The sequence below is a fragment of the Flavobacterium resistens genome, from assembly GCF_900182645.1.
Taxonomy (GTDB): Bacteria; Bacteroidota; Bacteroidia; order Flavobacteriales; family Flavobacteriaceae; genus Flavobacterium; species Flavobacterium resistens.
Genome location: NZ_FXTA01000002.1, coordinates 1,153,432 through 1,239,413, shown reverse-complemented (window position 1 = coordinate 1,239,413; position 85,982 = coordinate 1,153,432). Strand labels below are relative to the sequence as shown.

The following is an 85,982-nucleotide window of genomic DNA, read 5'->3' as shown; positions in this document are numbered from 1 at the left end:
AACGTCTCTCGTTGTTGCGGGTGCAAAAGTAGAACCTTTATTCAGTTATACAAGCTTTTTCGATGTGTTTTTTTTATCTTTTTTTGGATTATTTCCTAACTCACTGATAACACTTTATTTACAATTCAAACTTTTTTGATTCCTTGTGGCGTTTTTCTGAATTACACCGTGGTTTTCATCGTTTTCGGGGCTTTTCTGCTTTCCGTTTTGTTGATTTTTTAATCTTTCGTACACTTCTTTGACAAGAAAACAACCTTTTGAAGTAGAACATTTGGCCGTCTTGATCCCGGAAAGACAGCAAAGCATTAGATTTTCTCTATTCAAGGTCCTCTTTGGTCTTTTATTTCGGAGGATTTCTTCTGAAAACAACTGCCCTAGCCCCGATAGCAGCGGAAATCCTTTTGCTTTTTTCTTTAAAAAGCAAAAGATTGGAGCGGATAGCGGGGAATAGCTCCTTATACAAAATCAAAAATTCGGTTTTTTTACTCTTAATATAGTATAGCTTTCTATATACATATATATGTATATGTATAGAAAAAAACAAACCCGACAGGTTTTCAAAAACTGTCGGGTTGCGTGACTGAAATCTATTCTTATATAGTATGTATACTTATATATGTATACTTTCGTTTAGGCTATCTATTACTTCTTTTGTAATTTGAATGCTTTTTAATTTTGCCTGATGATCAAAAATAGGACTTGTTACCATCAATTCATCAATACTAGCGTAGTTGATAAACTTTTTTAGATCTGTGCTCAATTGTTCTTTGTTTCCTGTGAAGGTTCCCGCGGTCATTTGATTGACATGTAAACGTTCTTCTTCACTCATGATATCATCTAGCGACAGAACTGGTGGCTGTAATCCTTTGCGATCGTTCCTGATTAAGTTGAGAAACATTTGATATAAACTTGTCGATAATAATTCGGCTTCTTCATTTGTATCTGCAGCGATGATATTAACGCATGCCATTGTTTTGGGTTTATCTAAAAATTCTGATGCCTGAAAATTTGCACGATAAAACTCAAATGCCTGTATCATTAAACGCGGCGCAAAATGTCCGGCAAAGGCATAAGGCAAACCATAAGCGGCTGCTAAAGCTGCACTTTCCATACTTGAACCTAAAATCCAAATTGGGACATTAAGACCTTCTGCTGGAAAAGCACGAACTTTTCCTGTTGCATTTTCGCTAGAAAAATATTCTTGGAGTTTGCTTACATTTTGAGGAAATCGCTGCGCTTGTTCAAAAAAGTCTTTTCGAATAGCTTCGGCAGTTGGCTGATCTGTTCCTGGTGCTCTTCCTAAACCTAAATCAATTCTATTTGGATAAAGTGTTTCTAATGTTCCGAATTGTTCTGCCACTACTAAAGGAGAATGATTGGGCAACATAATTCCGCCTGAGCCTACACGAATATTCTCGGTTTGACTTGCTACATATCCAATTAAAACAACTGTTGCCGTACTTGCAACGTGTGCCATGTTGTGATGTTCTGCAAGCCAGATTCTTTTGTATCCTAATTTATCTGCTAATTGCGCAATGTCTTTTGTTTTTTGAAATGTTTTGGTCGCGTTGCTATCTTGATTGATAATTGCAAGCTCTAATATTGAAACTGAAATTGGTTTTTTCATATAAAATAATGCTAAGGTGCAAAATTAACTCATTTATATTGATGCACTTTGCTTTCTAATGTTAATTGAATTATAATATTTGTAGCTACAAATGTTTATTGTTTCAATTTCAGATGAATCAGCTTATGGTTTGTCTTACCATCATCTTTTATAATTAGATCTTTGCCAGATTCTATTTCGAATTTAGAAGAAGTTTCAAGCGCTAATGTAATTTCACGATATCTAAATGCTTCAGGAATTTCAGGAATTACAATTTTCACTTCTACATCTTTTCCTTTTTGCTTGTAATCAATTTTTATTCGGTCTCTTAACCAGATGTATTCATAAACTTCCTGCCAAGGCGCCATCCAGACTGAATCGTTTCCTTTTACACCATATTTATCAGCAAGCGCTGTCATATAATATTTGAAATCAGGAAAACGCATGCTTAAGTTCCACAAATTTGTATTTCCCGTTCCGTGTGTGAATTCGTTAAACCAAATTGGATTTGGCTGTTTTACAATCGAATCTAAAGTTTTTAAATAACGATCCATTATTTTAAAACTTGTCGTGTCTTTTGAACTCTGCACAAAAGTTCTGGCCGTAATCATTTTATCTAAATCCATTTTTGAATCGACTTTAAAAACTGGACCAACACCATAATAAGACGCTACCGAAAAATGCCCATTATTAAGTGCATCTTTTTCATATTCCAAATAATATTTCTCATCACCTTCTCCGCCCGGAACTACAAAATGTGACATTGTAAAACCTAGATTTTGTTTTATTGAAGTTGTATTTTCTGTGGCTTCTGTTAAATAATTTGTGCCGTGTTTTGTTGCATGATGAAAACCATGATTCAAAATATCCCAACCGGCATTATACATTTCTTTGATTTCCGGCCACGAAAGATGTCCGCGGTTTGCTGGTAAATCGCGAATTGAACCGCCGTTTATAGCCAATGCTAATTTAAACGGAATTTTATTTCCAAATCCGTCTGAATAAAAAAGCCCTTTTGAAATTGTTCCATCTCCACCTTGATCAATTTTCCATTCATTTTTATCAGAATTACTTATTTTTCCTCCATTCAATAATGGAAATGCTGTTAAATAAGCCGATCGATATCCATCATCAAGAGTAAAACTGTAAGCAAAATGCTTGTTATATTTTAAAGGAGCAGCTTTAATTTTGATCTTTTCTTCCGACTTCAATTTAATTTTAAATGAAATGGTCTTTGATTTTAAAGAATCTTTTTCAGCTACTTCATTTGAAAAACAAGTAAAACATCCGAAGAAGAATATACCGATAAGAAGAATACGTTTTAACATAAATTATATGGATTCAATTTTTGCTTAAAAGTACATTTCTTTTTGAAAAAAATATTTCAAAACCAATTACTCTTTTGAAAATAATTTCTGCTGAATCAAAAAAGAGAATTGATTTAAAACCTAAATTTGTACATCAAAATACCCATTCGGTTTTAGCTTATCTGCAAATGACACACAAAATTTTAATTATAGACGACGAAGAAAAACTGAGAAGTCTGCTGGCGCGTATTATAAAATCGGAAGGATTTGAAGTTTTTGAAGCCAAAGATTTAAAATCTGGTTTTAAGAAACTGGAACAAACGGATATTGATGTTGTTTTATGTGACGTAAAATTACCCGACGGAAATGGTGTTGATTTTCTTCAAAACATAAAAGGAAGTTTTCCTTTAACAGAAGTTATTCTACTAACCGCTTTTGGAAATATTCCAGACGGCGTTCAGGCGATGAAAAATGGTGCTTTCGATTATATTGTAAAAGGAGACGATAATGATAAAATTATTCCGCTTCTTTATAAAGCAGTTGAAAAAGTGCATTTGCAAAAGAAAGTACAACAACTTGAAAAACGCATCAACGACAAATATTCTTTCAGCACTATTATAGGAAAATCGAAAGGAATCGAACAGGTTATTGATCTCGCACAAAAAGTAGCCAAAACCGATTCGACTGTTTTATTAACTGGTGAAACCGGAACCGGAAAAGAAGTTTTTGCGCAGGCGATTCATGAAAACAGCAATCGTGTTGGAAAATCTTTTGTGGCCTTGAACTGTAGTACTTTCACAAAAGAAATTTTAGAAAGCGAACTTTTCGGTCATAAACAAGGCGCTTTTACCGGAGCTGTAAAAGATAAAAAAGGTTTTATTGAAGAAGCGAATGGCGGAACTTTATTTCTGGATGAAATTGGTGAAATGCCAATTGATCTTCAGGCAAAATTATTACGTGTTTTAGAAACTTCCGAATATATTCCCGTTGGAGACACAACTCCAAAAAAATCAAATTTCAGATTAATTGCGGCTACAAACCGAGATTTAAAAACAGAAAGTGACGAACATCGTTTTCGTTCTGATTTGTATTTTCGATTGAATATTTTCGAAATTAAATTGCCTTCTTTAAGAGAACGAATAAAAGATATTGCCGTTTTGACGCATCATTTCGTGAAGCAATTTTCTGAAAAAACGAACAAAAAAACATTACATATCTCTGATGATTTTCTGCAGAAATTAGAAAATTATTCCTGGCCAGGAAATATCCGCGAACTTAAAAACATCATCGAAAGATCCGTTATTTTGAGCAGTGGCGATATTTTGACTTCTGATGTTCTTCCTTACGAACTACAAAATCAAGCTGAAAAAAGCACCAAATCGATGTCGGCTTTCTCAATGCAGAGTGTTGAAAAACTGCATATACAAAAGGTTTTAAATTATACTAAAGGAAATAAAGCGGAAACCGCACGATTATTAGAAATTGGAATTGCAACTTTGTATAGAAAGTTGGAAGAATATGGGATAGAAAATTCGAAAATTTAAAAATTCCAATATCAAAGTAGGCTACATTTTACAATTCATAATTCATAATTAAAAGAACCTTATCATTTCAATAAAAGCTTATCATTTTGATAGGCTTTTTTTATGCCTAATTTTTGGCACAAAACTACATTCCTTTTATTGACAGCACTTTAGCTATAACTTTATTTTTTCGGAACATATTTTGGCATAAGGAGGGAGAACATTAAAAATTCATTCCAAATGAAAAACCAAGTCACCTCAATCTACAAACAAGCAGAACGCTTTGCCGAGATAACAAAAAAATCAATTATTTCTGGAAATATCGTTCGTGCAAAAAAATGTCTGGCTCTTGCAGAACGCCTATTTATTAGCGGAAGCATCGAAACTAAAAATGCCATTTCTAATGTGTATGTTTTTTCGGTTTCTTCTTTTATGGAAGTGCGCCACTGCAATATTTCACATCTATTTCCTCAAACACTTAAAGCAGAATATATCAAGCAGGTTAATGCTTCGGGAGTATAAATCTGTTGAATCGGTTAACTGTTTAATCGAAAATCTAAAGTCTACAATCTTAAATCTAAAATAATATTATGATCACTTTTCTTTTACTCGGGCTGGCCGTTGTGCTGTTTGCCATTTGCTTTCTCTCTGTTGAATTTTTTGAAAAAATCTAAATCATGACTGCACTCTTTATTATTTCAATCGCCGTTTTCGTGTATTTGGTATATGTATTAATCAAACCCGAAAAATTTTAAATCATGTAAAAAGTGAAATGCATTAAGTGAAATGTAAACACAAATTTTATTCATCAACTCATTTTACAAATCACCTCTCACCTTTCACTAAAAAATATAAAAATTATGAACACAGAATTATTAGGCGTCATTGGTATTTTTATCCTAACTATTGTTTTAGCGATTCCTTTAGGAAAATATATTGCTAAAGTTTTCTTGGGAGATAAAACACTTCTTGATCCGATTTTCAATCCAATTGAAAAATTTATTTTTAAAATCAGCGGTATTAATCCTGCTGAAGAAATGAACTGGAAACAACACTTAAAAGCACTTTTAAGTATCAATTTGGTTTGGTTCTTTCTTTGCTTTTTTGTCTTATTGTTTCAGGGTTCTTTGCCTTTAAATCCGGATAACAACCCCTCAATGACGCCAGATCTGGCATTTAACACTGCTATTTCATTTTTAGTCAATTGTAATTTACAGCATTATTCAGGAGAAAGCGGGGTTTCTTACCTTTCACAAATCGTCTTGATGTTCCTTCAATTTGTTTCTGCCGGTATCGGAATGGCTGCTGCCGCTATGATTTTTACAGCAATGAAAGAAAGAACAACAGAAAAATTAGGTAATTTTTACGATTATTTCATCAAAAGCTGTACTCGTATTTTATTACCGCTTTCAGCAATCGTGGCTGTTGCATTAGTATTTAGTGGAACTCCAATGACTTTTGAAGGTAAAGATGCTATTACAACGCTGCAAGGCGATCATGTCGAAGTTTCTCGCGGGCCAGCTGCAGCATTTATTGCGATTAAACATATTGGTACAAATGGTGGTGGATTTTTTGGAGCCAACTCAGCGCATCCATTAGAAAATCCGACTTATTTTACTAACCAAGTTGAACTTTGGGCGCAAATGATTATTCCGTTTGCGATGATTTTTGCTCTTGGATTTTACCTCAACAAAAGAAAATTATCGAATATTATTTTTGGTGTAATGACAGTTGGTTTCTTACTCTTGGTTGTTCCAACAGTTATGAGTGAAATCAACGGAAATCCTGCTATCGAAAAAATGGGCATCGCACAAGCAACCGGAGCGATGGAAGGAAAAGAAGTTCGGTTTGGCCCAGCAATTTCAGGTTTCTGGAGTATTGCAACAACGGTAATTTCTACAGGTTCTGTAAACAGTATGCACGATAGTTCTATGCCAATGTCTGGCACTATGCAACTATTATCTATGATGGTAAATGCCTTTTACGGCGGATGCGGTGTTGGTATTCTAAACTACTATATTTTTATAATTCTAGCCGTATTTATCTCCGGATTAATGGTTGGCCGAACTCCTGAATTTTTAGGTAAGAAAATCGAAGCGCGGGAAGTGAAAATTGCTGCTTTTATCGCCATTCTTCACCCATTATTGATTTTAGCCGGAACTGCTTTAGCTTCTTATTTTGCTGCGCACGATACTGCAATGGGCTATTGGTTTAACGGAAACGCGACAGGATGGTTAAATAATCCTGGTAATCACGGATTCTCAGAAATGTTATATGAATATACTTCAAGTGCTGCCAATAATGGTTCTGGTTTTGAAGGTTTAGGAGATAACAATCCGTTCTGGAATATCACAACAGGAATTGTATTACTATTAAGCCGTTTTATTCCAATTATTGGACCACTGGCAATTGCAGGTTTATTAGCAGGTAAAAAATACATTCCAGAGAGTGCAGGAACTTTAAAAACCGACACCTCGATTTTCGGAATCATGACTTTTGCCGTAATCGCAATTATCGCTGCTTTATCATTCTTCCCAGCGTTGGCTTTAGGTCCATTGGCAGAATATTTCGGAATGTAAAATGTGAAAAAGTAAAATGTGAGATGTAAAAATCGATACCTAAACAACATTTTACAACTTACAAATCACATTTTACTTTTTCACAAATAACAAATCATAAACGTGCTTCAAGATTCTTGATTAATCCATAAATAAGTTTTCCTATGATGTCTAATTTTTCAATCAATTGTTCGCATTCTTTTTCATTGAAAAAATCTAACTCCTTGCTCAATAAAATTAAAGTATCGAGTTCCGATAAAGAACCTAGAGAAATATGTAAAAAATGGATAAACTCTTTTATTCCTTTTCTTGCTGCTCCTTCTGCAATATTAACAGGTATAGAAACAGAAGCTCTGCGAATTTGCGAAGTAATGCCAAACCTTTCCTCAGAAGGAAATTGCCTTGTAGCTAAATAAATTTCTTTAACGAATTCAAAACTTTTAATCCATGAATTCAATTTCTTGTGTGGTTTCATATTTAAAATAATTATTTACAAAAGTAGGAAATTTCACATTTTACATTTAACATATTACACAAAGAAAAATGACAACTAATAAATCCACATCATTGTTTGAAAGTAAACAGGTAAAAGAAGCCTTAGCGCAGTCTTTTGTAAAGCTGAATCCAAAAATGATGATCAAAAATCCGGTAATGTTTACCGTAGAAATTGGAACCGCAATTATGTTTGCTGTCTGCATTTCGATATTAATGGGTGCAAACGATCAGGGAAGTTTTACTTATAACCTAATTGTGTTCTTGATTTTATTGGCAACGCTTTTATTTGCCAATTTCGCCGAAGCCATTGCTGAAGCAAGAGGAAAAGCACAAGCCGACAGTTTAAGAAAAACCCGCGAAGAAACTCCTGCAAGACAAATTCTACCTAATGGAGAAATAAAAAATATCAGTTCTTCTGCATTAAAAAAAGACGATATTTTCGTTTGTGAAGCGGGCGATTTAATTGCTGCCGACGGTGAAATTATTGAAGGTCTGGCTACTATCGATGAAAGTGCCATTACCGGAGAAAGTGCTCCTGTAATTAGAGAAGCTGGCGGAGACAAATCTTCGGTTACCGGAGGGACAAAAGTATTATCTGACAAAATTAAAGTAAAAGTAACTTCTGAACCTGGTGAAAGCTTTTTAGATAAAATGATTGCTTTAGTTGAAGGTGCAAGCCGTCAGAAAACACCAAACGAAATTGCCTTAACCATTTTATTAGCCGCATTTACTTTAATTTTCGTGATTGTGTGCGTTACGCTAAAACCGTTTGCCGACTATGCAAACGCACCCATCACGATCGCGGCTTTCATCGCTTTGTTTGTATGTTTAATTCCAACTACAATTGGAGGTTTACTTTCTGCAATTGGTATTGCGGGAATGGACAGAGCGTTGCGCGCCAACGTAATTACAAAATCGGGTAAAGCGGTGGAAACTGCCGGAGATATTGATGTTTTGCTTTTGGATAAAACCGGAACCATTACAATTGGAAACAGAAAAGCAACCAATTTTTATCCTGCAAAAGGAATCTCTTTTGATGATTTCGTTAAATCGGCTGTTTTGAGTTCGCTTGCTGATGATACTCCTGAGGGTAAAAGCATCTTGGAGTTGAGTGAAATGATAGATGTAAAAAATGAAACGAAAGCAAGTTTCTTAAAGACTACTTCTGATATTTCGCATACTATCAAATTTACTGCGGAAACCAGAACTTCTGGAGTCGTATTAAAAGACGGAACAAACATTCGTAAAGGAGCACAAGATGCTGCAAAGAATATTGCACAGCAAGCCGGAAAATCTTTTCCCGAAGATACTGCACAACAAGTTATTACAATTTCATCTAACGGTGGAACTCCATTAGTAGTAATTAAAAACAACGAAATTCAAGGTGTTATTGAACTTCAGGATATTATCAAAACTGGAATGAAAGAACGTTTTGAGCGCTTACGCAGAATGGGAATCAAAACGGTAATGGTTACAGGTGATAATCCGCTGACAGCTAAATTTATTGCCGAAGCTGCCGGTGTTGATGATTTTATTGCCGAGGCTAAGCCTGAAGACAAAATGAATTACATCAGAAAAGAACAGGCTGAAGGACGTCTAGTTGCCATGATGGGTGACGGAACAAATGATGCTCCTGCCCTTGCCCAAGCCAATGTTGGTGTTGCGATGAACAGCGGAACTCAAGCAGCAAAAGAAGCCGGAAACATGGTGGATCTTGACAATGATCCAACGAAACTAATTGAGATTGTTGAAATTGGAAAACAGCTTTTAATGACTCGAGGCACTTTAACTACTTTTTCTATTGCAAATGACGTTGCGAAATATTTTGCTATTGTTCCTGCTCTTTTTATTACTGCGATTCCTGCGCTTCAAGGTTTGAATATTATGCATTTGCATAGTCCTGAAAGTGCAATTTTATCGGCTGTGATTTTCAACGCGATTATCATTCCGATATTAATTCCACTTGCGCTGAAAGGTGTTGATTATCGCCCAATTGGAGCTAGTGCCATCTTAAAAAGAAACCTTTTGATTTATGGTCTTGGTGGTCTGATTGTCCCTTTTATCGGAATCAAAGTTATTGATTTATTGGTAGCACTTTTTATGTAAGGTTCTAAGATGCTAAGATTCTAAGGGGCTAAGGTTTTTCTCTTAGAATCGTAAAATTCAGGAATCTTTAAAAACTCAAATTAAAAACATGACTTTGGGTTACTAAGCTTCTAAGAAAAAACTTAGAATCTTAGAACCTTAGTCCCTTAGAATCTCAAAAAAATGAAAAATCTATTTTCTATAATAAAACTTACTGCGGTTACTCTAATCTTGTTCGCAGTTATTTATCCTTTAGCGATTTATGGAATTGCACAATTGGCTCCAAATCAAGGAAAAGGAGAAACTATTTCGGTTAACGGAAAAGTTGTTGGTTATCAAAAAATTGGTCAGAAATTCGATAAGTCGAATTATTTCTGGGGAAGACCTTCAGCTGTTGATTACAACGCGGCGGGAAGTGCAGGAAGCAACAAAGGCCCAAGCAATCCTGATTATTTGGCTTTGGTTCAAAAAAGAATTGATACCCTTTTATTGGTTCATCCGTACTTGAAAAAATCTGATATTCCTTCAGATATGGTTACGGCTTCTGGAAGTGGTTTAGATCCGAATATTTCTCCGCAAGGCGCTTTGATTCAGGTGAAACGAATTGCTAAAGAAAGAAAACTAGACGAAGCAAAAGTAAAATCTTTGGTGGAATCTAAAATTAATACTGCTGTTGTAGGACCTGAAACGGTTAATGTTTTGGAATTGAATGTGGCACTGGATCAGCTTCGCTAATTCCAGAGATGCTAAGTTGCCAAGGTTCTAAGATTCTAAGTTTTCTCTTTGCGCATTTTTGTCATTCCGAGGAACGAGGACACGAGCGATAGTGAACTGGCGAAGCAATCTCCATGAGTAGCTCGACAAAGATTGGCGAATTTCTAGACGGAGTTACTTACGAAGATTTCTCCTTCGTCGAAATGACAAACTTTGGCGAACTGGAATCGAAAACTGAATTCTTCAATAAATACCTAACAGGTTTTGGAAACCTGTTAGGATATGAAAACATTATAATACAAAAACGCCTTTTTACCCCAAATGCCCTAGCCCCGATAGTAGTGGAAATCCTTTTGTGTCTCGTTTCTTTAACGAGACACAAAAGATTGAAACGGATAGCGGGATTAGCTCCTAAAAAATCTACTAATAAATAATTGAATACCACAAAAATGAAAAAAATAATACTTACTGCTTTAATCGCTTTTGGTTATAGCAATTTACAAGCGCAAGAAGAATCTAAAAGTCCGTTTACGTTTTCAGGATATGTAGACGCTTATTATAGTTATGATTTCGGGAAACCTGAGAATCATACACGGCCAAACTTTTTTTACAGTTACAATAAAAGCAACGAGGTAAACCTGAATTTAGGAATGGCAAAAGTGAATTATTCGAAAGAAAATATTCGGGGGAATTTTGCCTTGATGGCGGGAACTTATGCCGAGTATAATATGTCTGCCGAGCAGGGTTTGTTGAAAAATGTTTATGAAGCAAATGTTGGCGTAAAAATTTCGAAAAACCATAATTTATGGGTTGATGCTGGAATCATGCCTTCGCATATTGGTTTTGAAAGTGCAATTGGAAAAGATTGCCAGACTTTAACGAGAAGTATTCTGGCTGAGAATTCTCCTTATTATGAAACGGGAGTTAAAATTGGTTATACATCTGAATCTGGAGAATGGTATTTGGCGGGAATGTACTTGAATGGCTGGCAGCGAATTGAAAAAGTAGAAGGCAATCAAACGCCTGCTTTTGGAACTCAGGTTACTTACAAACCGTCTGACCGGGTTGCGCTGAACTGGAGTACTTATGTTGGAAATGAACAGCCGGATATTGATAAAAAATGGCGTTATTTCAACAACTTTTATGGCCAATTTAAGGTAACGGAAAAGACAAATATTACGGCTGGTTTTGATATTGGATCTCAACAGTCGGCAAAAGGAAGTGATAAATATGATACTTGGTTCTCTCCTGTTTTGATTCTGCAATATAAACCAACAGATAAAATTCAGTTGGCAGCAAGAGGAGAATATTACAGCGACGAGAAAGGCGTGATCATTTTAACAGAAACGCCAAACGGTTTTAAAACTTACGGATTTTCGGCTAACTTTGATTACTTAGTTACTGATAATGTTATGTTTAGAATTGAAGCGAGAAATCTTTCAAGTAAAGACGAAATCTTCACAAATAAAGACAATCTTCCAACGGATACGAATACGTTTGTAACGACTTCGCTGGCGATTTCATTTTAGCTTTAGACTATAGGCTTTAAGCAGTAAGCTTTTAAAAGTTATACTGCCTAAAGCCTAAAGCTTATCGCTTAAAGCAAAAAATATGGAAAACGAAAATAATAACGCACAGCACTTTCTCGATTTAATTCAGAAATCACGAAAAGGAAAGTTTAAAATCTACATTGGGATGAGCGCCGGTGTGGGCAAAACTTTTCGTATGCTTCAGGAAGCGCATTCGTTATTGAAAAACGGAATCGATGTAAAAATTGGCTACATCGAAACGCACATGCGAAAGGAAACGCATGAATTATTAACCGGTTTGCCGATAATTCCGAGACGGACCATTTTTTATAAAGGAAAAGAACTCGAAGAATTGGATGTTCAGGCGATTATCAACCTTCGTCCAGAAGTGGTTATTGTTGATGAATTAGCACACACAAACGTTGAGGGAAGCAAAAACGAAAAACGCTGGCAAGATGTTTTAGAGATTCTGGAAGCTGGAATTAATGTGATTTCGGCGGTTAATATTCAGCATATTGAGAGTTTAAATGAAGATGTAAAACGTATTACAAACATTGATGTTCAGGAACGCATTCCGGATAATGTTTTGCGATTGGCGGATGAAGTCGTCAATATCGATTTAACATCTGAGGATTTGATTGCCCGTTTGAAAGAAGGAAAAATTTATACCCCGGATAAAATTCAGACGGCTTTAACGAACTTTTTTAAATCGGAACAGATTTTACAACTTCGGGAATTGGCTTTGAAAGAAGTAGCGAGTCAGGTCGTTCGAAAAGTTGAAAATGAAGTTCCGAATCTTCATGCTTTACGACATGAGAAACTTTTGGCCTGCATTAGTAGTAATGATAAAACGGCTAAAATTGTGATTAGAAAAACAGCAAGACTATCCAGTTATTATAACGGATTGTGGTATGTTTTGTATGTAGAAACTCCGCAGGAAAGCAGTAATAAAATTGCTTTAGACAAACAAAGGCATTTAATTAATAACTTTAAACTCGCCGTGCAATTAGGCGCAGAAGTAATTAAAGTGGAAAACAGTAATATTGCCGATGCGATTTTAGCAACCGTAGAAGAAAAACAAATTACAACTGTCTGCATTGGAAAACCGCATTTGAATTTATTTAAAGTAATTTTGTCTACAACAATTTTCAGGCGTTTGCTAAACAAACTGTCTTTATCAAATGTTGATCTTGTGATATTATCGTAAAATGTTTTATGTGAGATGTAAGATGTTGTTTTCATTTCACATTTTACAAACAACATTTCACACAAAAAATGAAATATGAGAATTAAAACCAAATTGAATCTGGGAGTTGGATTGTTATTTTTAATGATCATCATACTTTCGTTAGTGAGTGGTTATTCTGTTTTTTTGATAAAAGCAGATACTGAGAATATTCTGAAAGCGAATTATAATACGCTGGAATATTCGCGAAATATGATTTTGTCTTTGGATGAAATTAAAGCGAGTCCTGATAGCAAGATTCATGTTTTTAAGGAATATCTTGAAAAACAAACGCAAAATGTTACCGAACCCGGAGAAAAAGAAGCGACCGAAAACCTTGAAAAAAGTTTTACACTTTTAGAACAAAACGGAGCAAACGAAGTCATAAAAGCAAAAATCAGACAGGATATTTTTGCTATTATGAAACTGAATCTGGATGCTATAAAACAGAAAAGCGATATTGCCAAACATACCGCCGAAAATGCTAATCTATGGATTGCCATTGTTGGAAGTTTATGCTTCCTGATTGCTTTTAATTTACTGGTCAATCTTCCAAATAATATTGCAAATCCAATTAAGGAATTAACGCTGAGTATTAAGGAAATTGCGAATAAAAACTATTCTGAACGTGTTCATTTTACGAGTCATAGCGAATTTGGAGATTTGGCCAAATCGTTTAATACGATGGCGCAGAAACTTCAGGAATATAACGACAGTAATTTGTACAAACTCTTTTTCGAAAAGAAGCGACTGGAAACTTTAATCAATAACATGAACGATCCTATTATTGGTCTAGATCATGAAGGAATTGTTTTGTTTGCCAATGATGAAGCGCTGAAAATTATTGGTCTTAAACTGGAAGATGTTATTGGTAAATCGGCTTCTACTCTAGCCTTGTCGAATGATTTGATTCGTTCTTTGATTTTAAAAGAGGAATCAGATTCTCCTAAAAAACAACCTCTTAAAATTTATGCGCACGGAAAAGAAAGTTATTTCGAAAAAGAAATTCTGAATATTACCATAATTCCAACAGGCGAAGAAAAAGAAATCAATATTGGCGATGTAATTATTCTACGAAATATTACACTTTTTAAAGAATTGGATTTTGCGAAAACCAATTTTATTGCCACCGTTTCGCACGAATTAAAAACACCAATTGCTTCGATAAAATTAAGTCTGAAATTGCTTGAAAATGAAAAAACAGGCGGCATGAACGACGATCAGAAACAATTGGTAGAAAGTATAAAAGAGGATAGTCAGCGATTGTTGAAAATTACAGGTGAATTACTAAATCTATCTCAATTAGAAACGGGAAATATTCAGCTAAATATTGAAAAAAGCAATCCGCATGAAATTGTAAATTATGCTGTTGAAGCGGTAAAAGTTCAGGCAGAACAAAAACAGATTCAATTAATTGTTGATGCCGATGAAAACTTAAGCGAAGTAAAAGCCGACAGTGAAAAAACAGGCTGGGTTTTGATTAATTATTTGTCAAATGCGATTCGATATTCTTCTGAAAAAAGCACGATTCATATCAAATTAAAAAAAGAATTAAATCAAATCGTTTTTCAGGTTATCGATACTGGAAAAGGAATTGATACAAGATATAAAGACAAAGTTTTTGATAAATATTTTCAGGTTCCTGGAAGTCAAAAATCTGGAACTGGATTGGGATTAGCTATTAGTAAAGAATTTATTGAAGCTCAAAATGGAAATGTTGGTGTTGAGAGTAATTTGGGGTTGGGGAGCACGTTTTGGTTTTCATTGAAAGTTTAGCTAAATTCATTTTATTAGGTCTGTCAGTCTGAACGAAGTCGAAGATCTTTCGTACTTTAAAACCCTTCGACTTCGCTCAGACTGACACTTAAAATAATTTCAAAATTTAGCCAATCTTAATTCAACTACCTCATTTAAAACCAACAAATTAATATTCCCTTAAGGTTCAATTAAGAGAAAAATAGTTGGCAAAAACCTTCGTTAATATTGCAAAATATAACGACAACGAAAGATGTTTTACAAAGCCATTTCTCTGGTATTTCTATTTGGATTATTTTCTGCGAATGCACAGCAAAATGATTCGATTACTAAAATTGACAGCACTTCAAACCATTTAAAATTCAATTACAAACAACTAATTATTCCGAGTGTATTAATTGGTTATGGCGTAATTGGTTTAGAAAGTGATCAGCTACTAAGTTTCAATCATCAAATTAAGGATGAAGTTACCGAGGATATTGACGAGAAAATTACGATTGATGATTTCTCGCAATATGCGCCTGCGGCATCTGTTTATGCTCTGAATGCTTTTGGTGTAAAAGGCAAGAATAATATGCGCGATCGTTCGGTAATATTTGTGACTTCTTATGTTATAATGGCAACAACAGTTTTGAGCTTAAAGTCGATTGTACATGAAGAAAGACCTGATGGAAGTTCGAATAATTCTTTTCCTTCTGGACACACAGCAACTGCTTTTGCCGGAGCTGAATTTTTATGGCAAGAATACAAAGACAAATCGATTTGGTACGGAATTGCCGGTTATGCCGTTGCAACGGGAACGGGATTATTTAGAATTTACAACAATCGCCATTGGCTGACTGATGTCGCTGCAGGTGCCGGAATCGGGATTTTGAGTACCAAAATCGCCTATTGGATGAATCCGTATATTACAAAAAAGTTATTCAAATCTTCATCTGAAAGTAAATCAACTTCTATGATTGCTCCTTTTTATAACGGACAGCAATATGGTTTGAGTTTTGTGAAGGTTTTTTAGATTTTTTCGCCACGAATTCACGAATTTTGATTAAAATAATTCGTGAATTCGTGGCGAAAAAAATTATGCATTCGAAGTATTATTCTTAATCTCTCGAACTTCACGTTTCAATTCTAAAAGCAAATCCTTCATTGCTCCGGTTTCCGATATTTCTTGTTTCTTATCCGAACGGCCGATGTTGCATTCGTATTCCCAAATCTCCAAAATATCAGAAGCTTTTACTTCATAATTTGGGTAAAAACTATTATCCGATTCTAAAACCAAAGCGTTCTTTTTGTTTTTATTGAGACGCTTGTACACCATTCCTTCATTTTTGGTAATCAAAATATAGGTTTTTCCATCCATTACCTCTCCCAACTTTTCCACATAACGGCCAATAATAATAGAACCATCTTCGTGTGGAGGCATTGAATCACCTTCAACGGGAAATCCGCGGTGTTTTCCTGGTCCCAAAAAAGGAAGTGTAATCTGCTGTAAACTTTCAATATATTCTGGATCAGCATATCCATTTAGATAACCGGCTTTTGCTTTTTGAGATACAATTTCAATAAAATTTTCTCCAAAACTATCCACTTGGATTGGTAAAATAAGTCGATTGCCTTCTAGTTTTATCAAATTTTGCACATCAATTTTACGTATATCGACAGATAATATCAAGTCGATACTCATATGAAAATATAATGCAATCTTCTTTAAAATGTCATACGGTGCTTCCGAAGTTCCGTCTTCGTATTTCACGTATCTTCCTCTTGTAATACTTAGGTTTTCAGCTAATTTTTCTTGTGATATTTTATGCTTAACCCTTAGTGCTCTGATGTTGTCTGAAAATAAGGACATAATTAATTTGTTATAATTTGGAACAGCAAATATACAAAAAATTGTTATCACCTGTGCTAATTTTGTTCCATACAAAAACAAAGGAAAATGGCACGGGCAATTGTACATATGGATTTGGATACCTTTTTTGTATCCTGTGAAAGACGCACTAACTCAGAACTTAACGGAATTCCGCTTATTATAGGTGGAGGAGACCGCGGTGTTGTTGCTTCTTGTTCGTATGAAGCCCGTAAATTTGGCGTTCGTTCTGCCATGCCGATTCGTATGGCATTAAAGCTTTGCCCTGACGCAAAAGTGATGAAAGGCGACATGGAATTATATTCGCAACTTTCTCATGATGTTACCGAAATTCTTCAGGAAAAAGCGCCTGTTTTAGAAAAAGCAAGTGTCGATGAATTTTATCTGGATATTACTGGAATGGACAAATTTCACGGCAGTTATAAATGGACAAATGAACTGGCTCAAAAAGTCATTAAAGAAACCGGACTTCCGATTAGTTTTTCATTATCCATTAACAAAACGGTTTCTAAAATTGCGACTGGCGAAGGCAAACCTGTTGGGAATCTTCAAATTCCAGAACAAGAAGTACAAGACTTTTTAAATCCGCTTTCAATTCAGAAAATTCCAATGGTTGGAGCTGTTACTTTTCAGCTTTTATCTCGAATCGGCGTTCGAAAAATTCAGACTTTAGCTGAGATGCCTGCCGAAGTTTTACAACAGATGATAGGTAAAAATGGCTTGGAACTTTGGAAAAAAGCACACGGAATCGACCATACACCTGTTGAACCTTATACCGAACGAAAATCAATTTCTACTGAAACTACTTTTTCGCAGGATACTATTGATCTTGCAAAACTGAGAAGAATATTATTAGGAATGGTCGAAAAACTGGCCTTTCAGCTTCGTGCGGAACAATGGCTAACCTCAACTGTTACCGTTAAAATACGTTACGCCAATTTTGATACCGAAACCAAACAATCCCGAGTGGCTTATACCTCTGCCGATCATATTTTGACTAAAAATGTAATAGAACTTTTTGAGAAAGTGTATCAACGTCGTATGCGTCTGCGTTTGATTGGTATTCGCTTTAGCGGACTCGTGCGCGGAACCTATCAAATTGATCTTTTTGAGGATACTCAGGAAATGCTTTCACTTTACGAAGCGATGGACAAAATGAAAAGTCGTTATGGTTTTGATGCCGTAATGCGCTGTGCCGGAGCTCATTTTAAACCAAACACTAAAGACGAAATTTTAAAACGCAAGAAATAATGTATCTTAATTGTCATTCCTATCATTCATTACGTTACGGCACAATTCCGCTTAAGGAATTGATTGCTGAAGCGGTTTTGCATGATATTAAAGTAATGGCATTAACAGATATTAATACCGTTACCGGAATTTACGATTTTATAAAAGCGTGTCAGGAAAAAGAAATCAAACCTTTGGTTGGAATGGAATTTCGATGCAATCATCAATTCCTATATATTGGTCTAGCTAAAAATGCAGAAGGTTTAGCAGAAATGAACAGATTCTTAACGAAATATAATTTCAGCGGAGAAACTTTGCCTTTGCGTGCTCCAAAATTCGAGTCGGTTTTTGTGATTTATACTTTAGAAAATGCTCCTGAAACGCTTTTCGAAAATGAATTTATCGGAGTTCGTCCTGAAGAAGTTTCAGGTCTTCTGACTTCAAAACATAAAAATAAAATCTCCAAAATGGTGATTTTACAGCCTGTAACTTTTCGAAGTAAAAAAGAATACAATCTGCATAAAGTGCTTAGAGCTATTGACACCAATATTATTTTATCGAAACTTACAGAAGCAGATTATTGCAAAGTTTCTGATATGATGAAACCACTAGAATCGATTCTGCCATTCTATGAAAAATATCCTGAAATCATTTTAAACACACAGCGCATCATCGACGATTGTAATTTTCAATATGATTTTTCAGCTAAAAGAAATAAAAAATTCTATACTGAAAACCGTCAAAAAGATTTAGAAAAATTGACCGAATTGGCTTGGGAAGGATTTGAAAAACGTTACGGAAACGAAAATATTGAAGCAAAAGCTCGTGTGAAGAAAGAATTAAAAGTAATTGACGAATTAGAATTCAGCGGTTATTTTTTAATTACCTGGGATATTATTCAGTATAGCAACAGTCAAGGATTCATGCACATCGGACGCGGAAGCGGTGCCAACAGTATTATTGCCTATTGCCTCGGAATTACCGATATCTGTCCCATCGAATTAGATTTATATTTTGAACGTTTTTTAAACCTCAATCGTAAAACTCCTCCTGATTTTGATATCGACTGGAGCTGGCAGGAACGCAACACAATTTTAGAATATATCTTCAAAAAATACGGCAGAGATCATGTAGCTTTTTGCGGTACAAATGTTGAGTTTAAATACCGTTCTATTTTTAGGGAAGTTGGAAAAGTTTTCGGGCTTCCTAAAGAAGAATTAGATCTTTTGGCAAAAAATCCAGAAGAACTTCATCCAACCAATAAAATTGTAAAATTGGTTCAGGAATACGGACAAATGATGGGAAAATATCCCAATCAACGAAGCATGCACGCGTGTGGAATTCTAATTTCTGAAGAACCAATTACGAATTATACGCCATTGGAAATGCCACCAAAAGGTTTTCCAATCGTACTTTTTGATATGCATATTGCCGAAGAAATTGGTTTTGACAAATTTGATATTCTAAGTCAACGTGGTATCGGACATATTGACGACAGCGTAAAACTGATTGCCAAAAACCGAGGTATAAAAGTTAATATTCGTGATACTTCAATTTCTAAAGACGAGGCCGTTTGCAATTCTTATTTAGCAAAAGGACATACAATTGGCTGTTTTTATATCGAAAGTCCTGCTATGCGTGGTTTACTGCGTCGTTTAAATTGTGATAATTATAAAATTCTTGTCGCTGCGTCGTCTATTATTCGTCCCGGCGTTGCACAATCGGGAATGATGAAAGAGTATATTTTTCGTCATAATAACCCAACTCAGTTTGAGTATTTTCATGAGGTTTTCAGAGAACATCTTGGCGAAACTTACGGCATTATGGTCTATCAGGAAGATGTGATTAAAATCGCCCAGCATTACGGCGGACTTCCCGCTCCTGACGGTGATATTCTTCGTCGTGCCATGTCAGGAAAAGGAAGATCTTTGGAAGCGTTGCAGAAAGTAAAAGATAATTTCTTCGCGAGTTGTGCTCAAAAAGGACATCCATTACAATTAAGTCAGGAAATTTATCGCCAGATTGAATCTTTTGCGGGATATTCTTTCTGCAAAGCGCATTCGGCTTCTTATGCAGTTGAAAGTTATCAGAGTTTGTATCTGAAAGTCAATTATCCGGTCGAATTTATGACAGCGGTAATCAACAATCAGGGTGGATTTTACAGAACCGAAGTGTATGTACACGAAGCAAGAATGTCTGGCGGAACAATTCATAATCCGTGTGTGAATAAAAGCGAATATCAGACTACTTTATATGGTACCGATATTTATCTCGGTTTTATGCACATTCAGAGTTTGGAATCCAAAATCGCACATTTAATTGAAGAAGATCGAAATAAAAAAGGTGATTTTAATTCTCTGGAAGATTTTATCAATCGAATTCCAATTGGGATTGAAGGCATTAAAACTCTAATTTTTATTGATGCATTTCGTTTTACAGGGAAAACTAAAAATCAGCTTTTGGTAACTGCCAGTCTGCTGTTAAATAATTTTAAGCCCGAAAATAGAGATTTGAAATTACTACAGGAACCCGTTAAAGAATACAAACTCCCAAAATTAGAACGTTCCGTTTTTGAAGATGCTTTTGATGAAATTGAGCTTTTAAGTTTTCCTGTTTCATGCACTGTTTTTGACCTTCTCCAAACCAAACATCGAGGCGATATTATGGCTAAAGATTTAGTTCAGTATCATAAAAAACAAGTTAGAATGCTGGCGTATTTAATTTCGAGAAAACACGTTCCGACCAAAAAAGGCACTATGTATTTTGGAACCTGGATCGATCATGAAGGTACTTATTTTGATACGGCACATTTTCCGGATAGCTTAGAGAAATATCCTTTTCAGGGCGGAGGCTGTTATCTTTTGTTAGGAAATGTCGAAGTTGATTATCATTTTCCAACAATCACCATTACTAAAATGGCGAAAATGCCTTTCATTCCAGATCCGCGATATATGGATTCGAAAGATCAGTTTAGAACACAAAACCAAATTAAAGAAGATATAAGCCTAACACATCGAAAACCTTATCCGCAGGGGCATGAAATTAATCTGCCAAGACACCGAATGAAATTTTAAATGAGGATAATTTAACACATAGAAAAATAGTTTTTTAGCTTGTAGAGACGCCATTTTCAACTTTAATTCTATGTGTTAAATATTTAAATAACTAAAGAAAAACTTACGTTATATAAAAATGAAAAATCAGGAATATGCCATAGTCGATATCGAAACCACAGGCGGAAATGCCAGTGGTAGCCGTATTACAGAAATTGCCATTATTATTCATGATGGTACAAAAGTGTTGGATCGTTATGAAACTCTTGTAAATCCAGAACAGGATATTCCTCCTTCTATTTTTGGATTAACGGGAATTAATAATGAAATGGTTGCTAATGCTCCTATTTTCGATGATATTTCAGAGAAGGTTTTAGAAATGTTGACTGATCGTGTTTTCGTAGCGCATAATGTCAACTTCGATTATTCGTTTGTACATCATCAGTTGGAACAGTCGGGTTTTAAATGGTCGGCAAGAAAACTTTGTACCGTCCGTGCGGCTAGAAAAATCAAACCTGGTTTAGGCTCTTACAGTTTAGGAAATCTTTGTAATTCTTTAAATATATCTTTAGAAAACAGACACCGAGCTGGTGGAGATGCAGACGCCACTGCCCTATTATTTTCGCTTTTACTGGAATGGGACAATGAAGGAGAAATAGAAAAAATGATCAAAAAAACGGCGCAGGATCAGCGTTTACCTCCAAACCTTCCGCCAGATGACTTTAATAATTTACCAGAAAAACCAGGTGTCTATTATTTTTATAATCAGGCAAAGAAAGTGATTTATGTAGGTAAAGCCATCAATGTAAAGAAACGTGTGGCATCGCATTTTAGTGGCAATAATATCAATCCTCAGAGACAGCATTTCCTGAGAGACATTCATGCAATTTCCTTTGAAATCTGTGCCACCGAATTAATGGCGCTTTTATTAGAATGTACCGAAATAAAACAGCTTTGGCCAGCCTACAATAGAGCATTAAAACGTTTTGAAGCAAGATTTGGCATTTATCAATATGAGGCAAGAAACGGATATAAATATTTGGCTGTTGGAAAGCTAAGCAAATTTCAGACTTGTATTCATGAATTTAATAGTTTGTATAACGCTATAAATTTATTGAGAAGTCTGGCTGAACAATTTGAAATTGATCAAAGATTTTGCAAATATTCAAGACCTGAAGAAGCAGAGCTTCCGCAAAATAATGATGTAAAAAGCCTGCCTGATATTCTGCTTCACAACGAACAAGTTGACAATGCTATTGATTTTTTCTTAAATAACAGACCCACTTTTGCCATTATAGACAAAGGAAGATCTAAAGAGGAACGCAGCTGCATCTGGATTGAAAATGGCCATTTTCATGGAATGGGATATATTCCGAGAGATGTTGCCATTCATGATCCAGAAGATGTAAAAAGTTATGTTACGCTTTATAAAAGCAATCAATATATTGAGCAGTTAATTTTTACTTATGCCGAAAAACATCCTGGCAAAGTATTCTTCAACAAACATTTTTTAAGTAAAGCTTCCTAAACCAAATAAAACATAAAATAGAGCTGTAAAACTAAAATATGAATTATGACACTATTTAGCGACACCGAATTATTTACTACAGGCAGCAGTGGTAAAATTGTATACGATTTGCCGGATTGCGAATTAATTTTGATCGATAATTTTTTTAGTAAAGAAGAATCTGATCGTTTTTATGAAAGAATACTTCGCAAAACCAAATGGCGAGAATACGAAATGGAAATGTTTGATAAAATCGTTACAGCCCCAAGAATGATTTCCTGGTATGAAGACAAAGACAATCCGGGTGCCGATCAAAAAGGCCCCGACTGGACCTACGATTTACTGACTATCAGAGGCCGTGTTGAAAAAGAAACAGAACTAGATTTCAACAGTCTTCTTTTAAATTTATATCGAGATGGCAACGACAGCGTGGCGTGGCACAGCGACAAGGAACATAATACGGGACCAAATCCTGTTATAGCATCGGTAACTTTTGGCGAAACCAGAATGTTTAGATTGCGTCATAAATTTCGAAAAGATATTGATCAAGTTGAGATTCCTTTACATCATGGTTCTTTTTTATTAATGGCAGGAACGACCAATAGTTTTTGGCAACATCAGGTTCCGAAAACCGCACGAGATGTTTTACCGAGGATCAATCTTACCTTTAGAAGAACCAATCGAAATCTTTGATTTTTATAGAATTGAATGCTCTTAAAAAGTTTTTTCAGTCAAAAAAACAGTAAGATATTCCTTCTTTAAAAAGTTAAAACACACACTGTATGAACCTTTTATTAGGCAGACCCTTTCTTTTTTACTATTTTTGCAACCTTTTTCAAAATACAATACCATAATGGCTTATTCTAACAATGATTTATCGCGTTTCTTAGATGCGCAAAACAAACTTTATCTTACTGCTCTTTCTGAAATCAGCAAAGGGAAAAAAGAAACACACTGGATGTGGTTCATTTTTCCGCAAATAAAAGGTTTGGGCAAAAGCGATACAGCAAATCTTTATGCCATTAACGATTTAAAAGAAGCTTCTGATTATTTGGAACATCCTATTTTAGGAAAACATTTGATCGAAATTTCAGAACTTTTATTAAGTTTTAAAATGAAATCAGCTGATGGAATTTTTGGAGATTTAGATGCACGCAAATTGCGTTCGTCTATGACGCTTTTTTCTTTAGTTGAAAACACAAATCCGATATTTCAGGAAATTCTGGAAGCTTTCTTCTCAGGAGAATCTGATCCGCTTACTTTGTCTATTATTAATTCAACAATAAAATCTTCTGCTGAACCTGTTGCGTTATAAAACGGTTTTCAGATTATTTGCATCAAAGAGACACTGCCTAACCGCAGTGTTTTTTTTTATTTTTACTCATCCGTTTTGCAGGCAAATTTCATTTGTGGCAATAATTTTTTTTGCTTTTTCAAAAAACGATGAGTTTCCAAAGAAAACTCAAAAAACAACACTCTAATTACCTAAAACATTATTTTTCAAGTAATTAATCTTAACTTGCATATACAAACCACTTTATAATTTAAACCAAATCATGTCTGACAGAATTAAAACACTCCAAATTCTTCATCTTGCTATTTGCGCAGGAACAATTGTGGCTTATTATATTTTAGGTGATCTTTCAATTGAGAAATTACAAATTCCTGTTATTGATTCATCTTCTGTAATATATATTGTGATTCCTGTTTTAGCATTTGTTTTAAGCAGTTTTTTGTTCAAATCTCAATTAAAACAAATTAATCCAAAATTAAAATTGGAAGAAAAATTTCCAATCTACCAAACTGCATCTATCTTGCGTTGGGCAGTTCTTGAAGGAGCAGCATTTCTTATCTTAATTTTAAATCCCGATTTTATTTTATTTGGAATCCTTATTTTAATTTATCTGATTTTTTTAAGACCAACCGCAGAAAGAATTGATAATGATTTATCGGATACTAACAATTAAAAATAAAAAAAGCGTCCTGTAATAAACAAGACGCTTTTTTTATAATCAAAGTTTGAAACTTCAAACCTGACGCGAGGCTTTAGCCGAATCGGCGAAGCAAACAAATTTATTCCTCTTTTGGTTTTGTTAAATAGTAAACAGGAATTCCTGCCAGCATTATTAAAACTCCCCACCCACAAGTTGAAAATTTTGTAAATAATAATGAAATACAAATTGCGGTTGCAACGATGATATATAACATTGGTAAAAACGGATATCCAAAAGCTTTATAAGGTCTTTCAGCATCTGGCATTTTTTTTCTTAAAATAAAAATTCCGTAGATCGTCAGAATGTAAAAAATCAAAACGATGATGATTACGAAGTCCAATAAATCACCATATTTTCCCGTCAAACATAAAGCCGAAGCCCAAATACATTGCGCCCACAAAGCCCATGCAGGAACACTTGATTCATTTAAAACTGCAGCTTTTTTAAAGAATAACCCATCATTTGCCATTGTATAATAAACTCTGGCTCCTGCCATAATTAATCCGTTATTGCAGGCAAAAGTCGAAATCATAATCATGATTGCAATAATTAGCGTACCAATATCTCCAAAAATATATTGCGAGGCCACAACTGCTACTCTATCTGATTTTGCTGTCGCAATTTCCTGAAGTGGTACAACAGCCAAATACATCAAATTTGTCAAAACGTAAATTATTGTTACAATAAAGGTTCCTAAAAACAAACTTAAACCAACATTTCGTTTTGGGTTTTTAATTTCGCCGGCAATAAAAGTTACGCCATTCCATGCATCGCTTGAAAATAAAGAACCAACCATTGCAGCTGAAATTCCAGTAATTAAAGCTGTTCCGCTAATTGGAAGCCATGATTCACTTTTTGTATTATAACTACGTGTTGTCCAGGCGTCAGCCCAGTTGGCATCCCAAATTGAAGCTTTTGCAGCCAATGTTAATCCAAAAACGATTAACCCCAGCAAAGATAAAATTTTGATTATTGTTAAAACAGTTTGCAGAATTTTACCGTTTTTAACTCCACGACTATTAATGAAAGTCAGCACCACAATGGTAAAAATCGATACAAGCTGTGCTGCATTAAGTTTAAATGAACCTAATTCATATAAAATATTTTCATCACTAAACGGCTCATAAAGATAGGCCGCAAACTTTGAAAAAGCCACACCAACTGCAGCAATTGTCCCGGTTTGAATTACAGCAAAAAAGCTCCAGCCGTACAAAAAGGCAATTAATTTATTATAAGCTTCTTTTAGATATACGTATTGTCCTCCCGCTTTTGGGAACATCGCACTAAGTTCTCCATAACTTACAGCGGCAATAATGGTAATTAATCCTGAGATTAGCCAAATAAGCGTTAGCCAGCCGGCTGATCCAACTTGTCTGGCAATATCGGCACTTACGATAAATATCCCAGATCCAATCATAGAACCCACTACAAGCATGGTTCCGTCTAATAATCCGAGTTCTCTTTTAAAATGTTCCTGGTCTTGTTCGTTTTCTTGCATTTTTTTTTGGTTTTGGGTTGGTTAAAGATATACTTTTTTCTGAAATCCTAATATTCAAATTCCAAATTCGAGTTATTCTTTAAAAATAAAATCAGGATTTGCTCATGAAATTTCAATTATGCAAAAAGAGCCTCTTTACGTATTCCCGTAAGTTTATATTATTTCAACTATTTATATTTGAAAAACTATTCCAAAAAAAGAAGCAAAAACTCAATTGAAGAAAACAGAAAAAATAATCAACAAAATTGCGCAAGACAAACTCGAATTTAATGTTGGTTTAGCCCTTTTATTGGAAAATGACTATAATTTTAAAGAGTTATTTACAACTCTGCATAATTACATTATCAACTCTATTCCTGACAAAATTGATTATAACTCTGAGTCTTATCAAACTGCTTTAAATACTATTCCATTAAAGCCAACTTACACATCAGTAGTGCTTTTAAAAACCTTCCCAACAAAAATTGCTTTTCAAAAATTAGTTTCACTCCCGGAGAATGAAAATGAAAAAACAATAACCTCTTTGTTGTGGATTTTTAAAATAACCGATACAGAAAGACGAAACACCGAATGCAAAGACGGTTGTAGTCATTTTTGGCATCATCTTTTTTAAAATAAAATCTAAACTTTTTTTACTTAAAAATTCTCTTTTACGTCTTTACGTAACATAATCCTGTTACAACTATTTATATTTGAAAATCAATAAAATCAACCAACCAAAAACTAATTTATGGAAACTACTGTAATTGATAATCAAGAATTAATTAATCAGCATTACAATATAGCTGCTAATCTCATTTTAAATCAACGAAAATCAGGTTATGAAACTAAAAATATTCTAATTGAACAAGGATTAGATCCTGATGTTGCCGCTATGATTGTCGAAAAAATAGAAATGAAGATCAATGAAGCGCAACAAGAAGCAATTCATGCTCAGGCTAAAAAAGATATGCTGTATGGCGCTTTATGGTGCATTGGCGGAACCATATTAACATTGGCTCATATTGGTTTTATTTTCTGGGGCGCTATTGTATTTGGCGGTATTCAGTTTTTCAGAGGATTAATTAATTTAAGTTCTTAAAATGATCTTTTTCAAAGTGTAAGAACATTTATTAACAAATACCAAAAAGACAATGGGAATATTTGACAGATTTTTTGGTAAAACGGAAAAGGAAAAAAATTCCAGACCTATCAAAACAGATTTTATAATTTCAGAAAAACTGATGGAAGAGGAATTATTCTGGAAGATAATTCAAAAAACAAAAGACAGTTCTGGAGGCAATTTTGAAGAACAACAGGAAGAATTAGCAAATGAACTCAGAAAACTGACGGCAGATGAATTAATTTTATTTGGTAACAGTTTTAGAAATTTTAGAGGCGAAGCAAATACCTGGGAACTCTGGGGCGCGATATATATTATCCATGGAGGCTGTAGCGATGATAGTTTCAACGATTTCCGTGAATGGGTTATCGCACAGGGCAAAGATTTTTATTATAAAATTACTGCTAATCCTGAATTGCTCGTAGAAACTGAAACACATCTTATTGAAGAATTTGACTGGGAAGGTTTTGGATATTTACCCGGAATCGTTTTTGAAGAACTTACAGGTCAGGAAATGCCATATCCGTTTCAGGAAAAACATAATACAACCGGAAATGAATGGAATGAAAAGAGCGATGATCTACAAAAAATGTTCCCTAAACTTTATGCTAAGTATTCGGCTAATTTTCAATAAATTCTTTTGCGAATTTCATTAAAACTAAAATTACATTAAGTAGAACTTTATAGCTTAAAATAAAATGAAATAACTTTACTTAAAAAAAAGCTGCAGGTAAAACTTGCAGCTTTTTCTTTTCAAAAAAAAACCTAAAACACAGAAAATCAACACCATTAAATTCTTACATTTTGTTAAATTTTATTTTTTTCATTTTACTCAAAATAAAATAGTAAAACAAAGCGAAAAATTAAATTGAAAAAAAATTTCGGTCGTTAAACAAAAACACAACAGTAAATTATAAATTATTCCTAAAATGATTACTAAAAACATAAATTGAGTTTCACATTATAATATTATTTTATATTTTAATTACAACTCAAAACTCTATTAGTCAGTGTGTTATAATTTAAAAAATCAAAATAAGTAGAAAATAAAAATATGTTTGTCAAAGCAAAATATATTTTTATTAAATTTGGTAGAAAGGATTAAATTTATAAAATTTCTTCTTTTTTATTAACATTTGTTTATTTTTTAAACCCAAACTCTTTCTAATCCCCCAATAGAGAGTTGAGATAAAAAAACATCTATCACAAGCAAAATGAACTGATTAAAAGCAAATTATCAACCTACAAAATAAGAAATATGCTAAAAATTCAGCTTTTAAGGAAAATGCGTTTTCCAAATGTTTTTATTCTCCTCTTAATTGTATTTATCACATGCGCCTTATTAATTTGTGTAAACTTCTTTACAATCAAAATTTTATCTGCAAACCGGGCTTATGTGAATGGTGAATCTCATTACTCAAAAGGCCAAAAAGATGCAGCACGGCATCTTATAACTTATCTTTACACTAAAGACAGAAATCAGTGGAAATTATATAAGGAAGAATTAAGTGTTCCGCAAGGTGATGGGATTGCAAGAAAAACGCTTTTAAAAGCTGGAGACAATCAAGTTGCACGTGATGGCTTTATTAAAGGACGTAATCATAAAGACGACCTGGATGATCTCGTTTGGCTGTTTGTTTATTTTAAAAAAGTATCATTTTTAGCAAAAGCGATTCATGAATGGGAACAAGGCGATAATTTAATCTATGAATTGTTTACTATTGGAACAGAAATCGATGCAAAAATTAAACACAATGCATTAAATCCTGATGAACAAAGAAAGTTTCTTGAGCAAATTAGCGTTATAAGCGATCGCCTGACAATCAATGAACGTAATTTTTCAAACACTTTAGGAGAAGGAACACGCAAAATAAAAGATTTACTTATTATCACTAATATTGTTTTCATCCTCATCATCGTCTGCAGTATTTGTCTTTACTATTCTATAATGGTAAAACGTCTGCTAACTTCAAAAAAAGAAATTGAAGTAAAAAATGAAAATTTAATGCTGGTCAATCACGAACTGGATTGTTTTGTTTACAGCGCATCACACGATTTGAGATCTCCTATTACTTCATTGAAAGGCCTCATAAAAATCACTCAACTGGAAGATAGCGTTCTTCAGATAAAAGATTATTTGAACTTAATGGAACAAAGTCTCGCTAAGCAAGATCAATTTATAAGCGACATTATTGATTATTCTAAAAACAAACGAACTCAAATAATAATGGAACCTGTAAGCTTAAAAGAATTATTTGAAGAAGCAATTTCTCAATTAATGCACATAGAAAATGCGAATCAAATAATCTTTACAAAAGAGCTTTTAGTAGACCAAATTCACAGCGACAGTTTAAGACTAAAAATCATTATTTCAAATTTACTGTCAAATGCTATAAAATATGCTGACGCAAATAAACAAGAAATGTTTATTTCTATTAAAACTTCTTTTAATGATGGCTACAACAGAATTGAAGTTATAGACAACGGAATTGGAATTAAAGAAGAATATAAAGATAATATTTTTGAAATGTACTTTGGAACAAACAAAAACAAAGGCAGCGGATTAGGGCTTTATATTGTAAAAGAAGCCGTTGAAAACATAAAAGGAAATATTTCTGTAAGCTCAGAAAGTTCAGTAGGAAGCAAATTTACCGTAACAATACCAACTCTGTATGCTGTCTAAACCTGCGTTTTTATTAATAGAAGACAATTTGATCGATCAGCTTGTTATCAAACAATTATTAAAAAAAATATTGTCTGTAGATGAAATTTACATTGCCAACAATGGGCAGGAAGGACTTTATTGGCTAGAAAACAACAAAGGAATCAGCAAACCTTTATTTATTATTCTTGATATCCAAATGCCTTTTATGAATGGTTTTGATTTTTTGGATGCTTACGACAAACTTGATGAAGATATAAAAAAAGAAAATCAAATTTACGTACTTTCCTCAACACTTGATTCTGATGAAATCAGCCTAATCAATGAAAACAAATATGTAACCAAGATGCTAAACAAGCCTTTTCCTATTGAAGAATTTAAAAAGACTCTGTATCCGGAAGACGAAAACTAGTTTACATTTTTTTAGTTTCCTCTTCTAAAATACGATTCACCTGAGAAAAAGCTCTTTCGTAGTAAGGTTCTTTTGTTGAAGAAATCATAACTCCTCCATGAGTCGAAGAATGTACAAATTTAATTTCTCCCTCAGTAACCTCAACAACCATTCCTACGTGATTTATATGACGTCTACCATTAGTTTTAAAGAAAATCAAATCTCCTTTTTGCGCAGCATCCGAACTGACTTTGTTTCCTATTCGGGATTGCTCGATTGAGCTTCTTGGCAATTTAATATCAAAGTTTCCAAAAGTACAAAACATTAAACCTGAACAATCAAAACCAGCTTTTGTTGTTCCGCCAGATCGATAGCGGGTCCCAATATTTTGAGTAGCGTTTAGAATAAGTAAATCAATTAACTCTGAATGATTACTGATACGAACCATAGCTGAATCTGTTTTTACACTAGTTTTATCAGCTATTTGGATATTTTCTTCCAAGAGCGGTTTTTCTTCTGCAGAAGGCTGAACTGAATTTAATAATGCCACAGCATCTGCTTTTTCTTTAGAAGTTTTGATTTTCAAAACATAACCCACAGGAAGTTTTCCTTTTATAAATGGATTTTGTTTTTCTAATTCAGCAACTGTTATTCCATATTTCTTAGCAATGGCATACTTTGTTTCTTTTGGCTGTACTTCGACTACAACCTCAACATCTGATGAATTTTCATTAACTACAGCAGGTTTTTCAGCAATTGCAACATTCTTAGAAGGAATATTGATTCGTTGCCCAATTTTCAATCCATCAGTTTCAATCGACGGATTTGCGTTTTTTAATTCATCTACTGAAACATTATATTTCTTAGAAATTCCCCAAAGCGTTTCTTTTTGTTGAACTTCATGAAAATCAGCATTTGCAATTTCAATTTTATCAGCAGATTTTAAATCAGAAGCTTTATTATCATCAGGTTTTATAGTAACTGATTTGTTATTGTTTGGAATTAATAAAACCGAATTTAGTTTAAGGATTTTTGGTGCATTAGGATTTGCATCGATGATATCTTTTGGTTTTACACCGTATTTTTTAGCAATAACGGTAATATTTTCTCCTTTTGAAATTTTATGTTTAATGTATTTTTCCTGAGAAAAAACACCAACACTAAAAAAAAACATCAATATTATTAATCTGTAAACCATCATTTTCATTTTATCAAATCGCATTTTTTGAACTTATTCATATTATAGAACTCAAAAAAGACAATTTTGTTATTTGGGGCAAGGCGAATTTAACTTATTAAAGTAAAAAAAGCACATTTTTTAACACTTAATTTCATCCAAATTAACAACTTCGGCATAAATATTGAGCCAACTTTTTGAAATGCAGTTTTTTATATAATTCCATGATTTTAAATTTAATATTAACTTAACATTCAAAAACTTGAAAAAAAAACTACTCCTTATTCTTCTTTTGTTTCCGCTAATTTCGATTGGGCAAAATTTAGAAGGCATTGTTGTTTCGGCAAACGATGAGCCCATTGACGATGTAAATATTTTTGCTCCAAGCAGCAAAATTGGAACAATCACAAATAAAAATGGTAAATTTTCAATAAAATCTTTTTCAAATCTTGGTCCTGATGAAATACTAGAATTCTCCCACATTGGCTATACGACAACAAGATTCTCATTACGTTATTTAGCAAAACATCAATTTAAAGTCTACCTTGAAGAAAGTATTCAAAATTTATCGGGAGTAACAATTGCAAACGGTTTAAAATTAAAAACAAGTCTTTCTTTTAACCAATTATCTCCTTTAAAAAATCCTATATTCTCTTTTGGCTCACTTTTAAAAGAAGGCAAAATTTATGTCACTGGAGGGGATGCATATGCTGAAATTGATTATCTGGAAAAAAATCGCGCCGAAAGAGCCGCTTACAGCATAATGGATTATCTGGCAGATCCTTATAAAGTTCCTGCAAAAAGACATTATAAAAAATACTTTTCTATTTACGATATCAAAACGAATTCCTGGAAAGATTCAGATTTAAAACTGAAAGCCAGAGGATATCACAACTTACACTATTACAATGGATTATTATATATTTTAGGTGGCAAAAGAATTTCAGTAAATTCAATAAGTAGTTGGGAATATTTAGAGGATCAAATCGAAGTTATAGATCTTGACAAGCAAAGTATCAAATTAGATAATACCAATCCTCATCAGGCTGTCGATTTTGCTTCATTTACTTATAAAGACAATATTATTGTAATGGGCGGTTCTTTAAAAAGATCTGAAAAAGACATAAAAGTATTCACTAATAAAGTGCATCTCTACAATATTACCTCGGGAAATTGGTATGAACTTGCAGAAATGCCAACAGCAAAAGAAACGACCGGAGTTTTGATTGGTGATAAAATCTATCTCATTGGCGGTAATGATGGTAAACCTATAGGACAAATTGAAACTTTTGATTTAACAACTGAAAAATGGCAAATAGAAACTGAATTGTTTTCGGAATTTGAAAGACCTGCAATTACCTATCATGATACTATTATTTATTTTTTTGAAAATCAAAAAATGTGTACCTATAATATAAAGAACAAAGAATTAAAACAATATGATATTGATATCGAATCGAAATATGCTGCTATGTACTATTACGACAATAAATTATATCTTTTAGGTGGACGTATTGACAATTCCTATTCAAAAATTCCTTCTTCAAAAGTATTCAGTATTGATTTGGAAGAATTTAAAAAAACAAAACCTTTAAAAATCAAAACTTTACCAAAACAATCCGACATTGCCAAAACTATCGAATAAATCATATAAAATTTCCTGAAACAGAAATCTTCTTATGAAAACGAGTGCCCTAGCCCGGATGGGAGCGGCATCCTTTTTCTTGCTTCTTTAGCAAGGAAAAGATATAGCGGACAGCCGGAAACAGCTTCTAATAAAAAATGCCCTGTTTTCACAGAGCATTTTTCATATAATTGAATCTTAAAAAATTATGCTTTTCCAGCCGCTATTAAATTCAGAGCAGAACCTGCAACAAACCAACCAATCTGGCCTTCATTATAAGTATGATTTGCCAAAATAATATCTTTTGTTCCATCTGCATGAACAAACTCTAAAGTTAATGGTTTTCCTGGAACAAATTCAGTCAAATCTAAGAAGTTGATTGTATCATCTTCCTGTATTTTATCGTAATCTGCTTCGTTTGCAAAAGTCAATCCTAAAAGACCTTGTTTTTTAAGATTTGTTTCGTGGATACGAGCGAAAGATTTCACTAAAACCGCTTTAACTCCTAAGAAACGAGGTTCCATTGCAGCGTGTTCACGAGAAGAACCTTCTCCATAGTTGTGATCTCCAACCACAATAGAAGGAACGCCTGCTGCTTTGTATGCACGAGCAACAGCCGGCACAGCATCATATTCGCCAGTTAATTGATTTTTAACCGAATTTGTTTTTTGGTTGTATGCATTTACAGCACCAATCAACATATTGTTAGAAATATTATCCAAATGTCCACGGAAACGCAACCAAGGTCCAGCCATTGAAATATGGTCAGTAGTACATTTTCCGAATGCTTTAATTAATAATTTAGCACCTGTAATGTTTTTACCATCCCAAGCCACAAACGGAGCTAATAATTGCAAACGCTCTGAAGTTGGATTTACCACGACCTCAACTCCTGAACCATCTGCTGCCGGAGCTTGAAAACCTGGATCTTCAGCATAGAAACCTTTAGAAGGAAGTTCATCTCCCGTTGGCGCATCTAGTTTTACTTCTTCTCCATCTTCATTGATTAAAGTATCTGTTAAAGGATTAAAACTTAAATCACCCGCAATCGCCAAAGCTGTTACCAATTCTGGAGAACCTACGAAAGCTAATGTGTTTGGATTACCATCTGCACGTTTTGAAAAGTTACGATTGAAAGAGTGAACGATAGTATTTCTTTCTTCTTTTTCAGCTCCTTCTCTATCCCACATACCAATACATGGTCCGCAAGCGTTAGCGAAAACAGTTGCTCCAATTTTATGGAAAGTATCAATAAAACCGTCTCTTTCAATTGTTGAACGAACAACTTCAGAACCTGGAGTAATTGTAAATTGTGATTTTGTTTTTAAGTTTTTATCTGCAACTTGTCTTGCCAATGAAGCTGCGCGTGAGATATCTTCATAAGAAGAGTTTGTACAAGAACCAATTAAACCAACCTGAATTTGTAATGGCCAGTTATTTTTGATTGCTTCCTCTTTCATTTTAGAAATTGGAGTAGCTAAATCTGGAGTAAAAGGTCCGTTTAAGTGTGGCTCTAATGTAGATAAGTTAATTTCGATAACCTGATCAAAATATTGTTCTGGATTTGCGTAAACCTCTGGATCTCCAGTTAAGTAAGAAGCTACTTTATCAGCAGCATCGGCAACATCGGCTCTATTTGTCGAACGTAAGTAACGGCTCATAGAATCATCGTAACCAAAAGTTGAAGTTGTTGCTCCAATTTCGGCACCCATATTACAAATAGTTCCTTTACCTGTACAAGACATGGCTGTTGCACCTTCACCAAAATATTCAACAATAGCACCTGTTCCTCCTTTTACGGTAAGAATTCCTGCTACTTTAAGGATAACATCTTTAGGAGCTGTCCAGCCTGATAATTTACCAGTTAATTTAACTCCAATTAATTTCGGGAATTTTAATTCCCATGCCATACCAGACATTACGTCTACAGCATCTGCTCCACCAACACCAATTGCTACCATTCCTAAACCACCTGCGTTTACAGTGTGAGAATCGGTACCAATCATCATTCCACCTGGGAAAGCATAATTTTCGAGTACAACTTGGTGAATAATTCCGGCTCCCGGTTTCCAGAAACCGATTCCGTATTTATTAGAAACAGAAGACAAGAAATCAAAAACCTCATTACTTTGTGTTTTTGCTCTGGCCAAATCAGTTGCAGCGTCTATTTTTGCCTGAATCAAGTGGTCACAGTGTACTGTAGTAGGAACCGCTACTTTAGATTTACCGGCATGCATAAATTGTAATAATGCCATTTGCGCAGTTGCATCTTGACATGCTACACGATCCGGTGCAAAGTCAACATAGTCAATTCCTCTTCCAAATGCCTTTGTTGGATTTCCATCCCAAAGGTGATTGTATAAAATTTTCTCCGTCAAAGTAAGTGGACGACCAACAATTTCACGTGCTTTATCAACACGACCTGGCATGTTTTCATACACTTTTTTAATCATTTCAATATCAAAAGCCATAAGATTTACTTGTTTTTATTATTGTTTTTTGAACATGACAAGTTACAAAAAATAGAACAATTATTACAAAAAAAGCCCGAGTTTTATGACTCGGGCTTTTGAATTATAATTAAATAATCTTTTGATTACATTACTAATGATTTGTTTGAAGGTGCAAACTTTGTTAAGTTAATACCATCTACTGCAGCAGTATATTCTTCAATAGTTGGAGTTCTACCTAAAATTGTAGAAAGAACCACAACTGGTGTAGATGAAAGTAAAGATTCTCCTTTTTTACCTTCTTTGTCTTCAACAACTCTTCCTTGGAACAAACGAGTTGAAGTTGCCATTACTGTATCTCCTTTTGCCGCTTTTTCCTGGTTACCCATACAAAGGTTACATCCTGGACGCTCTAAGTACAACATGTTTTCGTATTCTGTACGTGCTGCACCTTTTGGAGCATTATCGTCGAATTCGAAACCAGAATATCTTTGTAAAACTTCCCAATCACCTTCTGCTTTCAATTCATCTACAATGTTGTAAGTTGGAGGAGCAACAACAAGAGGAGCGTTGAATTCAACTTTTCCTGTTTGTGCTTCTACGTTTTTCAACATTTGAGCAAGGATTTTCATATCGCCTTTGTGAACCATACAAGATCCAATAAATCCTAAATCAACTTTTTTCACTCCTCCGTAAAATGAAAGAGGTCTAATTGTATCGTGAGTATATCTTTTAGAAACATCAGCATTATTTACGTCTGGATCGGCAATCATTGGCTCAGCAATTTGATCCAAATCAACTACAACTTCAGCATAATATTTAGCATTTGCATCTGGCGTTAAAGCTGGTTTTTCAGCCGATTTAATTTCTGTAATTCTCTTATCTGCTTTGTTGATCAATCCTTGAAGAACGTGTTTGTCGTTATCCATTCCTTTATCGATCATGATTTGGATTCTGCCTTTTGCAATTTCCAATGATTCGATTAAAGTATCATCTTCAGAAATACAGATAGAAGCTTTTGCTTTCATTTCAGCAGTCCAGTCAGTAAATGTAAATGCCTGGTCAGCAGTTAATGTTCCAATGTGAACTTCGATAATTCTTCCTTGAAAAACATTTTCTCCTCCAAATTGATGAAGCATTTGAGCTTGAGTAGCATGAACCACATCACGGAAGTCCATGTATCCTTTCATATCTCCTTTGAAAGTAACTTTTACAGATTCTGGAATTGGCATAGAAGCTTCTCCGGTAGCCAATGCAAGAGCAACAGTTCCTGAGTCAGCACCAAAAGCAACACCTTTTGACATTCTTGTATGAGAGTCACCACCAATAATGATAGCCCACTCATCAATAGTAATATCATTAAGTACTTTGTGGATTACGTCTGTCATTGAATGATAAACACCTTTCGGGTCACGAGCTGTGATCAAACCGAAATCGTTCATGAATTTCATCAATTTAGGAATATTAGCCTGTGCTTTTTTATCCCAAACCGAAGCAGTATGACAACCTGATTGGTAAGCACCATCAACGATTGGTGAAATTACAGTAGCAGCCATAGACTCTAATTCCTGAGCAGTCATTAAACCTGTAGTATCTTGAGAACCTACAATATTAACTTCAACACGAACGTCAGAACCAGCGTGTAATACTTTACCTGGAGCGATACCAACAGCATTTTTGTTGAAGATTTTCTCTACAGCAGTAAGACCTTGTCCTTCATGAGAAATTTCTTTTGATGGAGCATATACAAGAGGTGCTTCAACATTTAAAACTTTTGCTGCTAATGTCTGTAGCTTTTTACCAAAAACAATAGCGTATGAACCACCAGCTTTAATAAATTCCATTTTCTGAGGCGTAAATGCCTTAGAAATATCGATTAATTCTTTATCGCCGTTATAAAGTTTTTTCTCTTTAATATTAATAGTCAAAACTGTACCAGTTTCAACAGAATAAGTTTGTTCTAAAATTGGCTCGTCATTTTCGTTACGAATAACATTTCCTTCAGCATCAACTTTTTTAACCCAGTTTTTAAGATCTAAACCAATACCACCAGTAACATCAACAGTTGTTAGGAAAATTGGAGAAATACCATTTGTTCCACCAACAATTGGAGCAATGTTCACGAATGGAATATATGGACTTGCTTGTTTTCCTGTCCAAAGTGCCACGTTATTTACACCTGACATTCTAGAAGAACCAACTCCCATAGTTCCTTTTTCAGCAATCAGCATTACACTTGCATCTGGATGCTGTGCTTGTAAAGCTTTAATTTCTTGCTGCGCTTGAGGTGTAATCATACATTGTCCGTGAAGTTCACGGTCTGAGCGCGAGTGCGCCTGGTTTCCTGGAGAAAGTAAATCTGTTGAAATATCTCCTTCACCTGCAATAAAAGTAACAACTTTAATTTCGTCAGCTACTTCTGGAAGTTTTGTAAAAAACTCAGCTTGAGCATAACTCTCAAGAATTTCTTTCGCAACTTCATTATTATTTTTGAATGCCTCTACTAAACGATCTGTATCTGCTTCGTAAAGGAAAACTTGTGTTTTAAGAACTTTTGCCGCTTCTTTTGCAATAGCAACGTCATTACCTAAAGCTAAATCAAGCAGAACTTTAATAGAAGGTCCACCTTTCATGTGTGATAATAATTCAAAAGCAAAGGCTGGAGTAATTTCTTTCACTACAGATTCACCTAGAATAATCTCTTTTAAAAATTTAGCTTTTTCGCCAGCAGCACTTGTAGTTCCTGGCAAAGTATTGTAGATAAAAAATTTAAGAGAATCTTCTCTATATTCATTATCAACATCTTTAATTTGCGAAATAATTTCGCTTAATAATTCTGCACCATCAATTGGCTTTGGGTGAAGTCCCTGACCTTTTCTTTCTTCGATTTCGTTAATGTAATCTTTGTAAGTATTCATAATATATTAGAAGTATTTTTTTTTGTACGCAAATTTAGAGATTAAAGGTGAGAATTAAAAAGAATATAATGAAAGTCGCCTTTTCAAAAATTATTATTGCTAAAAAACGATTTTCACTGCTTGTTTTTGCCAAAATATCAATTTTGTATTAAAAAAATGAATTTTTAATATTTTAAAATCTTTTCTTTAACAAAGTCGGAATTTGATGTTATAAAGTAAGTGAGATTTTACCTCTATTTTCGCAAAGAATAGTTCTAAATAAGAAATTATAACGTTATAGTTAACTTTTTTTCGTCTTAAAAAGGAGTTTTCAGAACTAAAATATTCATCCCTAATTTTCTTCAAAAAAATAAATTAAAAAAATCTGGTTTTTCAAATATTCTATTAACTTTGTAATTCAAAGTGCTTTTTAAAAAATATAACTATGAAATACAAAATTGAAATTTTAGATTATTATTCTCAAAAAGCAGGTACACAAACTAGCATCGTAGTGACATTATTTAGTACAATATTTATGATTTGTGCGCTCACTTCTAAAGAATTCTCATTCCACGAATTCGAATCTATTGGATCGATAAGTTTGATTATCGAATTTATTTATGGAACGGTGGTATCATTTCTTATTCTTAAAAACAGAGAAGACTATCTTCATCTTACTCCTTTTTTGATGCTCAATTGGCTTATTGGCTGTTTTAGTTTAAATGTTTTTATTCCTGTTTTTCAACATTTACCTGTTTGGGTTTATGTGACAACTTTTGTGTTTTGCATCACTAATTTTTTTCTTTACCAAAATGACATAAAAAGCCCACGCACATATCTGTTTTATTTTGTAAATGGTGCTACATTTTGGATTATATTTTACTTTGCCTTATTTCTCATTCCCGTTCTGCCCTATTCATTTATTGGAATATTGGCTTTGGGAATGGGTTTCTACGGAATGGTCCCAGCAATAATCTTAGTCATTCATTTGCTAACCATTATTTTTCATTTACCTAAAAACAGACCTTATTATCTTTCCTTTAGTGCTGGATTTTCAATCGTGCTTATCGGATTTCTAATTTTTACTGCCGGTTTAGTTATTGAAAGCAAAAAAATAGCTCAAATTGCAAAAATCAATTCTTTCAATAGTAATACCGATTTACCTGCATACATCTCAGTTTCTCAGAATATAAAACCTAATTTTTTTAATGAAATTCTGCTCAAGAAAGGTCTTGTTTATATCAATATTGATAACTTCTTTTCGTTCGACCGTTTTAATTCCTTCAGCAAACAGCAATTCAACGGAACTAAAATTCATAATCCTTTTATCAGTATTGCCTATTTAGTTTGTGACGATCTTGGATTGGACAATGATGACAAAATCAATATTCTGAAATCGAATTTTGATAAAAGGTTAGAAACAGAAGAACAGCTTTGGAACGGTGATGATTTGTTTACCAAAAAAATTAAAGAAGACGTAAAAGTATATCCAGAAGCACGTTTAGCATACACTGAAATTACAATGGATATTGCATCTGCCGAAGATGCACGGGGAAACGAAGAAGCCATTTATTCTTTTCAATTACCCGAAGGCTCTGTCGCAACTTCACTTTCTTTATGGGTTAACGGAATGGAACGCAAAGGTGTTCTGACCACTAAAGAAAAAGCTAAAAAAGCGTACACTCAAATTGTTGGTGTAGAATATCGTGATCCTTCATTAATGCAATGGAAAGAAGGAAATAAAGTCGTCGTGAGAGTTTTTCCAGTTAACAAACAAACTCCAAGAAAATTTAAATGCGGCTTTACAACTCCGCTAAAAGTTGAAGATAGTCAAATGAAATATCAAAGTCTTTCTATAAAAGGGCCGAACATTTCAAATGCTGAAACAATTTCGAGAATACAAATAACTGGAAATTCGGCAGTAGAAACCAGCAAAAATTTTGAGTTTGAAAAAGGATTTTACATGAACCAGTCTAAAGGACTTGACGATTGGGAAGCAACAATGCCATTAAGCAAAATCAACCACAATTCATTTGCCTGGAAAGGAAAAACTTATACAGTTAATGAAATTCCGAAAACAGTAATCCCTTTTACTCCTTCTGAAATTATTTTGGATTTAAACAGCAATTGGACAACCAAACAAATAGAATTATTTGTCAATCTTGACCAGCAAAATATTTATGTTTTTGCAAATGGACAAAAAAAACAAATAAACAAAGAGAATTTTAAAGCCATTCAGCTTGACTTTGAAGATTCTCAGTATACATTACTGCCCCTTTATAAATTGGCAAAAAACAGTTTAGTGATAACAAAATCAGGAACTTTCTCTGCTAATTTTGAAGAACTTGAAGAATCAGATTATCTGAAGAAAATTAAATCTGGAACTAAACAGAAGAATATAAAAGTCTTCAATATCAGTGAGGATATTAATTCGTTTTGGCAGACTGCGAAAGAACAAAAATACGTTGACTATTTTCAAAGCAGTTTGGCTACTTGTTTAAAGATGATCAACAATCATCAATTTCCAGTTTACAAAACAGATCAAAACAGTATCAACATTGAACCGTCACAAGTTTCAATTCATGAAAACACCCAAGACACTAATTCAAAAAACAATGGACCAAATCATATTTACAGAATGTACGCTTTTGGGAAAGTTCTAGAAGAACAGGTTAAAATTCAAAATGATACTTTGGCAAATAATCAATATGTTGAACTAGCAAAAGATGCCAATATTGTAACGCCAATTTCGTCTTTAATTGTTCTTGAAACCGATGAAGATTACAAAAACAACGGAATCGAGAAAAACGTAAACACTTTAGGAAATGCTTCAATAAACAATGACGGCGCAGTCCCTGAACCTCATGAATGGCTGTTGATTATTATTGGAACAGCAACACTTTATTTCTATTACCGAAAAACAAAAAAACAAACAGTATAAATGAATCTATTACTGGAATACAAAAAAACTGTCCTGCTGATTTTCGGCTGTCTTTTACTTTTAAACTACAGTATAATTTCAGCAGGATTGAATAATAATTTGTTTGGAATTTTAGCTTCAATCGGGTTGTTTTTTATTGGGAGCCGAAAAACGACTTTCAACATAAGTTATCCGCTTTTTGCAATGATTTTTATACTAGAATTTATAAGCTTTCGCTTGCATACTAAATCATTGCATCTTTTAGCTTTGGCATTATTTGTCTGTTTATTGTATTATAGTTTTACACAAAAATTTTCATTTATTGCTTTGATTTGTATTTTGCTTTTCTCTTCTGTGTTCAGTACTTTTTTCGACTACATGACAACCGAAATAAAACAAATTCTCTGTTACCATGTTTATATCGTTTTAAAGAATTTCATAGTCATTGACAAAATAGAAGGCGTCAATTTTTATATTAATAATGCAAAAATTACAGTCGACACCGCTTGTATGGGGTTATCAATGTTTAAAACCGGATTACTTTCAGGCGCTTTTATATTAACTTTAGAAGAAAAGAAACAGTCAAAATATTTCAATATCCTTCAGATTTTTCTTTTTTGTGTAGTTGTGATTATTCTCAATATAATTTCAAATTACTTTAGAATCATTACGCTTATTTTGTTCCAATGTACTCAGGAAAATGTACTGCATCATACTATTGGAATCTTGTGTTTTGTATTTTATCAAATTGTTCCAATGCTTTTTCTGATCCATTTTTTTAAACCGAAGACAGAAGAAATTCAGACAGAAAAGCAACAACATAAATTCGTCATTATAATTGTAGCAACTTCAATCCTGTTTGCAACCAGTTTTGAAATAAAGAAAATACAGCCAAACAATTTACTTGAAAATTTAAGTTCAGAGTATTCCATTCAAAATGGAACTTGGGTAAACAATGAAGTTTTTAAAATTTCAACTCCAAGTAAGTTGATTTATATAAAAACTCCAGCTCATAATCCGTTAGTTTGCTGGACTGGAAATGGCTATAAAATTATAGAGAAAAAAGAAACTGCCAGAGGAAATCAAAAAATATGGCAGGTAAAAATGGAGAAAAACAACATTCAATACAATTCGTATTGGTGGTACGAATGTGATTCAAAAAAATATACTTCTCTTCCTGAAGTTCTTTTAATCAAACTATTCACCAATAAATCTGTGCGCTTGATTAATGAAACAACTAAAATTCAGCAATAAAAAAAAGCCTGACAAAATCTTAATCTTGTCAGGCTTTCCTATATAATATAAATAGTTACAACAGCTTCTGAATAATAACTTCTTCTGTTATTCCCTCAGCATCTGCTTTGTAATTTTTAATAATTCTGTGTCTTAAAATTCCAACTGCAACTGCTTTTACATCTTCAATATCTGGAGAAAATTTACCATTAAATGCTGCGTGAGCTTTTGCTGCCAAAATTAAATTCTGTGAAGCTCTCGGCCCCGCTCCCCAATCTAAATAATTTTTTACAAAATCATTCGACAATTTGTTATCTGGACGTGTTTTACTTACCAATGTTACTGCGTATTCAATTACATTATCAGCTACAGGAATTCTGCGGATCAAATGTTGAAAATCAATAATTTCCTGTGCGGTAAACAAAGCATTAATTGCTGTTTTTACGTCAGATGTAGTGCGTTTTACAACCTGAACTTCCTCCTCAAAAGTTGGATATTCTAATTTGATTGCAAACATAAAACGATCTAATTGCGCTTCTGGCAATGGATATGTTCCCTCCTGCTCAATTGGATTTTGCGTTGCTAATACAAAATACGGCAAATCTAATTTGTAATTCTGACCAGCAATAGTAACCGAGCGCTCTTGCATGGCTTCAAGTAAAGCTGCCTGCGTTTTTGGCGGTGTTCTGTTGATCTCATCTGCCAAAATAATATTAGAGAAAATTGGCCCTTTGATAAATTTAAACTGTCTGTTTTCATCTAAAATCTCACTTCCTAAAATATCAGATGGCATTAAATCCGGTGTAAACTGAATTCTTTTAAAATCTAAACCTAAAGCTTGAGATAAAGTATTTATCATTAATGTTTTTGCCAAACCAGGAACTCCAATCAACAAAGCATGTCCTCCTGAAAATATACACAGTAAAATTTGATCAACTACTGCATCTTGGCCTACAATTATTTTTGCTATTTCTGATTTTAACTCGTTTCGTTTTTGAACTAAATTATGAATTGCTGTTACGTCAGACATTTAAGTATGTTTTTAAATTAAAAAAGAGTCAGCTCTATGGATTCATAAAACTAACTCTTTTATTTATTTAATAAAAATTATTTTTTCAGCCAATTATTAGCAAAATTACATTGTCTGTATTCTCCAATAATTTTAATGTATGTATCTTTTATCTTTTTATCAAACCATTTAGCAATCGCATCAATTTGTTTTTCTTTCAATGCTAAATCTTTAATTTTTGTATAATCCAGTGCATAATCTGCGGTATGCTCGTTAATTCTGTTTGTTACAGTAATTATTTTATAGGTCTTTTTACCGCTTTTTTCATCTACATTTAAAAGTGGCTGAGAAACTTCAGTATCTTTCAAATTTGAAACCTGACTATATAATTGAGGATCCATTTTAGTCAATTCAAAACGCGTATCTTGCGTATTAGGATTTATTAAAATTCCTCCATTTGCCCTTGTTTCTTTCTCATCAGACTCCGTTCTTGCAGCATCAGCAAAAGAAACCTCTTTGTTTACGATTTTGTTTCGAATATTTGTGATTCTGTCTTTAGCTTCTTTTAAAGCGTTTTCAGAAACAGTTGGCGAAATTAAAATATGGCGTAATTCTACTTCTTGCCCTTTAATCTTGTCGACCATGATAATATGGAATCCAAAAGTTGTTTCAAAAGGCTGAGAAATTTCACCTTCCTGCAAACTAAAAGCAACATCTTTAAACTCTTTTACAAAAGGAGTTTTTCGAGTCATTTTATAATATCCACCGTTAGAAGATGATCCTGGATCCATAGAATACAAAACGGCTTTTGTTGCAAAACTTGAACCTGCTATAACATCCTGTCTGATTGCATTCAATCTATCGATTACTTTCTGTTTGTCTTCTTTTGAAACTTTTGGTTCTACTACAATCTGTGCTACTTCCATTTCAGCTCCAAAAGTCGGCAATTCATCTTTTGGTATTTTTTTGAAGAAATTACGAACTTCTTCCGGCGTAATTTCAACTTCTTTAATGATTTTATCTCTCATTTCAGAAGCTAACTTTTGCTCTTTTAAGATGTCAGCAAAATACGTTTTGAATTCTTCAACTGAGCTTTTCTTGTAGTACTCCACTACTTTATTAATGTCACCAACCTGTTTAACCATATAGTTTAAACGGTCTTCCATCATGCCTCTAATTTCAGCATCACTAACAATGATACTATCCTGAATCGCTTGGTGCGCGTATAATTTATCTTCAAGAAGTTTACCCAACATTTGGCATCTTGTAATATCTTTTACAGAACCACCTTGAGCTGTAATCTCTAAAAATCCTTTATCAATATCTGAGTCTAAAACAATATAATCTCCAACGGTAGCAATAATACCATCAATTTTTTGTCTTCCAACAGGAACTTCAGCTGGTTTTTGAGCTACAACATCTGGAATAATTTCCTGAGCCGAAACCATTGAGCTGAAAAAAAGTAAAAAACACATTGTCAATACAAGCTTGTAATCAATTGTTTTTAGCTGTAATTTTTTTAATAACATTATTTTAGATTTAATTTAAATGTAAAGATCTTGTTTTTAGAATATCCATTTTTAAAAACTAAACTCTCAATTGCTTTATTTTAAAAGATAAACTTCAAAAACAGTAAGCAATTAAACTCTAGTTCTTTTACTTATAACGAACAAAAATAACAATTCAATTACATAATACAACTATCGCTTATACTATTAACAAAAAATTATACAGATTGCATTTTAAATACAAGATTTAAAAATGCTATTTGCTGAATATCCGAATATCATTTTAAAGCTGTAATTTCTTTATAAACTTTCTTTCAAAAAACTCAATATCCTAATTTATAAGGATATAAAAAAAAGTTTTTAACACTACAACGTTTTCGCTGTATAACTATTTTCTTGCAAATACGAATCGAATCAAAAAAAACCTACTTTCGTGCGTAATTGACAATTTAACAGGTTTAAAATTGACAATATCTCTATTTTAAAACCCTAAAATTACGCAATTACTAACTTCATTAACCTTTTTAACCAAATCTATTATGAAAAAACCACAAGCAAAATTTTTATTTGTGAGCATGATTACAGCCTTATTATGCTCGTGCTCGCAAAATGACTCAGTTGAAACTGATTCAAAGGCTGAAAGCCAGAAATTTGAAATCATCAACGTTACACATCACGACGGAAAACCTTTTAGTACGGGTTCAAAATCATCACTTACAGGAAAATATGTTGATAATCCTGGCGGAGGCGTTATGATGCAGGCTTTTTATTGGGATGTTCCTTCTGGCGGAACTTGGTGGAATACCGTTAGCAGTAAAGTTACTGCATGGGGCAATGCAGGAATTGGCTCAATATGGCTTCCTCCTGCTTCAAAAGCACAAAATGGAGCATTTTCAATGGGTTATGATCCAACTGATTATTTTGATTTTGGAGATTACAATCAAAACGGAAGTACTGAAACTCGATTTGGTTCAAAAACCGAATTGGTAAATTTAATTACTGCCGCTCATGCTGAAAATATAAAAGTGTATGCAGATATCGTAATCAATCATAACAGCGGCGGGCAATCTGAAGCAAATCCTTTTACTGGAACAAATACGTGGACTAATTTTAATGGAATTTCTTCGGGAAAATTTAAGCGTACTTATGCAAATTTTTATAAAAACAGTTTTGGTAATAATGATGAAGGTTCCTTTGGAGGATTTCCGGATTTATGTCATGCAGATCCTTATGTAAAAGACTGGCTTTGGATACGTGCCGACGGAGTTGGTAAATATTATAAAAACACCATGAAATTTGATGGTTGGAGATTCGACTATGTAAAAGGTTTTGGTGCTTGGGTTGTCAATGCATGGAATGCCAATGTTGGCGGGTTTTCTGTTGGAGAATTATGGGATTCGAATGTAAATATATTAAATGACTGGGCAAACAATGCTAATAGTTCTGTTTTTGACTTTGCTTGTTATTACAAAATGAATGACGCCTTCGACGGAAATAATCTTGCTCTTTTGAATGATGATATGATGTGGAAACGAAATCCATACAAAGCAGTAACATTTGTTACTAATCACGATACTGACGAAATTTGGAGCAAAATGTTAGCTTACTCTTATATATTAACTCACGAAGGTTATCCAACAATTTTCTACAGAGATTATGAAGAATGGCTGGATAAAAACAAATTAAATAATCTAATCTGGATCCACAACAATAAAGCAACAGGAACAACTTCTATTTTATATTCTGATAATGACGAATATGTAGCGAGAAGAAATGGATATAATGGAAATCCGGGATTGGTGGTTTACATCAATAATTCTGATGTTTGGCAGGAAAGATGGATTCAAACTAACTGGGCAAATACTCAAATTAAAGATTTTACAGGAAACTCGACTTGGTACCCAACAACTCAGGCAGATAAATGGGTAAAAATACAATGTCCACCAAAAGGATATTCAATTTGGTCCATTAATCAATAACATATTTTCAAATAATTAATTTAAGGCTGTTTTAAAAACAGCCTTATTTTTTTCTCTAAAAAACAATTTGAAAAGAAGACAGCCAAATTATGAAGTGAATATTTTTATAAAGCCGTATTTAATAGTACTTTTGCAACCTATTTATACGAAATATGAGCTTTTTAAAAGAAATACAACGCAGAAGAACATTCGGAATTATATCGCATCCCGATGCCGGTAAAACTACATTAACAGAGAAATTACTGTTATTTGGAGGTGCTATTCAGGAAGCTGGTGCAGTAAAAAACAACAAAATTAAAAAAGGAGCAACGAGTGACTTTATGGAAATCGAACGCCAAAGAGGTATTTCGGTTTCAACTTCTGTGCTTGCTTTTAATTATAAAGATAAAAAAATCAACATTCTTGATACACCTGGGCACAAGGATTTTGCTGAAGATACTTTTAGAACTTTAACTGCTGTTGATAGCGTAATTGTTGTAATTGACGTTGCAAAAGGGGTTGAGGAACAAACTGAAAAATTAGTTGCAGTTTGTAGAATGAGAAACATTCCTATGATTGTTTTCATCAACAAATTAGACCGTGAAGGTAAAGATGCTTTTGATTTGATGGATGAAGTGGAACAAAAATTAGGATTGAAAGTTACGCCTCTAAGTTTTCCTATTGGAATGGGTTATGATTTCCAAGGAATTTATAATCTTTGGGAAGAAAACATCAATCTTTTCAGTGGAGACAGCCGTAAAAACATTGAAGAAACAATTGCTTTTTCTGATGTTCAGAATAATCCGGAATTAGATAAAATTGTGGGTCAAAAAGCAGCTGAAAAACTTCGTGAAGAATTAGAATTAATTGATGAAGTTTATCCTAAGTTTGAGCGTCAGGATTATTTAGATGGAAAAATCCAGCCTGTATTCTTTGGTTCTGCTTTAAATAATTTTGGAGTTCGCGAATTGTTAGATTGTTTCGTTACAATCGCTCCTTCTCCAAGACCAAAAGATTCTGAAACTCGTTTAGTTGATCCAGCTGAAGAAAAAATGTCTGGCTTTGTTTTCAAAATCCACGCTAATATGGATCCAAAACACCGTGATCGTTTAGCATTTATCAAAATTGTTTCTGGAACTTTTGAGAGAAACAAACCATATTATCACGTTCGCCAAAAGAAAAATTTAAAATTCTCTAGTCCAAATGCCTTTTTCGCTGAGAAAAAAGAAATTGTAGATATTTCATATCCTGGAGATATTGTTGGTCTTCATGATACAGGAAATTTTAAAATTGGAGATACTTTGACAGAAGGCGAAGTAATGAGTTTCAAAGGAATCCCGAGTTTCTCTCCAGAGCACTTTAGATACATCAATAATGCTGATCCAATGAAAGCTAAGCAATTAGAAAAAGGTGTTGATCAGTTAATGGATGAAGGTGTTGCTCAGTTATTTACTTTAGAAATGAACAACCGTAAGGTAATTGGAACGGTTGGAGCACTTCAGTATGAGGTAATTCAATATCGTTTAGAACATGAGTACGGTGCAAAATGTACTTACGAAAACTTCCCTGTTCACAAAGCTTGTTGGGTAAAACCAGATGATGCTAAAAACGAAGAATTCAAAGAATTTAAAAGAATCAAACAAAAATTTTTGGCACACGATAAATACGGACAACTTGTATTCTTAGCCGATTCAGATTTTACAATTCAAATGACACAAAGTAAATATCCAAGTGTGAAATTATACTTTACATCTGAGTTTGATTAATTTGCATTTAAAAAATAAACTATAAAAAAAGCGCTATACATAAAATATAGCGCTTTTTTTTATTTGAATTAATTACAACCTTACTGAGTTATTATTCTAATATAAATTTTTCTAATTCGGAATTGCTAAAATACTGCAAACTTAAGTAAGGCAGAAATTTAGTCGATGAAATACCAATTAAATCGGATAAACTGCAAAATAGAAAATTGATACTAAAAAAAAGCCCCATTACTGGGGCTTTAAAATTTATGCTTGTCCCGCAGGACCGAAATTAAGTGGTATTGGCGCTTGTTCCGTTTCTTTGATTTCGCCATGGGCTGCTTCAAATCTGTGGATATTTTCACCAATTGCTCGTAATAATCTTTTAGCATGTTGTGGTGTCAAAACAATTCTTGACTTTACCTTGGCTTTAGGAATACCTGGCATAATGCTCACAAAATCTAAAACAAACTCTGATGATGAGTGATTAATAATCGCAAGATTAGAATAAATTCCTTCTGCGACAGTTTCGTCTAGCTCAATATTAATTTGCTCTTGTTGTTGTTTCGGATTACTCATAGTTTCCTAATTAATAAATGTATTCTTCTTTATTAGCCATCATTTCATTGTAATCGTCTTTAGATCCTACGATAGTGTTATCGTATTCTCTCATACCAGTTCCCGCAGGAATTCTGTGACCAACAATTACATTTTCTTTTAATCCTTCTAGATCATCTACTTTACCAGCTACTGCAGCTTCGTTAAGTACTTTCGTTGTCTCCTGGAATGAAGCCGCAGAAATGAATGATTTAGTTTGTAACGAAGCTCTTGTAATACCTTGAAGAACTGGCGTTGCAGTCGCAGTAATTACATCTCTTGCTACAACAAGATTTTTATCTGTACGTTTCAATAACGAATTTTCGTCACGTAATTCACGAGGTGTAATGATTTGACCTGGTTTCAATACTGAAGAATCTCCAGCATCTTCAACTACTTTCATACCATATAATTTATCGTTTTGAACGATGAAATCTTTAGTGTGAATTAATTGATCTTCTAAGAATAAAGTATCACCTGGATCCTGAACTCTTACTTTACGCATCATTTGACGAATAACTACCTCAAAGTGCTTGTCATTAATTTTTACCCCTTGTAAACGGTAAACCTCTTGAATTTCATTTACCAAGTACTGTTGAACAGCAGCTGGACCTTGAATTCTTAAGATATCATCTGGTGTAATTGCACCGTCAGACAATGGAACTCCCGCTCTTACGAAGTCATTTTCTTGTACTAAGATTTGGCTAGAAAGTTTAACTAAATACTTTTTAATCTCACCAAATTTAGACTCGATAACGATCTCACGGTTACCTCTTTTGATTTTTCCGAAAGATACAACACCATCAATTTCAGATACAACAGCTGGGTTTGAAGGGTTACGAGCCTCTAAAAGCTCAGTAATTCTTGGTAAACCTCCCGTGATATCGCCTGCTTTAGAAGAACGACGTGGGATTTTTACTAATACTTTACCTGCTTTAATTTTCTCACCATTTTCAACCATTAAGTGTGCACCTACTGGTAAGTTGTAAGAACGAATCAATTCACCTTCTTTACCGTAAACCAATAAAGTTGGAATTAACTTTTTGTTTCTAGCCTCAGAAATTACTTTTTCCTGGAAACCAGTCTGCTCATCGATCTCAACCATGAACGATTGTCCTTGCTCTAAATCCTCGTAAGCAATCTTACCAGTAAACTCAGAAACAATTACACCGTTATAAGGATCCCATTTACAGATTACAGTTCCTTTAGCAACAGTATCTCCATCATTAACAAAAATACTAGATCCATAAGGAATGTTATGCGTATTTAAAACAATTCCAGTTTTTTCGTCAACTAATTTCAACTCAGTTGAACGTGAAACTACGATATCAACAGAATTTCCTTCTCCGTCTTCTCCTTTAACTGTTTTTAAATCTTCAATTTCAAGTCTACCTGCGAATCTTGTAACAATACTAGACTCTTCAGAGATACCTCCAGCAACCCCTCCAACGTGGAACGTACGAAGTGTCAACTGTGTACCTGGCTCTCCAATAGACTGAGCTGCAATAACTCCGACAGCTTCACCTCTTTGTGTCATTTTACCAGTAGCTAAGTTTCTACCGTAACATTTAGCACAAATACCTTTTAAAGCCTCACAAGTTAATGGAGATCTAACCTCTACTTTTTCAATTGGAGAAGCTTCGATAGTTCTCATAATTGCTTCAGTAATTTGTTGACCAGATTGAACCATTACTTCATTAGTAAGAGGATTAATAACATCTTGCAATGCAACACGTCCTAAAATTCTCTCTCCTAAAGATTCAACGATTTCTTCATTTTTCTTCAATGCAGCAACTTCAACACCTCTTAAAGTTCCACAATCTTCGATGTTAACAATAACATCTTGAGAAACGTCATGAAGCCTTCTTGTTAAGTAACCAGCATCGGCCGTTTTAAGAGCCGTATCCGCAAGACCTTTACGAGCACCGTGAGTAGAAATGAAGTACTCAAGGATCGAAAGACCTTCCTTAAAGTTAGAAAGAATCGGGTTTTCAATAATCTCACCACCACCAGCAGTAGATTTTTTAGGCTTAGCCATCAAACCACGCATACCAGTTAACTGACGAATCTGTTCCTTAGAACCCCTCGCCCCAGAGTCAAGCATCATATATACAGAGTTGAAACCTTGTTGGTCTTCTCTAATATTTTTCATTGCTAATTCTGTTAACTGAGCATTTGCTGAAGTCCATACGTCAATAACTTGGTTGTAACGTTCGTTATTTGTGATAAGACCCATGTTATAGTTAGTTGAGATACCTTCAACTTGCTCTCTAGCATCTGCAATTAACTTCGTTTTTTGTTCTGGGATTCTAATATCACCTAAAGAGAATGATAAACCTCCTCTAAATGCGAATTTATAACCCATATCTTTCATATTATCCAAGAAAGCTGCCGTTGTAGGTACATCAGTCACACTTAAAATGTGTCCGATAATATCTCTAAGGTTTTTCTTAGTCAATACGTCATTGATATATCCAGCTGCTTCAGGTACTACTTCGTTAAATAATACACGTCCTGCAGTTGTTTGAATGATTTTGTACACTAATTCTCCAGTGTCATTAAAATCTTTTGCTCTAATTTTCACACGAGCATTCAATTCTAATCTTCCTTCGTTTAATGCAATGTTTACTTCTTCAGCAGAATAGAAAGTCAAATCTTGACCTAAAATAATGTGATCTTCTGTAGAAATACGCTCTTTGGTCATATAGTATAGACCCAAGACCATGTCCTGAGAAGGTACAGTAATTGGAGCACCATTTGCTGGGTTCAAGATATTGTGAGAAGCCAACATTAATAATTGTGCCTCTAAAATAGCCTCTGGTCCTAATGGTAAGTGAACCGCCATCTGGTCACCATCGAAATCGGCGTTGAAAGCCGTACATACTAATGGGTGTAACTGGATCGCTTTTCCTTCAATTAATTTTGGCTGGAAAGCCTGAATACCAAGTCTGTGCAAAGTAGGAGCACGGTTCAGTAATACTGGGTGTCCTTTAATTACGTTTTCTAAGATATCCCAAACTACCGGCTCTTTTTTGTCTATGATTTTCTTAGCAGATTTTACTGTTTTAACAATACCTCTTTCAATCAATTTACGGATAACGAAAGGTTTGTATAACTCAGAAGCCATATCTTTTGGCAATCCGCACTCATATAATTTTAACTCTGGACCAACAACAATTACCGAACGAGCAGAATAATCTACACGTTTACCAAGTAAGTTTTGACGAAAACGTCCTTGCTTACCTTTTAATGAGTCAGATAATGATTTTAATGGTCTGTTAGATTCTGTTTTAACAGCAGAAGCTTTACGTGTGTTATCAAATAATGAATCTACTGATTCTTGTAACATACGTTTTTCGTTTCTTAAGATAACTTCTGGAGCTTTAATCTCCATTAATCTTTTCAAACGGTTATTACGGATAATTACACGACGATATAAATCGTTCAAATCTGAAGTTGCAAAACGACCTCCATCAAGTGGCACAAGCGGACGTAATTCTGGTGGGATAACTGGAACCACTTTCATGATCATCCATTCTGGACGGTTTTCGCGGTTTTCGTTAGACTCACGGAAAGATTCAACAACTTGTAATCTTTTTAGAGCTTCAGTTTTTCTTTGCTTAGAAGTCTCGTTGTTAGCACTATGTCTTAGTTCATAAGATAAAGCATCTAGGTCAATACGAGCCAATAAATCCATAATACACTCTGCTCCCATTTTGGCAACAAATTTATTTGGATCTAAATCATCTAAGTATTGGTTTTCTTGTGGAAGAGTATCTAAAATATTTAAGTATTCTTCTTCTGTTAAGAAATCAAGTCTTTGTAAAGATTCTCCATCTGCATTTTTAGCGATACCAGCTTGGATTACCACGTATCTTTCGTAGTAAATGATCATATCTAATTTCTTAGATGGAAGACCAAGGATATAACCAATTTTGTTTGGAAGAGAACGGAAGTACCAGATATGAGCAATTGGCACAACAAGGTTGATGTGTCCTACTCTATCACGACGTACTTTTTTCTCCGTAACTTCAACACCACAACGGTCACAGATGATACCTTTGTAACGAATTCTTTTATACTTACCGCAAGCACATTCGAAATCTTTTACTGGTCCGAAGATTCTTTCGCAGAAAAGTCCGTCACGCTCTGGTTTGTGCGTTCTATAGTTAATTGTTTCTGGCTTTAAAACCTCTCCTCTTGATTCTTTCAAGATAGATTCTGGTGAAGCCAATCCAATAGAGATTTTGTTAAATCTTTTTACAGGATTCTTATCTTTATTATTGTTTCTGTTATTCATCATAGTTTTTACTATTGATTTATTTGCAATTAAAAAATTGAATTTAGATTTATAATCTACTCTTAAAAAAATAAGAGTTAATCATTCAGCTACTACCTCGGGTTACTTCTCTAAACCTCAAATTCTTATTTGAAGCGCTAGTTATAAAATGCCTGACATTGTTATAAAAAATCGGAACGGGTTACGGGTATAAATCTTTAAAAACTTATTATAAATGAGTAATCAGTCCCGATAAAAATCGGGACTGATTCCAAAACTTTTATTATTCTTCCAAACGAAGATCTAAACCTAGACCTTTCAATTCGTGCATTAATACATTGAATGATTCTGGTAAACCTGGTTCTGGCATAGTTTCACCCTTAACGATAGCCTCGTAAGTTTTAGCTCTACCAATAACGTCATCAGACTTAACAGTTAAGATTTCACGTAGAGTACTAGAAGCTCCATAAGCCTCAAGTGCCCAAACCTCCATCTCTCCAAAACGCTGACCTCCAAATTGAGCCTTACCTCCAAGTGGCTGTTGCGTAATCAATGAGTATGGTCCGATAGAACGTGCGTGCATCTTATCATCAACCATGTGTCCTAATTTAAGCATGTAAATTACACCCACAGTTGCTTTTTGTGCAAAACGCTCTCCAGTTCCACCATCATAAAGATATGTATGTCCGAAACGTGGTACATTAGCTTCATCAGTCAAAGCATTGATTTCGTCTAGAGAAGCACCGTCGAAAATTGGAGTAGCAAATTTTCTACCCAAGTTCATACCAGCCCATCCAAGAACAGTCTCATAAATCTGACCAATGTTCATACGTGAAGGTACCCCTAGTGGATTCAATACGATATCTACCGGTGTTCCATCTTCTAAGAAAGGCATATCTTCATGACGAACGATTCTAGCAACAATACCTTTGTTACCGTGACGTCCTGCCATTTTATCACCAACTTTTAACTTACGTTTTTTAGCGATATAGATTTTAGCCAATTTCAAGATTCCAGATGGTAATTCATCTCCAACTGTAATAGTAAATTTCTCTCTTCTTAAAGCTCCTTGTAAGTCGTTCAGCTTAATTTTATAGTTATGAATCAAATCATTAACCATTTTATTAGTAGCATCATCAGCAACCCATTGACCTTTGCTTAAGTGAGCGAAATCTTCTACTGCGTAAAGCATTTTTTGAGTATATTTTTTACCTTTTGGTAAAACTTCTTCACCCAAATCATTCATTACACCTTGAGATGTTTTTCCGTTAACGATCAAGAATAATTTCTCAACCAATCTGTCTTTTAATTCAACAAATTTAGTTTCGAACTCCATTTCTAAAGCCCCTAAAGCATCTTTATCCTGAGTACGTTTACGTTTATCTTTTACGGCTCTTGCAAATAATTTTTTGTCAAGAACTACACCATGTAAAGATGGAGAAGCTTTTAATGAAGCATCTTTTACATCTCCTGCTTTATCCCCGAAGATTGCTCGAAGCAATTTCTCCTCTGGAGTAGGATCTGATTCTCCTTTTGGTGTAATTTTTCCGATCAAAATGTCGCCAGGCTTAACCTCTGCTCCAATTCTAATCATACCGTTTTCATCTAAATCTTTAGTAGCTTCTTCAGAAACGTTAGGAATATCGTTTGTTAGCTCTTCGTTTCCTAACTTAGTATCTCTAACCTCTAATGAATAATCATCAACGTGGATAGAAGTAAAAATATCATCACGAACTACTTTCTCAGAAATTACAATCGCATCCTCGAAGTTGTACCCTTTCCATGGCATGAACGCAACTTTTAAGTTTCTACCTAATGCTAATTCTCCATTTTGAGTAGCATATCCTTCTGATAATACTTGTCCAGGAATAACTCTATCACCTTTCCTTACGATTGGTTTCAAGTTAATACTTGTACCTTGATTGGTTTTTCTAAATTTAATAAGGTTGTATGTTTTCTCATCAGCATCAAAACTAACCATTCTCTCGTCTTCTGTACGATCGTATTTAATAGTAATGATATTTGCATCAACATATTCAACAGTACCATGCCCTTCAGCATTGATTAATACTCTTGAATCTGAGGCTACCTGACGCTCTAAACCTGTACCTACGATTGGTGCTTCAGGACGGATCAAAGGAACTGCCTGACGCATCATGTTTGATCCCATCAACGCACGGTTCGCATCATCATGCTCCAAGAAAGGAATCAATGACGCAGAAATCGATGCAATCTGATTAGGAGCAACGTCTGTATAATGAACTACTGATGGCTCAACAACCGGGAAGTCACCTTCCTCACGAGCAATAACATTGCTAGCTGTAATTTTACCTGTAGCATCCATTTCAATGTTTGCCTGAGCAATCATTTTACCTTCTTCTTCTTCAGCACTTAAGTAAACTGGAGTACTTTCTAAATCAACTACACCATTAGTTACTTTACGGTATGGAGTTTCGATGAATCCCATTCCGTTTACTTTTGCATAAACACCAAGAGATGAAATCAAACCAATGTTTGGTCCCTCAGGAGTTTCAATCGGACATAAACGACCATAGTGAGTATAGTGAACGTCACGAACCTCGAAACCAGCTCTCTCTCTCGAAAGTCCACCAGGTCCAAGTGCAGAAAGTCTTCTTTTGTGTGTAATCTCAGCTAATGGATTCGTTTGGTCCATAAATTGAGATAACTGGTTAGTACCAAAGAAAGAGTTGATAACTGATGATAATGTTTTAGCATTGATCAAATCAATTGGTGTAAACACCTCGTTATCTCTAACGTTCATTCTCTCACGAATAGTTCTAGCCATACGTGCTAAACCAACACCGAATTGTTGAGACAATTGTTCACCAACTGTTCTAACACGACGGTTTGATAAGTGATCAATATCATCAATCTCTGCTTTAGAGTTGATCAATTCGATCAAATATTTAACGATTGTAATGATATCCTCTTTAGTAAGCACTTGCTTATCCATAGGGATATCTAAATCTAATTTTTTGTTCATTCTATAACGACCAACTTCACCTAAGTTATAACGTTGATCAGAGAAGAACAATTTATCTATAATACCACGAGCAGTTTCCTCATCAGGCGGTTCAGCATTACGCAACTGACGGTAAATGTGCTCTACAGCTTCTTTTTCAGAGTTTGTTGGATCTTTTTGTAATGTGTTGTGGATAATAGCATAATCTGCCTGATTGTTATCCTCTTTGTGTAACAAAATAGATTTAACGTTAGAATCGATGATCTCTTCAACATTATCTTTGTCGATAATTGTATCACGATCAAGGATGATTTCATTACGTTCAATAGAAACTACCTCTCCGGTATCTTCATCAACGAAATCCTCATGCCATGTGTTCAATACACGTGCAGCAAGTCTTCTTCCAATATATTTCTTAATACCAGTTTTAGAAACTTTAATTTCCTCAGCTAAGTCGAAAATTTCAAGGATATCCTTATCTCTTTCGAAACCGATAGCACGGAATAAAGTTGTTACAGGTAATTTTTTCTTTCTATCGATATACGCGTACATTACGCTGTTGATATCTGTAGAGAATTCTATCCAAGATCCTTTAAAAGGAATTACTCTTGCAGAATAAAGTTTAGTTCCATTTGCGTGGAATGACTGTCCAAAGAAAACCCCAGGAGAACGGTGTAATTGTGATACTACAACACGCTCGGCACCATTAATTACAAAAGTACCACTTGGAGTCATGTAAGGTATTGTTCCAAGATAAACATCTTGCACAATTGTTTCAAAATCTTCGTGTTCTGGATCTGTACAGTATAGTTTTAACCTAGCTTTTAAAGGCACACTATAAGTAAGACCTCTCTCTATACATTCTTGAATTGTATAACGTGGCGGATCAACAAAATAATCTAGGAATTCCAATACAAAGTTGTTTCTTGTATCTGTAATTGGGAAGTTTTCCATGAAGGTATTGTATAACCCTTCGTTGCCTCTTTCGTCAGATTTCGTTTCTAATTGGAAGAAATCTTTAAAAGATTTAACCTGAACATCCAAGAAATCCGGATAGTCAGGAATGTTTTTTGTAGAGGCAAAATTCAATCTTTCAGTCTGATTTGTTATCATCAATGGACAAAATTTTGATTAAAAAAAAGTAATTTTTTTGTGTAAAAACACACTGCGTAGTTTATACTTTCTTTTTAAAATCAATACATCTTTAAAAATAAAACGATAAAATCAGGTTCCATTTTTTTTCTTCGTATTGATCAAAAACTCTTTCGTATATTAAACTATTTGATAATAAAATTTAATGTATTTTATTATACGAAAAATGGTTTAGGCCTTTGAGTGTTAACTCAGGACCTAAACCTAGTTCTTAAAACCGAGTTGAATTATTTTAATTCAACTACAGCTCCAGCTTCTTCTAATGCTTTCTTAAGACCTTCAGCCTCTTCTTTAGAAACACCTTCTTTAACGTTACTTGGAGCACCGTCAACTACATCTTTAGCTTCTTTCAAACCTAAACCTGTAAGTTCTTTTACTAATTTCACAACTGCTAATTTAGAAGCACCAGCTTCTTTTAATACAACTGTAAATTCAGTTTGTGCTTCTTCAGCAGCACCTTCTCCACCACCAGCAGCAACTACTACAGCTGCAGCAGCAGGCTCGATACCATACTCGTCTTTTAATATTGTTGCTAATTCGTTAACTTCTTTAACTGTTAAGTTAACTAATTGTTCTGCGAATTGTTTCAAATCTGCCATTTTTTCTATCGTTTAAAATGATTTGTAAAAATATAATTTAATTATTGTGCGCTAATTTAAGCAACAAGGAAGCAAGCTTCCCTGCTTTGATTATTATGCTTCAGTTTCTTCTTCGCTACCTGCGAATTTGTTTTGTAAAGCAGAAATAATTCTTTGAGCTGGAGATTGTAATAATCCAATGATTTCTCCAATAAGCTCTTCTTTAGATTTAATTGTAGCTAATGCATCTAATTGGTTATCCCCAATATATACTTCAGAGTTGATGTAAGCTCCTTTTAAAACTGGTTTATCAGATTTCTTACGGAAATCTTTGATAATTTTTCCAGGTGCGTTAGCAACATCAGAAATAAAGATAGCACTGTTACCAGCTAAAACTGTAGGTAAATCACCATAATCATTAGCAGAAGCTTCCATTGCTTTTGCAAGCAAAGTGTTCTTAACAACCTCCAATTTGATACCAGCTTTAAAACAAGCTCTACGTAAGTTTGAAGTTGTCTCTGCGTTTAAACCAGAAATATCAGATATGTAAACGATATTTGTACCAGCTAACTGCGCAGTTAAATTTTCAATCGCGATTGATTTTTCTTCTCTAGTCATACTAAAAATTTTTAACTACCAATTATACTGCTTTTGGGTCTAATGCAATTGCAGGACTCATAGTGCTTGTAAGGTGAATACCTTTAATGTATGTACCTTTAGCAGCAGTTGGTTTAAGTTTTATTAATGTTTGAATAATTTCGTGTGCGTTGTCAACAATTTGCTCAGCTCCAAAAGAAACTTTACCAATTCCTGCGTGAACGATACCAGTTTTATCAACTTTAAAGTCAATTTTACCAGCTTTAACCTCTTGAACAGCTTTTGCAACATCCATAGTTACAGTACCTGTTTTAGGGTTTGGCATTAAACCTCTAGGTCCTAAAATACGACCTAATGGACCTAATTTACCCATAACAGCTGGCATAGTGATGATAACATCAACATCTGTCCAACCATCTTTAATTTTTTGAAGGTAATCATCAAGACCAACGTGATCTGCTCCAGCTTCTCTTGCTTCAGCCTCTTTATCTGGAGTAACCAATGCTAATACTTTAACATCTTTTCCTGTTCCGTGAGGTAAAGTTACCACACCTCTTACCATTTGATTCGCTTTTCTAGGATCTACTCCTAAACGAACTGCGATATCAACAGACTCATCAAATTTTGCAGAAGCAACAACTTTCAATAATGCAGCAGCATCTTTTAGAGAGTATAATTTGTTCTTTTCAATTTTTGAAGCAGCCTCTTTTTGCTTTTTTGTTAATTTTGCCATGTCTTTTTCTTAATTAAAAAGGAGCATCTCCTGATACAGTTATACCCATAGATCTAGCTGTTCCAGCAACCATACTCATAGCTTTCTCGATTGTGAAAGCGTTTAAGTCCGGCATTTTGTCTTCAGCAATAGTTCTAATTTGTTCCCAAGTAACGCTAGCTACTTTTTTACGATTAGGCTCACCAGAACCAGATTTTAGCTTTGCAGCTTCCATTAACTGAACTGCTGCTGGAGGAGTCTTAACAACAAAATCAAATGATTTGTCTTTGTACACAGTGATTTGCACTGGACAAATTTTGCCAGGTTTATCCTGAGTTCTAGCATTAAATTGCTTACAGAACTCCATGATGTTAACCCCAGCAGCTCCTAAAGCAGGTCCAACCGGTGGCGACGGGTTCGCAGCACCTCCCTTAACTTGTAGTTTAACTACCTTACTAATTTCTTTAGCCATTTTTAAAAAATTTAACACTGTAATCAATGGAAGCGATTACAATGGTTTATTATAGTGTAACAAAAAATTATACTTTTTCTACTTGCATAAAACTTAATTCCAATGGTGTTTTTCTTCCGAAAATTTTAACCATAACTTCAAGTTTACGCTTTTCTTCATTGATTTTTTCAACCGTACCGTTAAATCCGTTAAAAGGACCATCGATCACTTTTACAGTTTCACCTAAACTGAAAGGAATTGCACGAGTATCAGTATTAACTGCTAACTCATCAACTTTTCCTAACATACGATTTACTTCAGACAACCTCAAAGGAACAGGTTCCCCACCTTTGATCTCTCCTAAAAAACCAATTACACTTGTAATAGACTTAATAATATGAGGTATCTCACCAACTAAGTTAGCTTCAATCATAACATATCCAGGGAAATAAACTTTATCCTTAGACATTTTTTTCCCTTCTTTTACAGTAACCACTTTTTCAGTAGGAACTAAAACTTGGGAAACATAATCCTCCATCCCTAGTCTGGCAATCTCAGTTTCAATGTAAGCTTTCACCTTATTCTCTTGACCGCTTACAGCTCTAACTACATACCATTTTTTCACATTATTATCTGCCATCACAAAAAAATTATCCTTTTAACCAGTTAAAAAATCCAGCCAAAGCTTTTGCAAAAAATTCGTCTACTCCCCATGTTGCCAAAGCGAACAGAATCGAAAATACAGCCACAACAATTGTCAATTTTTGAACCTCAGCCCATGCTGGCCAAGTAACATTTGACTTTAACTCCTCGAAAGCCTCTGATAAATAATTAGTAACTTTTGTCATTTGATATATTTTTTATTGCACGGGCGGAGGGATTCGAACCCCCATCAACGGTTTTGGAGACCGCTATTCTACCCTTGAACTACGCCCGTAATTAAAGCCAGTTGATTTTAGTAAAGAAAATCAACTGGCTTTTTATTTATTTATAGAATTACTCTACGATTTCAGTAACCTGACCAGCACCAACTGTTCTACCACCTTCACGGATAGCGAAACGTAAACCTACGTTCATAGCGATTGGGCTTAATAAAGCAACTTCAATAGTTAAGTTATCACCTGGCATTACCATCTCTACACCTGCTGGTAAAGAAATAACTCCTGTTACGTCAGTTGTACGTACGTAGAACTGTGGACGGTAGTTATTGTGGAATGGAGTGTGACGTCCACCTTCTTCTTTTTTCAAGATATAAACCTCAGCTTTGAATTTAGCGTGTGGTTTTACTGAACCTGGCTTAATAATAACCATACCTCTTTTGATATCAGCTTTATCAATACCTCTTAACAATAAACCTACGTTATCTCCAGCTTCACCTCTGTCAAGGATTTTACGGAACATCTCAACTCCTGTAATAGTAGAAGTTAATTTTTCAGCTCCCATACCAATGATTTCAACAGGATCTCCAGTGTTAGCAACTCCAGTTTCGATACGACCTGTAGCAACAGTTCCACGACCTGTAATTGTAAATACGTCCTCAACTGGCATCAAGAATGGTTTAGCTACGTCACGTACTGGCTCTTCGATCCAAGCATCAACAGCTTCCATTAATTCGATAATTTTAGGTACCCAGTTTGGATCATTGTTTAATCCTCCTAAAGCAGAACCTTGAACGACAGGACCATTATCTCCATCATATTCGTAGAAAGATAATAAATCTCTAATTTCCATTTCAACAAGCTCTAATAACTCAGCATCATCAACCATATCCACTTTGTTCATGAAAACAACGATTCTTGGAATACCAACCTGACGTCCTAAAAGGATGTGCTCACGAGTTTGTGGCATTGGACCATCTGTAGCAGCAACTACTAAGATAGCTCCGTCCATTTGAGCAGCACCAGTAACCATGTTCTTTACGTAATCCGCGTGACCTGGACAGTCAACGTGAGCGTAGTGACGGTTAGCTGTTTCATACTCTACGTGTGATGTATTAATAGTAATACCTCTTTCTTTCTCCTCTGGAGCGTTATCGATTTGATCAAAAGATTTTGCTTGACAGTAACCAGCATCAGACAATACTTTTGTAATTGCTGCAGTTAATGTAGTTTTTCCGTGATCCACGTGTCCAATTGTACCTATGTTTAAGTGCGGTTTGGAACGATTAAAATTCTCCTTTGCCATTTTACTTAATTTTTAATCTTAGTTATATATTAATTTTCAATTTCCTACTTACTTGAGCCAATGTCGGGATTTGAACCCGAGACCTCTTCCTTACCAAGGAAGCACTCTACCCCTGAGCTACACCGGCAGAGCCTTAATTTAGATTTAAGATTTTTCTTATTTTAATTTTTACAGTTTAAAAAAGAACTCAAAATCTATTTTTTTTTGTGGGGAGAGCAGGATTCGAACCTGCGAAGTTCACACAGCAGATTTACAGTCTGCCCTCGTTGGCCGCTTGAGTATCTCCCCTAATTTTTAAAATTCCATTATTCTAAAGAACAAATTTCAAATCGCATTTGAAATATTTTTGAGCCGATAGAGGGACTCGAACCCACGACCTGCTGATTACAAATCAGCTGCTCTAGCCAGCTGAGCTACATCGGCGAATGCATTAAAAAAGTCCGCTATTTCTAACGGACTGCAAATGTAACTATTTTATCTTTGAATCAAAACATTTTTTAAAAAAAAATTTCAATTATATATGTGCTCTTATTTTTTCTTTCCTTTTTACCAATAAACGTTCTAACGATTCTGCCGAAAGCTCTACAGCCTCCTCAAATGTCTTACACTGTTTTTTTACCAAAAAATCATCTCCCGGAACATTAATCTTTATCTCTACTGCCTTGTTTTCCTTATCACTTGTTCTCTCCACTTTTAAAAAAACGTCTGACGACACTACTCGATCGTAATATTTTTCTAATTTATCCATTCTTTCCTGAATAAAATCCACCAATTTTCGGTCAACAGTAAAGTTAACTGCATGAACATCTACCTTCATAATACTAATTTTAGGGTTAAACATTTCAGAAATCATTATTTATTTCGAGGATGCGCATCATTATATGTCTTTTTGAGTTCCGCCAAACTATTATGAGTATACACTTGTGTAGACGCCAAACTCGAATGCCCTAATAATTCCTTAACTGAATTTAAATCTGCTCCATTATTCAATAAGTGAGTTGCAAAAGTATGCCGTAGCACATGCGGACTTTTTTTCACCTTTTCAGAGACCCTACTAAAGTAAGAATTTATTAATCGATACACAAAAGATTCACTCAATTTTAATCCTTTTTTTGAAATAAAAAAATAATCTTCATCTTGAATATTTTCAACCAAAGAACGCTCACTTAAATACACCTTTAATTCATCAGCAACAATAGGCAAAACCGGAATGATTCGTTCTTTATTCCTTTTCCCCAAAACCTTAATCACATTTGAAGACAGATCAACATTATACAGCATCAAATTTATCAACTCCGCCCTTCGCATTCCTGTTGTATAAAACAAATCAACAATCAACTTATCCCTTACCTCTTCAAAACCAACTGGAACATCTATACTTTGAATCAAATCTCCTAGTTCTTTTTCAGAAAACGGTATCTGAACATTTTTCGGCGTTTTCAAAGCCTTGTGTTTCAACATTGGATTCACTTCAATTTGCTTCGATTTCAAAAGAAATTTATAAAACGACTTCAACGAAGCCATTTTTCTATTAACCGAAACATTTGCAACACCATCATCAACCAAAGAAACAATCCAACTCCTAATTTGACTATAATTCGAATTTTCAATTCCATCTTGCTCAAAATGAAGTCTATTAAATTCCTCAAAAAACGAAATATCATTTAGATAAGCATTAACAGTATGTAAAGAATATTTCTTTTCCAACTGAAGATAATCCCGAAAAGCATCTTTATTTGACTTCATCACAACCAATTTAACCATTCATACTTAATCTCAAAATTAAGCATAAAAAAACCGTTAGTGTCAAAATCTCGACAACTAACGGTAATTATTTTTAAAAAGCGTAATACTAACTTTCTAAGCTATCTTTCAAGCCTTGGATGTAAGCAGCTTTTTGAATTTGTGCTCTTTTGATAACAGAAGGCTTAATAAAAGCAGTACGCGCTCTTAATTGACGAACAGTTCCTGTTTTATCAAATTTTCTTTTATAGCGCTTTAATGCTCTATCGATATTTTCTCCGTCTTTAATTGGTATAATTAACATAATATAGACACCTCCTCTCGTTAAGGCTGCAAAGTTAAAAATTAATTATGAATTATCAATCATAAATTTTGAATTATTTTTTCTTTATTCTTTAAGCAAATTTCTGGAGATTACTAATTTTTGAATTTCAGTAGTTCCCTCTCCTATTGTACATAATTTCGAATCTCTATAAAACTTCTCTACAGGAAAATCTTTAGTATATCCATATCCACCATGAATTTGAACAGCTTCATTGGCAATTTTTACACAAGCCTCAGAAGCATACATTTTTGCCATCGCACCTAATGTTGTTACTGGCTTATGCTGCTGTTTTAAGTAAGCAGCCTTATGCAGCAACAATTCCGAAGCCTCAATTTCAGTAGCCATATCTGCTAATTTAAATGAGATCCCTTGAAAACTACTAATAGGCTGACCAAACTGATATCTTTCTTTGGAATATTTCAGAGCTGCATTATATGCTCCTTTTGCGATTCCTAAAGATAGGGCACCAATTGAAATTCGGCCTCCGTCAAGTATTTTCATTGCCTGGACAAATCCCTGCCCAACTTCTCCAAGTCTGTTTGCATCGGGAACACGACAATTATCAAAAACCAGTTCTGCGGTTTCACTAGCACGCATTCCTAATTTATTTTCTTTTTTTCCTGATGAAAATCCCGGCATTCCTTTTTCAAAAACAAATGCTGTCATCCCTTTTGAATCTCCTTTTTCCCCGGTTCTAACCACAACTACTGCAATATCACCAGAGATAGCATGTGTTATAAAATTTTTGGCTCCGTTCACCACCCAAAAATCACCATCTTTTACTGCTGTCGTATTCATACCTCCGGCATCAGAACCTGTATTGTGTTCTGTTAATCCCCAAGCACCTATATGTTCAGCCGTAGCTAATTTAGGAAGCCATTTTTTCTTTTGCTCCTCATTTCCAAAAGTCAAAATATGATTTGTACATAACGAGTTATGCGCTGCAACAGACAATCCTATTGAAGGATCAACCTTTGAAATTTCTTCAATAACTGTAATATATTCATGATACCCTAATCCTGAACCTCCGTATTCTTCTGGCACTAAAACTCCCATAAAACCCATTTCTCCTAATTGTTTAAAGAGTGCTATAGGAAAAATTTGAGCTTCGTCCCACTCCATAATATTAGGTCTAATGTTTTTCTCTGCAAATTCTTTAATAGACTGAGCAATCATTGACTGCGTTTCATTATAATCAAAATTCATTTGTTGGCTTTTTTTAGAACTCCAAATATAAACTAATTATTTTTGCTTTTTCAACAGGAAAACCTTTAATTTTTATCAAATCCTCAATATTATTGAAATTTCCATTCATACTTCGATAAGTTACAATCTGCTTTGCCAAAACATATTTAAAATATGGAAACTGAGATAATTCTTTTAAAGATGCGTCATTAATCGCTATTCTTTTCAAATTGCCCGGAATTACAACTTTAAAATGCGAGCTCAGCTCAACAATTACTTCAGGAGATAATCCCCAGACATCATTCATTTGTTCCATTGAAACAAAACATCCTAAAATTTCTTTTTGTTTAAGAATCCTAGCCGATAAAGCTTCTCCAATACCATAAATTTTCATCAAATCTTCTTGAGATGCCTGATTTATGTCCAAAACAATAATTTTTTCCTTTTTGAATTCTGTTTTTTGAGCATACTCCCTCTTTTCATTTTTAAAATTTGGTTTACTGCGCGTCCAATCTGGAAACTTGAAGAAAGGAGAAATTGCTCTTAGCAAAGAATCTGAAATTTTTGTTACATTTTGAAATTCTTCAGCAGAGTTCACATATTTATTTTCCTTTCGGAATGCCAACAATCTATCAATTTCCGCAACTGACATTCCAAGTTTATAACCTTTATAATCTGAAATAAAATTTGGATTAAAAGAATATTGCATTGGTTTTCTCTCATTTTTAACAATCTTTAGAGAATCTATTTCAGATTGCAGTGACATCCATTGGTCTTTTTCAGGAAAAGATTTTTCGGTTATATTAAAATCTAAAGTAAAATATAAGACTTCTAGTATAATTATGATAACAAAAAGTCCCACTATGCCTGTACGTTGCTGATTTGTAAATTTGAAATAGGATATAAACGGCTTATAATTTTTCATAGTTCTAGTTGCTGATATTAAAAAGAATCCAAAAATATCAATTTATTAAGAATTTTACTAAATTTTTATTTTTACACTAAAATGTATTTTCTAAAATTTTAACCTAAAAAGATTGACAAATCCAAGGCTTTGTAGCCTGTTTTACATGACATTTATGAATATTTTAAACATTTTATAACTTAAAACTCTATAATTGTTTTTATTTTTTACAAAAAACAATACATTTGGCACTTAATAACAATAAACCAATATAATCATATGTCAATTTGGAGAGTTAAACCTATATCTGCTTTTGAAGCCGATATGAAAAAAAGTGATTTAAAAAGAGTTCTTACGAGATGGGGATTGACCTCATTAGGAATTGGGGCAATCATTGGTGGAGGAATTTTCACCTTAACGGGCATCGCTGCTCATGATTATGCTGGCCCAGCTTTGGCTCTATCTTTTGTTATTGCTGGTATAGGCTGTTTATTTGCTTCACTTTGTTATGCTGAATTTGCTTCGGTATTACCTGTTGAAGGATCAGCATATGCATATGCATACGGAACGATAGGTGAAATTTTTGCGTGGTTCATCGGCTGGAATTTAATTCTTGAATATATGATGGGAGCCACAACCGTCGCCGTCGCCTGGAGCGGTTATTTTGTAAAACTGATACATTTATTTGGAATAGAATTTCCTATATGGCTTTGTAATGACCTTGCTACTGCAACAGAAAAAATCATCGAACACAATAAAGCTTTCCCTCAGGATTTAATTGACATTCCTACGTTTGCATTTAATTTGCCTGCATTTGTAATTACATGGATCGTTACAGCGATTCTTATAAAAGGAATTAAAGAAGCTGCAAGTACAAACAACATCATCGTAATAGTTAAAATTGCAGTAGTCCTTTTTGTAATTATCTGTGGTGCTTTTTATATCAATGTAGAAAACTGGCATCCATTTATCCCTACAGAAGTTCCTGCTTTGGATTCTCTTGGAAATGCTACCGGAAAAATGAATTTTGGATTTGGAGGTGTTTTAACTGCAGCAACAATCGTGTTTTTTGCTTATATCGGTTTTGATGCGGTTTCAACTCAGGCTGGTGAAGCAATTAATCCTAAAAAAGACGTTCCTTTTGCTATTATCGCTTCATTAGTAATCTGTACAATTCTTTACATTCTTGTATCATTAGTGTTAACTGGAATGGTGCATTATGATCAATTAGATAAGGCTGCACCAGTAGCTTCTGCTTTTAGCGAAAACGGATTAACATGGGCCGTATTTATTATCACAATTGCAGCAACTGCAGGTTTGACATCTGTAATGCTTGTGATGATGTTAGGACAAACACGTATCTTCTTAGGAATGTCTAGAGATGGTTTATTACCTCCATTCTTCAGTAAATTACATACAACTTTCAAAACACCATATAAAAGTACTTTCTTAGTTGGAACAATTATTTCAATCGTTGCAGCGCTTACACCAATTGAAAAAGTAAGTGAAATGTGTAGTATGGGAACATTATTAGCTTTCGGAATGGTTTGTGTGGCTGTAATGATCTTAAGATATAAAAAACCTGAATTAGAAAGACATTATAAAACTCCGGCTGTATATTTGGTAGGAACATTGGGAGTATCTTTCAACTTGTTTTTAATGACTCAAGTAAGACATGAGACATGGATTGCCTTTTTATGCTGGGGAACTTTAGGTATTATAGTTTACTTTGTTTACAGTAAAAAAAGAGCAAAACTTAATAATCTTGAAAGTGAAGTTGAAGAGATTTAATCTAAATTTTTGAAAAAAATAAAAAACCTGTTCATAATTGAACAGGTTTTTTTTATATTGAAAATTGAATAGTAAACTTTACAAATCAAATACTGATGTTCTTTTTGAACGAATTAAATCTTTCAATCTGATCCAGAAAGCAAGAGTCAAATAAACACCAAATCCCAAACCAGCAGTAACAAAAGAAATATAGATAAAGAACAATCTAACATTGGTTACTCGCATTCCAAGTTTATCTGCCAATCTTGATGAAACATGAAAACCGTACTTTTCAAAAAAGAATTTAAGTCTTAAAATTGCGGACATCTTTTAGTTTTACATTTTAATTTTTACAAAAGTACAAATTATCTAATCATTTTTAAGCAATTCCAATCCTATTGCGCATTTTAAACAAGCCTTTTGGTTGCAATATTCATTTTTGAGTTCCAATAAAGTCTGACTTTCAAATGCATTTTTTGATTTCACACCAAAAGATGCAAACTTCTCAATGATTGCATTTTTTTCAGACGCAACGTCATTCATAAAATCTATTAAATTCTCGGCAATTGCTAATCCCATTATATTTGAATAGGTAAATTGGATTGGGATTATTGTATTTATAATTAATAAATCCAAAAATGACTTTGACAATGCTTTGGACTTCTTTGTGCTTTCTTTATCAAACTGATAATGATTCTGCCAATATGGGCTTGTAACAACACTAAACAGTTTATAGACATCTTTTACCGACTTTAAATCAATTACTTTTGAAAATAAGTTTTGATAACTACAATAAAGACTTGCCAACTGAGAAAGTCTGATCGTAGGAAAATTATCTGGTCGATGTTTAAAGAACTGAACAGGATCTACATAAGTTCGATCTAAATTGTATTTATGAAGCAGAAAAAAATATCGAAACTTTAAATCTTTAAAATAAACATCTTCTTTTTCAGCATCTAACAACCCACAAAATCCAAAAAGCAAGGCTTCTATATTTTCTATTTCAAAACTTTCTTTTCTTAAAATAGAAAAAGGAATTGACTTCGACATTTGGAAAAAAGAATTACCATTTGTGTTAAGTCCAAAATTCCTGGCTAACATACAAAACAAAACAGTTTCCCAATCTTGATTTGTCTCTTCTAATAACTGAAAAATAAATTCTGATTTACGCTCTAATCGTTCAAAAAAAAGTCTTTCCTGCCAATTTTTAAAAACAAAATCATCTATCTCATTTAATTGTCTTTCACAAAAAATCCAACTTTTCACAGAAACAAGGGCATTATAATTTGCAATTATTTCCTTCGAAACATAATCTTTCAAAATCAAAACAGGAATTTCAGAATTATTTTCTCTGAAAATTTCAGTATCATGTTCCCAGACAACGTGTAAAATTACATTTTCATAAGCAATATCTTTTTCATGATGATGTAAATACCAATCTGATGATTTTAAATGAATTTCGACATTTCCAGCCCATTTTTGCTCATCAATTTTAATTTGAGCATTAAAAAAGTCCGGACCAGAAAGTCCTAAATAATCACCCGTTCTAAAAATAGTAAGTTGCTCCTTTTGAGCAGTTTTTAAACTCAGCGTACTGAACTTCTTGAATTTCCAGAGATAATGAAGAAAATCTTCTTTCATTTTTAGATATTATAATAAGTTTCAAAATCTAAAAATAAAAAATAAATTAATATTATTCTTACAAAAAAATATGTTTTTATCGCAGCATATATAATTTTGCACATGCTCTTGCATCTGATAATGCTTCGTGATGATTTAATTTGATATTCATTTCGCGGCAACAATCGCTTAGCTTAGTAGGTCTTATGCCTTTCGCTTTATAAATTTTTACTGTGCACTCCCATTTTGATGCAATATTCAAATCTTCATAACTTAAACCATTTGCTAACATCGACTTAATTAATACATTTCGATCAAAACTTTCATTGTGTGCTACAACCACTCTATTCTTTAATCTTTTTTCGATTTCAGTATAAACTTGTTTAAACGATTTTGCATTAACGGTATCACGCGGATAAATTCCATGAACCTGAATTGTAAATGGATTATAAATATTGTTTGGCGGTTTTATTAAGGTAACAAACTCGTCTACTATTACACCATTTTGCACCGTCACGATTCCGACAGAGCAGGGATGAAAACTTGTTGCAGTTTCAAAATCTATTGCAGTAAAATTCATTTTCTAATAATTTAAAAAAGGAAAATCCATAAATCCGATTGGTTAATATCAATCAGATTTATGGATAAATTCTATTTTATATGTTCTATTTTATTGAACCAATAATATCATATTTTGTAATAATATGGTGCGAACCGTTTCCTAAATCAACTAAAACTGCATCATTTTCTTTTGTAAAAAGTTTTGATACTTCTTCAATAGGAGTACCTAATTTCACAATTGGAAAAGGTTTTCCCATAACTTCCTTAATTGGTTTTTCGGCAACGTTTTTATCAGCTACATAACTTCTAAACAGGTCAGTTTCATCAACAGATCCAACAAAACCATTAATATCTACAACTGGAATTTGAGAGATTTTATACTTACGCATACGGTCAATCGCATGCGAAACTAATTCCTCAGTTCTAACAACAATTAATTCTTTATCAATATGGTCTTTGATAACGTCTTCTGCTTTAGTAATATTTTCTTCTAAGAATCCACGTTCACGCATCCAATCGTCGTTGAACATTTTTCCAACATAACGACTCCCTGAATCATGAAATAAAACCACAACAACATCATCTGGTTTAAAATGCTCTTTTAATTGCAGCAAACCTTTTATACATGCTCCAGCAGAGTTTCCAACAAAAATACCTTCTTCTAAAGCAATTTTTCTAGTATAAACTGCTGCATCTTTATCAGTAACTTTTGTAAAACCATCAATTAAAGAGAAATCGACATTTTTTGGTAAAATATCCTCCCCAATTCCTTCTGTAATATATGAATAGATTTCATTTTCATCAAAAATGCCCGTTTCATGATATTTCTTAAAAACAGAACCATAAGTATCTATTCCCCAAATTTTAATGTTCGGGTTTTTCTCTTTTAAGTATTTTCCAACTCCAGAAATTGTTCCGCCTGTTCCAACTCCTACTACAAAATGCGTGATTTTCCCATCAGTCTGTTTCCAGATTTCTGGTCCAGTTTGTTCGTAATGAGCCAATGAATTAGACATATTATCATACTGATTTACATACCAGGAATTTGGAGTTTCTTCAGCCAAACGCTTTGAAACTGAGTAATAAGAACGTGGGTCAGTTGGCTCAACATCAGTTGGACAAACCACAACTTTTGCACCAACAGCACGCAATATATCCATTTTTTCTTTAGACTGTTTGTCTGAGATTACACAGATTAATTTATAACCTTTTACAATCGCAACAAGTGCCAGTCCCATTCCAGTATTTCCAGAAGTTCCTTCAATAATTGTCCCTCCAGGTTTCAATCTGCCGTCTGCTTCAGCGTCTTCAATCATTTTAACGGCCATTCTATCTTTTACAGAATTTCCTGGATTAAAAGTTTCGACTTTTGCCAACACTAATGCATCAATTTCAGCAACAATTTTGTTGAGCTTTACAAGCGGCGTATTGCCTATTGTTTCTAAAATATTATTTGAAAAGTCCATTTTACTATAATTTAATATTTGGTTTAAAAAAAATAAATAAAGGTTTAATTTTATTCGAACCAGTTCCAAACCAAACCAAAACGAATTACAAAATCGCGATATGGATTATTAGGCGCCGAATAATAATCGTTGTTAGAAAAAGAAGAATTAAAATGTTCTGCTTTTAAATAAAAACGAGTTTGACGAATTCTTGCATTCACAAAAAAGTCGAAAGTTGCATAATTACCAATCTGCTTTGTATTTTGAACAAAAAATTCTCCAACAACCGGATTGTAATCATTTCCGTAGTATTTCGTAAAATAATTAAAGACAATTCCTGTTTGCATAAATAATGCCTTTTTGAAAAAATAACTAGAATAGTATAGTGTATTTCTAGTTACAAAATCGGGCACATTGACAATTAACTCTGACTGATCGACTTTTTGATACAAAAGTGTATTATCAAAACCGAATCGTCCAAATTTAAATTCTTTGTTAGCCTTTATAGAAAAATAATTAATTACATTTCCGTATTGTGCTGGATTTATAATTTGCGTATGAACCAAAGCCTGAGCATCTGTAGAAACATCAGTAAAATACAAATGGTCTTTTAACACCGAATATTGAACTTCTGCGTTCAACCAAGGCGTGAAAACATTTGCTCCAAGCTGATTGATTTTTTCGTTCTTAAAATCATTAGACCAATTATACGCTATATAACTACTTTGGTATAAATTATAATTATTATTTGGCAGTTTATTTATGTTACGATATCTAAAATCAAATTGAAAATCTTTGTTTAAATTGTATCTAAGTTTTGCGTCTAAGTCCGAAAGCGATTGGTTTGTAATTGACCTAGTGTACAAGAAACGTCCGTTCCATTTATTTTTTTGGTATTCATATTGCCCACCCACATTATTAATCTGAAGAAATAAATTATCAGGAATAATATGTCCGTTCTCCTTTACAATGATCCTGTTATATTCATAATTTGATCTATAGTCATCAATGAAGAAATAGAATTTTCCTAAAAGGGAATTTTCATAGGCAAGCCCAGCTTTATTATATAACTTTTCAAAACGCGTGCGGTCATTAATATTACTTGTCACGTATGAATCTCCAAAACGCTGAACTGGCGTCGTACCTACTGTAGAAAGCACAGTTGGCTGCTTGTATTCAAAGAACTTATATTCATAATTAAATTGATGAGTAACAAATAAGTTATTATCACCTCCTTTAGGATTGATTCTGAATGCATGATCAAAAAAGAAACGATGTCCTTTTAATAAAGATTCCGCATCTGTTAAATATACCTGCAAACGCTGACGGTTTTTAAAATCGGGATCATTACTTTCGAAATCCTGCGGTGTTGTTATTCCTCCATTTTCTTCATTTGTAACATCTTGATATGTTACGTGAGCATTCAAAATATATCGTTTATCTGTAGTGGCATAACTGGTTGTAAATCTAAAATTTCCAACACTTACTAATTGGTTAATATAATTTCCTTCTGAACGAAGTCCTCTGTAGGCAACTGAAAAATTCAGGTTTTTAGAGGTGTTCAATGTAATAAATGAGTCTACATTTTGTCCCTTATTAATAGTAGTATTAAAGAACAGCTCTGTAAAAGGCGTTGCAGCAGAATAATATTTAATATCCGAAGCCTGCATATAATCAAAATGTTTTCCTGAAAAACCAATTTCCGGATAAGGCGAAAAACTATTCAGACTATATTGTAAGGTGTTATATGTCTGTCCGATATTTGAGAATTCCAAAAGACCGAAATTATCCTTGCGGAGATAATTCTGTCTGTATGCACTTTTCAATGTTAAAGATGTGTCAGCATAAGTAGTATCATGCTCTAAAGTGATAATCTGGTATTGCTCAATTTTAGCTACTAAAGATTTTTTCTTTTTTACAGTATCTGTAATACTTGAATATTTCGTGTTCATATCCAAATTATTTTTAGAAGTGTTTTTTTCTTGAGAAAACAATAAGGCGGGCATTATCATTAGATATAGAAAAAAGAGTATTCTCATTTGATAGCTTTATATTGAAATTATATTCGACAAAATTAGTCAAGCAAAGGTAAAAGATAAAAACGTATAAAAAAACAAATCAGTATGAATGAGGAGTTTTTATCACAATAAAAAAACCCCCAATCAAAATGATTGAGGGTTTTATAAAAATCAAAATATTTATTTCTTACCAGTTAGGGTTTTGTCCTAAACCTGGGTTTGTATTCATTTCAATTTGTGGTATTGGCCAAATGAATTTGTAATCAGTATAAGGCAAAGCTGGCACACCGAATGGACCTGGGTAAGCAGTTCCTAAAGTGTATAATGCAGCAGCTGGAGCAGCATTAGCAAGTTTTGCAGGAATACCGTTGATTGGAGCAATATCATCATTTTGTAATCTGTGGATATCAGACCATCTACGACCTTCCATTAAAAACTCGATTCTTCTTTCAATAAGAATCGCTGGAACTAAAGTTTGCGGCGTATTTAAAGTAGCTGCAGTATAAGCTTGAGTTAAAGGATTAGCTAATGATCTGTTTCTTACTTGGTTCAATAAAGCCAAAGATGAAGTTAAACTTGAAGCAGTATTTAAACGAGCTTGAGCTTCTGCCATGTTCAATAAAACCTCTGCATATCTAATAACTGGAGCAGCATCTGTCAAGTTAACAATATCAGAATATTTGTTAGTATATTTTCTACCAGCAACAGTTTTGATCATAACACCTTCTTCTCTTCTTTTATCATCAACTAACCATTTTGGTTCTCTCCAAATGATTGGACTAATGTTAACTAAAGCTCTACTGTTCAAGATACTAGCTAACGCAGCATTAACCTGAGGGTTAGAAGTAGCTGAGTGAGCAATAGAGAAAATAGACTCTGAGTTTGTTAAGTTACTAGCTGGCACGAATGGGTCACCTGGCTTAGCAGTCAAAGTATATTTACCATTTAATTTAGTTCCTTCAGCAACTACATTTGCCCAGTCTCTTTTTTGAAGATAAACTCTCGTTTTGAAAGCAATCGCAGCATTTTTAGATGCTCTTGAAGTAGTTGCAGTTGTAATTAATTTTTCAGCATCATCTAAATCAGCAAGTACTTTAGCATAACATTCCGCTACAGTATTTCTAGGTTTTGCATTTTCAGAATCAATTTCTGCTTGAGTATTTACACCAACTTCTCTGTAAGGAATACCTAAATGTGTAGCTCCTGCAGTGTGGTTGTAAGGTCTAGCAAAATAATTCAACAACTCAAAATGTGTAATCGCTCTTAAAAATTTAGATTGACCAATATAGTCATCACCTACAGCTTTAGTAATAACACCTTTAGCAACTGCATCAGTAACTCCTTCGATCATTAAGTTACATCTGTTGATTAATCTGTAACCGTCAACCCAGTAGTAAACGTTATTTGCAGATGTTGGATCGTAAGTTTGAGTATATGTTAATTGGTAGAAAGTAGCATTGTTTACTGCATCTTCTCCCATACATTCACCTTGCTCAACAAAAGCAGCTCCCCATACGTATCCTCTACCACCATTTGAAGTACCACTGTTATAAGTACCAATAGCTGCAGCATTGTAAACACCAGCCATATAAGTTTCTATATAAGTTGGAGTTGTAAAAGCAAGGTCAGTCGGAACGTTATTTATAGGTACAAGGTCTAAGATCTTTTCTTCAGTACATGAGCTCATCCCAAGTACTACTGCAGAAAGTAAAATTGATTTTATTATATTTTTCATATTTTTCATATTATAAACTAACATTTATTCCCATTGATATAACTTTAGAACGTGGAGTTCCATTGATATCTACTCCAGATGTTTCCATTTCAGGGTTAATACCTTTGTAATCAGAAATTAACCAGATATTTTGAGCCTGAACATAGATTCTGAAGTTTTCTACTTGGATTTTATCTAACAAGATTCTAGGTAAAGTATAACCTAAGCTAATGTTATCTAAAGAAATGAAATCTCCTTTTTCTACGAAACGAGAACTCGCGTTTCCAGAAAGGTTAGTAAATGTATTTGAACTTGCCCATAATCTTGGAGTCCATCCGTCTCCAGGATTGTCAACACTTTGCCATCTTCCTAAAATCTCTGTTCCGTTGTTGTTGAAGTTTTGGTTCATCAACTCTCTTCTTGTAGAGTTGAAAATTTTGTTTCCTCCACTGAATCTGAACATAAATCCGAAATCAAGATTTTTGTATTTCATGCTAGAAGATAAAGATCCATAGTAAGTTGGTAATGTATTACCTAAAATTACTTTATCAGTAGCAGCACTTAAAGTAGCTGGAGTTGTTAATGCAGCTGGATTGTTTGGATCGAAAACATAGTAAGTAGATGTTGGAATGTTTCCTTGAACTAAACTACCATCAGCTTTATAGTAAACTGGGTTACCATTTGCTTTGTTAACTCCCCAATATTTGAAACCATATAAAGAGTTCATTGATTCACCTTCTCTAATAATGATGTTTGGTGCAATGTTAGTATCTGTAGATGATCCTCCAATGATATCTTGACCATTAAATACGTCAGTAACTACGTTTTTAGACAAAGTCAAGTTTGATGATAAATCCCATTTGAAGTTTTGGTTGTTGATAGCTTTGAAACCAACAGCGAACTCTAAACCTTGGTTATATAATTTACCAATATTTTTGTTTGTTGTATTAAACGGAACACCTAATGATGGAGAAACCGGTACAGCCAAAATTAATTTATCGATATTGTTTCTGTAGTAATCGAAACCAATAGTCAAACGATTATTGAAAAATCCGAAATCAGCACCAAAGTCAATTTTCTCACTAGATTCCCATTGTAATTGAGGATTTCCAAATTGGAAATATCCAATACCATTTGCAGTTGCATAAGGAGAACCAGTTGTTAAATCCATGTAAGGATAGTTTCCAATTTCAGTATTTCCAACTTTAGAGTATGATGCTCTTAGTTTGAAATCAGAAACTGTACTGCTGATTGATTGCATGAAATCTTCTTTAGAAACTGTCCAACCTGCAGAAACTCCAGGGAAGTTAGTCCATCTTGTATCTGCACTTAACTTAGAAATACCGTCTCTTCTGATAGAACCTTGGATAAAGTATTTTTCTTTGTAGTTATATGTAAAACGTCCTAAGTAAGAAATAATACCATTTTCAGTAACAGATCCACCTGAATCTTTAGTAACATATGAGTTAGTAACTAAGTTTTGGTTGAAGAAATCACTGATAATATCACTTCCAGATCCCCAGAAATTTTGATATCTCTGTTTTTGGTACTCAGCAACAGCTGTAGCTCCTACGTTATGATTTTCACCAAAAGTATGCTTGTAGTTCAAGATATTTTGCCAGTTCCATCTTAAGTATTCTGTATTATCATTGTACAGGTAACCATTTCTAGAACGTCCGTCACCGTGAATAGGATTCCAGTATTGTAATCCACCAGTAATAGAGTTATCAGCACTTACTTGTAATTTATAAGTTAAATCAGAAGTAATTTTTGCGTTAGCAAAAAGACTTAACAATGTTCTGTTAACTTTTGAGTAATATTTATTATGATCTAATACATAAAGAATATTTGTAATGTTATCTCCTACTGGATCTGTATTATCCCATCTACCAACTGTATTTGTACTTAATGGCAATGTTAAGTTATATCCTGTTGGGTTTGCTGCATCATAAATTGGCACGTTAGGCAATTGTCTGATTGTGTTGAAGATGTTACCAGAAAGTCCACTAGCACTAGTATTTAAACCATTGTACTCAGTTCTAGTAACACTTAAGTTTGTACCAATGCTTAACCATTTATTGATATCTTGATCAATATTAGCTCTTACTGAATATCTTTGCATGCTATTTGCCAAGTTGATACCATCTTGATCTGTATAACCTAAAGATAAGTAATATTTAGTTTTATCAGAACCACCACTAAATGCTAAGTTGTTAGTGATTTGAGGTGCGTTTCTTAAAACAGCACTTTGCCAGTCTGTATTATAAGTACTTCCAACAGCCCATGGAGCTTGTCCTCTGTTAGTTCTTTTTTCATTTGCAATCGTTAAGAAATCAGGAGTCTGTAAAAGATCGTATTTTTTAGCTGCACTTGCAACACCAAAATTTGAAGAGAAATTAACTTTTAAAGTTCCTTTTTTACCGCTTTTTGTAGTAATCAAAATTACTCCATTCGCAGCTCTTGATCCATAGATAGCCGTTGCAGCACCATCTTTCAAGATATCAAATGATTCGATATCGTCTGGGTTAATATCTGCTAAACCGTTTGTGTTTGCAACACCTCCGATATCACCAGAAAGAATTGGCACACCATCTACTACGATTAATGGATCACTTCCACTAGAAATAGAAGCAATACCTCTAATTCTAATTTTTGGAGCAACTCCAACAATACCACTGTTAGTTACAACTTGTACTCCAGTTGCTCTACCAGCTAATACTCCTTCAAAAGATGGAGTTACTAAGTTAGCGATGTCGTTACCAGCAATTTTAGAAATAGAACCTGTAACTTCTTTTCTTTTCTGAACACCGTAACCTACTACCACAACCTCATTCATTAATTGTGCTTCAGATTCTAGCTCAACGTTTACTGTATTTGAAGTCCCTACAGTAACTTGTTTGTTGTTCATACCAACATATGAAAAAACCAAAACATCACCAGTCTTTGCTTTAATAGAATAACTTCCATCAAAATCAGTCTGAGTATTTGCTTTAGATCCTTTCACAAGAACATTTACTCCTGGAATAACACCTGTTTTATCAGATACCTTTCCAGTAACAGTTCTCTCCTGAGCAAAAGAAAACTGCATAGATAACGCTACAAGGAGCGTAAAAATCCATTTAAATTTTAATTTCATTTTAATTTATTTTGAATTAGTATGCGACAAACATCTTAATTATTTCTTAAAATAACAAACTATTTGTACTTAAATTTCCTTAAGATTATTAACAAAAGCTTAATCCAATCCCAGAAAATATAACTATTCCAAACTTTAAATACTATTTTTCCTTCAAAAATATCGGAAAACATAATTATTTTGAGTTAAAAACGTTAACAGATTTTAACATTTAAGAAAATCAAATAGTTAAACTCATAAAAAAGAGCAATATCTTTTATTAAGTTCTCTAAATCGGTAGACTTTTTTAAACTTTTGATAAAAACAAGAGCAAAACAAGGCAAAACATCCATTTTTTATAAGTTTTTTTAATAATTGCCTTAAAAAAATTCAAAAAAAAAGTGCTTATCAACAAAATTATTAGGAGAAAGTGTAAAAAACATGAAATATTATCTCTAAAAAGAACCCAAAAAATGACATAATTTATTCGATTTTTTATATCTCTTCTTCAATTTTTAATCGTCGCTAAGCCTTTTTAGTTAATTTTTTATAATCTTTGCCATCCAAAAAGGTTAAAAATGCTCGAAAAGAATTTCTCAGGATTTATTTTAGAATCGGGAACCGATGAAGCCGGACGCGGATGTCTAGCCGGACCCGTCACAGCAGCAGCTATAATTTTGCCTGAAACTTTTGAAAATCAAATTTTAAATGACAGTAAACAACTGTCTGAAAAAACAAGAGCCCTTTTAAAACCTATTATTGAACAGCAAGCACTCTGTTTTGCGGTCACACATTTATTTCCGGAAGAGATTGATGAAATAAATATCTTGAACGCCTCTATGAAAGGAATGCAGGAATGCATTTTAAAATTAAAACATGTTCCCGAATATATTATTGTTGATGGAAACCGAGCCTTAAATGCAAAACTTGGACTTAAAAACACTTTTGGCAAACAATTTTCTTCAACCGAAATTGAACTTCTGAAATCAATTCCAAATAAAAGTATTATTAAAGGTGATGCTAAATATTTAAGCATTGCAGCAGCGTCCGTTTTGGCAAAAACGTATCGCGACGAATACATGGATCAAATTCATGAAGAATTCCCAATGTACAATTGGAAAAAAAATAAAGGTTATCCAACCAAAGAACATAGAGAAGCTATTAAAAAATATGGAACCACAAAATATCATCGAATGAGTTTCAGACTTTTGCCTGATCAACTGTCTCTGGATTTTTTTGAATAAAAAAAGCGACCTATATATTAAGGTCGCTTTTTTTTATTTCTTGCTTTTCAGGAATTCCGCAAATTGTTTGGTATCATAGTAAAATGGTCTGATCGCCGTAATTTTTCCGTTTTTCAAATCAAAATGTTCCGAAATCGGCATCGAAAGGTTTTTACCCGATTTTTTGGATTTGCAATTTATAGTGAAATAAATGATTACTTCATTTTTTGAAGCATCGCTAAAATATGTTGGTTCTTTCTCTATTTGCAAATCAAAAAACTCTGCAGATTTTGCAAACATTTTTGTCCATTCAGCAAAACCTACAAAAGTACCGCCGTAAGGAAGTCCCGTCGCCTGAGTGTAAATTGCTCCATCCTCAATTAAAGTTGCCATGGCATCAAAATCTCTTGTTTTAAAAAGACATTCATAGTATTTTGCAACAACTTTAAGATTATCTGCTTCAAGATTTTTTAAAATATCCGTTTCAGACAAAGTTGCTGAATTGTCCCAAAAGCCGATTATTTTACTTATTTGCCCTTTTCCATTCAAGCGGGCAAAATCTCTGCCTGCCATTATAAGATTATTTTTAGAATCCAGAATTTTCCATTCCCAGGTTACATAATTATCTTTCACTATTTTTACTCCAGATGTCAATACAGCATCTGGGAATTTTTTATAAAATTCATTGATGACATTATTAAACGCCGTAGTTCCTTTTATTGAAGCGGAAGGATCTTCAAAAGTACTGTCTTCTAGCCAAATCGATTTAATCATTTTTAATCTGACGTCACTATTTTTCTCTTGCCATACCTTTTCATATGCTGCAATTGGGTATAATTTATCTTTCTTTTGAGCAAAAAGGCCATTAAGCATAAATAGGAAACATACAAAGTAGATTTTTCTCATAAGTTATTAGATTATATTTAGTTAACGCTTAATTTTAAGTATAAAACCAAATTTACCATAAAAACATTAGAAAATCACCATATTGCTGTAATTTGCTATCAATTTAAAATCCTGGCTATTAGTCGGACATTTTTAGATTTTTTTCAATTATTCTTTTGAAAAATAAATTTCTATTGAAAAACAGAAACTTCATTTATCAGTTTAAAAGCATTTTTAAGTTCCTTTTTCCATTCTAAAACACTGTCTGCCGAAGCTCTGTCAGCTTTATCAAAATAGAAGTGCTGTTTGATTTCTAATCCACAATATTTAAAAATTCCGGTATCCGAAGTTAATTCCAAAGCTTTGTCCATTCCTATTGCTTCATATTCAGCATTTGATTTTCCGTGAGAATTTACAATAATGACTTGTTTTCCTTTGAGCATCCCCATTTGAACGCCTTGATCGTATCGATACGCAAATCCGTAACTAAAAACGCGGTCAATATAACCTTTCATAATTGCCGGCATTCCCGTCCACCAAATCGGGTAAACAAAAATAATTTGGTCTGCCCACGAAATAAAATCTTGTTCTGTTTTTACATCATCTGCAACTTGTCCCATTCTTTGTCCCTGCATATCCTGCAAAGAAAGAACCGGATTAAAATTGATTTCATTTAAATCGCGAACCACAATTTCTTGCCCTGATTTTTCTAAAGATTCTACAATTGTGTTTTTAAAGAAATGATTTAAACTTGCTTCGTTTGGATGTGCGTAAATAATTAAATTTTTCATGTTTTCTAGTTTTAAAGATTGAACATGACAAATGTATAACGCAGATTTGAGGAGTAATTGTAAGAAAACGAAATCAGTCTTATTGCCGTTTTGAACTGCAGATATCGCTTTGAAATTTAAGGAACTTTGTTGGCGAAATATTCATATAATATTTAAAGTCGTGAATAAGCTGGCTTTGATCGTAATATCCGCATTCATTAACAATCGTTAACCAATCTATTTTTAGCTCGTTTAGAATATTTTTCTGAATCTGATCAATAGCCTTTAAAAACCTTTCATAACGATTGGCTTCTTTAACAGAATAACCAAAAACCTTTTTTTGATTCAACTGAATATTTCTTTCGGTTTGATTGATCTGTGAAGCAATCGCTTTTATTGGATTTAAATTCTGATCATGAAAATCGCTTAAAAGATTCGTAATTGCTGTTTGTTCGCGCAAATAAGGTTTGCAGAAATCTAAAATATAAGCGACACGTTCTTTTGGATCAGGAATATTTTGAAGTTCTTCCCATAAAATAGTAAAACAGTTTTCATTAATTAAATCATCGGGATGAATAGGCATAGAATCAAAAAGCGCATTGCCAAAGAATCTGTAAAAAGCATCTTCTTTAAAATTGGCAACTAAAATCTGTGAACCTGGTTCTAAAGTATAATCAAAAGCTTGTTTAATTGGTCCCAAAACAATGCATTTTTCAATTTCCAGAAAAGTATTCTGCTGCGATTTTAAAGATGATTTTGTTCCAAAGTTAAAAGCCAGAATACTTTGAAAACTTGGCAATAAGGTTTTGGTTATGGGAAATTCCGTTTTGTTTTCGGCAAAGTAGAAATGCGAAAAAACAGTTTCAAATGCTGAAGGAACGGCAATTCTGTAATTGTTATTTTCTTCAGCATTTTTCATACTATATATATTCTTAGAAGCTTATTTAATAAATTCTGCTTCAAACAATTGAGTCAAATGTTTTAGAATTTTGGCTTTTACTTCTTCTTCATCGACTTTTTCAACACCAAGCTCTACGTGTAAAGAAGTTACGCCTTTTCCGCGAATTCCACACGGAATGATATTATCAAAATATCCCAAATCAACATTTACGTTTAAAGCAAATCCGTGCATGGTTACCCAACGTGAAGCACGAACGCCCATTGCACAAATTTTACGTGCAAACGGAGTTCCAACACCGAGCCAAACACCCGTTTCGCCTTCACTCCTGCCCGATTCTAAACCGTATTCTGCTAAAGTAAGAATCATTGCTTCTTCGAGGAAACGTAAATATTTATGAATGTCCGTAAAGAAATTTTCTAAATCCAAAATAGGATAACCTACGATTTGTCCCGGTCCATGATACGTTATATCGCCACCACGATTGATTTTATAAAAAGTCGCCCCTTTGGCTTCGAGCTGTTTTTCGTTTAATAATAAATTTTCCAGATCACCACTTTTCCCCAATGTATAAACGTGTGGATGCTCAACAAATAGCAAATAATTTGGTGTTGGCAAATCGAGTTCTTCTCTTCTGTTTTTGATTTTTAAATCAACTATATCTTTGAAAAGTTCTTCCTGATATTCCCAAGTCGATTTATAGTCTCTGTTTCCCAGATCCTGAAGTTGAATATTTTTGTTCATTTTGATTATTTTTCAAACTCAACATCAAAGTTAAGTTTGTCCGGATTCTCCATATAATCCGTGAAAGAGTATTGAATTGTAATTGATTTCCTGTCGTCGCTGAATAAAGCGCTCGGATTAGAAACTTTTTTGATCTTTTTTGGAAAGTGATATTTCACAATATAATTTGACGATGCAAAAATCATTTTAGACATATCTGCCGACGAATCATTAAGCTTTTCTGTTAATTTTTGCTGATCAATTGTAGCTTTTCTGGTAAATTTCTTTCCGTCATACGTATAACTTAATTTACTTTTATTGTCTCCGAAACCATTCCCAAGAGGATTTGCTGTTGCTCCTCCTTCTAATTTTTGTAGTGTACTTGCTGTCTGTAAAATATCCTGAAGTTCATTTACGCTCTTAAAATCAGTTGATAAAGTCATTAAAAACTGTTTTTTTTCTGCGCTCATTTTTGTAGTAACTACAAAGTTTTCCAGTTTTTTCAGTTCTTTTTGCACTTCTGGAGATAATTTTGCGATGCTGTCTTTTTTCTCAGCAAGCAATTGTTTAAAAGTAAACGTTGAATCAATGTCTTTTTTGGCATCAGCTCCTACTTGACTTCCAAGTTGATCGCCAGCCATTTGCATTAAAGAAGAACCGTCCATATCTACAGAAAATTTCCCGGATCCGTTATCGTTGATATAAATATTTTCAGTGAAAGTACAGCTTGTTAGAGTTGCTAGTAAAAAAGAAAAAAACAGAAGTTTATATAATTTCATAATGGTTTTATTTTTATCAAAGATACGAAGTCTATTTTTATTTTTAAGACTCTAAGTAACTAAGCTTCTAAGATGCTAAGTCTAGCTTATTGAAAGTCTTTTGGTTCTAAAACCACTTCTAAATTTGTTATTTGAGGATTTTGAAGACAATCTGAAAGCTGAAACTCTACAGTTAATGATTTTTTATCTGAGCTGAGAATCGCTTTTTCATTTGAAACCGATTTTATTTTTCTCGGAAAATGATAATTTAAAATATACGACTCCATTAATTTATATTTCGAATATATTTTTTTTCTCTCCTCCCATTCTTTTTTATCTTTCTCAAATCCTTCCTGATCTGTTATCATTAAATTCCTCTTAAAAATAATGCCATCAAAACTGTATTTTATTTTATAACTTTTTTTATATATCGGATAATTTTCCTTCAACGAATTTGCTAATCCTAGAGTTTCATAAACATTTGGTACTTCATCTATTTTTTTAAAATTGACCGATACTCTATTGAAATTTTCCATTTGAATTGGATCTACTTTGATATGCATTTTTACATTCGTATGTTCCGTAAACAAAGCTTGATCAGCCTTAGTAAATCTCACAAAAGTTTCTTGATACTTTGTAATATAATCTTGAAAAGTAAAAATTGTGTCTCTGAATTTTTCCGAACCAAAATTTTGTCTTCCTAATTGATTAACACTATTTTCATCGCGAAGAGTGTAAATATCTATATTTCCGCTTCCGTCTGAATTGAGATTGATGGTTTCTGTAATTTGACAACTTGCAAAAGAAATTAAGATTAAAAAAACGCATATGTATTTCATTTCTTTGAAAAGATTTTAAGATTCTGAGTGACTAAGATACTAAGTTTTCTTTTAGTTTATTTCTTACAGATTTTTTATTTGTAATTGCGTTAAGAGTAAACATTCTAACTAAAACATCTTTTGAAAACAAAAATTTCTCATCTAGCCCCGATAGCAGCGGTATCCTTTTTCTTCCGCCGTGGCGGAAGGAAAAGATACAAGCGAATAGCGGGACAAGAGCCAATAAAAAACTGTTTTTTCTGCTTCTAATAAAAAACATTACTCTTTTCTAAAACTTTAGACTTTATGACTTTGCAACTTTGCGACTTAAAAACTATCTTTGCACACTTAAAAAACAGAGCACAAAATGGCATTATCAGAACAAGAAATCATTAGAAGAGAAAAACTTCAGAACTTACGCAACTTAGGAATCAATCCTTATCCGGCTAATCTTTTTCCTGTAAATCATACTTCGAAGCAGATAAAGGACACATTTGAGGAGGGTAAGAAGGTTATCGTTGCGGGACGTTTGATGAGTGTTCGTGATCAGGGTAAGGCTTGTTTTGCTGAATTACAAGACAGCGAAGGACGTATTCAATTGTACGTGAATCGTGATGTTTTATGCGAAGGTGATGATAAAACTTTATACAATCAGGTATTCAAAAAATTAACCGATTTAGGTGATTTTATTGGTATTGAAGGTGAATTGTTTACAACACAAGTTGGTGCAAAATGTATTCGCGTGAGCGGTTTTACTTTCTTGAGTAAAACGTTACGTCCGCTTCCTTTACCAAAAGTTGATGAAGAAGGAAACGTTCACGATGCTTTCAATGATGCTGAATTGCGTTACAGAATGCGTTATGTGGATTTAACTGTAAATCCACAGGTTAAAGAAACTTTCATCAAACGTACAAAGTTATTCAGCGCGATGCGTGGTTATTTTAATGATGCTGGATATCTTGAAGTTGACACTCCGGTTTTGCAGTCAATTCCTGGTGGTGCTTCGGCGAGACCATTTATTACGCATCATAATTCGCTTGATATTCCGCTTTACATGCGTATTGCGAATGAGTTATACTTAAAAAGATTAATTGTTGGTGGATTTGAAGGTGTTTATGAGTTCTCTAGAAACTTCCGTAACGAAGGAATGGACAGAACGCATAATCCTGAGTTTACTGCAATGGAAATATATGTAGCGTATAAAGACTACAACTGGATGATGGAGTTTGCCGAAGGTTTATTAGAGCATTGTGCAATTGCTGTAAATGGTACAAGCGAAGTAACTTTTGGTGAGCACAAAATCAACTTTAAAGCGCCTTATGCACGCGTTACGATGACTGATTCTATCA

At 33.7% G+C, this 85,982-nt stretch carries 68 protein-coding genes and 4 tRNA genes (1 of these 72 running past the window's edge); 30 read left to right on the top strand and 42 right to left on the bottom strand.

All coding sequences use genetic code 11. The features are described 5' to 3' along the window. Window positions 1-610: 610 nt before the first annotated feature. The gene (locus tag FN795_RS11475; RefSeq protein ID WP_142450702.1) at window positions 611-1,627 is read right to left on the bottom strand and encodes an LLM class flavin-dependent oxidoreductase; all 1,017 of its coding nucleotides are present in this window, start codon (window positions 1,625-1,627) and stop codon (window positions 611-613) included. A gap of 95 nt (window positions 1,628-1,722) precedes the next feature. Continuing rightward, on the bottom strand, window positions 1,723-2,934 hold the full coding sequence (locus FN795_RS11470; RefSeq protein ID WP_142450701.1) for a polysaccharide deacetylase family protein: 1,212 nt from the start codon (window positions 2,932-2,934) through the stop codon (window positions 1,723-1,725). Between the two features lie 167 nt (window positions 2,935-3,101). On the opposite strand from FN795_RS11470, the gene FN795_RS11465 reads away from it, so the two are divergent. From FN795_RS11465 to kdpA, 4 genes are all read left to right on the top strand, one after another. Then, window positions 3,102-4,457 (top strand): sigma-54-dependent transcriptional regulator, encoded by a 1,356-nt coding sequence (locus FN795_RS11465; protein ID WP_142450733.1) that lies wholly within the window; start codon window positions 3,102-3,104, stop codon window positions 4,455-4,457. A gap of 219 nt (window positions 4,458-4,676) precedes the next feature. Next, the gene (locus FN795_RS11460) at window positions 4,677-4,958 is read left to right on the top strand and encodes a DUF7674 family protein (RefSeq protein WP_026985832.1); all 282 of its coding nucleotides are present in this window, start codon (window positions 4,677-4,679) and stop codon (window positions 4,956-4,958) included. Window positions 4,959-5,113: 155 nt separating this feature from the next. Further along, on the top strand, window positions 5,114-5,191 hold the full coding sequence (gene kdpF, locus FN795_RS11455; protein WP_081909388.1) for a K(+)-transporting ATPase subunit F: 78 nt from the start codon (window positions 5,114-5,116) through the stop codon (window positions 5,189-5,191). Between the two features lie 105 nt (window positions 5,192-5,296). Then, complete coding sequence (gene kdpA, locus FN795_RS11450; protein WP_142450700.1) at window positions 5,297-7,015, top strand: potassium-transporting ATPase subunit KdpA; 1,719 nt, start codon at window positions 5,297-5,299, stop codon at window positions 7,013-7,015. A 94-nt stretch (window positions 7,016-7,109) separates the two neighbouring features. Here the strand turns inward: kdpA and FN795_RS11445 are convergent, their stop codons facing one another. Further along, window positions 7,110-7,469 (bottom strand): four helix bundle protein, encoded by a 360-nt coding sequence (locus FN795_RS11445; RefSeq protein ID WP_142450699.1) that lies wholly within the window; start codon window positions 7,467-7,469, stop codon window positions 7,110-7,112. Window positions 7,470-7,537: 68 nt separating this feature from the next. Here FN795_RS11445 and kdpB point away from each other — a divergent pair, with 68 nt between their 5' ends. From kdpB to FN795_RS11410, 7 genes are all read left to right on the top strand, one after another. After that, entirely contained in the window at window positions 7,538-9,595 is a 2,058-nt protein-coding gene (gene kdpB, locus FN795_RS11440; protein ID WP_142450698.1) for a potassium-transporting ATPase subunit KdpB, read from the top strand. Window positions 9,596-9,757: 162 nt separating this feature from the next. Continuing rightward, window positions 9,758-10,309: a K(+)-transporting ATPase subunit C gene (locus FN795_RS11435; protein ID WP_142450697.1), complete on the top strand. Its 552-nt coding sequence runs from the start codon at window positions 9,758-9,760 to the stop codon at window positions 10,307-10,309. 113 nt (window positions 10,310-10,422) lie between these two features. Further along, entirely contained in the window at window positions 10,423-10,722 is a 300-nt protein-coding gene (locus FN795_RS11430) for a hypothetical protein (protein ID WP_142450696.1), read from the top strand. Window positions 10,723-10,737: 15 nt separating this feature from the next. After that, on the top strand, window positions 10,738-11,817 hold the full coding sequence (locus FN795_RS11425; protein WP_142450695.1) for a porin: 1,080 nt from the start codon (window positions 10,738-10,740) through the stop codon (window positions 11,815-11,817). Between the two features lie 82 nt (window positions 11,818-11,899). Then, window positions 11,900-13,024 (top strand): sensor protein KdpD, encoded by a 1,125-nt coding sequence (locus tag FN795_RS11420; RefSeq protein ID WP_142450694.1) that lies wholly within the window; start codon window positions 11,900-11,902, stop codon window positions 13,022-13,024. Window positions 13,025-13,099: 75 nt separating this feature from the next. Then, window positions 13,100-14,818 (top strand): ATP-binding protein, encoded by a 1,719-nt coding sequence (locus tag FN795_RS11415; RefSeq protein WP_142450693.1) that lies wholly within the window; start codon window positions 13,100-13,102, stop codon window positions 14,816-14,818. Between the two features lie 232 nt (window positions 14,819-15,050). After that, window positions 15,051-15,812 (top strand): phosphatase PAP2 family protein, encoded by a 762-nt coding sequence (locus FN795_RS11410; RefSeq protein WP_142450692.1) that lies wholly within the window; start codon window positions 15,051-15,053, stop codon window positions 15,810-15,812. 63 nt (window positions 15,813-15,875) lie between these two features. Here FN795_RS11410 and FN795_RS11405 read toward each other — a convergent pair whose 3' ends face one another. Beyond that, on the bottom strand, window positions 15,876-16,649 hold the full coding sequence (locus FN795_RS11405; RefSeq protein ID WP_035652120.1) for an XRE family transcriptional regulator: 774 nt from the start codon (window positions 16,647-16,649) through the stop codon (window positions 15,876-15,878). Between the two features lie 87 nt (window positions 16,650-16,736). On the opposite strand from FN795_RS11405, the gene dinB reads away from it, so the two are divergent. From dinB to FN795_RS11375, 6 genes are all read left to right on the top strand, one after another. Continuing rightward, window positions 16,737-17,918, top strand: coding sequence for a DNA polymerase IV (dinB, locus tag FN795_RS11400; RefSeq protein ID WP_142450691.1), 1,182 nt, complete (start codon window positions 16,737-16,739; stop codon window positions 17,916-17,918). Next, a complete protein-coding gene (locus tag FN795_RS11395; protein WP_142450690.1) occupies window positions 17,918-20,971 on the top strand; it encodes a DNA polymerase III subunit alpha in 3,054 nt (1,017 codons plus the stop codon). Before dinB ends, FN795_RS11395 begins: the two co-directional genes overlap by 1 nt. A gap of 118 nt (window positions 20,972-21,089) precedes the next feature. Then, a complete protein-coding gene (locus tag FN795_RS11390) occupies window positions 21,090-22,478 on the top strand; it encodes an exonuclease domain-containing protein (protein ID WP_142450689.1) in 1,389 nt (462 codons plus the stop codon). A 45-nt stretch (window positions 22,479-22,523) separates the two neighbouring features. Further along, window positions 22,524-23,150: an alpha-ketoglutarate-dependent dioxygenase AlkB family protein gene (locus FN795_RS11385; protein WP_142450688.1), complete on the top strand. Its 627-nt coding sequence runs from the start codon at window positions 22,524-22,526 to the stop codon at window positions 23,148-23,150. Between the two features lie 160 nt (window positions 23,151-23,310). After that, window positions 23,311-23,772: a DUF1810 domain-containing protein gene (locus FN795_RS11380; RefSeq protein WP_035652027.1), complete on the top strand. Its 462-nt coding sequence runs from the start codon at window positions 23,311-23,313 to the stop codon at window positions 23,770-23,772. A gap of 241 nt (window positions 23,773-24,013) precedes the next feature. Beyond that, window positions 24,014-24,424, top strand: coding sequence for an MFS transporter (locus FN795_RS11375; protein WP_142450687.1), 411 nt, complete (start codon window positions 24,014-24,016; stop codon window positions 24,422-24,424). A gap of 106 nt (window positions 24,425-24,530) precedes the next feature. Here the strand turns inward: FN795_RS11375 and FN795_RS11370 are convergent, their stop codons facing one another. Beyond that, complete coding sequence (locus tag FN795_RS11370; protein WP_142450686.1) at window positions 24,531-25,949, bottom strand: APC family permease; 1,419 nt, start codon at window positions 25,947-25,949, stop codon at window positions 24,531-24,533. A 214-nt stretch (window positions 25,950-26,163) separates the two neighbouring features. Here FN795_RS11370 and FN795_RS11365 point away from each other — a divergent pair, with 214 nt between their 5' ends. The 5 genes from FN795_RS11365 (at window position 26,164) to FN795_RS11345 (ending at window position 30,125) form a co-directional block, all read left to right on the top strand. Further along, window positions 26,164-26,562: a DUF5958 family protein gene (locus FN795_RS11365; RefSeq protein ID WP_142450685.1), complete on the top strand. Its 399-nt coding sequence runs from the start codon at window positions 26,164-26,166 to the stop codon at window positions 26,560-26,562. A 117-nt stretch (window positions 26,563-26,679) separates the two neighbouring features. Next, the gene (locus tag FN795_RS11360; protein ID WP_142450684.1) at window positions 26,680-27,030 is read left to right on the top strand and encodes a hypothetical protein; all 351 of its coding nucleotides are present in this window, start codon (window positions 26,680-26,682) and stop codon (window positions 27,028-27,030) included. Between the two features lie 52 nt (window positions 27,031-27,082). Next, the gene (locus tag FN795_RS11355) at window positions 27,083-27,685 is read left to right on the top strand and encodes a DUF4240 domain-containing protein (RefSeq protein ID WP_142450683.1); all 603 of its coding nucleotides are present in this window, start codon (window positions 27,083-27,085) and stop codon (window positions 27,683-27,685) included. Window positions 27,686-28,447: 762 nt separating this feature from the next. After that, window positions 28,448-29,734: a sensor histidine kinase gene (locus FN795_RS11350; RefSeq protein WP_244289968.1), complete on the top strand. Its 1,287-nt coding sequence runs from the start codon at window positions 28,448-28,450 to the stop codon at window positions 29,732-29,734. After that, window positions 29,724-30,125 carry a response regulator gene (locus tag FN795_RS11345; RefSeq protein ID WP_142450681.1) on the top strand — a complete coding sequence of 134 codons (402 nt, stop codon included), beginning with the start codon at window positions 29,724-29,726 and terminating at the stop codon, window positions 30,123-30,125. The genes FN795_RS11350 and FN795_RS11345 overlap by 11 nt, the downstream gene beginning before the upstream one ends. 1 nt (window position 30,126) lies before the next feature. On the opposite strand, the gene FN795_RS11340 is transcribed toward FN795_RS11345, so the two are convergent. After that, window positions 30,127-31,302 carry a C40 family peptidase gene (locus tag FN795_RS11340; protein WP_142450732.1) on the bottom strand — a complete coding sequence of 392 codons (1,176 nt, stop codon included), beginning with the start codon at window positions 31,300-31,302 and terminating at the stop codon, window positions 30,127-30,129. 241 nt (window positions 31,303-31,543) lie between these two features. Between FN795_RS11340 and FN795_RS11335 the strand changes: the two genes are divergently transcribed. Next, complete coding sequence (locus FN795_RS11335; protein WP_142450680.1) at window positions 31,544-32,926, top strand: carboxypeptidase-like regulatory domain-containing protein; 1,383 nt, start codon at window positions 31,544-31,546, stop codon at window positions 32,924-32,926. A 185-nt stretch (window positions 32,927-33,111) separates the two neighbouring features. Here the strand turns inward: FN795_RS11335 and FN795_RS11330 are convergent, their stop codons facing one another. Then, on the bottom strand, window positions 33,112-35,376 hold the full coding sequence (locus FN795_RS11330) for an aconitate hydratase (protein ID WP_142450679.1): 2,265 nt from the start codon (window positions 35,374-35,376) through the stop codon (window positions 33,112-33,114). Window positions 35,377-35,501: 125 nt separating this feature from the next. Beyond that, a complete protein-coding gene (locus tag FN795_RS11325; RefSeq protein WP_142450678.1) occupies window positions 35,502-38,273 on the bottom strand; it encodes a bifunctional aconitate hydratase 2/2-methylisocitrate dehydratase in 2,772 nt (923 codons plus the stop codon). A 424-nt stretch (window positions 38,274-38,697) separates the two neighbouring features. Here FN795_RS11325 and FN795_RS11320 point away from each other — a divergent pair, with 424 nt between their 5' ends. Both FN795_RS11320 and xrtN read left to right on the top strand, forming a co-directional pair. Next, window positions 38,698-41,193 (top strand): XrtN system VIT domain-containing protein, encoded by a 2,496-nt coding sequence (locus FN795_RS11320; protein WP_142450677.1) that lies wholly within the window; start codon window positions 38,698-38,700, stop codon window positions 41,191-41,193. After that, the gene (gene xrtN / locus FN795_RS11315; protein WP_142450676.1) at window positions 41,194-42,426 is read left to right on the top strand and encodes an exosortase N; all 1,233 of its coding nucleotides are present in this window, start codon (window positions 41,194-41,196) and stop codon (window positions 42,424-42,426) included. A 55-nt stretch (window positions 42,427-42,481) separates the two neighbouring features. Here the strand turns inward: xrtN and FN795_RS11310 are convergent, their stop codons facing one another. Both FN795_RS11310 and FN795_RS11305 read right to left on the bottom strand, forming a co-directional pair. Next, complete coding sequence (locus FN795_RS11310; RefSeq protein ID WP_142450675.1) at window positions 42,482-43,435, bottom strand: AAA family ATPase; 954 nt, start codon at window positions 43,433-43,435, stop codon at window positions 42,482-42,484. 77 nt (window positions 43,436-43,512) lie between these two features. Beyond that, entirely contained in the window at window positions 43,513-44,943 is a 1,431-nt protein-coding gene (locus FN795_RS11305) for a peptidylprolyl isomerase (RefSeq protein ID WP_142450674.1), read from the bottom strand. Window positions 44,944-45,461: 518 nt separating this feature from the next. Between FN795_RS11305 and FN795_RS11300 the strand changes: the two genes are divergently transcribed. Together FN795_RS11300 and FN795_RS11295 are read left to right on the top strand one after the other, a co-directional pair. Continuing rightward, entirely contained in the window at window positions 45,462-46,901 is a 1,440-nt protein-coding gene (locus tag FN795_RS11300; RefSeq protein WP_142450673.1) for an alpha-amylase, read from the top strand. 152 nt (window positions 46,902-47,053) lie between these two features. Further along, on the top strand, window positions 47,054-48,646 hold the full coding sequence (locus FN795_RS11295; RefSeq protein ID WP_057123942.1) for a peptide chain release factor 3: 1,593 nt from the start codon (window positions 47,054-47,056) through the stop codon (window positions 48,644-48,646). A 246-nt stretch (window positions 48,647-48,892) separates the two neighbouring features. Here the strand turns inward: FN795_RS11295 and FN795_RS11290 are convergent, their stop codons facing one another. The 19 genes from FN795_RS11290 to FN795_RS11200 form a co-directional block, all read right to left on the bottom strand. Next, window positions 48,893-49,204, bottom strand: coding sequence for a DUF3467 domain-containing protein (locus tag FN795_RS11290; protein ID WP_008466913.1), 312 nt, complete (start codon window positions 49,202-49,204; stop codon window positions 48,893-48,895). A 10-nt stretch (window positions 49,205-49,214) separates the two neighbouring features. Then, complete coding sequence (gene rpoC, locus FN795_RS11285) at window positions 49,215-53,525, bottom strand: DNA-directed RNA polymerase subunit beta' (protein ID WP_142450672.1); 4,311 nt, start codon at window positions 53,523-53,525, stop codon at window positions 49,215-49,217. 259 nt (window positions 53,526-53,784) lie between these two features. After that, the gene (gene rpoB / locus FN795_RS11280) at window positions 53,785-57,597 is read right to left on the bottom strand and encodes a DNA-directed RNA polymerase subunit beta (RefSeq protein WP_142450671.1); all 3,813 of its coding nucleotides are present in this window, start codon (window positions 57,595-57,597) and stop codon (window positions 53,785-53,787) included. A 266-nt stretch (window positions 57,598-57,863) separates the two neighbouring features. After that, window positions 57,864-58,235, bottom strand: a complete 372-nt coding sequence (gene rplL, locus FN795_RS11275; RefSeq protein ID WP_026730429.1) for a 50S ribosomal protein L7/L12 — start codon at window positions 58,233-58,235, stop codon at window positions 57,864-57,866. 93 nt (window positions 58,236-58,328) lie between these two features. After that, window positions 58,329-58,832 (bottom strand): 50S ribosomal protein L10, encoded by a 504-nt coding sequence (gene rplJ, locus FN795_RS11270; RefSeq protein ID WP_142450670.1) that lies wholly within the window; start codon window positions 58,830-58,832, stop codon window positions 58,329-58,331. A 22-nt stretch (window positions 58,833-58,854) separates the two neighbouring features. Next, window positions 58,855-59,544: a 50S ribosomal protein L1 gene (gene rplA / locus FN795_RS11265; protein ID WP_012024013.1), complete on the bottom strand. Its 690-nt coding sequence runs from the start codon at window positions 59,542-59,544 to the stop codon at window positions 58,855-58,857. A gap of 13 nt (window positions 59,545-59,557) precedes the next feature. Next, on the bottom strand, window positions 59,558-59,995 hold the full coding sequence (gene rplK, locus FN795_RS11260; protein ID WP_008466923.1) for a 50S ribosomal protein L11: 438 nt from the start codon (window positions 59,993-59,995) through the stop codon (window positions 59,558-59,560). A 67-nt stretch (window positions 59,996-60,062) separates the two neighbouring features. Then, window positions 60,063-60,614, bottom strand: coding sequence for a transcription termination/antitermination protein NusG (gene nusG, locus FN795_RS11255; RefSeq protein WP_031456759.1), 552 nt, complete (start codon window positions 60,612-60,614; stop codon window positions 60,063-60,065). 10 nt (window positions 60,615-60,624) lie between these two features. Then, window positions 60,625-60,822 (bottom strand): preprotein translocase subunit SecE, encoded by a 198-nt coding sequence (gene secE / locus FN795_RS11250; protein ID WP_008466927.1) that lies wholly within the window; start codon window positions 60,820-60,822, stop codon window positions 60,625-60,627. A gap of 18 nt (window positions 60,823-60,840) precedes the next feature. Next, a tRNA-Trp gene (locus FN795_RS11245) sits at window positions 60,841-60,911 on the bottom strand. A gap of 59 nt (window positions 60,912-60,970) precedes the next feature. Continuing rightward, window positions 60,971-62,158, bottom strand: coding sequence for an elongation factor Tu (gene tuf, locus FN795_RS11240; RefSeq protein WP_026730432.1), 1,188 nt, complete (start codon window positions 62,156-62,158; stop codon window positions 60,971-60,973). Between the two features lie 55 nt (window positions 62,159-62,213). After that, a tRNA-Thr gene (locus FN795_RS11235) sits at window positions 62,214-62,285 on the bottom strand. A gap of 80 nt (window positions 62,286-62,365) precedes the next feature. Continuing rightward, a tRNA-Tyr gene (locus FN795_RS11230) sits at window positions 62,366-62,446 on the bottom strand. 61 nt (window positions 62,447-62,507) lie between these two features. After that, a tRNA-Thr gene (locus tag FN795_RS11225) sits at window positions 62,508-62,581 on the bottom strand. Window positions 62,582-62,672: 91 nt separating this feature from the next. Then, window positions 62,673-62,975 (bottom strand): ribosome hibernation-promoting factor, HPF/YfiA family, encoded by a 303-nt coding sequence (gene hpf / locus FN795_RS11220; RefSeq protein WP_035652108.1) that lies wholly within the window; start codon window positions 62,973-62,975, stop codon window positions 62,673-62,675. Between the two features lie 35 nt (window positions 62,976-63,010). Next, the gene (locus FN795_RS11215) at window positions 63,011-63,904 is read right to left on the bottom strand and encodes a tyrosine-type recombinase/integrase (protein ID WP_142450669.1); all 894 of its coding nucleotides are present in this window, start codon (window positions 63,902-63,904) and stop codon (window positions 63,011-63,013) included. A 106-nt stretch (window positions 63,905-64,010) separates the two neighbouring features. Then, complete coding sequence (gene rpsU / locus FN795_RS11210; protein ID WP_026730435.1) at window positions 64,011-64,205, bottom strand: 30S ribosomal protein S21; 195 nt, start codon at window positions 64,203-64,205, stop codon at window positions 64,011-64,013. Between the two features lie 84 nt (window positions 64,206-64,289). Continuing rightward, window positions 64,290-65,432 carry an acyl-CoA dehydrogenase family protein gene (locus FN795_RS11205; protein ID WP_035651989.1) on the bottom strand — a complete coding sequence of 381 codons (1,143 nt, stop codon included), beginning with the start codon at window positions 65,430-65,432 and terminating at the stop codon, window positions 64,290-64,292. Between the two features lie 13 nt (window positions 65,433-65,445). Then, window positions 65,446-66,336, bottom strand: a complete 891-nt coding sequence (locus FN795_RS11200) for a ComEA family DNA-binding protein (protein ID WP_142450668.1) — start codon at window positions 66,334-66,336, stop codon at window positions 65,446-65,448. 258 nt (window positions 66,337-66,594) lie between these two features. Here FN795_RS11200 and FN795_RS11195 point away from each other — a divergent pair, with 258 nt between their 5' ends. Further along, a complete protein-coding gene (locus tag FN795_RS11195; protein ID WP_142450667.1) occupies window positions 66,595-68,106 on the top strand; it encodes an amino acid permease in 1,512 nt (503 codons plus the stop codon). A 78-nt stretch (window positions 68,107-68,184) separates the two neighbouring features. On the opposite strand, the gene FN795_RS11190 is transcribed toward FN795_RS11195, so the two are convergent. The 7 genes from FN795_RS11190 to FN795_RS11160 form a co-directional block, all read right to left on the bottom strand. Continuing rightward, on the bottom strand, window positions 68,185-68,412 hold the full coding sequence (locus FN795_RS11190) for a PspC domain-containing protein (protein WP_142450666.1): 228 nt from the start codon (window positions 68,410-68,412) through the stop codon (window positions 68,185-68,187). A gap of 42 nt (window positions 68,413-68,454) precedes the next feature. Further along, on the bottom strand, window positions 68,455-69,726 hold the full coding sequence (locus tag FN795_RS11185; protein WP_142450665.1) for a DUF2851 family protein: 1,272 nt from the start codon (window positions 69,724-69,726) through the stop codon (window positions 68,455-68,457). Window positions 69,727-69,802: 76 nt separating this feature from the next. After that, window positions 69,803-70,285, bottom strand: coding sequence for a 3'-5' exonuclease (locus tag FN795_RS11180; protein ID WP_142450664.1), 483 nt, complete (start codon window positions 70,283-70,285; stop codon window positions 69,803-69,805). A gap of 85 nt (window positions 70,286-70,370) precedes the next feature. Then, window positions 70,371-71,732: a pyridoxal-phosphate dependent enzyme gene (locus tag FN795_RS11175; RefSeq protein ID WP_035651974.1), complete on the bottom strand. Its 1,362-nt coding sequence runs from the start codon at window positions 71,730-71,732 to the stop codon at window positions 70,371-70,373. Window positions 71,733-71,782: 50 nt separating this feature from the next. Further along, entirely contained in the window at window positions 71,783-73,750 is a 1,968-nt protein-coding gene (locus FN795_RS11170) for a putative porin (protein ID WP_142450663.1), read from the bottom strand. A gap of 166 nt (window positions 73,751-73,916) precedes the next feature. After that, complete coding sequence (locus FN795_RS11165) at window positions 73,917-75,464, bottom strand: RagB/SusD family nutrient uptake outer membrane protein (RefSeq protein ID WP_142450662.1); 1,548 nt, start codon at window positions 75,462-75,464, stop codon at window positions 73,917-73,919. Between the two features lie 10 nt (window positions 75,465-75,474). Beyond that, complete coding sequence (locus FN795_RS11160; protein ID WP_142450661.1) at window positions 75,475-78,579, bottom strand: SusC/RagA family TonB-linked outer membrane protein; 3,105 nt, start codon at window positions 78,577-78,579, stop codon at window positions 75,475-75,477. A 557-nt stretch (window positions 78,580-79,136) separates the two neighbouring features. Between FN795_RS11160 and FN795_RS11155 the strand changes: the two genes are divergently transcribed. Beyond that, window positions 79,137-79,802: a ribonuclease HII gene (locus FN795_RS11155; protein ID WP_142450660.1), complete on the top strand. Its 666-nt coding sequence runs from the start codon at window positions 79,137-79,139 to the stop codon at window positions 79,800-79,802. 33 nt (window positions 79,803-79,835) lie between these two features. Here the strand turns inward: FN795_RS11155 and FN795_RS11150 are convergent, their stop codons facing one another. The 6 genes from FN795_RS11150 to FN795_RS11125 all read right to left on the bottom strand — a co-directional run bounded on the left by FN795_RS11150 (window position 79,836) and on the right by FN795_RS11125 (window position 84,654). Further along, the gene (locus FN795_RS11150; RefSeq protein WP_142450659.1) at window positions 79,836-80,687 is read right to left on the bottom strand and encodes a nuclear transport factor 2 family protein; all 852 of its coding nucleotides are present in this window, start codon (window positions 80,685-80,687) and stop codon (window positions 79,836-79,838) included. Between the two features lie 170 nt (window positions 80,688-80,857). Next, window positions 80,858-81,457, bottom strand: coding sequence for an NAD(P)H-dependent oxidoreductase (locus FN795_RS11145; protein WP_142450658.1), 600 nt, complete (start codon window positions 81,455-81,457; stop codon window positions 80,858-80,860). Window positions 81,458-81,536: 79 nt separating this feature from the next. After that, on the bottom strand, window positions 81,537-82,355 hold the full coding sequence (locus tag FN795_RS11140; RefSeq protein WP_142450657.1) for an AraC family transcriptional regulator: 819 nt from the start codon (window positions 82,353-82,355) through the stop codon (window positions 81,537-81,539). 21 nt (window positions 82,356-82,376) lie between these two features. After that, the gene (gene lipB, locus FN795_RS11135) at window positions 82,377-83,078 is read right to left on the bottom strand and encodes a lipoyl(octanoyl) transferase LipB (RefSeq protein ID WP_142450656.1); all 702 of its coding nucleotides are present in this window, start codon (window positions 83,076-83,078) and stop codon (window positions 82,377-82,379) included. Window positions 83,079-83,083: 5 nt separating this feature from the next. Beyond that, on the bottom strand, window positions 83,084-83,836 hold the full coding sequence (locus tag FN795_RS11130) for a hypothetical protein (RefSeq protein WP_142450655.1): 753 nt from the start codon (window positions 83,834-83,836) through the stop codon (window positions 83,084-83,086). Window positions 83,837-83,922: 86 nt separating this feature from the next. Further along, a complete protein-coding gene (locus FN795_RS11125) occupies window positions 83,923-84,654 on the bottom strand; it encodes a hypothetical protein (protein WP_142450654.1) in 732 nt (243 codons plus the stop codon). A 346-nt stretch (window positions 84,655-85,000) separates the two neighbouring features. Between FN795_RS11125 and lysS the strand changes: the two genes are divergently transcribed. Beyond that, window positions 85,001-85,982 carry the 5' portion of a lysine--tRNA ligase gene (gene lysS, locus FN795_RS11120; RefSeq protein ID WP_142450653.1) on the top strand. 722 nt of this gene lie beyond the right edge of the window, so only the first 982 of its 1,704 coding nucleotides appear in the window; it begins with the start codon at window positions 85,001-85,003; its stop codon lies off the right edge, out of view.

Bases quoted from the DNA above. Each gene is read 5' to 3' on its own strand.
- FN795_RS11475 (WP_142450702.1), bottom strand. From the start codon at position 1,627: ATGAAAAAACCAATTTCAGTTTCAATATTAGAGCTTGCAATTATCAAT.
- FN795_RS11470 (WP_142450701.1), bottom strand. From the start codon at position 2,934: ATGTTAAAACGTATTCTTCTTATCGGTATATTCTTCTTCGGATGTTTT.
- FN795_RS11465 (WP_142450733.1), top strand. From the start codon at position 3,102: ATGACACACAAAATTTTAATTATAGACGACGAAGAAAAACTGAGAAGT.
- FN795_RS11460 (WP_026985832.1), top strand. From the start codon at position 4,677: ATGAAAAACCAAGTCACCTCAATCTACAAACAAGCAGAACGCTTTGCC.
- kdpF (WP_081909388.1), top strand. From the start codon at position 5,114: ATGACTGCACTCTTTATTATTTCAATCGCCGTTTTCGTGTATTTGGTA.
- kdpA (WP_142450700.1), top strand. From the start codon at position 5,297: ATGAACACAGAATTATTAGGCGTCATTGGTATTTTTATCCTAACTATT.
- FN795_RS11445 (WP_142450699.1), bottom strand. From the start codon at position 7,469: ATGAAACCACACAAGAAATTGAATTCATGGATTAAAAGTTTTGAATTC.
- kdpB (WP_142450698.1), top strand. From the start codon at position 7,538: ATGACAACTAATAAATCCACATCATTGTTTGAAAGTAAACAGGTAAAA.
- FN795_RS11435 (WP_142450697.1), top strand. From the start codon at position 9,758: ATGAAAAATCTATTTTCTATAATAAAACTTACTGCGGTTACTCTAATC.
- FN795_RS11430 (WP_142450696.1), top strand. From the start codon at position 10,423: ATGAGTAGCTCGACAAAGATTGGCGAATTTCTAGACGGAGTTACTTAC.
- FN795_RS11425 (WP_142450695.1), top strand. From the start codon at position 10,738: ATGAAAAAAATAATACTTACTGCTTTAATCGCTTTTGGTTATAGCAAT.
- FN795_RS11420 (WP_142450694.1), top strand. From the start codon at position 11,900: ATGGAAAACGAAAATAATAACGCACAGCACTTTCTCGATTTAATTCAG.
- FN795_RS11415 (WP_142450693.1), top strand. From the start codon at position 13,100: ATGAGAATTAAAACCAAATTGAATCTGGGAGTTGGATTGTTATTTTTA.
- FN795_RS11410 (WP_142450692.1), top strand. From the start codon at position 15,051: ATGTTTTACAAAGCCATTTCTCTGGTATTTCTATTTGGATTATTTTCT.
- FN795_RS11405 (WP_035652120.1), bottom strand. From the start codon at position 16,649: ATGTCCTTATTTTCAGACAACATCAGAGCACTAAGGGTTAAGCATAAA.
- dinB (WP_142450691.1), top strand. From the start codon at position 16,737: ATGGCACGGGCAATTGTACATATGGATTTGGATACCTTTTTTGTATCC.
- FN795_RS11395 (WP_142450690.1), top strand. From the start codon at position 17,918: ATGTATCTTAATTGTCATTCCTATCATTCATTACGTTACGGCACAATT.
- FN795_RS11390 (WP_142450689.1), top strand. From the start codon at position 21,090: ATGAAAAATCAGGAATATGCCATAGTCGATATCGAAACCACAGGCGGA.
- FN795_RS11385 (WP_142450688.1), top strand. From the start codon at position 22,524: ATGACACTATTTAGCGACACCGAATTATTTACTACAGGCAGCAGTGGT.
- FN795_RS11380 (WP_035652027.1), top strand. From the start codon at position 23,311: ATGGCTTATTCTAACAATGATTTATCGCGTTTCTTAGATGCGCAAAAC.
- FN795_RS11375 (WP_142450687.1), top strand. From the start codon at position 24,014: ATGTCTGACAGAATTAAAACACTCCAAATTCTTCATCTTGCTATTTGC.
- FN795_RS11370 (WP_142450686.1), bottom strand. From the start codon at position 25,949: ATGCAAGAAAACGAACAAGACCAGGAACATTTTAAAAGAGAACTCGGA.
- FN795_RS11360 (WP_142450684.1), top strand. From the start codon at position 26,680: ATGGAAACTACTGTAATTGATAATCAAGAATTAATTAATCAGCATTAC.
- FN795_RS11355 (WP_142450683.1), top strand. From the start codon at position 27,083: ATGGGAATATTTGACAGATTTTTTGGTAAAACGGAAAAGGAAAAAAAT.
- FN795_RS11345 (WP_142450681.1), top strand. From the start codon at position 29,724: ATGCTGTCTAAACCTGCGTTTTTATTAATAGAAGACAATTTGATCGAT.
- FN795_RS11340 (WP_142450732.1), bottom strand. From the start codon at position 31,302: ATGGTTTACAGATTAATAATATTGATGTTTTTTTTTAGTGTTGGTGTT.
- FN795_RS11330 (WP_142450679.1), bottom strand. From the start codon at position 35,376: ATGGCTTTTGATATTGAAATGATTAAAAAAGTGTATGAAAACATGCCA.
- FN795_RS11325 (WP_142450678.1), bottom strand. From the start codon at position 38,273: ATGAATACTTACAAAGATTACATTAACGAAATCGAAGAAAGAAAAGGT.
- FN795_RS11320 (WP_142450677.1), top strand. From the start codon at position 38,698: ATGAAATACAAAATTGAAATTTTAGATTATTATTCTCAAAAAGCAGGT.
- xrtN (WP_142450676.1), top strand. From the start codon at position 41,194: ATGAATCTATTACTGGAATACAAAAAAACTGTCCTGCTGATTTTCGGC.
- FN795_RS11310 (WP_142450675.1), bottom strand. From the start codon at position 43,435: ATGTCTGACGTAACAGCAATTCATAATTTAGTTCAAAAACGAAACGAG.
- FN795_RS11305 (WP_142450674.1), bottom strand. From the start codon at position 44,943: ATGTTATTAAAAAAATTACAGCTAAAAACAATTGATTACAAGCTTGTA.
- FN795_RS11300 (WP_142450673.1), top strand. From the start codon at position 45,462: ATGAAAAAACCACAAGCAAAATTTTTATTTGTGAGCATGATTACAGCC.
- FN795_RS11295 (WP_057123942.1), top strand. From the start codon at position 47,054: ATGAGCTTTTTAAAAGAAATACAACGCAGAAGAACATTCGGAATTATA.
- FN795_RS11290 (WP_008466913.1), bottom strand. From the start codon at position 49,204: ATGAGTAATCCGAAACAACAACAAGAGCAAATTAATATTGAGCTAGAC.
- rpoC (WP_142450672.1), bottom strand. From the start codon at position 53,525: ATGATGAATAACAGAAACAATAATAAAGATAAGAATCCTGTAAAAAGA.
- rpoB (WP_142450671.1), bottom strand. From the start codon at position 57,597: ATGATAACAAATCAGACTGAAAGATTGAATTTTGCCTCTACAAAAAAC.
- rplL (WP_026730429.1), bottom strand. From the start codon at position 58,235: ATGGCAGATTTGAAACAATTCGCAGAACAATTAGTTAACTTAACAGTT.
- rplJ (WP_142450670.1), bottom strand. From the start codon at position 58,832: ATGACTAGAGAAGAAAAATCAATCGCGATTGAAAATTTAACTGCGCAG.
- rplA (WP_012024013.1), bottom strand. From the start codon at position 59,544: ATGGCAAAATTAACAAAAAAGCAAAAAGAGGCTGCTTCAAAAATTGAA.
- rplK (WP_008466923.1), bottom strand. From the start codon at position 59,995: ATGGCTAAAGAAATTAGTAAGGTAGTTAAACTACAAGTTAAGGGAGGT.
- nusG (WP_031456759.1), bottom strand. From the start codon at position 60,614: ATGGCAGATAATAATGTGAAAAAATGGTATGTAGTTAGAGCTGTAAGC.
- secE (WP_008466927.1), bottom strand. From the start codon at position 60,822: ATGACAAAAGTTACTAATTATTTATCAGAGGCTTTCGAGGAGTTAAAG.
- tuf (WP_026730432.1), bottom strand. From the start codon at position 62,158: ATGGCAAAGGAGAATTTTAATCGTTCCAAACCGCACTTAAACATAGGT.
- hpf (WP_035652108.1), bottom strand. From the start codon at position 62,975: ATGAAGGTAGATGTTCATGCAGTTAACTTTACTGTTGACCGAAAATTG.
- FN795_RS11215 (WP_142450669.1), bottom strand. From the start codon at position 63,904: ATGAAGTCAAATAAAGATGCTTTTCGGGATTATCTTCAGTTGGAAAAG.
- rpsU (WP_026730435.1), bottom strand. From the start codon at position 64,205: ATGTTAATTATACCAATTAAAGACGGAGAAAATATCGATAGAGCATTA.
- FN795_RS11205 (WP_035651989.1), bottom strand. From the start codon at position 65,432: ATGAATTTTGATTATAATGAAACGCAGTCAATGATTGCTCAGTCTATT.
- FN795_RS11200 (WP_142450668.1), bottom strand. From the start codon at position 66,336: ATGAAAAATTATAAGCCGTTTATATCCTATTTCAAATTTACAAATCAG.
- FN795_RS11195 (WP_142450667.1), top strand. From the start codon at position 66,595: ATGTCAATTTGGAGAGTTAAACCTATATCTGCTTTTGAAGCCGATATG.
- FN795_RS11190 (WP_142450666.1), bottom strand. From the start codon at position 68,412: ATGTCCGCAATTTTAAGACTTAAATTCTTTTTTGAAAAGTACGGTTTT.
- FN795_RS11185 (WP_142450665.1), bottom strand. From the start codon at position 69,726: ATGAAAGAAGATTTTCTTCATTATCTCTGGAAATTCAAGAAGTTCAGT.
- FN795_RS11180 (WP_142450664.1), bottom strand. From the start codon at position 70,285: ATGAATTTTACTGCAATAGATTTTGAAACTGCAACAAGTTTTCATCCC.
- FN795_RS11175 (WP_035651974.1), bottom strand. From the start codon at position 71,732: ATGGACTTTTCAAATAATATTTTAGAAACAATAGGCAATACGCCGCTT.
- FN795_RS11170 (WP_142450663.1), bottom strand. From the start codon at position 73,750: ATGAGAATACTCTTTTTTCTATATCTAATGATAATGCCCGCCTTATTG.
- FN795_RS11165 (WP_142450662.1), bottom strand. From the start codon at position 75,464: ATGAAAAATATAATAAAATCAATTTTACTTTCTGCAGTAGTACTTGGG.
- FN795_RS11160 (WP_142450661.1), bottom strand. From the start codon at position 78,579: ATGAAATTAAAATTTAAATGGATTTTTACGCTCCTTGTAGCGTTATCT.
- FN795_RS11155 (WP_142450660.1), top strand. From the start codon at position 79,137: ATGCTCGAAAAGAATTTCTCAGGATTTATTTTAGAATCGGGAACCGAT.
- FN795_RS11150 (WP_142450659.1), bottom strand. From the start codon at position 80,687: ATGAGAAAAATCTACTTTGTATGTTTCCTATTTATGCTTAATGGCCTT.
- FN795_RS11145 (WP_142450658.1), bottom strand. From the start codon at position 81,457: ATGAAAAATTTAATTATTTACGCACATCCAAACGAAGCAAGTTTAAAT.
- FN795_RS11140 (WP_142450657.1), bottom strand. From the start codon at position 82,355: ATGAAAAATGCTGAAGAAAATAACAATTACAGAATTGCCGTTCCTTCA.
- lipB (WP_142450656.1), bottom strand. From the start codon at position 83,078: ATGAACAAAAATATTCAACTTCAGGATCTGGGAAACAGAGACTATAAA.
- FN795_RS11130 (WP_142450655.1), bottom strand. From the start codon at position 83,836: ATGAAATTATATAAACTTCTGTTTTTTTCTTTTTTACTAGCAACTCTA.
- FN795_RS11125 (WP_142450654.1), bottom strand. From the start codon at position 84,654: ATGAAATACATATGCGTTTTTTTAATCTTAATTTCTTTTGCAAGTTGT.